The organism is Brevibacterium sediminis (assembly GCF_013623905.1).
GTDB classification, from domain to species: domain Bacteria; phylum Actinomycetota; class Actinomycetes; order Actinomycetales; family Brevibacteriaceae; genus Brevibacterium; species Brevibacterium sediminis.
In genome coordinates this window covers 573,489-688,831 of record NZ_JABKDD010000001.1, presented here as the reverse complement: position 1 = coordinate 688,831, position 115,343 = coordinate 573,489, and the positions used below count along the sequence as shown (strand labels likewise).

At 64.1% G+C, this 115,343-nt stretch carries 106 protein-coding genes, 2 tRNA genes and 1 other RNA gene (2 of these 109 cut by a window edge); 69 read left to right on the top strand and 40 right to left on the bottom strand.

Translation table 11 applies throughout. The annotated features are described in order from the left end of the window. The 3 genes in view from HK108_RS03210 to arc are tightly spaced (at most 45 nt apart) and all read left to right on the top strand, a layout consistent with a single transcriptional unit that may run on beyond the window. Positions 1-810: the 3' portion of a site-2 protease family protein gene (locus HK108_RS03210; protein WP_139467236.1), read on the top strand. It extends 351 nt beyond the left edge of the window; the window shows 810 of its 1,161 coding nt (coding positions 352-1,161); its start codon lies beyond the left edge, outside the window; its stop codon occupies positions 808-810. Between the two features lie 45 nt (positions 811-855). Further along, the gene (locus HK108_RS03205) at positions 856-1,929 is read left to right on the top strand and encodes a tRNA (adenine-N1)-methyltransferase (protein ID WP_139467235.1); all 1,074 of its coding nucleotides are present in this window, start codon (positions 856-858) and stop codon (positions 1,927-1,929) included. Next, positions 1,926-3,578: a proteasome ATPase gene (arc, locus tag HK108_RS03200; RefSeq protein ID WP_139467234.1), complete on the top strand. Its 1,653-nt coding sequence runs from the start codon at positions 1,926-1,928 to the stop codon at positions 3,576-3,578. The genes HK108_RS03205 and arc overlap by 4 nt, the downstream gene beginning before the upstream one ends. A 102-nt stretch (positions 3,579-3,680) precedes the next feature. On the opposite strand, the gene HK108_RS03195 is transcribed toward arc, so the two are convergent. Further along, a complete protein-coding gene (locus tag HK108_RS03195; RefSeq protein WP_139467233.1) occupies positions 3,681-4,085 on the bottom strand; it encodes a DUF3054 domain-containing protein in 405 nt (134 codons plus the stop codon). 32 nt (positions 4,086-4,117) lie between these two features. On the opposite strand from HK108_RS03195, the gene dop reads away from it, so the two are divergent. The 7 genes from dop to HK108_RS03160 all read left to right on the top strand — a co-directional run bounded on the left by dop (position 4,118) and on the right by HK108_RS03160 (position 10,215). Continuing rightward, positions 4,118-5,647, top strand: coding sequence for a depupylase/deamidase Dop (dop, locus tag HK108_RS03190; protein WP_181270502.1), 1,530 nt, complete (start codon positions 4,118-4,120; stop codon positions 5,645-5,647). 11 nt (positions 5,648-5,658) lie between these two features. After that, complete coding sequence (locus tag HK108_RS03185; protein WP_025778371.1) at positions 5,659-5,850, top strand: ubiquitin-like protein Pup; 192 nt, start codon at positions 5,659-5,661, stop codon at positions 5,848-5,850. Between the two features lies 1 nt (position 5,851). Beyond that, a complete protein-coding gene (gene prcB / locus HK108_RS03180) occupies positions 5,852-6,649 on the top strand; it encodes a proteasome subunit beta (RefSeq protein WP_139467231.1) in 798 nt (265 codons plus the stop codon). 34 nt (positions 6,650-6,683) lie between these two features. Further along, complete coding sequence (prcA, locus tag HK108_RS03175; RefSeq protein ID WP_181270501.1) at positions 6,684-7,373, top strand: proteasome subunit alpha; 690 nt, start codon at positions 6,684-6,686, stop codon at positions 7,371-7,373. Continuing rightward, positions 7,374-8,777, top strand: a complete 1,404-nt coding sequence (gene pafA, locus HK108_RS03170) for a Pup--protein ligase (protein ID WP_139467229.1) — start codon at positions 7,374-7,376, stop codon at positions 8,775-8,777. A gap of 64 nt (positions 8,778-8,841) precedes the next feature. Then, positions 8,842-9,798, top strand: coding sequence for an FKBP-type peptidyl-prolyl cis-trans isomerase (locus tag HK108_RS03165; RefSeq protein ID WP_229663925.1), 957 nt, complete (start codon positions 8,842-8,844; stop codon positions 9,796-9,798). 42 nt (positions 9,799-9,840) lie between these two features. Continuing rightward, positions 9,841-10,215 carry an FKBP-type peptidyl-prolyl cis-trans isomerase gene (locus tag HK108_RS03160; RefSeq protein ID WP_025778366.1) on the top strand — a complete coding sequence of 125 codons (375 nt, stop codon included), beginning with the start codon at positions 9,841-9,843 and terminating at the stop codon, positions 10,213-10,215. A gap of 139 nt (positions 10,216-10,354) precedes the next feature. On the opposite strand, the gene HK108_RS03155 is transcribed toward HK108_RS03160, so the two are convergent. Then, positions 10,355-11,488 (bottom strand): DUF3866 family protein, encoded by a 1,134-nt coding sequence (locus HK108_RS03155; protein ID WP_139467228.1) that lies wholly within the window; start codon positions 11,486-11,488, stop codon positions 10,355-10,357. A gap of 40 nt (positions 11,489-11,528) precedes the next feature. On the opposite strand from HK108_RS03155, the gene HK108_RS03150 reads away from it, so the two are divergent. The 5 genes from HK108_RS03150 (at position 11,529) to HK108_RS03130 (ending at position 17,342) form a co-directional block, all read left to right on the top strand. Further along, on the top strand, positions 11,529-12,551 hold the full coding sequence (locus HK108_RS03150) for a helix-turn-helix transcriptional regulator (protein ID WP_229663924.1): 1,023 nt from the start codon (positions 11,529-11,531) through the stop codon (positions 12,549-12,551). Beyond that, a complete protein-coding gene (locus tag HK108_RS19055; RefSeq protein WP_139467227.1) occupies positions 12,535-13,422 on the top strand; it encodes a WYL domain-containing transcriptional regulator in 888 nt (295 codons plus the stop codon). Before HK108_RS03150 ends, HK108_RS19055 begins: the two co-directional genes overlap by 17 nt. An 86-nt stretch (positions 13,423-13,508) precedes the next feature. Further along, positions 13,509-13,790, top strand: coding sequence for a Sec-independent protein translocase subunit TatA (gene tatA / locus HK108_RS03140; RefSeq protein ID WP_139467226.1), 282 nt, complete (start codon positions 13,509-13,511; stop codon positions 13,788-13,790). Next, positions 13,787-14,629 carry a twin-arginine translocase subunit TatC gene (gene tatC / locus HK108_RS03135; protein ID WP_308423766.1) on the top strand — a complete coding sequence of 281 codons (843 nt, stop codon included), beginning with the start codon at positions 13,787-13,789 and terminating at the stop codon, positions 14,627-14,629. Before tatA ends, tatC begins: the two co-directional genes overlap by 4 nt. Then, positions 14,622-17,342: a DEAD/DEAH box helicase gene (locus tag HK108_RS03130; RefSeq protein ID WP_139467225.1), complete on the top strand. Its 2,721-nt coding sequence runs from the start codon at positions 14,622-14,624 to the stop codon at positions 17,340-17,342. The genes tatC and HK108_RS03130 overlap by 8 nt, the downstream gene beginning before the upstream one ends. 54 nt (positions 17,343-17,396) lie before the next feature. Here the strand turns inward: HK108_RS03130 and secA2 are convergent, their stop codons facing one another. Together secA2 and HK108_RS03120 are read right to left on the bottom strand one after the other, a co-directional pair. Next, positions 17,397-19,658 (bottom strand): accessory Sec system translocase SecA2, encoded by a 2,262-nt coding sequence (gene secA2 / locus HK108_RS03125; protein WP_181270500.1) that lies wholly within the window; start codon positions 19,656-19,658, stop codon positions 17,397-17,399. A gap of 42 nt (positions 19,659-19,700) precedes the next feature. Next, a complete protein-coding gene (locus tag HK108_RS03120; protein ID WP_229663923.1) occupies positions 19,701-21,404 on the bottom strand; it encodes a 5'-3' exonuclease H3TH domain-containing protein in 1,704 nt (567 codons plus the stop codon). 76 nt (positions 21,405-21,480) lie between these two features. On the opposite strand from HK108_RS03120, the gene HK108_RS03115 reads away from it, so the two are divergent. Continuing rightward, complete coding sequence (locus HK108_RS03115; RefSeq protein ID WP_181270642.1) at positions 21,481-22,407, top strand: amidohydrolase family protein; 927 nt, start codon at positions 21,481-21,483, stop codon at positions 22,405-22,407. 277 nt (positions 22,408-22,684) lie between these two features. Further along, positions 22,685-23,443, top strand: a complete 759-nt coding sequence (locus HK108_RS03110) for a polyprenol monophosphomannose synthase (RefSeq protein ID WP_229663922.1) — start codon at positions 22,685-22,687, stop codon at positions 23,441-23,443. A 127-nt stretch (positions 23,444-23,570) separates the two neighbouring features. On the opposite strand, the gene HK108_RS03105 is transcribed toward HK108_RS03110, so the two are convergent. Together HK108_RS03105 and HK108_RS03100 are read right to left on the bottom strand one after the other, a co-directional pair. Next, positions 23,571-23,912 carry an RNA polymerase-binding protein RbpA gene (locus tag HK108_RS03105; protein ID WP_098731087.1) on the bottom strand — a complete coding sequence of 114 codons (342 nt, stop codon included), beginning with the start codon at positions 23,910-23,912 and terminating at the stop codon, positions 23,571-23,573. A gap of 111 nt (positions 23,913-24,023) precedes the next feature. Next, the gene (locus tag HK108_RS03100) at positions 24,024-24,788 is read right to left on the bottom strand and encodes a glycerophosphodiester phosphodiesterase family protein (protein WP_139467221.1); all 765 of its coding nucleotides are present in this window, start codon (positions 24,786-24,788) and stop codon (positions 24,024-24,026) included. A gap of 56 nt (positions 24,789-24,844) precedes the next feature. Here HK108_RS03100 and HK108_RS03095 point away from each other — a divergent pair, with 56 nt between their 5' ends. Next, on the top strand, positions 24,845-25,168 hold the full coding sequence (locus HK108_RS03095) for a hypothetical protein (RefSeq protein ID WP_181270499.1): 324 nt from the start codon (positions 24,845-24,847) through the stop codon (positions 25,166-25,168). A gap of 261 nt (positions 25,169-25,429) precedes the next feature. Then, complete coding sequence (locus HK108_RS19050) at positions 25,430-26,266, top strand: septal ring lytic transglycosylase RlpA family protein (protein WP_181270498.1); 837 nt, start codon at positions 25,430-25,432, stop codon at positions 26,264-26,266. A gap of 29 nt (positions 26,267-26,295) precedes the next feature. Here HK108_RS19050 and HK108_RS03085 read toward each other — a convergent pair whose 3' ends face one another. Then, on the bottom strand, positions 26,296-27,231 hold the full coding sequence (locus HK108_RS03085) for a helix-turn-helix transcriptional regulator (RefSeq protein WP_181270497.1): 936 nt from the start codon (positions 27,229-27,231) through the stop codon (positions 26,296-26,298). A 63-nt stretch (positions 27,232-27,294) separates the two neighbouring features. Between HK108_RS03085 and HK108_RS03080 the strand changes: the two genes are divergently transcribed. The 9 genes from HK108_RS03080 to HK108_RS03040 all read left to right on the top strand — a co-directional run bounded on the left by HK108_RS03080 (position 27,295) and on the right by HK108_RS03040 (position 36,465). After that, a complete protein-coding gene (locus HK108_RS03080; protein WP_139467219.1) occupies positions 27,295-28,281 on the top strand; it encodes an SDR family oxidoreductase in 987 nt (328 codons plus the stop codon). A gap of 103 nt (positions 28,282-28,384) precedes the next feature. After that, positions 28,385-29,743, top strand: coding sequence for a flavin monoamine oxidase family protein (locus HK108_RS03075; protein WP_181270496.1), 1,359 nt, complete (start codon positions 28,385-28,387; stop codon positions 29,741-29,743). Between the two features lies 1 nt (position 29,744). Beyond that, positions 29,745-31,268: an APC family permease gene (locus HK108_RS03070; RefSeq protein ID WP_181270495.1), complete on the top strand. Its 1,524-nt coding sequence runs from the start codon at positions 29,745-29,747 to the stop codon at positions 31,266-31,268. Then, complete coding sequence (locus tag HK108_RS03065; protein WP_139467216.1) at positions 31,265-31,672, top strand: helix-turn-helix transcriptional regulator; 408 nt, start codon at positions 31,265-31,267, stop codon at positions 31,670-31,672. Before HK108_RS03070 ends, HK108_RS03065 begins: the two co-directional genes overlap by 4 nt. Positions 31,673-31,691: 19 nt before the next feature. Next, positions 31,692-32,102, top strand: coding sequence for a VOC family protein (locus HK108_RS03060; RefSeq protein ID WP_139467215.1), 411 nt, complete (start codon positions 31,692-31,694; stop codon positions 32,100-32,102). A gap of 5 nt (positions 32,103-32,107) precedes the next feature. Further along, positions 32,108-34,480 carry an ATP-binding cassette domain-containing protein gene (locus HK108_RS03055; protein ID WP_229663921.1) on the top strand — a complete coding sequence of 791 codons (2,373 nt, stop codon included), beginning with the start codon at positions 32,108-32,110 and terminating at the stop codon, positions 34,478-34,480. A 170-nt stretch (positions 34,481-34,650) separates the two neighbouring features. Further along, positions 34,651-35,121, top strand: a complete 471-nt coding sequence (locus tag HK108_RS03050; protein ID WP_282433169.1) for a transglycosylase family protein — start codon at positions 34,651-34,653, stop codon at positions 35,119-35,121. 351 nt (positions 35,122-35,472) lie between these two features. Continuing rightward, entirely contained in the window at positions 35,473-35,898 is a 426-nt protein-coding gene (locus HK108_RS03045) for a DUF1801 domain-containing protein (RefSeq protein WP_139467212.1), read from the top strand. Between the two features lie 48 nt (positions 35,899-35,946). Beyond that, positions 35,947-36,465 carry a hotdog fold domain-containing protein gene (locus HK108_RS03040; protein WP_218973596.1) on the top strand — a complete coding sequence of 173 codons (519 nt, stop codon included), beginning with the start codon at positions 35,947-35,949 and terminating at the stop codon, positions 36,463-36,465. A 37-nt stretch (positions 36,466-36,502) separates the two neighbouring features. On the opposite strand, the gene HK108_RS03035 is transcribed toward HK108_RS03040, so the two are convergent. Further along, entirely contained in the window at positions 36,503-37,063 is a 561-nt protein-coding gene (locus tag HK108_RS03035; RefSeq protein WP_139908024.1) for a maleylpyruvate isomerase N-terminal domain-containing protein, read from the bottom strand. 241 nt (positions 37,064-37,304) lie between these two features. Between HK108_RS03035 and HK108_RS03030 the strand changes: the two genes are divergently transcribed. The 5 genes from HK108_RS03030 to HK108_RS03010 all read left to right on the top strand — a co-directional run bounded on the left by HK108_RS03030 (position 37,305) and on the right by HK108_RS03010 (position 42,239). Then, a complete protein-coding gene (locus HK108_RS03030) occupies positions 37,305-38,051 on the top strand; it encodes a DUF5058 family protein (protein ID WP_139467210.1) in 747 nt (248 codons plus the stop codon). Between the two features lie 9 nt (positions 38,052-38,060). After that, entirely contained in the window at positions 38,061-38,798 is a 738-nt protein-coding gene (locus HK108_RS03025; protein WP_139467209.1) for a hypothetical protein, read from the top strand. A 94-nt stretch (positions 38,799-38,892) separates the two neighbouring features. After that, positions 38,893-40,134 (top strand): amidohydrolase, encoded by a 1,242-nt coding sequence (locus HK108_RS03020; protein WP_181270494.1) that lies wholly within the window; start codon positions 38,893-38,895, stop codon positions 40,132-40,134. Beyond that, positions 40,131-41,564: an amidase gene (locus tag HK108_RS03015; protein WP_139467207.1), complete on the top strand. Its 1,434-nt coding sequence runs from the start codon at positions 40,131-40,133 to the stop codon at positions 41,562-41,564. The genes HK108_RS03020 and HK108_RS03015 overlap by 4 nt, the downstream gene beginning before the upstream one ends. A gap of 159 nt (positions 41,565-41,723) precedes the next feature. Continuing rightward, entirely contained in the window at positions 41,724-42,239 is a 516-nt protein-coding gene (locus HK108_RS03010; protein WP_139467206.1) for a ferritin, read from the top strand. Between the two features lie 147 nt (positions 42,240-42,386). On the opposite strand, the gene HK108_RS03005 is transcribed toward HK108_RS03010, so the two are convergent. Then, positions 42,387-43,319 carry an AEC family transporter gene (locus HK108_RS03005; RefSeq protein ID WP_181270493.1) on the bottom strand — a complete coding sequence of 311 codons (933 nt, stop codon included), beginning with the start codon at positions 43,317-43,319 and terminating at the stop codon, positions 42,387-42,389. A gap of 82 nt (positions 43,320-43,401) precedes the next feature. Here HK108_RS03005 and HK108_RS03000 point away from each other — a divergent pair, with 82 nt between their 5' ends. Then, positions 43,402-43,872, top strand: coding sequence for an Hsp20/alpha crystallin family protein (locus HK108_RS03000; RefSeq protein WP_139467204.1), 471 nt, complete (start codon positions 43,402-43,404; stop codon positions 43,870-43,872). A gap of 113 nt (positions 43,873-43,985) precedes the next feature. Here the strand turns inward: HK108_RS03000 and HK108_RS02995 are convergent, their stop codons facing one another. After that, complete coding sequence (locus HK108_RS02995; RefSeq protein WP_172169460.1) at positions 43,986-44,720, bottom strand: class I SAM-dependent methyltransferase; 735 nt, start codon at positions 44,718-44,720, stop codon at positions 43,986-43,988. A 129-nt stretch (positions 44,721-44,849) separates the two neighbouring features. Here HK108_RS02995 and HK108_RS02990 point away from each other — a divergent pair, with 129 nt between their 5' ends. Next, on the top strand, positions 44,850-46,109 hold the full coding sequence (locus HK108_RS02990) for an aspartate aminotransferase type Ic (protein ID WP_139908019.1): 1,260 nt from the start codon (positions 44,850-44,852) through the stop codon (positions 46,107-46,109). 84 nt (positions 46,110-46,193) lie between these two features. On the opposite strand, the gene HK108_RS02985 is transcribed toward HK108_RS02990, so the two are convergent. From HK108_RS02985 to HK108_RS02975, 3 genes are read right to left on the bottom strand one after another with little or no spacing between them, the layout of a single operon-like run. Beyond that, the gene (locus HK108_RS02985) at positions 46,194-47,048 is read right to left on the bottom strand and encodes a 3-hydroxybutyryl-CoA dehydrogenase (protein ID WP_139467201.1); all 855 of its coding nucleotides are present in this window, start codon (positions 47,046-47,048) and stop codon (positions 46,194-46,196) included. A 50-nt stretch (positions 47,049-47,098) separates the two neighbouring features. Then, a complete protein-coding gene (locus tag HK108_RS02980; protein WP_139467200.1) occupies positions 47,099-47,605 on the bottom strand; it encodes a peptide deformylase in 507 nt (168 codons plus the stop codon). After that, positions 47,598-50,999, bottom strand: coding sequence for a pyruvate carboxylase (locus HK108_RS02975; RefSeq protein WP_139467199.1), 3,402 nt, complete (start codon positions 50,997-50,999; stop codon positions 47,598-47,600). Before HK108_RS02975 ends, HK108_RS02980 begins: the two co-directional genes overlap by 8 nt. A 175-nt stretch (positions 51,000-51,174) precedes the next feature. Between HK108_RS02975 and HK108_RS02970 the strand changes: the two genes are divergently transcribed. Then, positions 51,175-52,020 carry a ParA family protein gene (locus HK108_RS02970; RefSeq protein WP_139908018.1) on the top strand — a complete coding sequence of 282 codons (846 nt, stop codon included), beginning with the start codon at positions 51,175-51,177 and terminating at the stop codon, positions 52,018-52,020. 202 nt (positions 52,021-52,222) lie between these two features. On the opposite strand, the gene HK108_RS02965 is transcribed toward HK108_RS02970, so the two are convergent. Beyond that, positions 52,223-52,804: a MerR family transcriptional regulator gene (locus HK108_RS02965; RefSeq protein WP_101544153.1), complete on the bottom strand. Its 582-nt coding sequence runs from the start codon at positions 52,802-52,804 to the stop codon at positions 52,223-52,225. 248 nt (positions 52,805-53,052) lie between these two features. After that, positions 53,053-53,805, bottom strand: a complete 753-nt coding sequence (locus tag HK108_RS02960) for a lysophospholipid acyltransferase family protein (RefSeq protein ID WP_139467197.1) — start codon at positions 53,803-53,805, stop codon at positions 53,053-53,055. 106 nt (positions 53,806-53,911) lie between these two features. On the opposite strand from HK108_RS02960, the gene HK108_RS02955 reads away from it, so the two are divergent. Genes HK108_RS02955 through HK108_RS02945 form a run of 3 tightly spaced genes read left to right on the top strand, consistent with a single transcriptional unit; the run spans position 53,912 to position 56,986 of the window. Then, positions 53,912-54,700, top strand: coding sequence for an alpha/beta hydrolase (locus tag HK108_RS02955; protein WP_172169445.1), 789 nt, complete (start codon positions 53,912-53,914; stop codon positions 54,698-54,700). Between the two features lie 28 nt (positions 54,701-54,728). After that, positions 54,729-55,181, top strand: a complete 453-nt coding sequence (locus tag HK108_RS02950) for a YiaA/YiaB family inner membrane protein (protein ID WP_181270492.1) — start codon at positions 54,729-54,731, stop codon at positions 55,179-55,181. Between the two features lie 47 nt (positions 55,182-55,228). Continuing rightward, positions 55,229-56,986 carry a DEDD exonuclease domain-containing protein gene (locus HK108_RS02945; protein ID WP_181270491.1) on the top strand — a complete coding sequence of 586 codons (1,758 nt, stop codon included), beginning with the start codon at positions 55,229-55,231 and terminating at the stop codon, positions 56,984-56,986. Here the strand turns inward: HK108_RS02945 and trpD are convergent. Then, the gene (gene trpD, locus HK108_RS02940) at positions 56,954-58,075 is read right to left on the bottom strand and encodes an anthranilate phosphoribosyltransferase (RefSeq protein WP_139467193.1); all 1,122 of its coding nucleotides are present in this window, start codon (positions 58,073-58,075) and stop codon (positions 56,954-56,956) included. The genes HK108_RS02945 and trpD overlap by 33 nt on opposite strands. A gap of 179 nt (positions 58,076-58,254) precedes the next feature. Between trpD and ctaE the strand changes: the two genes are divergently transcribed. The 4 genes from ctaE to qcrB are packed head-to-tail and all read left to right on the top strand — an operon-like array spanning position 58,255 to position 62,487. Further along, complete coding sequence (gene ctaE / locus HK108_RS02935) at positions 58,255-58,929, top strand: aa3-type cytochrome oxidase subunit III (protein ID WP_172169436.1); 675 nt, start codon at positions 58,255-58,257, stop codon at positions 58,927-58,929. Positions 58,930-58,986: 57 nt separating this feature from the next. Then, complete coding sequence (gene qcrC, locus HK108_RS02930) at positions 58,987-59,772, top strand: cytochrome bc1 complex diheme cytochrome c subunit (protein WP_139467192.1); 786 nt, start codon at positions 58,987-58,989, stop codon at positions 59,770-59,772. A gap of 49 nt (positions 59,773-59,821) precedes the next feature. Then, the gene (qcrA, locus tag HK108_RS02925) at positions 59,822-60,865 is read left to right on the top strand and encodes a cytochrome bc1 complex Rieske iron-sulfur subunit (protein WP_139467191.1); all 1,044 of its coding nucleotides are present in this window, start codon (positions 59,822-59,824) and stop codon (positions 60,863-60,865) included. Beyond that, a complete protein-coding gene (gene qcrB, locus HK108_RS02920; RefSeq protein ID WP_139467190.1) occupies positions 60,862-62,487 on the top strand; it encodes a cytochrome bc1 complex cytochrome b subunit in 1,626 nt (541 codons plus the stop codon). Before qcrA ends, qcrB begins: the two co-directional genes overlap by 4 nt. A 1,072-nt stretch (positions 62,488-63,559) precedes the next feature. Here the strand turns inward: qcrB and HK108_RS02915 are convergent. The 6 genes from HK108_RS02915 to HK108_RS02890 form a co-directional block, all read right to left on the bottom strand. After that, entirely contained in the window at positions 63,560-63,961 is a 402-nt protein-coding gene (locus HK108_RS02915; RefSeq protein WP_139467189.1) for a cytochrome c oxidase subunit 4, read from the bottom strand. Continuing rightward, positions 63,958-65,655: an aa3-type cytochrome oxidase subunit I gene (ctaD, locus tag HK108_RS02910; protein ID WP_139467188.1), complete on the bottom strand. Its 1,698-nt coding sequence runs from the start codon at positions 65,653-65,655 to the stop codon at positions 63,958-63,960. The genes HK108_RS02915 and ctaD overlap by 4 nt, the downstream gene beginning before the upstream one ends. Further along, the gene (gene ctaC, locus HK108_RS02905; RefSeq protein WP_139467187.1) at positions 65,652-66,524 is read right to left on the bottom strand and encodes an aa3-type cytochrome oxidase subunit II; all 873 of its coding nucleotides are present in this window, start codon (positions 66,522-66,524) and stop codon (positions 65,652-65,654) included. Before ctaC ends, ctaD begins: the two co-directional genes overlap by 4 nt. A 110-nt stretch (positions 66,525-66,634) precedes the next feature. Next, the gene (gene aat, locus HK108_RS02900) at positions 66,635-67,312 is read right to left on the bottom strand and encodes a leucyl/phenylalanyl-tRNA--protein transferase (protein WP_181270490.1); all 678 of its coding nucleotides are present in this window, start codon (positions 67,310-67,312) and stop codon (positions 66,635-66,637) included. A gap of 29 nt (positions 67,313-67,341) precedes the next feature. After that, positions 67,342-67,695, bottom strand: a complete 354-nt coding sequence (locus tag HK108_RS02895; protein ID WP_025778316.1) for a HesB/IscA family protein — start codon at positions 67,693-67,695, stop codon at positions 67,342-67,344. A 79-nt stretch (positions 67,696-67,774) separates the two neighbouring features. Next, a complete protein-coding gene (locus tag HK108_RS02890; RefSeq protein ID WP_181270489.1) occupies positions 67,775-69,151 on the bottom strand; it encodes a dipeptidase in 1,377 nt (458 codons plus the stop codon). Positions 69,152-69,174: 23 nt separating this feature from the next. Here HK108_RS02890 and HK108_RS02885 point away from each other — a divergent pair, with 23 nt between their 5' ends. Continuing rightward, positions 69,175-69,786, top strand: coding sequence for a DUF3043 domain-containing protein (locus tag HK108_RS02885; RefSeq protein ID WP_139467184.1), 612 nt, complete (start codon positions 69,175-69,177; stop codon positions 69,784-69,786). On the opposite strand, the gene HK108_RS02880 is transcribed toward HK108_RS02885, so the two are convergent. Next, complete coding sequence (locus HK108_RS02880; RefSeq protein ID WP_181270488.1) at positions 69,761-70,867, bottom strand: quinone-dependent dihydroorotate dehydrogenase; 1,107 nt, start codon at positions 70,865-70,867, stop codon at positions 69,761-69,763. The two genes, HK108_RS02885 and HK108_RS02880, sit on opposite strands and share 26 nt — an antisense overlap. A gap of 122 nt (positions 70,868-70,989) precedes the next feature. On the opposite strand from HK108_RS02880, the gene HK108_RS02875 reads away from it, so the two are divergent. The 3 genes from HK108_RS02875 (at position 70,990) to sucB (ending at position 75,852) form a co-directional block, all read left to right on the top strand. After that, positions 70,990-72,465 (top strand): leucyl aminopeptidase, encoded by a 1,476-nt coding sequence (locus HK108_RS02875; protein WP_139467182.1) that lies wholly within the window; start codon positions 70,990-70,992, stop codon positions 72,463-72,465. Positions 72,466-72,618: 153 nt separating this feature from the next. After that, a complete protein-coding gene (lpdA, locus tag HK108_RS02870) occupies positions 72,619-74,007 on the top strand; it encodes a dihydrolipoyl dehydrogenase (RefSeq protein WP_139467181.1) in 1,389 nt (462 codons plus the stop codon). A gap of 21 nt (positions 74,008-74,028) precedes the next feature. Further along, complete coding sequence (sucB, locus tag HK108_RS02865) at positions 74,029-75,852, top strand: 2-oxoglutarate dehydrogenase, E2 component, dihydrolipoamide succinyltransferase (protein ID WP_139467180.1); 1,824 nt, start codon at positions 74,029-74,031, stop codon at positions 75,850-75,852. A gap of 62 nt (positions 75,853-75,914) precedes the next feature. Here sucB and HK108_RS02860 read toward each other — a convergent pair whose 3' ends face one another. Further along, a complete protein-coding gene (locus tag HK108_RS02860) occupies positions 75,915-77,330 on the bottom strand; it encodes a hypothetical protein (protein ID WP_139467179.1) in 1,416 nt (471 codons plus the stop codon). Between the two features lie 158 nt (positions 77,331-77,488). On the opposite strand from HK108_RS02860, the gene lipB reads away from it, so the two are divergent. The 3 genes from lipB (at position 77,489) to HK108_RS02845 (ending at position 79,991) form a co-directional block, all read left to right on the top strand. Beyond that, positions 77,489-78,127, top strand: a complete 639-nt coding sequence (gene lipB, locus HK108_RS02855) for a lipoyl(octanoyl) transferase LipB (RefSeq protein ID WP_139467178.1) — start codon at positions 77,489-77,491, stop codon at positions 78,125-78,127. 10 nt (positions 78,128-78,137) lie between these two features. Then, entirely contained in the window at positions 78,138-79,190 is a 1,053-nt protein-coding gene (lipA, locus tag HK108_RS02850) for a lipoyl synthase (protein WP_092013963.1), read from the top strand. Between the two features lie 63 nt (positions 79,191-79,253). Next, positions 79,254-79,991, top strand: a complete 738-nt coding sequence (locus HK108_RS02845; protein WP_139467176.1) for a DUF4191 domain-containing protein — start codon at positions 79,254-79,256, stop codon at positions 79,989-79,991. A 173-nt stretch (positions 79,992-80,164) separates the two neighbouring features. Here HK108_RS02845 and HK108_RS02840 read toward each other — a convergent pair whose 3' ends face one another. Continuing rightward, positions 80,165-80,605, bottom strand: coding sequence for an RDD family protein (locus tag HK108_RS02840; RefSeq protein ID WP_172169418.1), 441 nt, complete (start codon positions 80,603-80,605; stop codon positions 80,165-80,167). A gap of 143 nt (positions 80,606-80,748) precedes the next feature. Between HK108_RS02840 and glnA (HK108_RS02835) the strand changes: the two genes are divergently transcribed. Both glnA (HK108_RS02835) and HK108_RS02830 read left to right on the top strand, forming a co-directional pair. After that, positions 80,749-82,173 carry a type I glutamate--ammonia ligase gene (gene glnA, locus HK108_RS02835; RefSeq protein ID WP_101547431.1) on the top strand — a complete coding sequence of 475 codons (1,425 nt, stop codon included), beginning with the start codon at positions 80,749-80,751 and terminating at the stop codon, positions 82,171-82,173. A gap of 150 nt (positions 82,174-82,323) precedes the next feature. Then, positions 82,324-83,790 carry a mycothione reductase gene (locus HK108_RS02830; RefSeq protein ID WP_181270487.1) on the top strand — a complete coding sequence of 489 codons (1,467 nt, stop codon included), beginning with the start codon at positions 82,324-82,326 and terminating at the stop codon, positions 83,788-83,790. A gap of 78 nt (positions 83,791-83,868) precedes the next feature. On the opposite strand, the gene HK108_RS02825 is transcribed toward HK108_RS02830, so the two are convergent. The 3 genes from HK108_RS02825 to HK108_RS02815 are packed head-to-tail and all read right to left on the bottom strand — an operon-like array spanning position 83,869 to position 88,476. Then, positions 83,869-86,910: a bifunctional [glutamine synthetase] adenylyltransferase/[glutamine synthetase]-adenylyl-L-tyrosine phosphorylase gene (locus tag HK108_RS02825; RefSeq protein WP_181270486.1), complete on the bottom strand. Its 3,042-nt coding sequence runs from the start codon at positions 86,908-86,910 to the stop codon at positions 83,869-83,871. Further along, on the bottom strand, positions 86,910-88,268 hold the full coding sequence (gene glnA, locus HK108_RS02820) for a type I glutamate--ammonia ligase (RefSeq protein WP_062242448.1): 1,359 nt from the start codon (positions 88,266-88,268) through the stop codon (positions 86,910-86,912). Before glnA (HK108_RS02820) ends, HK108_RS02825 begins: the two co-directional genes overlap by 1 nt. A gap of 4 nt (positions 88,269-88,272) precedes the next feature. Further along, positions 88,273-88,476: a hypothetical protein gene (locus HK108_RS02815; protein ID WP_062242447.1), complete on the bottom strand. Its 204-nt coding sequence runs from the start codon at positions 88,474-88,476 to the stop codon at positions 88,273-88,275. Between the two features lie 319 nt (positions 88,477-88,795). Here HK108_RS02815 and ald point away from each other — a divergent pair, with 319 nt between their 5' ends. Next, entirely contained in the window at positions 88,796-89,914 is a 1,119-nt protein-coding gene (gene ald / locus HK108_RS02810) for an alanine dehydrogenase (protein ID WP_181270485.1), read from the top strand. Positions 89,915-89,992: 78 nt separating this feature from the next. On the opposite strand, the gene HK108_RS02805 is transcribed toward ald, so the two are convergent. Next, positions 89,993-90,718 carry a FadR/GntR family transcriptional regulator gene (locus tag HK108_RS02805; protein ID WP_139467171.1) on the bottom strand — a complete coding sequence of 242 codons (726 nt, stop codon included), beginning with the start codon at positions 90,716-90,718 and terminating at the stop codon, positions 89,993-89,995. A 125-nt stretch (positions 90,719-90,843) separates the two neighbouring features. Between HK108_RS02805 and map the strand changes: the two genes are divergently transcribed. Continuing rightward, the gene (map, locus tag HK108_RS02800) at positions 90,844-91,752 is read left to right on the top strand and encodes a type I methionyl aminopeptidase (RefSeq protein ID WP_139908003.1); all 909 of its coding nucleotides are present in this window, start codon (positions 90,844-90,846) and stop codon (positions 91,750-91,752) included. A 1-nt stretch (position 91,753) separates the two neighbouring features. Next, positions 91,754-92,587 carry a polyphosphate--glucose phosphotransferase gene (gene ppgK, locus HK108_RS02795; protein WP_139467169.1) on the top strand — a complete coding sequence of 278 codons (834 nt, stop codon included), beginning with the start codon at positions 91,754-91,756 and terminating at the stop codon, positions 92,585-92,587. A gap of 28 nt (positions 92,588-92,615) precedes the next feature. Here the strand turns inward: ppgK and rnpB are convergent. Next, positions 92,616-92,984, bottom strand: an RNA gene (gene rnpB, locus HK108_RS02790) — RNase P RNA component class A. Between the two features lie 141 nt (positions 92,985-93,125). On the opposite strand from rnpB, the gene HK108_RS02785 reads away from it, so the two are divergent. Next, positions 93,126-93,902 (top strand): YaaA family protein, encoded by a 777-nt coding sequence (locus HK108_RS02785; RefSeq protein ID WP_139467168.1) that lies wholly within the window; start codon positions 93,126-93,128, stop codon positions 93,900-93,902. 57 nt (positions 93,903-93,959) lie between these two features. Here the strand turns inward: HK108_RS02785 and HK108_RS02780 are convergent, their stop codons facing one another. Beyond that, positions 93,960-94,688: a zinc ribbon domain-containing protein gene (locus HK108_RS02780; RefSeq protein WP_181270484.1), complete on the bottom strand. Its 729-nt coding sequence runs from the start codon at positions 94,686-94,688 to the stop codon at positions 93,960-93,962. A 14-nt stretch (positions 94,689-94,702) separates the two neighbouring features. Then, positions 94,703-95,557, bottom strand: coding sequence for a Nif3-like dinuclear metal center hexameric protein (locus HK108_RS02775; protein WP_181270483.1), 855 nt, complete (start codon positions 95,555-95,557; stop codon positions 94,703-94,705). A gap of 128 nt (positions 95,558-95,685) precedes the next feature. Between HK108_RS02775 and HK108_RS02770 the strand changes: the two genes are divergently transcribed. Then, positions 95,686-97,227 (top strand): fatty acyl-CoA synthetase, encoded by a 1,542-nt coding sequence (locus HK108_RS02770; RefSeq protein WP_139467165.1) that lies wholly within the window; start codon positions 95,686-95,688, stop codon positions 97,225-97,227. Between the two features lie 14 nt (positions 97,228-97,241). Here HK108_RS02770 and bioB read toward each other — a convergent pair whose 3' ends face one another. Next, the gene (gene bioB / locus HK108_RS02765) at positions 97,242-98,396 is read right to left on the bottom strand and encodes a biotin synthase BioB (protein WP_139467164.1); all 1,155 of its coding nucleotides are present in this window, start codon (positions 98,394-98,396) and stop codon (positions 97,242-97,244) included. A gap of 260 nt (positions 98,397-98,656) precedes the next feature. On the opposite strand from bioB, the gene HK108_RS02760 reads away from it, so the two are divergent. Next, on the top strand, positions 98,657-100,123 hold the full coding sequence (locus HK108_RS02760; protein ID WP_229663920.1) for a uracil-xanthine permease family protein: 1,467 nt from the start codon (positions 98,657-98,659) through the stop codon (positions 100,121-100,123). A gap of 299 nt (positions 100,124-100,422) precedes the next feature. Here HK108_RS02760 and HK108_RS02755 read toward each other — a convergent pair. Then, positions 100,423-100,499 (bottom strand) — tRNA-Pro (locus HK108_RS02755). Positions 100,500-100,581: 82 nt separating this feature from the next. On the opposite strand from HK108_RS02755, the gene HK108_RS02750 reads away from it, so the two are divergent. The 3 genes from HK108_RS02750 to HK108_RS02740 all read left to right on the top strand — a co-directional run bounded on the left by HK108_RS02750 (position 100,582) and on the right by HK108_RS02740 (position 102,008). After that, positions 100,582-101,067 (top strand): TetR family transcriptional regulator, encoded by a 486-nt coding sequence (locus HK108_RS02750; RefSeq protein WP_139467163.1) that lies wholly within the window; start codon positions 100,582-100,584, stop codon positions 101,065-101,067. 118 nt (positions 101,068-101,185) lie between these two features. Next, a tRNA-Val gene (locus HK108_RS02745) sits at positions 101,186-101,259 on the top strand. A gap of 158 nt (positions 101,260-101,417) precedes the next feature. Continuing rightward, positions 101,418-102,008, top strand: coding sequence for a DUF2249 domain-containing protein (locus HK108_RS02740; protein ID WP_139467162.1), 591 nt, complete (start codon positions 101,418-101,420; stop codon positions 102,006-102,008). 79 nt (positions 102,009-102,087) lie between these two features. Here the strand turns inward: HK108_RS02740 and HK108_RS02735 are convergent, their stop codons facing one another. Both HK108_RS02735 and HK108_RS02730 read right to left on the bottom strand, forming a co-directional pair. Continuing rightward, entirely contained in the window at positions 102,088-102,516 is a 429-nt protein-coding gene (locus HK108_RS02735; protein ID WP_139467160.1) for a DUF1801 domain-containing protein, read from the bottom strand. A 17-nt stretch (positions 102,517-102,533) separates the two neighbouring features. After that, positions 102,534-103,010 (bottom strand): Lrp/AsnC family transcriptional regulator, encoded by a 477-nt coding sequence (locus HK108_RS02730; RefSeq protein WP_101546684.1) that lies wholly within the window; start codon positions 103,008-103,010, stop codon positions 102,534-102,536. A 109-nt stretch (positions 103,011-103,119) separates the two neighbouring features. Between HK108_RS02730 and HK108_RS02725 the strand changes: the two genes are divergently transcribed. Together HK108_RS02725 and HK108_RS02720 are read left to right on the top strand one after the other, a co-directional pair. Further along, entirely contained in the window at positions 103,120-104,301 is a 1,182-nt protein-coding gene (locus HK108_RS02725) for a trans-sulfuration enzyme family protein (protein WP_181270482.1), read from the top strand. Between the two features lie 71 nt (positions 104,302-104,372). Continuing rightward, positions 104,373-105,134: a MerR family transcriptional regulator gene (locus HK108_RS02720; RefSeq protein WP_139467157.1), complete on the top strand. Its 762-nt coding sequence runs from the start codon at positions 104,373-104,375 to the stop codon at positions 105,132-105,134. 26 nt (positions 105,135-105,160) lie between these two features. On the opposite strand, the gene HK108_RS02715 is transcribed toward HK108_RS02720, so the two are convergent. The 3 genes from HK108_RS02715 to HK108_RS02705 all read right to left on the bottom strand — a co-directional run bounded on the left by HK108_RS02715 (position 105,161) and on the right by HK108_RS02705 (position 106,536). Beyond that, a complete protein-coding gene (locus tag HK108_RS02715) occupies positions 105,161-105,565 on the bottom strand; it encodes an HIT family protein (protein WP_139467155.1) in 405 nt (134 codons plus the stop codon). A 63-nt stretch (positions 105,566-105,628) separates the two neighbouring features. Further along, positions 105,629-106,096 (bottom strand): redoxin domain-containing protein, encoded by a 468-nt coding sequence (locus HK108_RS02710; protein WP_139467153.1) that lies wholly within the window; start codon positions 106,094-106,096, stop codon positions 105,629-105,631. Beyond that, a complete protein-coding gene (locus HK108_RS02705) occupies positions 106,093-106,536 on the bottom strand; it encodes a DUF3052 domain-containing protein (protein WP_139467151.1) in 444 nt (147 codons plus the stop codon). The genes HK108_RS02710 and HK108_RS02705 overlap by 4 nt, the downstream gene beginning before the upstream one ends. Positions 106,537-106,829: 293 nt before the next feature. Between HK108_RS02705 and aceE the strand changes: the two genes are divergently transcribed. From aceE to HK108_RS02675, 6 genes are all read left to right on the top strand, one after another. Then, positions 106,830-109,592: a pyruvate dehydrogenase (acetyl-transferring), homodimeric type gene (gene aceE, locus HK108_RS02700; RefSeq protein WP_139467150.1), complete on the top strand. Its 2,763-nt coding sequence runs from the start codon at positions 106,830-106,832 to the stop codon at positions 109,590-109,592. Between the two features lie 126 nt (positions 109,593-109,718). Continuing rightward, positions 109,719-110,939: a PucR family transcriptional regulator gene (locus HK108_RS02695; protein WP_181270481.1), complete on the top strand. Its 1,221-nt coding sequence runs from the start codon at positions 109,719-109,721 to the stop codon at positions 110,937-110,939. A 34-nt stretch (positions 110,940-110,973) separates the two neighbouring features. Then, positions 110,974-111,879 carry an ACP S-malonyltransferase gene (locus HK108_RS02690; RefSeq protein ID WP_139467147.1) on the top strand — a complete coding sequence of 302 codons (906 nt, stop codon included), beginning with the start codon at positions 110,974-110,976 and terminating at the stop codon, positions 111,877-111,879. Positions 111,880-111,897: 18 nt separating this feature from the next. Next, complete coding sequence (locus HK108_RS02685; RefSeq protein WP_139467145.1) at positions 111,898-112,899, top strand: beta-ketoacyl-ACP synthase III; 1,002 nt, start codon at positions 111,898-111,900, stop codon at positions 112,897-112,899. Positions 112,900-113,018: 119 nt separating this feature from the next. Further along, the gene (locus HK108_RS02680; RefSeq protein WP_025776743.1) at positions 113,019-113,270 is read left to right on the top strand and encodes an acyl carrier protein; all 252 of its coding nucleotides are present in this window, start codon (positions 113,019-113,021) and stop codon (positions 113,268-113,270) included. Positions 113,271-113,337: 67 nt separating this feature from the next. Further along, positions 113,338-114,582 carry a beta-ketoacyl-[acyl-carrier-protein] synthase family protein gene (locus HK108_RS02675; protein ID WP_139467143.1) on the top strand — a complete coding sequence of 415 codons (1,245 nt, stop codon included), beginning with the start codon at positions 113,338-113,340 and terminating at the stop codon, positions 114,580-114,582. Positions 114,583-114,857: 275 nt separating this feature from the next. On the opposite strand, the gene HK108_RS02670 is transcribed toward HK108_RS02675, so the two are convergent. Beyond that, positions 114,858-115,343 carry the 3' portion of a DUF3145 domain-containing protein gene (locus tag HK108_RS02670; protein ID WP_039211244.1) on the bottom strand. Its footprint extends 6 nt past the window's final position, so only the last 486 of its 492 coding nucleotides appear in the window; its start codon lies off the right edge, out of view; the stop codon is at positions 114,858-114,860.

Here is a 115,343-nt window from a genome sequence, read left to right as displayed (position 1 = left end):
AGCTTCGTCATCTCCATCGTCGGCCCCATCGTCAACATCGTCCTGGCCCTGCTGGGATGGTGGTGTCTCAGCGCCGCCAGCCCCACCTCGGTGCCGTGGCTGCTGCTCATCGCCGTCACCTTCGCCAACGTCGCCCTCGGTGCGATCAACCTGCTGCCGGGCATTCCGCTCGACGGCGGCTGGGCGCTGCAGGCGATCATGTGGCGCATCACCGGTTCGCAGTTCCTCGGCACGATCGTGGCCAGCTGGGTCGGCCGGATCATCGCCGTCGGCTTCATCGGCTGGTCGGTCATCACCCCGCTGCTCCGCGGTGATCGGCCGGAACCGCTGACCGTGGCCTGGATGTCGCTCATTGCGATCATGCTGTGGTTCTCCGCCGGAGATGCCGCCACCCACGCTAAGCGGGCCCGGAAGATGGAGACCTACGACCTCTCCCAGGTCATCCAGCCCGCGATCGCCGCCACCTGGGATGCCGACCTGGCCGACACCCTCGACTATGCGAACACGCTCGGGAACGCGAAGGAGCGCACCCTCATCGTCGTCCTCGACCAGAAGGGGCTGCCGTACGGTCTCGTCGACCGGCACGCCGCAGCCGGTCGCCTCGCCGAAACCCTCGAAGCGGTTCCCGCCGGCGAGGTCGCCCGCCCTCTGGCCGGGTGGATCGGAGTGCCGAAGGACATCACGGCCCCGCACCTGCTCGAATCGCTCACCCACCGCCCCAAGGCGCAGTTCAGCCTGGTCATGGACGGCAACACCCTGGTCGGAGTCATCGACCTGCAGGAATTCTTCGACGAACTCCTGGCAGCCTGAGCCGGTTGTGTGAGGCAATCCTCACCAGCGTAGAGTGGACTCATCATGACTCAGCCACTGCATTCCCTGCCCCCGCGCGTTCTGAGCCGCGGAGAGAAGGTCCAGCTCACCGACCCCAAGGGGCGGATGCACACCTTCGTGCTCGCCCCGGGTGAGCACTTCCACACGAACAAGGGCCTCATCAGCCACGACGACATCATCGGGCGCACAGAAGGAATCATCGTCGCGAACACCGGGGGAGTCGACTTCCAGGTCTTCCGCCCGCGCTACGAGGACTTCGTGCTCTCCATGCCCCGCGGCGCCGCAGTCGTCTACCCGAAGGATTCGGGACTCATCGTCACCCTCGGCGATATCTTCCCCGGCGCCACCGTCGTCGAAGCCGGCGTCGGATCCGGAGCCCTGTCGATGGCGCTGCTGCGCGCCGTGGGCGCGACGGGATCCGTGCACTCGTTCGAACTGCGTGAGGAATTCGCCACGATCGCGGCCGGAAACATCGCCGACTTCTTCGACGGCGAACCGGACAACTGGTCCGTCACCGTGGGCGACCTCGCCGAAACTCTGCCGCAGACCTTCGGGCCCGGCAGCGTCGACCGCGTCGTCCTCGACATGCTCACCCCCTGGAACACGCTCGAGGCCGTCAGCGAAGCCCTGACACCCGGGGGAATCGTCATCGCGTATGTCGCCACTGTCCCGCAGCTCTCACGCTTCGTCGAAGCCCTGCGCGCTTCCGGCAAGTTCGCCGAACCCGAGTCCATGGAGGCCATGGTCCGCGGCTGGCACGTCGACGGACTCGCCGTCCGGCCCGACCACCGGATGATCGCCCACACCGGGTTCCTCATCATGGCCCGCCGAATGGCCGACGGCATCAGTCCGCTGGAGAAGAAGAAACGCCCCCAGGGAGCCACCGCGGCCGCCGAGGATGTGGCGGCGTGGACGGAGCCCGAAGTCACCGAGGCGGCGATCGGCACCCGCACCGCGCACGGCAAGAAGCTGCGCCGGGTGATGCGAGAGGCCGGCAGACGCCTGCGCACCGAGCCCGAGGACTCCGCAGATGCGCAGCCCACAGATGTCACAGAAAGCCCGACCAGCAACAGCACAGGGCCGAAGGAGGATCGATGACAGAGACCACGACCGAGGTGAAGAAGCTGCGCGAGGACACCGCGTCCCTGCGCCAGCAGCTCTACACAGCGGGCAAACGCAATGAAGCACTGTCGAAGACTCTGCGCACGGCCCGTGATGAGCTGAACCGGATCAAGGAAGAGGCTCGGCGCCTGACCGAGCCGCCGAACAACTGGGGCACGCTCATCGCGCTCGGCGAGAACGCAGTGACGGCCGATGTCATCGTCGGCGGACGACGCATGCGCGTGGCCGTCGCCCCCGAAATCGAACCCGAGACGCTGCGAGCCGGAGCCGATGTGCTCCTGTCCGAAGGCCTCGTCATCATCGGCACCGGCGAGTTCCCACCCGTGGGATCGGTCGTCAACGTCCGTGAGTTCGTCGACTCCCAGCGCATCCTCGTCGGAGCTCCCGGCGATGACGAGCAGGTCTTCACCCTCGCCGCCGGCCTCGTCGACGCAGGACTGCGCGTCGGCGATGCCGTCATCGTCGACACCCGGACCCATTACGCGCTGCAGGTCGTCGAGAAGCCCGAGGTCTCCTCGCTGCTGCTCGAAGAAGTCCCCGACATCACCTACCAGGACATCGGCGGACTGGCCGACCAGATCGAACAGATCAAGGATGCCGTCGAACTGCCCTTCGAACATCCCGAGCTCTACACCGAACACGGACTCAAACCGCCCAAGGGCATCCTGCTCTACGGCCCTCCCGGCTGCGGAAAGACGCTCATCGCAAAGGCCGTGGCGAACTCCCTGGCCGACCGCACCGGAAAGGTCCGCACGAGCAAGACCTACTTCCTCAACATCAAAGGTCCGGAGCTGCTCGACAAGTACGTCGGCGAAACCGAACGTCAGCTGCGCCTGATCTTCGCCCGGGCACGCGAGAAGGCGTCGGCCGGCTTCCCCGTCGTGGTGTTCTTCGACGAGATGGAATCACTGTTCCGCACCCGCGGCACCGGCAAGTCGTCGGACGTGGAGACGACGATCGTGCCGCAGCTGCTCACCGAGATTGACGGAGTCGAACAGCTCGACAACGTCATCGTCATCGGTGCGTCGAACCGCGAAGACCTCATCGACCCCGCGATCCTGCGCCCCGGCCGGCTTGATGTGAAGATCCGCATCGAACGCCCCGACGCCGAAGCGGCCCGAGACATCTTCGAGAAGTACCTCACCGCGGAGCTGCCCCTGCATTCGAGCGTGCTCGCCGGCCACGACACCCCCGCCGAGGCGGTCTCGGCACTCATCGACAGCTGTGTCGAACGGATGTTCGCAGAGACTCCGGAGAACGAATTCGTCGAGGTCAGCTACGCCGACGGGTCGAAGGAAATCCTCCACTTCTCGGCCTTCGCCTCCGGCGCGATGATCCACAACATCGTCGACCGTGCGAAGAAGGCGGCAATCAAATCGCTGCTCGACACCGGCGAGCGCGGCCTGCGCCCCGGCCACTTCGAGGATGCGATCGCCGAAGAGTTCAGCGAACACGAAGACCTGCCGAACACGACGAACCCCGACGAATGGGCACGGATCTCCGGGCGCAAGGGTGAACGGGTCACTCATCTGCGGATGATGCACCTCGACACGACCAGGGGAGCCCCGACAGTGCCGTACGAGACCGACATCGCCGAGGTGCGGCCCAACTCGGACCTCGTCTGAGAAGGGTCCGGTAAGAACGACGAGCCCGCCGCTTCCGTCAGCTGACGGAAGCGGCGGGCTCGTCTCGTTACCGGCCGTGCACAGTGCCGAAGGGGAAGATGCTCAACGGCTGCGCTTGCGGCGGCCCGAACCCCCGGAGACGGCCGTGGCGATGAGACGCCAACCGACCAGAGTGATGAGGTTGAGCGACGTCGCGACGATCATAAAGCTCACCGGCACCGACCCCGGATCGCCGCCGGCTCCGGTGACACCGCGCAGGACGAGTCCGACGAGGACGGTGATAGCCCAGACCCCGGTTCCCGTGGCCAACGGAGCGATCGGCCGATCCCAGACGGCCGTGAGCAGCCAGGCGATGACGAGGGCTGCGACGAACGGCCACGCTGTGGTCATCAGCCCCTGCGGATCGAAATTGTGAGAATGTGTGTAATGACCGACGATCGTGAACAGAACCACGAGGATGAGGTCGACGATCAGTGCGATGGGGAGATGAGATTTCTTCGTTGCCACGTCCCCGAGTCTAGACCTTGGAGGAGAATCAGATGCTCAGAGTCAGGCGCGTCATGGGAGCCGAGACGGAGTTCGGCCTCAGCCAGCCGGGCAATCCGCGAGCGAACCCGATGCGGGACTCGGCGCGTGTCGTCGACGCCTATGCCGGGCCGCGCGGACTGAAGTCGTCCCAGAACTTCTGGGACTTCGCCACCGAGTCTCCATTGGCCGACGCCCGCGGCTTCTTCATGAACATCGCCGACGCCGACTCCTCGCAGCTGACCCATATCCCGCAGGACGACGTCGAAGCCCAGTACCTGGCGAACGTCGTCACGGAGAACGGTGCCCGCTACTACGTCGACCACGCTCATCCCGAGTACTCGTCCCCGGAAGTCCTCACTCCACGCGATATCGTCACCTTCGACCGGGCCGGCGACCTCGTCGCCCTCGAATCGGTGCGGACCCTCGAGAAGAGCGCGGAACCGGTCAATCTGTACAAGAACAACACGGACTCCAAGGGAGCCTCCTACGGCACCCATGAGAATTACCTCGTCGACCGGTCCACGGACTTCGACGACATCGTCGCGGGCCTCGTCCCGTTCTTCGTCACCCGGCAGATCCTGTGCGGATCCGGACGGGTCGGCATCGGTCGCGAAGGCGAGGGCAAGGGCTTCCAGATCTCGTCCCGCGCCGACTTCTTCGAAGCCGAAGTGGGGCTCGAGACCACCCTGCGCCGTCCCATCGTCAACACCCGGGACGAACCACATGCCGATCCCGCGAAATACCGCCGGCTGCACGTGATCATCGGCGACGCCACCCTGGCGGAGCCTGCGACGTTCGTCCGCTTCGGTTCGACCTCCCTCGTCCTCGGACTCATCGAGGCCGGGCTGGCACCGCAGATCGAACTCGCCGATGCCCTGCAGGCACTGTGGGACGTCAGCCACGACCTCGACCTCAGGGCTCCGCTGGCGCTGAGCGACGGTACGACGACAACGGCATTGGAGATTCAAGAAGCCTTCTACTCCGCGTGCCTCGAACACGCCGATGCCGAGGATGCCGAAACTGCCGAGGTGCTCGCCGAATGGCGCCGATTCCTCGATGGGCTCTCGACCGACCCTACGACCCTGGCCGACTCCATCGACTGGGTCGCCAAATGGGTGCTGCTCGAGAGCTACCGTTCTCGTGAGGGAATCGACTGGGACCATCCGAAGCTGGCCCTCATCGACGTCCAGTACCACGATGTGCGCCCGGAGAAGGGACTGTTCCACAAGCTCGAACGAGCCGGCCGCATCCGTCGGATGACCACCGACGCCGAGGTCGAAGCCGCCGTGGTCAACGCACCCGACGGGACCCGCGCGTTCCTGCGCTCCGTGGCGGTCAGCCGCCTCGGCGAGGATCTGGTCGCCGCCAGCTGGGACTCGCTCGTGGTCAACGCGGGAGCCCTCGGTGTGGTGCGTCTGCCCATGCACGAACCGCTCAAAGGCACCCGTGAGCTGCTTGCCGATCGGGTGAAGGGAATCGAAACCGCCGAGGGCCTGCTCAAGGCACTCGGAGTGGATAGACTGAGTTCGAAGAACGACTGAAGGAGTGTGAGATGAGCTCGCAGGAACAGGTCCAGAGAGACAAATCGTCCGGTGGGGGAGACGCCCCCGTCGATCCGCCGGAGGCCGTGCAGGGACAGATCAACACTCAGAACGTCGATTCCATCCTCGACGAGATCGACGGTGTGCTCGAGTCGAACGCGGAGGAGTTCGTCAAGAACTTCGTGCAGAAGGGCGGCCAATGAGATGGCAGGATTCCCTCCTGCATTCTTGAGTTCGACGAGCAATTCGTTCGTCGAACTCGCCCGCTCCTCGGCGCCTGAAGCGCTGCCGCACCCCGGTGTGCGGGATCTGGCCGAACAGTCCCCGGAGGGCACGACGATCATCTGCTTCCGCACCGCCTCGGGCATCCTCATGGCCGGTGACCGGAGAGCGACGATCGGCAACCTCATCGCCTCGCACTCGATGGAGAAGGTCAAAGCCGCCGACGACTACTCCGTCATCGGCATCGCCGGCACCGCCGGGGTCGCACTCGACCTCATCCGGCTCTTCCAACTCGAACTCGAACACTACGAGAAGATCGAAGGCGCCCGTCTCTCGCTCAACGGCAAAGCCAACCGCTTGGCTGCGATGCTGCGCGGAAACCTCGGGCTGGCGATGCAGGGACTCACCGTCGTCCCGCTGTTCGCCGGAGTCGACGTATCCAGACCGCAGGGTCAGATCTTCAGCTTCGACGTCACCGGCGGAAAGTACGAAGAGCACCGATTCCATTCCATCGGCTCCGGTTCCGGTTTCGCCCGCGGGGCGCTGAAGAAGCTGTGGCGGGCCGACCTCGACCACGAGCAGGCGATTGGGGTTGCCGTCGAAGCCCTCTTCGACGCCTCCGACGACGACTCGGCGACGGGCGGACCGGATTTCGTCCGGCAGATCGCCCCGACGATCTTCACCGTCGACCTCGAGAACGGGGTCACCGAGGTCGATTCGGCCTCCGTCTTGGACACCGCCACCGAGGTCGTCGCCCGCCGCACGGCCACCGCCCGGTGATGACTGCGGCACCGTTACCGCGAAAGGACCGTCGATGAGTCAGGCACCGTTCTACGTCTCACCCGAACAGCTGATGAAGGACCGGGCCGACTTCGCCCGCAAGGGCATCGCCCGCGGCCGATCCGTCGTCGTCATGCGCTTCGACACAGGCATCCTGCTGCTGGCGGAGAACCCGTCACCGACGCTGCACAAGATCGCTGAGATCTACGACCGCATCGGCTTCGCCGCCGTCGGCAAGTACAACGAATTCGAGACCCTGCGCCAAGCCGGAGTCCGCTACGCCGACCTGCGCGGATACTCCTACGACCGCACCGACGTCACCGCTCGCGGACTGACGAACGCGTACGCACAGACGCTGGCCGGCGTCTTCACCACCGAGTCGAAGCCGTTCGAGGTCGAACTCGTCGTCGCCGAACTCGGACTCACACCGGAGACCGACCAGCTCTACCGGCTCAGCTACGACGGATCCGTCATCGACGAGACCGAACATGTGGCCATCGGCGGTCAGGCCGATGCGATCACGGCATCCCTGGCCGGGGTGCGCAGCTCACAGATGACTCTGCGCGAAGTATTCAACCACGGTGTGACCGCACTGGGAGCCGCGACCCAGGCGATCCTGGCCACCGACGCACTCGAGGCAGCCGTCCTCGACCGCACGACGACGAAGCAGCGGACCTTCCGCCGCCTCGACGACGCGGCGATGAGCGAACTGCGGGAGGACTGAATGGCACGCATCTACGGGCTCGAAACCGAATACGGACTCGCCCACACCGCCGACCCCGACGGACGTCGCATCGGCCCCGAGGAGATCGCCCGGTATCTCTTCCGTCCTGTCGTCGAATGGGGCCGGTCGTCGAACGTGTTCCTGCCCAACGGGTCGCGCCTCTACCTCGACGTCGGATCCCATCCGGAGTATGCGACCGCCGAATGCGATGATCTCGGGGACCTGCTCTCCCAGGACCGAGCCGGCGAAGGTCTGATGATCGACCTGCTGGACAAGGCCCAAACCGCGCTAGAAGTCGATGGCATCGGCGGACGCGTGCACATGGTCAAGAACAATACGGACGCGGCAGGCAACTCCTACGGGTCCCACGAGAACTTCCTCATCCGCCGTACCCTCGACTTCAACCGGCTGACCACGGTCCTGCTGCCCTTCCTCGTCTCGCGTCAGCTGCTCGTCGGTGCCGGAGCCGTGATCCCGCGCCGTTCGGCCTTCACCCCCGATGAGGAAGCCGACCGCTCGGAGATGATGTTCGGCCTCTCAGCTCGGTCCGACGTCATGTGGGAAGGACTGTCATCGGCGACGACACGGTCGCGTCCGATCATCAACGCCCGCGACGAACCGCACGCCGATGCGGAGAAGTACCGGCGGCTGCACGTCATCGTCGGTGATTCCTCGATGTCGACGGCCACCTCGGCGCTGAAGATCGGATCCGCAGTCCTCATGCTCGACCTCATCGAACAGGGCGCACGGATCCCGGAGAACGGGCTGCGCCACCCGGTGCGCGATATCAGGCTCGTCGCCCGTGATCTCACGGGACGGGTCGTGCTCGAACGCACCGACGGAACCACGACGACTCCGCTGGGACTGCTCGGCGACTACCGGGATCGGGCACAGCGGATCGTGGAGTCCGGGGAGCACAGCCTCGGCGATGATGATCTGGCCCACTACGTCATCGACCTGTGGACGCGGATGCTCACCGCCGTCGAATCGCAGGACTTCTCGACCGTGGACACGGAGATCGACTGGGTGATGAAACGCACCCTCATCGAACGGTCGCTGCAGCGCGGAATCACGGATATCGCCGATCCGCGCATCCACCGACTCGACATCGCCTTCCACGACATCACGCCCGCGACGGGGCTGTTTCCCAAGCTCGAGGCCGCGGGAATGGCGAAGAGTCTCGTCCCCGCCGAGGCAGCCGAACGATCGAAGGACGTACCGCCAGCGAGCACACGGGCGGCGATCCGCGGCGAATTCGTCCGCGCAGCCCATGCGGCCCGTCGCGACTACACCGTCGACTGGGTGCACCTGCGCCTCAACGACGAATCCGGTCGAGCCGTCGCACTCAAGGACCCGTTCGCCACGACTCACCCGCAGGCGGAAACACTCATCGCGGGCCTGTAAGATCGCCCTGTGATTCGGTCGAGCCCCTACCCGGGCGCGGCCTCGGCGTGACGAAAGGAAACCAGTGCGCACCAAAGTGCTCAGCGCCATCGCGGCGGGCCTGTTGCTGCTCTCGGCCTGCGGGCAGGGTGATGAGTCAGAGGACTCGACCACGCCTCCGCCGTCGGTGGCCGCTCAGGACGCGAAGTCGACCAGCCTCGACGACATCACCGTCGACGGCAAGATGGGGAAGAAGCCCAAGGTCAGCTTCGAAGCACCGCTGGTCATGGACAAGACCGAGAAGAAGGTGCTCAAAGAGGGCACCGGCGACAAGGTCGCCGACGGCGAGCAGGTCACGGCACAGATGACGCTGGTCTCCGGGACGACCGGCAAGACCGTCGAATCCAGCTACGATTCGGACTCCGCCGCCGGATTCCCCATGGACAAGTCCCAGATCTCCGAAGACCTCTACAACGCACTCATCGACGTCAAGGTCGGTTCCCGCGTGATGATGTCGCTCAACGGCAGCGCCCAGCAGGGGGAGGCGTCGCAGACGCTCGTCTACGTCATCGACATCGAGGACACGAAGAAGCCGCTGACTCGCGCCGAGGGGAAGAAGGCCGATCAGTCGGACAACCCTGTGACCGTGAAGTGGGGCGACGACGGCGCCCCATCGATCTCGAAGCCGAAGGGCAAGAAGCCGACCGAGCTCGAGTCGTACACGACGATCGAAGGCAAAGGCGACGAGGTCAAGAAGGGCCAGAGCGTCGCCGTGAAGTACTCCGGCTGGCTCTGGGACGACACATCGAAGACCTTCGACTCGAACTGGAAGAAGGACGGACAGCCCTTCGTCGTCGCCCCGGTCGGCGAGGCCCAGGTCATCGACGGCTGGAACGAGGGGCTCGTCGGCAAGAAGGTCGGCGACCAGGTCGTCCTCGTCGTCCCGCCGGACAAGGGGTATGGCAAACAGGGCAGCGAACCGTCCATCCCAGGTGATGCGACCCTGATCTTCGTCGTCGACATCCTCTCGGCCCAGGGCTGAGAACGTCCGATATCTCAACAGAACCGACACCAGGAGGAACACATGAGCAAGCAGAAGCCCGAAGTCGATTTCCCCGGCGGGGACGCCCCGACCGAGCTCATCATCACCGATGATGTGATCGGCACCGGCGCCGAGGCGGGACCCGGCGACACCGTGAGCGTGCACTACGTCGGAGTCGCCCATTCCACGGGCGAGGAATTCGACGCCTCGTACAACCGCGGCACCCCGCTGGAGTTCCGCCTCGGATCCGGAATGGTCATCTCCGGCTGGGACCAGGGCATCCAGGGCATGAAGGTCGGCGGACGCCGCACCCTGCAGATCCCACCGCACCTGGCGTACGGCGATCAGGGCGCAGGCGGAGTCATCCAACCCGGAGAGTCGCTGATCTTCGTCTGCGACCTCGAGAACGTGCGCTGAGACTCAGCCGGATCATCAGCACACGCTGATCCTGACTGAGGCGGCTGTGGCCGGGTTCTTCGGAACCCGGCCACATCTGTCTTCGCCGACGCGGAGGGGGATTCTGAGGAGATCAGGCGCTGACCTGTGTTCGACGCGGTCAGCGGCGCGCGAGCCCGGCGGCGCAGCGTCCAGCGGCGGCCGCTGCGAGGAACGACGCAGCATCGGCGGGCAGCTTCCTGCCCATTGTCGACAGACCCACAGGTGAGGTGCGCAGCGCTTCCCACAGCCCCATCAGATCGATGTCGACGAGATCATGCTTCCGGAGTCGATGCAGCTGCTCGGCCACAGTTTCGGCGACGACACCGGGATCCGGGTCCATCTCGGCTCGTTCCGCCTCGGTGAGGGTGGAGAAATCGGGCACCGGTACGGTCATCCCCGGTCGTGCGATCTCACTCAAGGGCGTCAGCGAATGATGGGAGATACCGAAATGGCGGCCGCGGGCATCGGCGTTCGACATCCGCAGCAGACCGATCGGATGCCCGCCGAGCAGAGCGGCGGCATTGAGGTGCTCTCCGGTGACCAGTCCCGAATAGCCGTACTTCGTGCCGGTGCCCAGGTTCCCTGGCCCCTGAGCGACGATGGTGATATCGGCACCCATCACGTGTTTGGCCGCGAGCAGTCCCGTGTGGATGGTCACCGCTTCGAGATCTCCGCCCCAGGCCTGACCTGTGCTGATCACGCCCTGAAGCCAGCCGGCGTCCTTGAGTCCGGCGACGGCCTGAGAGAACGGGGCCGGCAGAGCCGCACCATCACTGAGCACATAAGCCACCGACAACGACGGGTCGACGGCGCGAATGCCGGCAAGTACCGCGGGCAGAGCCGAATGCAGATCGGCCACGACCACCGGCATGCCACCGAGGCTGTCCGCCTCGGCGAGGGTGGAATGATGCTGCGACTCCTGATCGTCGACGCCGAGGACCATCGTCTGCAACGGCGAATAGCGGTCCTTGACCAGATGACCGGGGCCGTCCGGGGGATCTGCCGGCAGCGCATCGGGTAGGGCGACGATGAGACCGAAGCCACCGGTGCCCAGGCGCTTCGCAAGAGCCGAGACATTGACGATGACGGTGTCCCGGTTCTGCGGTTGCCCGACGGCATCGGTGTAGGCGACCGCTCGGATGGATCTCACATCGGTGCCGGGCACGGCCTCGTCCAGTTCGACCTCGACCTCTGTGTATCCTGGCCGGGTGGAGCGAATCGCTGCGACGATTCCTTTGCGCCAATGAATCATGGTCCCAAGACTATCGCCCGGCTTAGGTTACGGTGGAATCGTGAATACACCCCGCACCAGCAGACAGAGACAGCAGACCGAACGTCTGATGAATCTGCTGATCGCCCTGCGCGCTTCCCGCGGCTGGGTGTCGCGCAAGACGCTGATGAGCGCCATCGACGGCTATTCCGGACTCGACGAGGTCGCCTTCGATCGCAAATTCTCTCGCGACAAAGAGCTGCTGCGGCACATGGGCATCACCATCGCCACCCGGGCCGAACACGATGCCTATGGCGATGCGGGGGAGACGGGGTATCGGATCTCCACCGCCGACTATGCGATGGGCGACGTCGATCTCACCCCCGCCGAGGTGGCTGCCGTGACCGTGGCCGCCGCGTTCTGGGCGGAGACCGAACTCGGGGAGTCCTCGGCTCAGGCGCTGACGAAGCTGCGTGCTCTCGGCATCGACCTCGGCCAGTCCGCCGCCGGACCGGGAAGCGTCGACCCGGGCACCGCCGCGCACCGGCTGGCCAGCGCGAACTTCGCCACGGCCCTTCACCACATCAACGCCCGCGAAGCCGTCGGCTTCCGCTACCACAAACCCGGCCAGAGCGTGAGGAAAGTGCGTCTGGAACCCTATGCGCTGCTCAGCCGCGGTGACCGCGTCTACCTCTTCGGCTTCGATCTCGATCGCGAAGCTCGCCGCACCTTCCGGCTCTCCCGTGTTGAGGGAGGGATCGCGAAGCTCAGCGGCCGTGAACCCGGCGACTATGAGATTCCCGAGGACTTCTCCCCGCAGCTGGCGCTGCAGTCGAGTTCCGAGATGGCCGTCGTCGCCGAGGCGACGCTGCGCATCCGTGCGCACCGGGCCGATCCGCTGCGCCGTCGACAGATCCGCAGCGACGGAGACGACGTGATCATCGGGTATTCCGATGTCGAGGGCCTCGCCGCTGAGATCGTCGGCTTCGGGGACGCCGTCGACGTGGTCGATCCGCCCGACCTCGTGCGTGCCGTCGACCGCCGACGCGAAACGATTCGGGACTCGCTCAACCGCTTGGGAGGCACCAGTGTCCTCAGCGCGTGAACGCCTCACCCGGCTGCTCAGCCTCGTGCCCTACCTCGACGCGCATCCGGGAGCGGACCTCGAAGAGACCGCCGCCTATTTCGGCATCGACTCCGACACCCTCATCGACGATCTGCAGCTGCTCTTCGTCACAGGTCGACCCGGACATATGCCCGATGATCTCATCGACGCCTCCTGGGAAGGCGGGCAGATATTCATCTCCAACGCCGAAGAGGTCTCCGTGCCCGTGCGGCTCAGCGCCGAGGAAGCCGGCGTCCTCGTGCTCGCGCTCGATATGCTCTCTTCCCTGCCCGGACTCGATTCCGAAGCCGTGGCCACAGCAGCATCCAAACTGCGTGTGGCGGCAGGAGAGAACCTGCGCACCGCCGTCGACGTCAGCCCCATCGATGCCGACGAAGAGCTGCTGACCGCACTGCGACAGGCTGTCGAAGAAGGCACGGCGATGAGCATCGACTACTACGTCGGCTCCCGCGACGAACTCACGACCCGGACCATCGCCCCGACCCGGCTCGTACCTGGTGCTGACTGGTACGTCGATGCCTGGTGCTACTCGGCCGGAGCACCCCGCCGCTTCGCCCTGGGGCGCATCCGTTCCTGGGAACCGGCAGCGCATCCGCCGATGTCGGTCAGTGAGTCGACGACGAGCTCTTACGAAGTCACCCTCGGTCTCGGGGCCGCGGGAGCATGGCTGGCAGATGAACTCGACGTGACGAATCGCGAGTACCTCGACGGCGGTGACACGAGCGTACGCATCCGCCTGCTCGTGCATTCGGTGGATTGGCTCAGCCGGTTCCTGCTCTGCCATGCCGATGTCATCACCGAGATCGACGACACCGAAGCCGTTGCGGCCGCCCTGCGCAGGCTCGGCTGAGACGAAGACCGCGCCCGGATGTGGATGAAAGGCTCAGCCGCAGCGCGTAGAATCATCCACAGCATCAACAATCCAAGGAGCTCCCCATGAGACCAAGTTTCGTGCAGATCGCGATCGTGATCCTCATCATCGTGATCATCTTCGGCGCACCCAAACTGCCGCAGCTGGCCCGAAGCCTGGGACAGTCGATGAAGATCTTCAAGTCCGAAGTCAAGGACCTGCGCGACGACGACGAATCCGGCAAGACCACCGAGCCGGGAGCGCTCAACCAGAACTCCTCGACCGATTCCACCACGGCCACCGGTGAAACCACTGGTACCGAGGAGTCGCGGCGAGAGAAGCAGGACCCGCAGTCTCACGAGAAGTGAAAGAGAACAGCCAGCGGAAGCCATCTCGATCACGGAAGAGCAATCCTGAGAAGAAGATGCCCGTCGTCGGGCACCTCGTCGAGTTGCGCAATCGCGTCATCATCTCCGCCATCGCCATCGCTCTGGGCGCGGTGGCAGGCTGGTTCCTCTACGACCCTGTCCTCGACATCCTCCAAGAGCCGATCCGGACGATCCGTGACAACGGCGGACGGATGGCCGAGATCAACTTCGCCGGAGTCGCCTCTCCCTTCGACCTGAAGATCAAACTCTCGTTCTTCATCGGTCTCTTCCTCTCCTGCCCCATCTGGCTCTATGAGGTCTGGGCCTTCATCGTCCCGGGACTGAAGCGCAAGGAGAAGCTGTACTCCCTCGGTTTCCTCGGGGCAGCGATTCCGCTGTTCCTGGCCGGGTCGACCATGGCGTTCTTCGCTCTGCCCAATGCGGTGAAGGCACTGACCTCGTTCACCCCCGAGGGCGGCACGAACATCATCCCGGCACAGGACTATCTGAGCTTCGTGATGATCATCATCGTCGTCTTCGGACTTGCGTTCGTCCTTCCCGTGCTCATGGTGGGACTCAACATGCTCGGAATCCTGTCGGCGGAGAGGATCAAGAAATCGTGGCGCATCATCGTCATGCTCGTCTTCCTGTTCGCCGCGATCGCCACCCCGACTCCGGACGCCATGTCCATGTTCTTCCTCGTCATCCCCATGATGACCTTGTTCTGTCTGGCGTGGGTGATCTGTGTCTTCAATGATCGCCGACGTAAGAAGCGCCTCATCGCGCAGGGCCTGTGGGTCGACGAGGATGAACTGACCGACGAAGAGAAGAATGACTGACCCTACGCCGCTTTCGACCGACGCTTCTGCCGATGAACCGCTGAGCCCCTCGGCCGCCTATGCCGACTTCAAGGAGCGTGCGGAATTCGCCCGCACTCCCTTGGGACAGTTCATGGAGCGCACCGAGTTCGCCCTCGATGACTTCCAGATCGAAGCCTGCAGTCATCTGCAGGACGGCGAGGACGTGCTGGTCACAGCGCCGACCGGTGCCGGCAAGACGCTCATCGCGGAGTTCGCTGTGGAATTGGCCCGCGGCGAGGGCAAACGGGTCTTCTACACGACCCCGATCAAGGCGCTGAGCAATCAGAAGTTCAATGACCTCGCAGAGGTCCACGGGGCGGAGAACGTCGGGCTGCTCACCGGCGACACATCGATCCGCCGCGATGCGCCGATCATCGTGATGACCACCGAAGTGCTGCGCAATATGCTCTACAACGACGTGTCTGGTCTCTCGGACCTCGGCTTCGTCGTCCTCGACGAAGTCCACTACCTCGCCGACCGATTCCGCGGACCGGTGTGGGAAGAGGTCATCATCCACCTGCCGGACCGAGTGCAGATGGTGTCTCTGTCGGCGACGGTGTCGAATGTGGAGGAGTTCGGGGCCTGGCTGCGTGAAGTCCGGGGACCGACGACGATCGTGTCCACGAGCCACCGGCCGGTGCCGCTGGTCAATCACGTCCTGGTCGGCCACCGGATGTACGACCTGTTCACGCACAGCGATTCCGACCGCATCGATCCGGCACTCAACCACGCCACTCGGACACACGGGGGACCGCGGTCGAAGCGCGCACGTGCCACCCGTGCCCGATTCCGCCGTCCCAGCCGCACTCAGGTGGTGGCATCTCTCGCCGAGGCGGCCATGCTCCCGGCGATCATGTTCATCTTCTCCCGCAATGGCTGCGATGAAGCCGTCGAACAGTATCTGAGCACGGGCACCGATCTGAACTCTCGGGAGGAGAAGACGATCGTCAATGCCGCCCTCGAGTCGCTGCGCGACGATCTCGCCGACGAAGACCTCGGCATCCTCGGCTATCACACCTTCCGTGAGGGTCTGCTGCTCGGAGTTGCTGCGCACCATGCGGGGATGATCCCGCAGTTCAAACAGCTCGTCGAGGAGCTGTTCTCGCAGGGAATCATCAAGGTCGTCTTCGCCACGGAGACGCTGGCGCTGGGCATCAACATGCCTGCGCGCACCGTCGTGCTCGAAAAGCTCGTGAAGTTCAACGGCGAAGCACATGTGATGATCACCCCGGGGGAATACACCCAGCTGACCGGACGAGCCGGTCGCCGCGGAATCGACCGCATCGGCCATTCGGTCGTGGTCTGGCACCCGACCATCGAGGTCAGCGAGCTGGCAGCCTTGGCCTCGAACCGTTCCTACGCACTGAATTCGGCGTTCGGGCCGACCTACAACATGACCGCGAATCTGCTGTCGCGAATGAGTTCGGACGAGGCAGCCAAGGTGCTCGAGACCTCCTTCGCCCAGTTCCAGGCCGATAAGGCCGTCGTCGGCCTGGCCCGGAAGGTGCGCAAGAACGAAGCCACGATCGAGGCGTACGAGAAGTCCATGCACTGCGACCTCGGTGACTTCTCCGAATACGCCGGACTGCGCCGGGCGATCTCGGATACGCAGAAGCAGGAGACCCGGACGAAGTCGCGGAACAGGCAGCGCGACATCGTCGAATCCCTCACCGCTCTCAAGATCGGCGATGTCGTGACGATGCCGGCCAAACGGGTCGGCGGACGCGCAGTCATCATCTCTCCGATGAGCAACAAGGACGGTGTCTCACGACTGCCCACCGTCCTCACAGAGCAGGGCAAGGTGTGGCATCTGCGACCCCACGAGGTGACCGAACCCGTCGCCTCTCAAGGGCGCGTCCGAGTACCGAAGAAGTTCAACCACCGGCAGGCAGGCGACCGCAGGCAGCTGCTGTCCATCCTCGAATCCGCCGTTGCCGACGGCAGGGTCGATGCGGAAGCCCATTGGGAATCGACCCGAGAGCATCAGGGGGAGAGCACCACTGTCGCCGAGCTCCAAGCGCAGATGCGGGCACATCCCTGTCACGACTGCCCGGACCGGGAACTCCACGCCCGGTGGGCCAACCGTGCGGACAAACTCATCCGGGAGAACGATTCGCTCATCGCCCGGATCGAAGGCCGCACCACCTCGATCGCTCTGGTGTTCGACCGAGTCCAGGATGTGCTGCGCGGGCTCGGGTTCGATCCCGAGCACTCGACTATGCTGCGTCGGATCTACGGCGAACGGGATCTCCTGGTGGCACTGACGATCCGCGCCGGATTGTGGGACAGACTCAATGAGCCGGAACTTGCGGCCTTCGCATCGATCTTCGTCTTCCAGTCGCGCAGGGACACCCTGACCGCACATCGGGCTCCGAGCCCCGACCTCAAGGCTGTCTGCGACGAATCGGAGACGATCTGGCGTCGGCTCTTCCACCTCGAAGAACAGCATGCTCTGACCACGACTGACGAACCGGACCGTGGGCTGATCAGACCGATGTACCGGTGGACAGAAGGCAGAACCCTGTCGGAATCACTGCGGGGCAGCGATATCGCCGCCGGTGACTTCGTCAGATGGGCCAAGCAGAGCCTCGATCTGCTCGGTCAGGTCGCGGAGGTCATCGACGCGGAGACCGCAGTGCGCGTTCGTCGCACCATCGAAGCCATTCGTCGCGGAGTCGTCGCCGACTCCTGAGCGTCACCGCGTCTGCGCTCTCCGCCGGGGGAGCGCAGACGCATCGTCTTCGTCTCAGCGGCGGACCTTCTTCACGATGTTCTCGATATCGGAGCCGAACGCGTTCTCCGTCGTCAGGTAGGTCCACGTCGACGACGGGCGTTTGAGTCCGTGCGACTCGAGGTCGATTCCCTCATCGGTGATCGTCGCTTCCTCGATCGTCGACTTCGAATCGTCGATGACATCGGACCAGAACGATGAGAAGACCCGAATCGACTCGGTGTTGAACGCCTCGTGCGGCTTCTCCCTGGCGAATGTGCGCAGGTGGATGCCCTCACGCAGATCGTTGAGGAAGGCGAGGTGATCAACCCAACGCGCGTCGAGGTGGAAGAGCATGACCTCTCGCAGCACCGAGTCCAGCAGCTCCTCGGAGTGGTCCTGCGCGATCTCATCGGCACGGTCGCCGAGCTCCTTGCGCAGCTGCTCGACGGGCTCGTCGTCCTTGCGGATCTCGGCTCGGCGCTCAAGGACGAGCTCGCGCTGTTTGGCCATGAGCTCGTTGAAGCGCCAGGTGTCACGATGCAGTGCGGTGTTCTGTCCCTCAGCGATGCGCTGAGCGTGTTCGACGAGGCCGAGCGCGCGCTTGGATTCGATGAGACCCGTCTCATCACCTTCGGAGACGAAGCGTTGGATCTCGGGAACCCTGGTGACCAGTTCGTCTTCGAGGCTGGTGAAGAACACGGACGTGCCGGGATCGCCCTGACGACCCGCGCGACCGCGCAGCTGGTCATCGAGTCGGGACGACGGATAGCGACCGGCACCGATGACGAGGAGGCCCCCGGCGTCAGCGACCTCGTCGTCGGCCAGACGGATGTCCGTTCCGCGTCCGGCCATCTGCGTCGACACCGTCACCGCACCGGGGGCACCGGCTTTCGCGATGATCTCCGCTTCCCGGGAATCGTCCTTGGCGTTGAGGACGGCGACGTCGATTCCGCGTTCGGTCAGCCGTTCGGCCAGCGACTCGCTCTCGGCCACCGAGGAGGTTCCGATGAGAACGGGACGGCTGCGGGCATGATGGTCGGCGACTTCTTCGACGATCGCTCGTTCCTTCGACTCCTGATAGGTGAACAGGCGGTCGGGTTCGTCCACGCGGACCACGGGCAGGTGCGTGTCGATGGGCACGATCTCCAGCCCATAGAATTCGCGCAGATCGTCCCCGACGGCCAGTGCGGTGCCGGTCATTCCGCAGACGGTCTGATATCCGTGGATGAGCTCTTCGACCGTCATCTGATCGAGGATCTCACCGCTGTCGGTGGCGTCGAGGCTCTCCTTGGCTTCGACCGCGGCTTGGAGTCCGTCCGGCCAGCGCTGGAGTTCGGCGACGCGGCCTCGGGACGAGGAGATGAGTTTGATCCGTCCATCCACGACGAGATAGTCGACGTCGCGTTTGACCAGCGCCCTAGCGTGGAGGGCCAGGTTGACGGCGGCGAGAGTCTCGGAGTCCTCTCCGAAGAGTTCGACGTCGAGTTCCTCCTCGACCCGGTCGACTCCGGCGTCGGTGAGTGAGACGGCATGCCTGTCGGCGCTGACCTCATAGTCGGTGTCCGGGCTGAGCTGGGACACGAGCGCTGCGATCGCGGCGTCGGTGTCCTGGACACTCGAAGAACCGGCGAGGACGAGCGGCACACGCGCCTCGTCGATGAGCACGGAGTCGGCCTCATCGACGATGACGACATCGTGTTCGGGAACCCGCTGATCGGCATCCTCGGTGAGGAACCGGTCACGGAGGACATCGAAGCCGACCTCGGTGACCGAGGCGTAGACGACCTCGGAGCGGTAGGCTTCACGGCGTTCGTCGTCGCCCTGCGCGCCGGAGATCGCGGCTGACTTCACTCCGAGGAGGTCGAAGAGGGGCTTCATCCAGTTGCGGTCACGGACGGCCAGGTAGTCGTTGACGCTGACGACGTGCACGCGTCGTCCCTGCAGTGCGTAGCCGGCTGCGGCCAGCGCACCGACGAGGGTCTTGCCCTCACCGGTGGCCATCTGCACGATGCTGCCCTGCAACAGCCCGACGAGTCCGCGAAGCTGTGTGTCATAGGCGCGTTCGTCCAGAACACGCTCACCGGCCTCGCGCGCCAGAGCACAGTAGCGGATGAGCGTCTGCTGATGTGTGCCCGAACCGAAGACCTCGCCGGCGGCTTCCGTGAGCTCGGCATCGCTGAGCTCGGAGAATTCGCGCCCGGCCGCGTCCAGATCGGCGACGGCGCGCTCGAACCAACCTGTCGTCTTCTCCGCATGAGAGCCGGGTCGGTTGAGCAGGCGAGAAAAGAATCCCATTGTCGTCCTTCGTCGTTTGTACGTCGATGTCGAGTCTAGCGTTCAGGACATGGGCCACGAACCGTCGACGACGGCCTCGGCGTTGCCCTTCTTCCGCAGCCAGGCCTGCAGTCCTGCCGCCTGTGAGCGCTTCCAATCGGCCTGTGCGGCCATGATCTCATCGTTGCTCATCGCTGAGATTTCCGTCGACTTTTCGGACAATGCTCGGGAAATGTCCAGAGCGGCCAGAGCGTCGGCGGCAGCATCATGGGCGTCGAGGAGTTCGACGCGGTAGGTCTTCGCCGTCTCGATGAGCGTCCGTTTGCCCTTGCGGTAGGGATCGATGTGCTTGTCGACGACGAAGGTGTCGACGATCGTCGGGATGATCGAGGGAAAATCGATGTCCGGGCGGTGGCGGGCCACCTCGGCGGCCATCACACTGAGGTCGTAGACGACGTTGTGTCCCACGACGACGGCGCCCTCTTCTCTCAGTGCGGCGAATTCTGCGCACAGCTCGCTGATGACCTGAGTGGCGGCCGCTCCGTTGGCCTGAGCGAATTCGGTGGTGATGCCGTGGACCGCCCGCGCCGACTCGGGAATCTCGATCCCCGGATCGGCTAGCCACGTGCGCACCTGATCCGCCGAGTCGACAAAGGCGGCGGTGACGATTCGAGCGGTGGCCGGTTCGACTCCGGTGGTCTCGAGGTCGAAGCCGACGAGCCGCGACTGAGCCCACGAACCGTCGGTCCCGTTCCGTACTGTTGACTCAGCTGACACGGCAGACTTGGATGGCAGGGACGCTGTCGCTGTGCTCCCAGGTGCCGCGGAGTGTGCGGAAGCCGCACCGGCGGTCCCCGACACGGATTCGAGAGCACTGGTGAGATTGTCGACGGAGCGGCGGATGTTCTGCCCCTCGGCCGCAGCTTCGACCCCGGCGCGGTCGAAGCTGTTCGGGACGCGGTCGAGGTCGATGCCGTGCTCGACGTCGGTCAGGCAGCGCATGACCTCCAGAGTCTTGTAGAGACTCTCCTCGACCTCGATGATCGTTGCGGCTCGCTTCGGACTGAGCCCGCCGGTCTTCACCCCGGCCTTGGCGGCCTTGACGATCGATTCGAGGGAGCCGAAGTTCTCCAGCAGCGTCGCGGCGGTCTTCTCCCCGATACCGGGTGCTCCGGGAAGCCCGTCGGACGGATCGCCGCGCAGAGCGGCGAGCTCGCGATAGCGGGCGCCGTCGGGCACTCCGTAGGCGGTCGGAAGGTCGGTCTGTGCCAGGGCTTCCCACTCGCCGCCTTTCCGGGGGCGCAGTACGCTGACTTCGGCGGACGAGTCGAGCAGAGCCAACAGATCGCGGTCGGGGGAGACGATGATCACAGGGGTTTTCGACTGGGCAGCCATCGTGGCGATGACGTCATCGGCTTCGGTCCCGGCCACCTCGGCGATGGGAATCCCCGCGGCTGTGAGGACGCGGTTCATGATCGGCAGCTGCACGGCCAGCTCAGGTGGGATCTCCGTGCCGGCTTCTTCGTCCTTGACGCGTGCCGCCTTGTACTCGGGCATGATCGCGGTGCGGAAGGCCGGACGCCAATCCGCGTCCATCGTCGCGATCACACGATCGGTGTCGAACCGGCGCACCATCTGCGCGACGGTGTCGAGCACCCCTCGAACGGCGTTGACCGGGTGACCGTCGGCATTGACGATCGAATCCGGCACCGAATAGAAGGCGCGGTAGTACAGGGCTGGAGTATCGAGCAGAACCAAGGGCTTCACATCAGGTGACGATACCCGACCCTCCTGACACAGGTGTAGCCGCAACGGCCGACGGTGTAGCCTGTCGGCTGTGACTATGTACTTTGGTGGAGATGTTTACAGCAGTGTCGATCCGTTTGCGACGGCGTTGGGATATGAGGACGGGAAGGTCTCGTTCATCGGTTCCGATGAAGCGGCCAAGGCTCTGGACCCGGAGGCGATCGACCTCGGTGAGGGCTTCCTCACCCCGGGATTCGTCCATGCCGGGCTGATCGTGGACGACTCGGCCCCGTCGGCAGCCGACCTGTACGCACAGGGTTTCACCCATGTGCACGCGATCGGCACCGCCGAGGCGGTCGCCCGGTTCGCCGCCGACACTCCTGAGGCACTGTCGATCGTCGACTACCCGCAGCTGGACTCCGGTTCCGTTGGGTCCCGTCGCGCCTCGATCACCGCCGCTGACCTGCTCGGACTCGAGGAGCTGCCGGCACTGAGCCTCTTCATCCTCGTCGCCTCGGACGCCCAGCTCACCGAGGTGCTCGAGACCCTGCGAGCCGATGCCGCTCATGCCCAACGCCACGGGTACCGTCTGCGCCTGGACTTCTCCGTTCCGGACGATCAGGTTCAAGCCCTCGGCCGCAGCGGAATCGCCATCACCCTCGACCCTGCTCGCCCGCAGCCCTTGGCTCAGCTGCTCGCCGCCGGAGCGCAGGTGTCCTTCAGCCATTCCCAGACCTCTCCCTGGGCAGGAGTGCGGGATGCCGTTGTCGGCGACGGAGGAATCGGCGCTCGTGCGGCCTTCAACGCTGCCACCCGCTTCGCCCACCGCGCGGCCGGTAATCCCGAAGGCGGAGTGCTCGCCCCCGGTGCCGATGCCGATTTCGTGCGCTGGAAGGTCGACCGGCTCGTCGTCCAGGTCGCCGACCCGCGCGTCGCAGCCTGGAGCACCGACCCGCGGTCGGGAACGCCTGGGCTGCCCGAACTGTCTCCCGATGTGGCGCTGCCCACCCGGGTGGAACTCTGATCTGAAACCGATGCTTCGGCCTGTCCAGCCGACACGCCGATGGACTGAAAATTCCGGTTTTTCAACTAAGCCTCTGACCTGCAGTTTCAGCCATCAGCCCAGGTCACAGCGATTTTGCAAAGTCTCCGGCGGCCACTAGATTCGACGTGAACATTCCGCTTGACGTGGGATGGAGTCGGCACTCCCGTCAATAGATAACTCGCTGCTGCGGCAGCGTGGTCCGAAGGCGGGGGTGTCGACTCATTGTCTGGGGCGACTTCCGCGTATCGTGGAGTCCGTGCTTTCCAAGATTCTTGTCGTCATCCCCACTTTCAACGAACGTCTCGCCCTCCCCGTGACATTGGCCGGACTGTTCGAACAGCAGCCCGAAGTCGACGTCCTCATCGTCGACGACGGCTCTCCCGATGGAACCGGCGAGTGGGCCGATGAGCAGGCTGAGAAGGACCCCCGCATCAACGTCCTCCACCGCAGCGAGAAGTCAGGGCTCGGAATGGCCTATATCGCTGGATTCGAATGGGCATTGGAACGCGACTACGAGATCATCTGCGAGTTCGATGCTGACGGTTCTCACCGTTCCCTCGACCTGGGGCAGCTGCTCGACGCCGCGGGAGAAGGACGAGGGGACCTCATCATCGGCTCACGGTGGGTGCCCGGCGGCGAGATCGTCGATTGGCCGAAGTCGAGATACTTCCTCTCCCGCGGCGCGAACGTCTACGTCAACGCTGTCATGGGTCTGGGAGTCAAAGATGCGACCGCCGGTTTCCGCGCGTACAACCGCGCTGTGCTCGAGGCACTCGATCTCTCCGGTGTGCAGTCGCAGGGATACTGCTTCCAGATCGACATGACCTACCGCACCGTCGAAGCCGGCTTCCGCGTCGCCGAGGTGCCCATCGTCTTCGTCGAACGCGAGCTCGGTGAATCGAAGATGAGCGGCTCGATCATCTCCGAGGCGTTCACGAAGGTTGCGAGTTGGGGCCTGACCCGCCGCCGCAGTCAGCTGCGCCGCCTGCTGACCCGTTCCACCCCCACCACCTAAATTCCCCCTCTTACTACCTGACGGCGGCCCAGCAACCTCGCGCGAGGTTGCTGGACCGCCGTCAGGTAGCAATAAGGGGTGCAGGTCGGTTGACCTGCACCCCTTGTGTGCTCTTGTTGTGGTTATATCAGCTCTGGGCCGGAACCTCACCGCGACGGATTGCGAGGCGCTCGTCGAGGAGCACCTGGAGTTCGTCGAAGGATCGGCGTTCCAGGAGCATGTCCCAGTGGGAACGCACATGCTTGACGGGCTCGCCATCGGGTTCGTTGACTCCGACGCGGACGCCGATGCCGTGGATTCCCGAATCCCAGGTTGAGGGGACTTCGGCTTCGATGGAGAACGGCACCTTGAAGCGGGTTCCGTCTTCGCATTCGAATTCGACCATCTGGCGGGGTGCCGGCTCGACGCCCTCCTCGGTTTCGAGGCTGCGCGAGCCCAACTGTGTTCCGCGGAGACTGCGTTCGCTCATATCTAAGACCTTCCGACTCGACTGCACACCTTGGACGCAATGTAACAGTCTACCGTGCTCGGATATTCCTCGCCGACCGGGAGTGATCCATTCCTCGACCGGAATCTCGACTCAGCCGCGTCGGCTGGCCAGCACGTCGAGGCCGAGCTCGACATCATCGGTGACGATCCCGTCGACTCCGAGGTCGAGCAGCGACCGCATCGTCGCCTCGTCGTTGATCGTCCAGACGTGGACGAGCAGACCTGACCGGTGAGCCCGGTCGACGAAGTCGGCAGTCACCACAGGGACCCGTCTGAACGACACCGGAACCTGGAGGGCGTCGGCTCCGGGCGGGAGGGGAGCAACCCCGTGGTCGGGAATTCCCGGCAGTCGGCCGAGGGCGAAGAGGGCGGTCTCCGTCGTCCCCGTCGACGTCCGCACACCGGGCAGAGCTATGCGCAGCCGTCGGAGCGTTGCGGAATCGAAGGAAGCGAGGCGGATGCGGTCGGCGGCATGGAAATTGTGAACGAAGCGGATCATCGGGCCGATGCTGTGGGCGGCTTTGACATCGATGTTCCATCGCACGTCCGGCAGTGCTTCCACCAACGTCTCGAGGCGGGGGAGTCGACCGCCCGCGAGGAGTTCGACTCGGTCGAGCTCGGCTGCCGGCAGTTCCCGAATGGTGTGGTCCAGCCCGGCGATGCGATTGAGGTCGGCATCGTGTGCGGCGAAGAGGATTCCGTCGGCGGAGGCGTGGACGTCGGTCTCCATCCACTCGACTCCGGCCGACGCCGCAGCGGCGAAGGCCTCGAGGGTGTTTTCGCTCATCCCCGGCCAGAGGCCGCCTCGGTGCGCGATGATCTCTGGGTCCGCGATGACCTCCCGCTGGGAATTCATGGTCCAATCCTAACCAGGGTGTTGATTTCGCCGAGGCTGTGTTCAAGGATGGAGCCATGAGCTCACACCGCGAACCCATCGAACCCGACGACGTCATCGACGCGACCGCGAAGACCCCGACCGAACGCGCCCGCCGGGCCGCCGGACGCGCTTACAGCGTTGCGAGCAGCGGTGTGAAGAACGTGCGGGAGGCGGCCTCGACCTCCCGCCTCATCGAAGCCACCGAGAATGGGGTCAACCGTGCACTGGGAAGCGTTTCGCACGCGATCGATGATGCTGTGCGCAGCGGCAAGGTCGAACGCGCCTTCGACCGGGCGCAGGAGACCGTGACGACGGGAGCCGAAGGTGTCCGGAAGCTGGTGACACGCAAGTCCCGCTGACCGGGCAGACTCCACCGGCCTGGATCTGCGCAGCTCGCGCACCGCGTTCGAGAGGCGGCGGTTGACCAACTCTCACCGAAGCACTCAGTGAGCAGACTCTCATCCATGTGGCACACCATTTCGGTGTGCCACATTGCTTTTGTAACAGTTCCTTAACTAGAATCTGTGAAGATAACGATCAGATAACTTGGAGTTTCTCCTCGAGCGCACTGCTGCGAGAGGTCTTCCCATTACATCTCCGAGTTGCCGAGACACTCTCTGATGACGACGAGGAACACCACTGTGGGCAGACACTCAGCACCGAGCACCAAGAAGACCGGGTCGATCTTCTCAGCGCTGACGGCGAAGAAGAAGACCGGACGCCACGCACCGACCGACCGCCTGAACACCGCCGGGGGAGTGCTGGCAGCAGTCCGCACCCGTCCGGTGCTCTCCGCCTTCATCGTGCCGACCGCCGCAACGGCAGCCGTCGTCGCTTCGAGCCTTGCAATGGTGCCCAATGATTCTTCCACGGGCGGCCAGGTCGTGGCCGAAGCGCCGGCCGAAGCCCCCGCCGTCGCCGTCTCCGAACCGACCAAGGCCGCGGATGAATTTCTCGCTAAGGCGAAGAAGCAGGCCAAGGAGAAGCCCGCAGAAGTCACGATCGACACCCATATCGAGACACCGAGCCCCGAGCCGTCGAAGACCGCGGACAAGAAGGATGAGGGCTCGACCGGCGGCGGAGAATCCTCTGGCGACGAGGGTTCGTCCGGAGGGTCCGCGGATGAGAACGACGGACCTTCGAACTCCGGCAAGTCGGCCGGCGAATCCGGCAGCTGCCCCATGTCCTACTACGGCGGCGGTGACGGATTCGACGGGAAACAGACCGCAAACGGCGAGATCTTCGATACGAACAAGCTCACCGCGGCCCATAAGACCCTGCCGTTCGGCTCCAAGGTGAAGATCACGAACAGCGCGAACGGAAAGTCCGTGACGGTGCGGGTCAACGACCGAGGCCCCTACCACGGCAATCGGTGCTTCGACCTGTCCAAAGCCGCCATGGAGGCCGTCGGCGGCGTCGGCGCCGGGCAGATCAACGGCAAGTACGAAGTGCAGTGACCCGGGCGGTGAGCTGCTGACTGCTCACGTCACTCATTGAGCTCCGCCGCGGCCCATGCATGATCGTGCAGGTCGCGGCGGAGCTGTTTTGGCGAGAGGACTTCGACCCCGGGCACGGTGACGAGCTGGCTGACGGCCACCCCGGCGGGTTCCATGGGAAGGTCGATCTCGATAGTGTCGCGATCCGTCCGCCCCGAGTCGATGGCGTCCTCGGTGAGTCGGCCCGGAATCGCGCGCTTAAGGTCGTCGATCTGGGCCACGGGCAGCCGCAGTCTCACGAGTATCCGACGAATCGAAGCATCGAATTCAGCCTGCGCCCCCGTCCAGTAGTCCGCGAGGTCGAAAGAAGGCGGGGGAGTGCAGTCGAGGAATCGCAGCTCGGCCGAGCCGATCCGTGAGACTCGATACGTTCGGGGACTGCCTCCCGGCGGCTGCGCCGCGAGATACCAGCGACCAGCCTTGACGACGAGTCCCAGAGGCAGCAGTGTGCGCGATCGCAGATCGTTCCGTCCGCGATATGTGACCTGCAGTCCCCGCTGAGTGCGCAGTGCGGTGACGATGGTGTCGAGCTGCTCGGGATCCTCCTTGGCCATGAACCAATCCGGCCCGTCGACGAGGATGAGCTGCGAGAATGCCGATGACGATTCGGCGAGGACTTTCGCTCGGGCCGTGGCCAACGCGGACGAGAAGCCGAGATCGGCCGCGGCGGGGGAGCCGATGAGGAGGGAGTCGAGTTCGTCCCGGGTCAGACCCGCCACAGGCGAGACCCAGTCGCCGAGGAGGCTGATCCCGCCGCCGGGCCCCGCCTCGGTGATGACGGGCACGCCCATCCGCGACAGCTCACCGAGGTCACGGTAGATCGTCCGCTCGGTGACCTCGAGACGTTGCGCGAGATCGGATGCCGTGATCGGCCGAGAACGCGCACCGAGGATGACGATCTCCGAAACGAGGCGAGCAGCTTTCATAATTCCGAGAATAATGAAGGACACTGACACGAGATGTCAGTGGAAGCCGATGAGACTGTTCCCATGAATACACCGACACCGGAATCAGCTCACGCCGCCGACCCCGACGACTTCGCTCCGTTGTCCCAACGTGCACTGAGCGGCAAGGTCGCCCTCGTCGCCGGGGCCACCCGAGGAGCCGGCCGCGCCATCGCCCGGGACCTCGCACGCGCCGGCGCCTTCGTCCACTGCACCGGCCGATCGACCCACGAGCGTCCCTCCGACTACGCACGCACAGAGACGATCGAAGGCACCGCCGCCCTCATCACCGACGAAGGCGGCCAGGCCGAAGCCCACGTCTGTGATCACCTCGATCCGGCCCGGATCTCACAGGTGATCGGCCAGATCGAAGCCGACCACGGTCGTCTCGACATCCTCGTCAACGACATCGGGGGAGAAGCCTACGTTGAGTGGGGCACACCGTTCTGGGAGACCGAACTCGATACCGAGATGCGCTTGTTCCGGGCGGGTCTGCTCACTCACCTGCACACCGCACATGCCGCCCTGCCCCTGCTCACAAGGAATCCGGGCGGTCTCCACGTCGAGATCACCGACGGCACCGCAGAGTTCAACGCGGGCCATTACCGGGAGAATATCTTCCTCGACCTCACGAAGACGGCTGTGAGCCGTCTGGCCTTCGGGCTCGGCCACGAACTCGCCAAGGTGGAAGCGACTGCGGTCGCCATCACCCCCGGTTGGCTGCGCTCGGAGATGATGCTCGATCACTTCGGCACCACAGAGGATGACTGGATGCGCGACTCGCTCGACGAAACCCGCACCGAACCGCCACGTGATTTTGCGATCTCCGAGACGCCTCATCTGCTCGGTCGTTCCGTTGTCGCACTGGCCGCCGATCCCGACCGGCACAGCTTCAACTCGACGACGCAGGACACCCACGGATTGGCCCTCCACTACGGATTCAATGACCTCGACGGTTCGCGACCCGATTCGTGGAGCTTCATCACCGCCCTCGAGAACGACCCTGCGGCGGATCCTCGCGAGTTCCGCTGACCGCACGGGCGAGTGCGGATTCCGCACTTGCCGAATCCGTCTTGGCACGGGCCCGGGACCTCGTTAGTCTGAAGCCACCCAATCGCTTCAGGAGGAGTTCGCCGTGTCCGCAGAATCCCGTGACGTCGTCATCATCGGAGCAGGCCCATCGGGCCTGAGCGCCGCCCGTCGGCTGCGGAAGGCCGGACGCAGCGTCATCGTTCTCGAGGCCCGTGACCGCGTGGGCGGCCGCACCTGGACCGAGCACATCGACGGGCAGATGTTCGAACTCGGCGGCCAGTGGATCTCCCCGGACCAGACCGCGCTGCTCGCGCTCGTCGACGAACTCGGCAAAGAGACCTACCCGCGGTACCGTGACGGAGACAGCGTCTACATCGCTCCCGACGGAACTCGCACCGTCTACTCGGGAGAGATGTTCCCGGTGGGGGAGTCGACCCAGTCCGAGATGGAACGTCTCATCGGCATCCTCGACGAACTCGCCGCCAGGATCGGTCCGAATTCACCCTGGGATGCTGAAGACGCTGCCGAACTCGACTCGATCTCCTTCCATCACTGGCTGCGTGAGCAGTCCGCGGACGAACTCGCATGCGAGAACATCGGGCTGTTCGTCGCCGGCGGCATGCTGACCAAGCCCGCCACCACCTTCTCAGCACTCCAAGCCATTCTCATGGCCGCCTCGGCGGGATCGTTCACGAATCTCGTCGACGATCACTTCATCCTCGACCGTCGTGTCGTCGGCGGAATGCAGTCGGTTTCGGTGCAGATGGCCGAGGAACTCGGTGAGGACATCGTCCGTCTGCAGCAGCCGGTCCGTCGGATCGAATGGTCGGAGACCGGCGTCAGCGTTTCCACCGACGAACTGACAGTCAGCGCAGGCCAGGCGATCGTCGCCGTGCCGCCGAACCTCTACTCGCGCATCAGCTATGACCCACCTCTGCCGAGGCTTCAGCAGATCTTCCACCAGCACCAGTCGATGGGGCTCGTCATCAAGGTCCACGCCACCTACGACACCCCGTTCTGGCGCGAAGACGGTCTGTGCGGAACCGGTTTCGGCGCCTCCCGTCTTGTCCAAGAGGTCTACGACAACACGAACCACGGTGAAGAGCAGGGTACTCTCGTCGGCTTCATCTCCGATGTCAACGCCGATGCCATGTGGGCCCTGGACGAAGAGTCCCGCCGGACGAAGATCCTCGAAGCCCTCGCCGAGTTCCTCGGCCCGAAGGCACTCGACCCCCGGGTGTTCTACCTCTCCGACTTCGGCGCGGAGGAATGGACCCGCGGAGCCTATGCGACCAGTTATGACCTTGGGGGTCTGCACCGGTGGGGTCCGTTCCAGAACGACCCGGTCGGGCCCATCCACTTCGCCAGCTCCGATATCGCTGCCGAAGGCTACCAGCACGTCGACGGAGCGGTGCGCATCGGCACCGCCACCGCCGAGAGGATCCTCGGCGAGAAGTCCTGAGATGAGCAGCACACAGCCGTCACCGTCGACGAACACGAGCGGACTGAGCTCGAAGGGACTCTCCGCCGGCAAAATCGGAGCCATCGGGGGAGCCGTCATCGGCATCTCCTGCATCGCTCCGGCCTATACGCTGACCTCGGGACTGGGTCCGACGATCTCCGAGGTCGGGGTGCACACCCCGGCCGTGCTGCTCATCGGCTTCGTGCCGATGCTGCTCGTCGTCTTCGGCTACCGGGAACTGAACACCGCGATGCCGGATTCGGGCACCACGTTCACGTGGGCGACCAGAGCGTTCGGACCCTGGCTGGGCTGGATGGGCGGCTGGGGACTCGTCGCCGCCACCGTCCTTGTGCTGTCCAACCTCGCGGCCGTTGCCGTCGACTTCCTCTTCCTCCTCCTGTCCCAGGTGTTCTCCGATCCGTACATCGCCGAACTCACTCGAGTGTTGTGGATCAACATCCCCGTGACGATCATCCTCACCGCCGCTGCGGCCTGGGTGTCGTATCGGGGAGTCGAAGCCACCGAGAAGCTGCAGGTGTGGCTGGTTGCCTTCCAGGTGCTGGCGCTGGGCTGGTTCGTCGTCGCCGCGATTGTGCAGGCTTCCAATGGCACCTCCTACGATCCGACCCCGGTGTCTCTCGACTGGTTCAATCCGCTGTCTGCTGGCGACTTCTCCACCGTCGCTGCGGCCGTATCGCTGTCGATCTTCCTGTTCTGGGGCTGGGACACGGTGATCACGATGAATGAGGAAGCGAAGGATCCGGAGAAGACTCCGGGTCGCGCGGCGATGCTCACGATCATCGCGATCGTCATCATCTACATCGCCTGTACGATAGCCGTCATCTCCTTCGCAGGGGTCGGCACCGAAGGGCTGGGTGCGGGCAACCCCGATAACCAGGAATCGATCTTTGCCTCACTCGCCGGCCCGGTCATGGGGCCCTTCGCTGTGCTCGTGTCCATTGCGGTGCTCTCATCTTCCCTGTCCTCGCTGCAGGCGACGATGGTCTCGCCCTCGCGGACGATCCTGGCAATGGGCCACTACGGGGCGCTTCCGGAGAAGTACGGTCGGGTCTCTCCCCGCTACAAATCCCCATCGGTCGCCACCGTCACCTCGGCGGGGGCCGCGATCATCTTCTATGTCGTCATGCGCCTGCTCTCGGAGAACGCTCTGTGGGACACGATCACTGCGCTGGGACTCATGGTCTGCTTCTACTACGGCATCACGGGTCTGGCCTGCATCTGGTATTTCCGACGCAGCCTCTTCGCCTCGACCCGCACATTCTTCTACCGGTTCCTGTTCCCGCTCATCGGGGGCGTGACCCTGCTGGTCATCTTCGTCACCACCGCAATCGACTCGCTCGACCCCGACTACGGTTCGGGATCCTCGGTCTTCGGCGTCGGACTCGTCTTCGTCCTCGGCATTGGGGTGCTGGCCCTGGGCGTGGTCATCATGATCATCCAATCCGTCCGCCATCCCGACTTCTTCCGCGGCCGCACCCTGAAGCAGGGAGTCGACGAGGGGTGAACGAACAGCTGGTGGCTCTGCGCCGGGTCCGGGACCGCATCGACCGCGAGTTCGACCAGCCCTTGAGCGTGGAGGCCCTCGCCACAGGCGTGCACATGTCCGCCGGGCACCTCAGCCGCCAGTTCAGAGCGGCTTTCGGCGAGTCGCCGTATTCGTATCTCATGACGCGCAGGATCGAACGGGCCATGGCCCTCATCCGCCGCGGCGATCTCACGATCACCGAGATCTGCTTCACCGTCGGCTTCTCGTCCCTGGGCACCTTCAGCACTCGCTTCAGCGAACTCGTCGGACTCTCACCGACCCGTTACCGCGACGGGGTCGCCGCAGGCGAGCATCGGCTGCCGACGATCGTGGTGAAGAATGCACTGCGACCGGTCAGGAATCGAGAAGTCCCACCGAGCTGAGCAGTCTACGATTGCTGACATGGACATCTCGATCAACGCCAGCTTCCTGCCGCACACCGATGCGGAAGAATCCCTGACCTTCTACCGTGACATCCTCGGCTTCGAGCTGCGCCTCGACGTCGGTGCCGGACGCATGCGCTGGCTGACGGTGGGACCGGTCGGCCAACCCGACACATCGATCGTGCTCACCCCGCCCGTGACCGACCCGACGATCAGCGACACCGAACGGGAGACCATCGAAAGACTCATCGCCAAAGGCAGCTATGCCGCGATCGTGCTCGCGACACCGAACGTCGATGAGGCCTTCGCCGAGGTGGAGGCCAAGGGCGCCGACATCGTGCAGGAGCCGATGGACCAGCCCTATGGTCTGCGAGACTGCGCCCTGCGGGACCCCGCCGGGAACATGATCCGCATCCAGCAGAGAGACTGACACCAGTGCACAGTGCAGACAGCCACGACCTCATCCGAGTCAGCGGAGCCAGGGAGAACAACCTCAAGAACGTCAGCGTCGAGATCCCCAAGCGCCGTCTCACGGTCTTCACCGGCGTGTCCGGCTCCGGAAAGAGCTCACTCGTCTTCCACACCATCGCCGCCGAGTCCCAGCGGATGATCAACGAGACCTACTCCGCCTTCGTCCAAGGCTTCATGCCGGCGATGGCCCGACCCGAGGTCGACGTCCTCGAGGGACTGACGACGGCCATCATCGTCGACCAGGAGCGGATCGGGGCGAACCCGCGCTCCACGGTGGGCACGGTCTCTGACATCAATGCGAAGCTGCGCACCCTCTTCGCGCGTCTGGCAGAACCGAACCTCGGATCGACGAACGCGTATTCCTTCAACGTCGCCACCCTGAGCGGCAAGGGCGCGGTGACCATCGACAAGGGCGAGGGCAAACAGGTCGAACGGAAGGCATTCTCCGTCAACGGCGGCATGTGCCCGCACTGCGAGGGCATGGGCACAGCTACGGACATCTCCATCGCCGAGGTGGTCGATGAGTCGAAATCCCTCAATGACGGGGCCATCACCGTTCCCGGGTACAAACCCGGCGGCTGGTCGGTGCGCATGTTCTCCGAATCCGGGTACTTCGATCCGGACAAACCGGTCGCCGATTTCGATGAGAAGGAGCGGCACTATCTGCTCTATGCCGAAGGCGAGAAGGTCAGGATCAATGGCACCAACATCACCTTCGACGGGCTGATCCCGCGGATCCAACGGTCGTTCCTGTCCAAGGACCGGGACTCGATGCAGAAGCACATCCGCGAATTCGTCGACCGTGCCGTCGTCTTCACCACCTGCCCCGAATGCGCAGGGACACGGCTCAACGGAGCCGCCCGGTCCTCGCTGGTCGCCGGCAAATCGATCGCCGATGTCTGCGCTCTGCAGATCTCGGACATCACGGGTTGGTTGGACCAGATCAAGCCGGGAGCCGCCTCGGCGCTGCTCGATTCCCTGCGTGCGGATGTGCGCGCCTTCAACGACATCGGCCTCGGTTATCTGTCCTTGGACAGATCAGCCGGATCGCTGTCCGGGGGAGAGGCGCAGCGGATCAAACTGGTCCGCCACCTCGGGTCCTCGCTCACGGACGTCACCTACGTCTTCGACGAACCGACGATCGGCCTGCACCCACACGACATCCGATCGATGAACGAACTCCTGCTGGCGCTGCGGGACAAAGGCAACACGGTGCTCGTCGTCGAACACAAACCCGAGACGATCCTCATCGCCGATCACATCGTCGATCTCGGTCCCGGAGCCGGCAGCAACGGGGGAGAGGTCACCTTCACCGGCACCGTCGACGGTCTCCGGGCATCCGATACGCTCACCGGTCGCCACCTCGGATACACGGCGTCGCTCAAGGAAAAGGTGCGGGAGCCGGCGGGAGCTCTCGAGATCCGCGACGCCGGGTCGCACAATCTGCGAGATGTCGATGTCGACGTGCCCCTCGGCGTGCTCACCGTCGTCACCGGCGTCGCAGGGTCAGGTAAGAGCAGCCTCATCGAGGGATCCCTGCGTGGACGTGATGGGGTCGTGATGATCGATCAGGCGCCGATCAAGGGATCCCGGCGCAGCAACCCAGCCACGTATACAGGGATGCTCGAGCCCATTCGGAAGGCATTCGCGAAGGCCAATGGGGTCAAGCCCGCTCTCTTCAGCGCGAACTCCGAAGGTGCCTGTCCCGTCTGCAACGGGGCCGGAATCATCTATTCGGATATGGCGCTCATGGGCGGCGTGTCCGCACCCTGTGACGAGTGCGAGGGCAAAGGTTTCCAAGCCGAGGTGCTCGAGTTCGCCTTGGGCGGACTGAATATCCGTGAGGTCCTCGACCTGCCCGTTGACGCGGCGATCGAGCATTTCGGTGCGGGGGAGTCGCGTATCCCTGTGGTCGTGAAGATTCTGAAGATCCTCGCCGAGGTGGGACTCGGCTATGTCAGCCTCGGTCAGCCGCTGACGACTCTGTCCGGGGGAGAGCGGCAGAGATTGAAGTTGGCGGTCCATCTGTCGGCGAAGGCCGCTGATGCCGCGCAGGTGATCATCCTCGACGAACCGACGACCGGTCTGCACTTGGCCGATGTCGAGAATCTGCTCCAGCTCCTCGACGGGCTCGTCGATTCGGGGCGGACCGTCATCGTCATCGAACACCATCAGGCCTTGATGGCTCACGCCGATCACATCATCGACCTGGGGCCCGGCGCCGGACATGACGGAGGGTCGATCGTCTTCGAAGGCAGCCCGACTGAGCTGGTCGCAGGGGCGAAGGCGAACGGATCGCTGACCGCGGAGCATCTGGCACAGTACGTGAATTCCTGACCGGGGGAGCCGCTGCTCTTCAGGCCTCACTCAGGTTCCGCGGAGGCGATTCGGATGCTGAATTCACGGTCTCGGGTTCAAATGCGGCAGTTGATTCGTTACGGTGTATAACGGCTCGGTAACGACCGGGTTACAGAACCGAAATGCAGTCGTACTTTGGAGAAGACACAGTGAACCTCTACAGCACAAGCCTCCGCAAGGTCGCCCTGCTCGTCGGCGCCGGCGCTGTCGCAGCCGCCGGGCTGACCGGAATGAGCGCAGGGCAGCCGGCCCAGGCATCTGAGAAGGGCGTCTGGGACAAGGTCGCCGAATGCGAATCCGGCGGAGACTGGCACATCAACACCGGCAACGGATACTACGGCGGACTGCAGTTCTCCAAGCAGACCTGGAACGGCTTCGGCGGTTCGGGCACTGCGGATGAGCACAGCAAGAAGGAACAGATCCGGATTGCTCAGAAGGTCCTCAAGGAGCAGGGGCCGGGCGCATGGCCGACCTGCGGTGAGAAAGCCGGACTGACGAAGTCCAATGGCGCTGCCGACGACGGAGGCGGCAAGAAGGACGATGGCGGCAAGAAGGACGACGGTGGCTCTGACGACAGCGGCAAGGTCGGCCTCGGCGGCAACGTCACCGTCGGCAGCTGAGACCACACGATGATCTGACGATCAACGATCTCCAGGCATGAACTCGTACGCAGCGATCGTGATCATGGAATGGCCGTGAGTGACCCATGCGTCGCTCACGGCCATTTCTGTCGGTGAGGGTCGTCGCTGCGCATTGTGCTTTCGTGTCGGGAGCGTCATTCGTGAGTTTCGAAGCTCCTCTCCGTCTTCGGATAGAACGCCGATAATATACATTATGTTAAGTAAAGATTGAGAGCCGAGCCGCTTCCCCGTGGTTTCGCCTATAGAGTTGATGCTGACGATCGATGGCCGCAGATGTGTTCTGCAATCTGATGGTCCAGGTCTTCTGCTGAGTTCTGACTGGGAGGCGAAATGGCGACGAAGCAACCAGCAATGCGACCGACAGGCGAACCCGTCGATGACGTGCTCGACCGTGCAGGCGGTCCCAGGCGCGCCGAGGCTGATCGCCTGCGCGAGATCCTCACAGAGATCTCCGGCGAAGAGCCCGTTGTCTGGGCCTCACGCATCATCGGATTCGGCGAGGTCGAGTATCGCTACGAATCAGGACATGGCGGCACGATGCCGGTTCTCGCGTACTCCCCTGCCTCGCGTCAGCATACGATCTATCTCACGAGCGACTATGAGGACCGTTGGCCCGACCTTGCCTCCAGGCTCGGCAAGTACCGCAGCGGCACGTCGTGCCTGTATCTCACGCGCTTGAATGATGCCGACGAATCGGTGCTGCGTGAACTCCTCAAGCGCACTCGTGACCACACGCTCGCCGAATGGTCCGACTGATAGCATGTGTACTGAACAGTAACTCAGATCACAGTGAAGGGCGCCTCCATGACCGCAGACACCACAGCCGTGCAGACCGCCGAATCTGCACCCACCTTCAAGCTCTGGAAGAAGATGCAGGAGATGCCTCTGGGCGGCCTCGTCGGTTCATGGCTGTTCTCTCAGGGCATCTGCTTCAAGGCACCCTATTTCCGTACTGTGCGCCCACAGATCAAAGAGCTGCGACCCGGGCTGTGCCGCGTCACTGCGCCCAACCGCCGTGGAATGCACAACCATATCGGCACCTATCACGCAATCGCGTCGTGCAATATGGCCGAAGTCGCCGCCGGTGTCATGACGGAAGCGACCGTGCCGCCCACTCACCGCTGGATCCCAGCGGGAATGACCGTGGAATACAACGCCAAGGCCAGCAAAGGGGCGGTCATGGCAGTCACCCGGCTTGAAGAGATCCCCGAATTCGGCGACGAGAAGTTCGACCTGATCGTCCCTGTGGATGTCCTCGACGCGAATGGCATCGCCTTCGTCACCGCACGCATCACCATGTACATCTCACCGAAGAAGCGCTGAAGCACCGCGGATCCACCAGGTCACCGCCTGGAACCCTTTACCGGCCCGACAGCAGCAACACGCGCTGAGCGTGCGTGACTCCCCCGCCGATCGGGCGTGGCGGCCTGTACCCGCCCTCAGGCCCTAAGTCGATGATGAGATCGCCGAGCTCGGTTGAGATGAACTCGGCAAGGCTCTCATCGATCGGCCAGTCATGTCCGGTGCCGCGTGAGAGATCAGCGGCATGGAGTGCGAGCTCGAGAATGCGCATCTGCACCAGCTGCGCTCCCGGGATGCTGCCGATCCGGTGAGCGACGGGCGCGTGGAGGTCGCATTCGTACACCAGCGCCCTGAACGACCTCTCGTGAGTCCAGAAGGAATCGAGCATGTCCTCTCCGAGGTGATCGGCTCCCCTGGTGGCTTCGACTTCCTCCGTGCTCGCCTGCTGCAGCAGCTTCGTGTAGCGGACTCCCCCGCCGATCAGGTGATTGATGAGCTCCGCATTCGACCATTCCGCCGCCCCGCTCGTCCGGTTCAGATCGGAGGTGCGGACTCGACGGAGGGCTGTGACCCAACATGCTTCTGCCTGATCGAGCTGAGTGGTCGTGACTTCATCCATGCCCTCAGCCTAAGTCCGGATGCCTGGGACCGTACCGACGATCTCGGGTGGTGTCGTTCCGCAAGGCGGGAAGGGCATCAGAAATCGCTCCGCTGAATCTCGAGTGTTGAGAACTTCTGGTCAAACCATGGTCCTGACCGTTCGGTCAGTATAAGTTGTTCCTGCGCGCTGCGTGATGGTATACCAATGTGGATCGCCGTCCTGCGCCCCTGCAACTCGACAATGAAGTGAGGAGCTGACCATGACCGTGGCCAGCGGTTCGGCCGACTACATCGGCCTCGCAAACGCACCGATTCTCTGGATACTCGCGATGGCGGTGATGGGTGTCGTCGTCGTTCAATCGCTCATCTACATGACCGCGGTGAAGAAGAACGCCGAGTCCGCGGGTATGAGCCAACAGGAAGTCCGTTCGGCCTTCCGCGCCGGCGGTGTCGCCGCCATCGGGCCATCGCTGTCGGTGGTCCTCGTCGCCATCGCTCTGCTGCCTCTGTTCGGCACTCCCCCGGTCATCGTCCGCGTCGGACTCATCGGGTCCGCCGCCACCGAGGTCGCATCTGCGTCCCTGGCGGCAGGCACCATGGGTGCCAACCTCGGTGATGAGACCTTCACTCGCGGCGTGTTTATCGTCGCCCTCATGGCGATGAGCCTCTCGGGCGCCGGCTGGATGATCTCCACCCTCATCCTCACCCCGATCTTCAAACGCAGCTCTCACAAGCTCGAGAAGGTCAATCCCGCACTCATGTCGATCATCCCGGGTGCGGCACTGCTCGCGGCCTTCGCGGCGCTGACCTTCCGTGAGCTGCCGAAGTCACCGACCCATGTCATCGCCGTCATCGTCTCGGCAGTGGTGATGAGCATCTGCCTGCTGCTCGCCAAGACGCTCAAACAGAACTGGCTGAAGGAATGGGGATTGGGAATCTCCCTGCTCATCGGCCTCGTCGCCGCCTACTTCGCCCACTATGCCGGTCTCGGCATGCCCGAAGCCTGAGGAGAGACCATGTCATCGATCATCACATCACCCTCGCACGCGGCATTCGAGCGCACCACCAGCCGGTGGGGCTCGATCACGCTGTTCATCGGATTCCTCATCGCCACCTCGGTGCCGTTCTATCTTCTGTTCGTCGCCGACGCGAACATCGATCTCGGAGAGATCCTCAAGGGATTCCTCGCCGTGTTCGCCGTCTACGGAGTCTTCTACATCGTCGAACCTCTCACCTATTTCCCGATCCTCGGACCCGCCGGGATGTACCAGGCCTTCATGATCGGCAACGTCGCGAACAAGCTGCTGCCCTCGGCGATCGTCGCCCAGGACACGATCGGGGCGAAGCCCGGCACCCGCAAGGGAGAATACGCGGCGACGATGGCCATCTGCGGAGCCGCGATCATCCACGTCGCCTCGATGGTCATCTTCGTCGGCATCCTCGGCACCTGGCTCGTCTCCCTCATTCCCGAGCCGGTGACCCTCGTCGCGAAGCTCTACATCCTCCCGGCGATCCTCGGCGGTGTCACCGTCCAGCTCATCGCTTCTCTCAAGCAGCTGAAATCGACGCTCATCGCCCTCGGCATGGCGGCGCTGGTCATCCTCGTCCTCGTCAGACTGGTTCCCGTGCTCGCGCCCGGCGACGTCGCCATCGTCGTGTTCCTGACCATCCTCATCACATGGTTCACCCGCAACAAGGCGGTCACGGACAAAAGACCCGACAGCGACGGCACCGACACCGTCGGCATCAACTGAGGGCTGACAACGTTCGGTGCTCGTCTGCCGAGACCGACCCCCGCATCCGACAATTCCTGCCAAGATGGCACCAGACCTCTGCTGAAAGGACATCATGTCACTCAACTCCGCCCTCCGCGCGTCGATCAGTGCCGATCTTGACCAGACGATCGCCGACTACAAGCACTTCCACCGCACTCCCGAGCTGTCCATGCAGGAGACGAACACCGCCGCGGAGATCGCCTCCCGGCTCCAGGCCCTCGGACTGAAGACACACACCTTCGGCAGAACCGGAGTCGTCGCCGTGATCGAGAACGGCGACGGCCCGGTCATCGGCTACCGTGCCGACATCGACGGACTGCCGATCAGCGAGGACACCGGACTCGACTATGCCTCCACGGCGGACGGCACTCTTCCCGACGGCGAGACGACGAAGGTCATGCACGGCTGCGGCCACGACACTCACATCACAGTCGGCCTCTACCTCGCCAAGCACCTCGTCGCACACAGGGACCTGTGGTCGGGAACAGTCGTCATGCTCTTCCAGCCCGGTGAGGAAACCGGCCAAGGTGCGCGCGCCATGCTCGATGACGGGCTCTGGGATGAGATCGTGCGCCCCGAGGTCATCTTCGGTCAGCACGTGTGGCCCGGTGCCGCCGGTCACCTCTACGTCAGCAGCGGCACCGCCATGGCGATGTCCGACTGCCTGCGCGTGACCGTCAAGGGCAAGCAGGCACACGGATCCCAGCCGGAGAACGCGATCGACCCGATCGTCCTCGGCGCCTATATGATCACCCGCCTTCAGTCGGTCGTGTCACGCGAGATCTCCGGCCGCGACATGTCGGTCGTCACCGTCGGCACCTTCCACGGCGGACTCAAAGAGAACATCATCCCCGACTCCGCCGAATTCAAACTCAATATCCGCACCTTCACCGAGGAGGTCCGCGCGGTCGTCCTCGACCGGGTCCGCCGCATCATCGAAGCCGAGGCTCTTGCCTCCGGAGCTCCGGAACCCGAGATCGAAGAGATGTATCGGTTCCCGCGGTGCTACAACGACCCCGAGGAGACCGAGTCGTTCCTCACCCATGTCGGAGCCGAACTCGGCACCGAACAGGTCCACCTGTCCGAGCCCGCCACCGGCAGCGAGGATGTCGGAGCGTTCGGCGATGACATCGGCGTCCCATACGTGTACTGGTTCTTCGGCGGCTACTCCCCCGAGAAGTTCGCCGATGGTCAGACCCCGCCCGGGAATCACTCTCCGTTCTTCGCTCCCGACGATGTCGAGACCACTCTCGAGACGGGCATCAGAGCCGCGTTGTCCGCGGTGCTGAGCAAGGTCGGAAAGGACCGCGCATGAGCGAGGAGGTGCTGTGGTGGTCGACCCGTGAGCTGGCCGGCCGAATCGCCGCCAAAGAAGTCTCTGCTCGGGAGGCTCTGCAGGCCCATCTCGACCGCATCGATGAGGTCAACCCTGCTCTCAACGCCGTCGTCACACGAGACGACGAAGCTGCCTTCGCTCAAGCTGATGCCGCAGACGCAGCAACCGCCCGCGGTGAGAGCTTCGGTGCCCTGCACGGAGTGCCGATGACGCATAAGGACACCCACGACACGGCAGGTATGCGCACGACCTGGGGTTCACCGCTCATGGCCGATCGCGTGCCCGAAGCGGATGCGCTCATCATCGCCCGGCTCAAAGCCGCCGGCGTCACGACGACAGGCAAGACGAACGTGCCCGAGTTCGCCGCCGGCTCCCACACCTACAATGAGGTGTTCGGCACAACCGTGAACCCCTACGACCGGACGAAATCGGCATCGGGATCCTCCGGCGGTGTGGGGGCGGTGCTCGCGGCCGGGATCCAGGCGTCAGGCGACGGATCAGATATGGGCGGATCACTGCGGTCGCCCGCATCGTTCAACAACGTCGTCGGTCTGCGACCGAGCAACGGCCGTATCCCCCACGTTCGACCGGGCAACCCCTTCGCGTGGCTGTCCCAGAGCGGATTCATGGCACGCACGGTCTCCGACGTGGCGCTGCTCATGTCGGTGGCTTCGGGGCCACATCCTTCGGCGCCGGAATCGATCCTGGAATCGGGCAGTGTCTTCGACCTCCCGGAGTTCGCACTCGACGCCGACCGCTCCCCCGACCTCGCCGGACTGCGGGTCGGCTTCAACCCCGACCTGGACGGACTGCTTCCGGTCGAATCCGAGGTGCAGGAGATCGTCGCTTCCGCCGCGCCGGTGTTCGGCAGCCTCGGCGCGCATGTGGACGAAGAGATCCCGGATCTCACGGACGCCGACGAGGTATTCAACGTCCGCCGCGCCCTCGACTTCGTGGGCTCCTGGGGCGGTCTGTATGAGGCGCACCCGGACAGAATCAAGGAATCGGTCCGGTGGAACATCCGCATGGGCCTCGACCTCACCGGTGCCGAGGTGGCTTCGGCCGAATCAGCACGCACCCGCCTGCACGCGGAAGTCGACAGCTATTTCGCCGGCCATGACGTCCTCGTGCTCACCACGTGCCAGGTCCTGCCGTTCGATGCGGACATCGAGTATCCCAGGCAGATCAACGGGGTACAGCTGGAGAACTATCTCGATTGGATGCGGGCACTGTGCCTCATCTCGGCGACGGGCTGCCCAGCCATCTCGGTACCCGCCGGCTTCTCGGCTTCCGGCCTGCCGGTGGGTGTCCAGATCGTGGCGAAGCCGGGGGCGGACGTCGAGCTGCTGCGAGTCGCTCATGCCTTCGAATCCGCCACTGGACATCACCTCAGACGGCCGGACCTCTGATCGGCATTCTGCGCAGGACGCGGCGTCGGTCGAGGCAGGTATGGCATACCTGGGCAGAGTTTGCCGAGCCTTTCCACACTGGAACGGTTCTAGAAAAGGTGTCAGGATATTCTCTAAGCAGGCGGAACGGATCCGCCTCGAACCGCAAAGGAGTAAAAGATGCACCTGAGCCCCGCTATGCAGAAGGTCCTCAACGAGCAGGTCACCCTCGAACTCGAAGCCTCGTTGGTCTACCTCCAGCTCTCCATCCAGCTCGATGATCTCGATCTTCCCGGAATGACGCGCTGGATGCGCGCCCAGTCCGAAGAAGAGCAGGTTCACGCCGCCAAGTTCACCCAGCACTGCCTCGACCGCGGATTCGCCCCTCAGATCGGCGACATCGCCGCTCCGAAGGTCTCCGGTTCGCAGCCGATCGACTTCTTCAAGGCTGCACTGGCCCATGAGGAGAAGGTCTCGGAGTCCATCCGCAACATCTACCGCACCGCTCAGGACGAGGCCGACCTCGACGTCCTGCCGCTGCTCCACTGGTTCATCGACGAGCAGGTCGAGGAGGAGTCGAGCATCTCCGAGATCATCGGTCGCCTTGAGCGCGTCGGCAACGACGGTGCCGGCGTCCTGCGCATCGATTCCGAACTCGGCTCACGCCACCCTGATATCACCGCCGACAGCGAGTGAGAACTGCATGACCGCTCCGGCTCAGCGCTCCGAGCGAGCTCTATGAGTCGAGTGTGAACTCGAATCGAGTACTCAAGCGGCCGATCCCAGCACGGGATCGGCCGCTGACGTATGCAGGACCGAGGTTGCGGGGAGACCGGTCCGTCCTCAGCCGAGGACCGACTTGCCGATGAGCAGCACGACCGGCAGGGACACGAGCATGACGACGGTCTGACCGGCGATGAGTGCAGCCATGAGCTTCGCATCTCCCCCGAGCTGCCGGGCCATGACATAGCCCGAACTCGCCGTGGCGATCGACTGGAAGAGCAGCCCGACCAGCGCCGACACCGTCGGGACTGCCAAGAGAGACAGTGCGACGAGGGACAGCCCCGGCAGCACGATCAGCTTGACGATCGTTGAGACGATGATCGCCCGGGCATGGGCACGCATCGAGAACACCTGCAGACCGGCACCGACGCAGAGGAGCCCGATGGGCAGCGAGGCGGCCGCCAAGGGTTCGAGGACCGTGGCCGCCACGTCCGGCAGACCCAGACCGCTGACATTGGCCGCGGCTCCCGCGACGCAGCCGAGCACGAGAGGATTCGTCACGATCGCCTTGAACAGCGCGAGCAGCGAGCTCGGTCCGGTGCGCAGGAACTCGAAGCCGAGGCTCGAGATGACATTCACCGTGGGGACGAGGATCGCCGCGATGATCGCGGCCACGGCGCTGCCTTCGGAACCGAACAGGCTGCCCGCCAACGACAGGCCGATATAAGTGTTGAAGCGGATCCCGCCTTGGAGCACGGAGGTGAAGGCCGGAAGATCGCGGGCGATGACCCGGCGGGCGAGGACGATGCCCAGGGACACGATCACGGTGGGGATGACGAGAGCCGCTGCCAAGCGCGCGAGCGGGACATGGGCCACATCTACCTCGGCGACGGAGGTGAAGAGGAGCACCGGAAGGAGACAGTAGTACGCGAGCTTCTCCGTGCCCGACCAGAATTCCGGACTCCGAAATCCCGGCAGTCTCTTCAGCACGAGACCGAACGCGATGAGCGCCGTGACGGGAAGAAGGGCGAGGAGTATGGGAACCAGGCTCACAGACTGAGAATTTCATGAGTTTGGAATCATTTCAAAGTTGAGTGTGTTTGACTCAATGTAGGACCCGAACGAAAGGAAGCACATGGCTACACGTTTCGACCCCATCCGTGACCTCGACCGATTCTTCTCCGAGGTGACCCGCACTCCGAACGCCACCACCTTGCCGATGGACCTCTACCGCGACGGCGAAGTCTTCATCGCGCGCATCGATATGCCCGGAGTCGATCCGAGCAGCATCGATGTCGACGTCGAAGACCGCACGCTCACGGTTCGCGCTCGCCGCGAGTCCGAGGTCGCCGACAAGGACGTGAAGTGGCTGACCCGAGAACGCACCAACGGCACCTATGCCCGCCAGCTCACGCTCGGCAACCGGGTGGCGCTGGATCGTATCCGCGCCGACTACAGCGACGGTGTCCTCACGCTGACGATCCCCGTCGCCGAGGAGGCCCGCCCCCGGAAGATCTCCGTCTCCCATGCAGCCGGACAGACCTCCCCCGAGGTGGTTGAATCGTCTTCGTCCGACGAGCCCCGCTCCCCCGGCCTCGACAGCTGACACCGGCGCCGGATTCCGACGGAATCACGGTGGCCGAGGTTCGGACGCCGAGGCGTTCCCCGGTTGCCAACAGCGGGCCGCACCCTCATCGGGTGCGGCCCGCTTCGTGCGTTTCAGGCCCGTTCGAGGAGATACGCCAGGCACATATACGGCAGATCCACTGTGCCGGACACAGGATGCTCGACACTGAAGTACTCGCGCAGGTTCGCTTCGACTCGGGCTCGTGTCCTCTCGTTCGAGCGCAGCCAATACGACCGTGTGCGAGCGAGGTCGACGATTCCGTCGACGGCGAGCTCCGTGGTGAATTCGACGAGCCTGTGGTCGGTGAGAGCCAGACCGTTGCCGGGCTGAGGTCGGTACTGCGGTCGATAGACGTCGCCCGCGTGCATGATCCGGCTCAGGCGCAGCACCCAGTCGACGCGGACATCGAGTTGGTTGATGAGGATGAGCAGCCGGCCTCCCGGGCGAAGGATGCGCGCCACTTCGGCGGCTGCTTGCGCTTCGTCGAACCAATGCCAGGCCTGCGCGACAGTGACGAGGTCGAGGCTCTCTGCTTTCAGGCCGGTGTCCTCAGCGGTGCCGATCTTCGTGGGGGCAGGATTGCGTTCGAGTGCGGCTGTGTCGGGATCGACGGCGATGAGATCAGCACCGTGTGCGAGCAGCCGGCGGCTGAGGATTCCTGTTCCCGCACCGAGGTCGCATACGCGCAGACCGGACCATTGCGGCTCCCAACCGGTCAGCGCGAGGTCGAGGGCGGAGTCGGGATATCCGGGCCGCACCTCGTCATAGACTCCGGCCTGGGTGCCGAAACTGCGTCCGTGGGCGGCCTGCGCACGTGGTCGCACCATCTGAGTCTGCCTTTCATCGAATTGCCTGCGGTCGTCCGGGTCACCGCTGCAGACCACTCTAGCGCCGTCGACATTCGCCGAGTCGATAGGATGGAGTCAACGGCCCGTTCCCAGCCCTAAGGAGCCAGCATGTCCGCACCGTCCGACCTCTCGTCCAAACTGGACGAAGCCTCCGCCGCATACGAGGAATTCGCCTCGCGCGGTCTCGCGCTCGATATCACACGGGGCAAGCCGGCCCCGGAGCAGCTCGACCTCGCTGCCGATCTGCTCACTGCGGTCAGCGGCGACGACTTCCGCACTCCCGGTGGTGTCGATACCCGCAACTACGGCGGACTCGACGGACTCATCGAACTGCGGGAGATCTTCGCTCCGCTGCTCAAGGTTCCGGCCGATCAGCTGCTGGCCGGCGGCAATGCCTCGCTGACTTTCATGACCCAGGCGCTGACCTTCGCCCTCATGCACGGCACGGCCGTCGATGATCGCCCGTGGGGGCAGGGTCCGCATAAGCTGCTGTGTCCCGTGCCCGGTTACGACCGCCATTTCACCCTGGCCGAATCCCTCGGGTTCGAGCTGTTGACCATCCCGATGGATGACGAGGGCCCGATCATCTCCGAGGCGCAGCGTCTGGCCGAAGATCCGGCGGTCAAGGGCATGTGGCTGGTGCCGATGTATTCCAACCCGACCGGAATCACGGTCACCGAAGCGCGGGCACGGGAGCTGGCTGCCATGCCGACGGCGGCGCCCGACTTCACTCTGCTGTGGGACAACGCCTACGGGGTGCACCATCTGCGAGAGGACCATCCGGACAATCTCGACATCCTCTCCCTCTGCGCAGAGGCGGGTCATCCCGAACGCGCATGGGTCTTCGCCTCGACGTCGAAGATCACTCATGCCGGGGCCGGTGTGTCGTTCTTCGCCGGAGGCCCGGCCACGGTCGATTGGATGCGAGCGAACCTCGGGAAGGTCGCGATCGGCCCTGACAAGATCAACCAGCTGCGCCATGTCCGGTTCTTCTCCGACCCGGCCGGGGTCGAAGCACATATGCGCAAGCATGCCGAGATCGTCGCACCGAAGTTCGACGCGGTGCTCAAGGCGCTCGAGGACGGACTCGGAGCGGAAGAGCTGGCGCAGTGGACCTCCCCGGACGGCGGGTACTTCATCACTCTGACGACGATGGAGGGCATCGCCGATCGCGTCGTCAAACTCGCAGGGGAAGCCGGAGTGAAGCTGACTCCTGCCGGTGCCACACACCCGTACGGTCTCGACCCTGACAACAACATCATCCGCATCGCGCCGACGATGCCGACCCTCGATGAGGTCGAACTCGCCGCTCAGGGTCTCGTGGCGTGTGTGCGCCTGGCCAGCTATGAGAAGCTGCTCGCCGGCTGACACCCGAACGCTGCCTGCAGACAAAGACAGGTCCGCCCCGAACCGAAGGGTTCGGGGCGGACCTGTCTGTACCGGAGCGTCGGATCAGTATTCGTAGAATCCGCGTCCGGACTTCACACCGAGCAGGCCGGCATCGACCATGCGCGACAGCAGGATCGGAGGCTTGTTCGCCGGGTCACCGGTCTCCTCATACATGCTCTCTGCTGCATAGAGACAGGTGTCGAGACCGACGAGGTCGGCCAGCTTGATCGGTCCCATCGGATGGGCGCAGCCGCCGACCATTCCCGCGTCGATGTCCTCCTTCGTCGCGTGTCCGGCCTCGAGCATCCGGACCGCACTGAGCAGGTACGGGATGAGCAGGGCGTTGACGATGAAACCGGGGCGGTCATCGGCCTGGATCGGATTCTTCCCGAGCACATCGGCGACGAAGGACGTCACGGTGCTGCGGACATCCTCGGTGGTGAGCACCGAGGACACGATCTCGACGAGCGGCTGGACCGGTGCGGGGTTGAAGAAATGCACACCCAGCACGCGTTCGGGGCGCGAGGTCGCCTGCGCGAATCGGATGATCGGCATCGACGAGGTGTTCGAGGCCAGGATCGCTTCCGGGTCGGTGACGACCTGGTCGAGCTCGGCGAAGATCGACTTCTTGATGTCCTCGTTCTCACTGGCCGCCTCGATGACGAGCTGACGATCGGCGAGATCGCTGATATCGGTGGTGAACCGCAGTCGGCCGAGCGCCTCGTCACGGGCAGCGGCATCGAGTTTGCCCTTGTCCACTGCGCGAGCCAGGGACTTCTCGATGCGGGCACGACCGGCGGCCGAGGCCTCCTCGTTGATCTCGCGGACGATGACGTCGAGACCGGACTTTGCCAGCACCTCGGCGATTCCGGCTCCCATGAGTCCGCTGCCGATGACGGCGGTGCGCTGGATGCTCATAAACTTCTCCTTCTTGGTCTATATGGTCGGTCGGGTGCGAATGACTCGGCTCAGGGCATTCGGGCGAGGAACCAACCGGCCGAGCGGATGGCTTTCATGGCCTCCCGCCGGCGTTCCCCGGGCAGAGTCTGGATGTAGACCTGCCCGTCGAGGTGCCCCACCTCGTGTTGGAGCATCTGGGCGAAGACTTCCGTGCCTTCGATCTCGATCGGCTGATTCTTCGCATCCACCCCGCGTACCCGAGCGAATTCGTAGCGTGGGGTGGGGAAGAACAGCCCGGGAACGGAGAGGCAGCCTTCTTCGATATCTCGCAGCTGCCCGCCGAGCTCGACGATCTCCGGGTTGATGACATATCCCGTGCGACCGTCGAGGTCGTAGCCGAAGGCTCGCAGTCCGACCCCGATCTGCGGAGCGGCGACGGCCGCACGGCCCTCGGGCCGTGCGGTGTCGACGAGGTCGGCTGCCAGAGCTTCGACGTGATCATCGAAGACCATCACCGGTTCGCACTTGCTGCGGAGCACGGGGTCTCCCCACAGTCGGATCTCACGTTCAGGCATCGATCACCACGACGAGGTCTCCGCCTTCGAGCTGCTGGACATCGGCGATGGCCACACGGGAGACGGTTCCGGCCGTCTGCGTGGTGATCGTCGCTTCCATCTTCATCGCCTCGATGGTGGCCACGGTGTCGCCGACGGAGACCTTGTCGCCCTCGTGGACCTGCATGGTCACAACACCGGCGAACGGGCTGCCGACGTGTCCGCTGTTATTCGGATCGGCCTTCTCCGCAGTCTTGACTTCGCTTTCGACGGACCGGTCACGCACCTGCAGCGGACGCAGCTGCCCGTTGAGGGTGAACATGACCGAACGCATCCCGCGCTCGTCAGTGCCGCCGATGGCCTGGACGCCGATGAGCAGGTTCTTGCCCTTCGCCAGCTCGACGGCATGCTCTTCCCCACTGGTGAGGCCGTAGAGGTACTCGGAGGTCTCTACGACGGAGAGGTCGCCGTAGTTCGAGCGCATCGACTGGAATTCCTTCGTCGGCCCGGGGAACAGCAGCTCGTTGAGCTTGTCCTTCCGGTCCCGGCCCGGCGTCTGCAGTGCTTCGGCATCCGCCGGTTCGAGATGCTCGGTGAGCGGCTTGGCGGAACGGCCGGCGAGGGCCTTCGTGCGGAACGGCTCGGGCCATCCGCCCGGAGGGTCACCGAGGTCACCGTTGAGGAAGCCGATCACCGAATCGGGAATGTCGAACTTGTCGGGGTTCTCGGCGAACTCCTCCGGCGCAACTCCGGCGCCGACGAGATGGAGCGCCAGATCGCCGACGACCTTCGAGGACGGGGTGACCTTGACGAGGTGGCCGAGAATCGAATCGGCGGCCGCATACATGTGCTCGATGTCCTCGAACCGCTCCCCCAGGCCCAGTGCGACGGCCTGCTGGCGCAGGTTCGACAGCTGTCCGCCGGGGATCTCGTGACGGTAGACGCGGCCGGTCGGTCCGGCGAGCCCGGACTCGAAGGGTGCGTAGAGTTTGCGCACCGATTCCCAGTAGGGTTCGAGGTCGCTGACGGCGTCGAGGCTGATGCCGGTGTCGCGCTCGGTGTTCTCGAATGCGGCGACGAGCGCGGAGAGACTCGGCTGGCTGGTGGTTCCGGCCATGGCCGCCGAGGCGGCATCGACGGCATCGGCACCGGCGGCGGCAGCTGCATAGAGGGTGGCCAGCTGTCCGCCCGCGGTGTCGTGGGTGTGGACGTGGACGGGCAGGTCGAAGTTCTCCCGCAGAGCAGTCACGAGCTTGACCGTGGCGGCAGGGCGCAGCAGGCCGGCCATGTCCTTGATGGCGAGCACATGAGCTCCGGCGCCAACGATCTGTTCGGCCAAGCGCAGGTAGTAGTCGAGCGTGTAGAGCTCTTCCTTCGGATCGAGGATGTCCGAGGTGTAGCACAGGGCCACCTCGGCCAGTGCCGTGTTCGTTCCGCGCACGGCCTCGATCGCCGGACGCATCTGCTCGACGTCGTTGAGAGCGTCGAAGATGCGGAAGATGTCGATGCCCGTGCGGGCCGCCTCATCGACGAATGCGTCGGTAACCTCGGTCGGGTACGGGGTGTAGCCGACGGTGTTGCGTCCGCGCAGAAGCATCTGCAGGTTGATGTTGGGCACCGCGGTGCGCAGGGCTTCGAGACGTTCCCATGGATCCTCGCCGAGGAAGCGCAGCGCCACATCATAGGTCGCACCGCCCCAGGCCTCGATGCTCAGCAGCTCGGGTGTCATCCGGGAGACGTGCCCGGCCACGGCCAGCAGGTCTCGTGTGCGCACACGGGTGGCCAGCAGGGACTGGTGGGCGTCGCGGAATGTCGTATCCGTGACGGCCAGGGAGCTCTGCTCACGCAGGGCGCGGGCGAAGCCCTCCGGTCCGAGCTCGGCGAGACGGTCGCGGCTGCCCGCAGCGGGTGCTGCGGAGAGGTCGATGCTCGGGAGCTTGTCGCCCGGACGGATGCGCAGGCCCGGTTCGCCGTGGGGGCGGTTGACCGTGACATCGGCGAGGTAGTCGAGCAGCTTCGAGCCGCGGTCGGCGCTCACTCGAGCGTCGAAGAGCTGCGGGCGTTCTTCGATGAAGGACGTGGACAAGTCTCCGGCGACGAATGCGGGATCATCGAGGACGGCCTGCAGGAAGCCGATGTTCGACGATACGCCGCGGATGCGGAACTCAGCCAGGGCGCGTTTGGCACGGCCGACGGCCTGAGCGAAGTCGCGGCCGCGGCACGAGAGCTTCACGAGCATCGAGTCGAAGTGGGGGCTGACGGCAGCACCGGCGTGGACGGTTCCGCCGTCGAGGCGCACACCTGCACCACCGGCAGAGCGGTAGGCGGTGATCGTGCCGGTGTCGGGGCGGAACGAGTTCGCGGGATCCTCGGTGGTGATGCGGCACTGGAGTGCGGCGCCCTTGATCCGCATCTCGTCCTGGCGCAGGCCGATCTCTTCGAGGGTGGCCCCGGCGGCGATGCGCATCTGCGAGGCCACGATGTCGACGTCGGTGATCTCTTCAGTCACTGTGTGTTCGACCTGGACACGCGGGTTCATTTCGATGAACACGTGCTTGCCGGCGCGCGGCCCGTCGGTTTCGAGGAGGAATTCCACGGTGCCGGCGTTCTGGTAGCCCAGCGCCTTTGCGAACTTCAGGGCATCTGCGTGCAGGGCGGCCGCGATCTCGGGATCGAGGTTCGGGGCCGGAGCGATCTCCACGACCTTCTGGTGGCGGCGCTGCACGGAGCAGTCGCGTTCGAAGAGGTGGATGGCGTTCGAGTCGTTGTCGGCCAGCACCTGGACTTCGATGTGACGGGGGCGCTGCACCGCCTGCTCGATGAAGACCGTGGGATCGCCGAAGGCGCCTTCGGCTTCGCGCATCGCGGCCTTGAGAGCGTCTTCGAGGTCGGAGGCCTGAGCCACGCGACGCATTCCGCGACCACCGCCGCCGGCGACGGCCTTGACGAAGAGGGGGTATTCCATCGATTCGGCATCGGCGAGCAGCTGCGCGATATCGGCCGACGGACGTGTCGAGTCGAGGACGGGGATGCCCGCATTGCGTGCTGCCGCCAGCGCCTGGACCTTGTTTCCTGCCAGTTCGAGCACATCGGCCTTGGGGCCGATGAAAGTGATGCCCGCTTCGGCACAGGCTCGTGCCAGATCGGGGTTCTCAGAGAGGAAGCCGTATCCGGGGTAGATGGCGTCGGCGCCGCTCTCCTTCGCCACCCGCAGCATCTCTTCGACGCTGAGGTAGGCGCGGACGGGATGACCCTCCTCACCGATCATGTAGGCTTCGTCGGCCTTCATGCGATGTTCGGAGTTGCGGTCCTCATACGGGAAGACTGCGACGGTGGAGGCTCCGAGCTCATAGGCGGCACGGAACGCACGAACGGCGATCTCTCCGCGGTTGGCCACGAGGACTTTAGAGAACATAGGTGTCTCTCACTTCTGTATCGGCCGCACTGGGCGACTGGTCGACAAGCTGTCGGGAACATACTCTACAAGTGACCTGGAACACCTCTGCGCCCGGGGGTCGACTTTGGACTGAGACGTGAGTCTCGGCGTGGTCGGCACGGCTCGGCAGCCGCCGATACGTTAACGTAGGAGGGTGCTTGTCCTAAGTATCAGCAGCCTCAAAGGCGGAGTCGGTAAGACATCCGTGACGCTCGGTCTGGCCTCGGCGGCCTACAACAGGGGGATTCCCACCCTGGTCGTCGACATGGACCCGCAGGCGGACTCGTCGACCGGCCTCGATGTGCCGACCTCGACGCGTGTCGACATCGCCGATGTGCTCGCTGCTCCGAAGTCCCAGAAGATCCTGTCCGAGGCGATCATCCCCTCCGGGTGGGTCGGTGACAGGCTCGGCCACCTCGATGTGATCTCAGGATCTCCGCGTGCCGCGGAATTCGATCGGCCTTCGCTGTCCGAGCGCTATCTGCGCCGGCTGGAAGATGCCCTGACTCGCATCGCGAAAGGCTACCGACTCGTCCTCATCGACTGTCCGCCCAGCCTCAACGGTCTCACCCGTACGGCGTGGACAGCGAGCAACCGAGTCGCGGTCGTCACCGAGCCCAGCCTGTTCTCTGTTGCGGCTGCCGACCGTGCCCTGCGGGCGACGGACGAGCTGCGGCAGCGTGGTGCCTCCGATCTGCAGCCACTCGGCCTGGTCGTCAATCGGGTACGTGCCGGTTCGACCGAACATGACTATCGCATCCAGGAGATGCGTGAGATGTTCGGTCCTCTCGTCCTCAATCCGCCCTTGGCCGAACGGGCCGTCATGCAGCAGGCTCAGGGATCGGCGCGTCCGATCCACTCCTGGCCGGGCAAACCCGCCGAAGAAGTCGCCGGCTCGTTCGACGCTCTTCTCGAACGAGCACTGCGCTCGGAGAACATCCGCGGACGACGCGGTGCCGCCCCGGCGAAGAACGGCGCTCAGCAGCCCGAGCAGAAGTGAACGACTAGCTGCCCCCGCTCCCCCACCAACACGTCGACTGCCGTCGCGAACTCAGGTTCGCGACGGCAGTTCTCTGTTCCCGGGCGCCTCGGACACATTCGAGGCGCCCGGCGCCTCACCTTTCCGTTCCATACGACGACCGAGGCGGTCCGCTCGAACTGAGCGGACCGCCTCGGTGGTGGTGTGAGTACTCTGTCGGCTGTCAGCCGGACTTGCGTGCGCGACGGGCGGCGAGCTCATCCATGGCTTCGAGGGCCGCGTCGTCTTCTGGGACTCGTTCGCTCGGGAACTCGGACAGCGAACCTTCGACTTCGTTCCAGACGCGGCCGACGGCGATGCCGAAGACGCCCTGCCCTCCCTGGAGGAGGTCGACGACCTCATCAGGTGAGGTGCATTCGAAGACGCTGGCGCCATCGGACATGAGGGTGATCTGTGAGAGATCGTCGACGCCGCGGGAACGCAGGTGCTCAACCGCGGTGCGGATCGACTGCAGTCCGACGCCGGTGTCGAGAAGTCGCTTGACGATCTTGAGGACGAGGATGTCCCGGAAGCTGTAGAGCCGCTGGCTGCCGGATCCGGTCGCATTGCGGATCGACGGGGTCACCAGATCGGTGCGCGCCCAGTAATCGAGGCGACGGTAGCTGATGCCGACGACCTTGCAGACGGTGGGACCGCGGTAGCCGGCCTCTTCATCGAGTACGGGCAGATCATCATCGAACAGCAGCCCTTGGGCTGCTGACGGCATCGGCGTCATGTCGACGCTTTCATGACTTGAGCGGTTCACACCGACTCCTCCTTAAAGTCCCTGGGGGAAGCGAAGGTCGCTTGGAAGGACCGAGAACATAGTCATTCTAGCTCTCTTCCCAGCGAACCTACAGTGGGATTCAACAACTCCAAGTTATTCTGCCGTCCCCGCCAGGACAAACATCTCGAGGTAACAATTTCCGCGTGTCGCCGTTACCGCAGTATTCGAACATGTCACATGGATGTCATTCAGGCGACCCGGAGCGGAAGGAGCCGGGGCCGAAGGGCCTAGTTCGACGGGCTTTCGCCGTCTGATTTCGATTCATCCCGGTTCGGAGGATCCGTCTTCTTCGGCTTGGCGCTCGTCAGCAGCTTGGTTTTGACCGTCGACGCATAGCTGTCAACGTATTCCTGTCCGGACAGGCGCATGATCTCGTACATGATCTCGTCGGTGACCGACCGCAGCATGAAACGGTCGACAGGAAGACCCGAATACTTCGAGAAGTCCATCGGTGCGCCGAAGACGACTCCGACACGCCGGAGCTTGGGAACGAGGCGACCGGCAGGCTGCAGCTTGTCCGTGCCGATGATCGCCACTGGAACCACAGGCGCGCCGGACTCGAGGACGAGACGCGCAATGCCAGTGCGTCCGCGATAGAGCTTCCCGTCGGGCGAGCGAGTGCCTTCGGGATAGATGCCCAGCGAGTTTCCCTCACGGAGAACCTTCAGACCCGATTCGAGCGACGCCTGAGATCCCGATCCGCCGCCGCGGTCCATGGGCAGCTGATTGTTGAGCTTGAAGAACCACCGTGTCACCGCACCCTTGATTCCGCGACCGGTGAAGTAGTCCTTCTTCGCCAGATAGACGACGGGACGCGGAGCGAGCAGCGGAACGAAGATCGAGTCCATGAAGTGGTTGTGATTTCCTGCGATGATCGCCGGGCCCTCGGACGGCAGATTGTCCAGGCCCCGTACCCACGGACGGAAGAGGATCCGCAGGATGGGTCCGGCGAGGACTCGCTTGAGAAACCAGTAGAACACGCGCACCCTTCCGACTACGACTCTTTGTCGTCCTCGGCAATCATATATCGACACGAACGGTGAACAGCGAAGTCCGTCTCGGACTCATCCGTGCCATGCTGGGAGCATGGAGATCGATTTCACACTCGGAGCGGACCCGACGGCCGCCTATCGCAGCCTCGACAACGGTTCAGCCTCCGCGGTTCTCTTCCTGCACGGACTCACCGGTTCGCCCGTCTCCTGGGTCCCGATCGCCCGCGCGATCGCAGCGGAGGGCGTCGACGTCAGCGTCCCCCAGCTGCCCGGACACGGCACCTCATGGCAGGACATGGACTCCACTGGATGGTCCGACTGGCTCGGCGAGGCGCGCACCGAGCTGGGTCGGCTGCAGGCCGACCACGAGCGTGTCGTCGTCGCCGGCCTGTCGATGGGTGGAGCCCTTGCACTCGCCCTGGCGGCGGCAGAGGGTGCGCCCGACGAGATCGTCGTGGTCAATCCTGCCCTCTACATCGACTCTCCCTTCGCTCCCCTGCTGCCAGTGCTCAGGCACGTCGTGCGCACGATTCCGTCGATCGGCGGCGACATCGCCCACCCGGACCGCGACGAGTACGCCTACGAACGGACGCCGGTGGCTCCCCTGGCCACGTTCCATCGTGCGCTGCGAACCCTGCGCGACGATCTGTGGAAAGTCACCCGCCCCGTCACTGCCATGGTCTCCGGTGAGGACAACGTCGTGAGTCCGCGGACGCTGCGTGCGCTGCGATCGAACCTTCCGCACCCGCCGAGGATCGTCGCCCTGCGCCGATCTCGCCATGTGGCGACCCTCGACTTCGACGCGAACACCATCGCAGAGGCGGTCCTGCAGGCGGTCTCCACCGAAACGACCGTGCCACGGCAGTCCGAGACCGGGGAATAGCTGGGGCCACGGAATTGCTGAGTCAGGTATGAACGACGACGGCACCGCTTCGACTCCCGACGACGAGGGCCGGGAGGACTGGCGAGGGGAGGTTCCCGATCCGGAGCGGATCGGGCACGACCGATCGCGCATCAGTGACGAGGAATGGGACGACCTCGTCCGGCGGATCGCCGAACCCTCGGCGACGACGGGTGATATGCCCGCCGAGGATGTTCGCGACGCCCTCGAGGACACCGAGCATTGGGAGCGCGAACCGGCGGAGCCGATCGGGTGGCGCACCGCTTCGCCCACTCTCGTGCTGTCCTGGGCCGCGGCTCTCGGCGCGGTCGTGCTGCTGCTCATCGGCGTGATCTTCTTCCGACCGCTGCCCGGGTGGTACCTGCTCATCGGCCTGGCCGTCGGCATCGGCGGCGCGGTCGGTCTGTTCTTCCACCTGCCGAGCCATCGTTCCGCCGACGACGGCGACGGATCCTCGGTGTGAGCGATGCTGGCCGCTTCGTGTCAGCGACACCTGAGAGACTGGACATCATGACCGTCCCGTTCGACCGCGCGCCCAGCGCACTGCACAACACTCAGCTGTCATTCGACAGCCTCGGAACTCCCCTGTCCGACGTCACCTTCGTCATCGTCGACCTCGAAACGACGGGCACCCGAGCCGGGCAATCGGAGATCACCGAAATCGGCGCGGTCAAGACTCTCGGCGGCGAGGTCATCGGCGAGTTCCAGACCCTGGTCAAACCGGAACACTCCGTGATCAGCCCATTCGTCGCCCGGCTCACCGGCATCACTCATGCGATGGTCGATGACGCACCTCCGATCAGCTCGGTTCTGCCGAGCTTCCTGGAATTCTCCGTCGGTGCGGTGCTGGTCGCACACAATGCGCCCTTCGACATCGGATTCCTCCGCTCGGCCTGCGAACGTCTCGACTACCATTGGCCGGCGCCCACAGTCCTCGATACCGTCACGCTGGCCCGACGCGTCGTCGGCCGCGACGAAGTGCGCAACCACAAACTCTCGACGCTCGCCGCTCATTTCGGCACCCAGGTCGAGCCCGATCACCGTGCGCTCTCCGATGCGCGAGCGACCGGCGAGCTCCTCCACCATCTGTTCGAACGCTTCGGAGGCTACGGAGTGACGACGCTGGAGGAGCTGTCGACCGTCAGGCAGTCAGGGTGGGCGAAGCGTCAGGCCAAATCCCACCTGGCCAAGGGCGTTCCCGCGGAGCCCGGCGTCTACATGTTCCTCGACGGCACTCGCCGTGTGCTCTACATCGGCAAGTCCGGAAATATGGCCAGGCGAGTGCGCGGGTACTTCAACGCCTCGGAGAACCGTGGCCGCATGGCCGAGATGATCACTGCGGCACAAGAGGTCAGCTGCCTGCCCTGCGCCCATGCGCTGGAAGCCGAAGTCCGCGAGATCCGCCTCATCGGAGAGTTGGCGCCGCCTTACAACCGACGGTCGAAGAACCCGGAACGCAATTCCTGGATCGTCCTCAGCGATGAGCTCTTCCCCCGACTGTCGGTGGTCCGGGCGAACTCGGCTCTCGAACGCTCCCCCGCTCCACCGCTGGGACCGTTCCGTTCACGGAAGTCGGCACAGGCCGTCAAGGAACTCCTCGACACCCTCTACCCCGTCAAGAGGTGCACGGCAGCGATCACGCAGCGCAGCCTCGGCGAACATCGTCCCTGTGTGAGTGCACAGGTCGGTCAATGCGGCGGTCCCTGCGCTGGGATCACCGATGTCGATGACTACCAGAGCTCGATCCGCGAGCTCTTCGCTCTGCTCGATGGGGACCTGTCCTCACTGCAGCGCTTGGCCGCTGAACGCATGCAGCGACTGTCAGGAGAGGCCCGATTCGAAACGGCCGCCGAGGTCCGTGACTCAATGCGCTCGGCAGTGTCCATCGCGGCGCGAGCCGAACAGGTCACGGCATTACGGAGAGTTCCCGAACTGATTGCGGCGGCCCCCGGTTTCGACTCCGGCTGGGACCTGGCGATCATCCGCCACGGGAAACTCGCCGGCGCCGGCCATGTGTCGACCAGGCAAGCCATGGGAGATTCTCTGTCGGCCCTGAGTTCGACGGCCGAATGGGTCCCTGCCCCCGGAGCGCTGCCGCAGGAGACCGACTCGCTCCCGGAGGAGTCGCGTCTGCTGGCCGGCTGGCTGGAGACCGCCGAGCTCGTCTCTGTGACGCACGCAGGCGATCATGGCTGGTCGCTGCCCCGTCAGGGAGCGACCAGCCATGTACAGAGCTCAGGAGCGGTTCGACTCAGCGACTCTGTGTGAGACGTCGATGAGCTGTTGGAGCTTGTCCGCGCCGCCCCCGTTGTCGATCGTCGCCACCGCAGTTTCGAGTTTGAGGGCCAAGCGCTCCGTGAAGGTGCCCACAGCCGACTCGTCGGCGGCGACGAGCGCCGCTGCGGCGTTGATGGCCACGATGTCGCGCACGGCCGATCGTTCACCGTCGAGGACCGCGCGCGTGATGGCCGCGTTCTCATTCGGGCCGCCGCCGCGCAGATCGTCCTTCGTCGCCCGCTCGATGCCGAGGTCGAGGGCGTCGAACGTCGTGTGTTCGATCTCGCCGTGACGGACTTCCCACACATCGTTGACGTCGGTGTTGCTCAGCTCGTCGAGACCGTCGCGTGACCGGAAGACCACGGCCTGGTGCCCGCGTTTGGCCAGCGTGCCGACGACGAGCGGGGCCATCTGGGCATCGGCGACGCCGATGGCCGTATGCCTGGCTCGAGCCGGGTTCGTCAGGGGGCCGAGGATGTTGAACGCGGTGGGAACGTTGATCTGGCGCCGCACTGCAGAGACGAACTGCATCGACGGATGGAACACGTTGGCGAAGCAGAAGGCCAGTCCGACCTCTTGGGCGATCTGACCGGTCTGTTCGGGTGTGATGTCGAACCGCACGCCGAGGGCTTCGAGCACATCGGCCGATCCCGACGCCGAGGATGTCGCGCGGTTTCCGTGCTTGACGACCCGCTGTCCGGTGGCGGAGATGATCATGGCCGCGGTCGAGGAGATGTTCGCCGTCTTCGCGCGGTCGCCTCCGGTGCCGACGATGTCGACGGAATCTTCCAGTCCTGGCAGGGGAACGGCATGATCCATCATGGCCGCCACGAGGCCGGCGATCTCCTCGACCGTCTCGCCCTTCGTATGGTGTGCGGCGAGAAATGCGGCCATTGTCACATCCGGAGTCTTGCCCGACATGATCTGATCCATCGCCCAAGCCGCCTGGTCTCCATCGAGGTCCTGCTGGTGCATGAGAGCCATGAGCAAGTCGGGCCAGTTCTCAGCGGCCGCCGGAACCGTGGTGCGGGCCCCGGAAGCCTGAGCTGCCGGGGTGGTCTTGGGCGTCGAATCGGTCATCCGTCTGAACTCTCACTAGGGGCTGCCGCCGCCCCGAAGCTCAGGGCGGACCTTACCTGCGGCATACTATCGCGACTTCGACACGCGGGCGGAAGCGGCATCCGAAACGAGATTTCGGCACCAGATCGCGGTTTTTGCTACGTCGTGTAGAAATTTCTTTCTCGAAACCTGGGTAAAAGATGAAAACTCACCCCGAGACGGGTAATAATGGGGTTGTGTCAACTGCCACTGCATCTCAAACAGCGCCAGCACATCCGGTTGTCAATCGTCCGAATGTGACCACGGTGGGCTTCATCGTGTTCCTCGCGAGCGACCTGATGTTCTTTGCCGCGCTCTTCGCCATGTACTTCACCGTCCGGTCCGTTGTTCCGGAGCTGTGGGAGGCGAGGACCCAGATCCTCGACATCCCCTACGCTCTCGGCAACACGTTGATCCTGGTGTCGTCTTCGTTCACCTGCCAGATCGGTGTGTTCGCTGCCGAGCGGTTCCGTCCCCGGCGGACCGGGTCGCTGTTCAACATCGCCAAATGGGGAATGGTCGAGTGGTTCTACCTCACCTTCGCCTTGGGCGCGATCTTCGTCTCCGGTCAGGTCATGGAGTACGCGACCCTCGTCAGCGAGGGCATCTCGATCAGCTCCGACGGCTACGGTTCCGTCTTCTACCTGACCACGGGCTTCCACGGCATTCACGTGACCATCGGACTCATCTGCTTCCTGCTCGTCATCGGACGCGCCTACGGAGCGAAGAAGTTCGGTCACCATGAAGCCACATTCGCAATCTGCGTGTCCTACTACTGGCACTTCGTCGATGTCGTCTGGATCGGTCTGTTCGGCGTCATCTACCTGCTCCAGTAGCCGGCCCGAGATGCTCGGCCCCCAGGACTCACAACACTTCAAGCAAAGGACGATCAAGTGAAGCTTCTAGCAGATCGCCGCAGACATCCCATGGCGCTGGTCGCGCTTCTTCTCGTGGGACTGCTGCTGACCGGCGGAGCCTATGCACTCTTCACGCAGACTTCGAGCGCCAAGGCGGACACAGCCAGCGCCTCTGATATCGAAGAAGGCAAGAAACTCTTCGCGGCAAACTGTGCCACCTGTCACGGCATGAACGCCGAAGGTTCGAAGGCCGGTCCCGGCCTCATCGGCGTCGGCGCCGCTGCAGTGGACTTCCAGGTCGGCACCGGACGCATGCCGCTGCAGGCCAACGGCCCGCAGGCTCGCGTCAAGGAACCGCAGTTCGACGAAGAGCAGACCGCTCAGCTCGCTGCCTACGTCGCTTCGCTCGGCCCCGGGCCGGCAGTTCCCGAAGACGAGTACCTCGATGCTTCGAAGGGTGATCCCGCTGCCGGCGGCGGTCTGTTCCGCACCAACTGCGCCATGTGCCACAACGTGGTCGGCTCCGGTGGTGCGCTGACCCGCGGCAAGTACGCACCGAACCTGTCCGAAGTCTCCGAGAAGCACCTCTACGAAGCGATGCAGACCGGCCCCCAGAACATGCCGATCTTCAACGACGCGAACCTGACTCCCGAAGACAAGCGCGATGTCATCGCCTACGTCAAGGAAGTCTCGGACAACCCCTCCCCCGGCGGCTTCAAGCTCGGTTCGCTGGGCCCAGTGGCAGAGGGCCTGTTCATCTGGTTCTTCGGACTTGCTGCCGTCATCGGTCTGACAGTGTGGCTGTCATCCAGGGCCAAGTGAGTCTGACAGTGTCGTTCACCATCAATTACGAGAATAGACGGGGAATTCAATGACCTCGAAAGAGCACTCCGGCGGCGGCAGCCAGCTCGAGGAGTTGAACGGGTTCACGAACCCAGGTCTGCCCGAGCACAAACCGCGCCTGGCCGACTCGGACCCACGCGCCGAGAAGGTCGCCGAACGACAGGTAGCCGCCTGGTTCATCCTCTCGATGATCGGAACCATCTGGTTCATCGTGGCGTACTTCCTGTTCACCCCGGGCGAATCGATGCAGAGCATCCGCCTTCACAACATGTTCGTCGGCCTCGGTGCCGCTGTCGCGATGTTCTCCATCGGCTTCGGTGCAGTGCTCTGGGCCAAGAACCTCATGAGCGATCACGAGGGCATCGACGAACGCCATGACATCGGCGGCAGCGAAGAGGATCAGGCGATTGCGCTCGAGATCCTCCACCAGGCCAAGGAAGAGTCGGGCATCGCCCGTCGTCCTCTGCTGCGCAATACGCTCATCGCCGCTCTGGCGATCGCCCCGCTGCCGGCAGTTCTCGTCTTCCGCGACCTCGGTCCGCTGCCGGGCGACAAGATGTTCAACACGCTCTGGCAGAAGGGCACTCGCCTCATCCGCGACGTCGGCGGAATCCCCTCGGTGGATTCCGAACGTCCGATCAAGGCCGACGAAGTCACCATCGGCTCGGCCTACCATGTCCTGCCTTCGGGCATCGGCGACGAGGAGGCCAGCGAGCACCCGCTGAACGAGAAGGCCAAGGCGGCCGTGCTTCTCATGCGCATCGATCCCAAGGAACTCAAAGAGGATCCGGATCGCAAGGACTGGTCGCACGACGGAATCGTCGCCTACTCGAAGATCTGCACCCACGTCGGCTGCCCCGTCGCACTGTACGAGCACCAGACACACCACCTGCTGTGCCCCTGCCACCAGTCGACCTTCGACGTGACGGAACACTGCAAGGTCATCTTCGGCCCGGCCAAACGACCGCTTCCTCAGCTACCCATCACCGTGGACAGCGAAGGCTACCTGGTTGCCCAGTCGGACTTCCCTGAGCCTGTCGGACCTACGTTCTGGGAGATCAACCACCCATGAGTACTACACAGCCAACCACCACCATCGGGAAGGCGGCGAACTTCGCCGAAACCCGCGTCGGGGCATCTGTCCTCGTGCGCGAGTTCGGTCGCAAGATCTTCCCCTCCCACTGGTCGTTCATGCTCGGCGAGGTTGCTCTCTACAGCTTCATCATCGTCGTTCTGTCCGGAACGTTCCTCACGTTCTTCTTCCAGCCGGCCATGGGCGAACTGCACTACGACGGACCCTGGCTGCCGCTGCGCGGCGTCGAGATCTCCGAAGCCTATGATTCGACACTCGCGATCTCCCTGGAGATCCGCGGCGGTCTGTTCATCCGACAGATGCACCACTGGGGCGCGCTGCTCTTCGTCGCCGCATTGAGCGTCCACATGCTCCGCGTGTTCTTCACCGGTGCCTTCCGCCGTCCGCGTGAGCTCAACTGGGTCGTCGGTGTTCTGCTCGTCATCATGGGCATGGCGGCCGGCTTCACCGGCTACTCGCTCCCCGATGATCTGCTCTCGGGCAACGGACTGCGAATCATCGACGGCATCCTGAAGTCGCTGCCGCTCGTCGGAACCTATATCTCGTTCTTCCTCTTCGGTGGAGAGTTCCCGGGCATCGACATCGTGGCCCGCCTCTACACCCTGCACATCATGATCGTGCCGGCTCTGCTCATCGCACTCATCGGCATCCACCTCATGTTCGTCGTCGTGCACAAGCACACCCAGTACCCTGGTGCCGGAAACACCGAGAAGAACGTCGTCGGAGAACCTGTTCTGCCGACCTTCGCAGCCAAGGGCGGAGGATTCTTCTTCCTCATCTTCGGTCTGCTCTCGCTCATCTCGGCGCTGTTCACGATCAACCCGATCTGGAACTACGGTCCGTATGACCCCTCCCCGGTCTCGGCCGGTACCCAGCCTGACTGGTACATCGGTTGGGCCGATGGGTTCCTCCGCATCGTCCCGGGCTGGTTCGAGTTCTACATCTTCGGATGGCCGATCTCGTTCAACATCAACAGCGCCGTGATCGTCATGGGCGGCGTGTTCGCTGTCATGTTCATCTACCCGTTCTTCGAGGCGTGGCTGCAGAAGGACCATCGTGAGCACCACATCCTCGATCGTCCGCGCAACAACCCGACTCGTACCGCCATCGGCGTTGCAGGAATCATCTTCTACTGCAACATGTGGGCGGCTGCATCGGGTGACATCATCGCAGTGTTCTTCCAGATGTCGCTCAACGACATGATCTACATCTTCCGATTCCTGTTCTTCTTCGGACCGATCATCGGTTACATCATCACCAAGCGCATGTGCCTCGCGCTTCAGCGCAAGGACCGTGAAATCGCTCTGCACGGACGGGAGACGGCCCATATCATCCGTCTGCCCCACGGTGAGTTCCTCGAACGTCACGAGGCTCTTCCCCCGCACAAGCTGTGGAAGATCACCGCGTTCGAGTCGCCGGCCTACGTACCGGCCGAGCCGAATGCCGAGGGCAAGATCACGGGGATGGAGAAGCTGCGTGCACGTCTGTCTCGCTTCTTCTTCGAAGATCGTGTGGCCCCGGTGACGAAGCAGGAGCTCGAAGCTTCGCACCACGACCATGACGCTGTCGAGGGTTCGAACAACAAGGAACTCGGACACTGACAGGTCCGACACACCTGATACGAGGGGCTCAGCAGTTCAACTGCTGAGCCCCTCGCTCCATTCACAGAAGAGGCGGTCACTCGTCACTCTCCGTCGCGTACTCCGTTCTCCGCCTCCTGATGTGGATATCTGCACCTGACCCTGTCGGTCTCAGCAACTGCTGGCCAGGGGCAGTACCACCTGGATTGAGCCGCTTCCGCCTCGATCGGAATAGTCCCGTGTCGGTCCGATCTGGTTCTCCGCGAATCGGAACACCCGCCGTAGGCTATGAGAGCCACGTCCTGCGTCTCAAAATGCTCTGGCCGAGCACGAGTTCGTCTGAGACTGCCGACGGGCCGCTGACGGGCCTGCAGCAAGCTTCTGAACGTACTGCTCCGTTCGCCTCGGGGAGGCCCGAGCACGAAGACGGGCGTTCGTTCAGCGGTGCCCAGACGTGGAATCTGCCTCTCCCCTGGCCCGTTGCCTGGCGCCTCATAGCTGCTCTCAAAGTCTCGACTGCCGATCGAGGCTCATCGGCCCCGAGATTGGCAGAAAGAGAATGAGCCGAACGATACAGTGACACACTGCCGCATCTTGGCCAGCGAAAGAGTGTCACCAGGGCTCTCTTCAGCCTCCAGTCGCCTCCGGCTGCGTCTGCGTCCGCCCTAGTGGACGCTCGCCGCGATCCGTGGTGGACCCGATGTCGATCTTGGCGATTGCGTCGGCACAACGCCTCCTTCATCGCGGTGTGCTCTGTCGAATTGGTACTGAATGTTCTCAAATGCTCACCGAACAAAGTGATGAGTTCAGAACAGCCTGGACCAAACCGCAGTCCGCCTTTAGCTCCGGAAGAGCAGTCCGCCGCTTGCTCCGACTGCGAACGGCAGAAGTGCGACCCTGCGGGTGTACGTATGGGCCGCAGGGGACCACGCAAGCGTCCATCAGCCACTCCGGCGCCGACAAGGGACCGGAGGACGTGCCCACGATGATTTCTGTCCACCTGTGTCGGGTTTGTCCGCTGCCGGTGAATAGCACTGTGGCCCGGACTCGACTTGAGTCCGGGCCACAGTGGCTGGGCGATCAGATCACTGAATCAGTGGGCGAAATCGCCGCGATCGTGTTCGTAGGTGAGACCGACCAGAGCAACGATGCCGAGCACGACACCGAACGGGAAGATCCACCAACCCATGGCGATTCCGTAGAATGCGACGGCGGCGGCTCCCGCGCTAACGATCGGCCACCAGCTCCACGGGCTGAACATACCGTAGTCGGCATCGGCGTCGGAGATCTCGGCGTCGTCGTTGTCCTGAGGCTGACGACCGACGCGTCGATCCGTCAGCCAGAGGTAGACGCCGATCATCAGGGCCATCAGTCCGACGAGGAGCAACGCCGGGAATCCGACGAGCTCGGTGAAGTCGGTGAAGAAGCCGTAGAAGATCCCGACTGCGATGAAGAACAGGCCGCAGAGGTTGAAGACGTAGATCGATGACTTCATTTGGCGTTGTCTCCTGTGAGCTGGGGTTCTGCCTGACCGTGACCGCTGTATTCAAGCAGCTCGGGGTGGTTGAGGTCGAAGGCAGGACGTTCGGAGCGGATCCGCGGCAGCGAGGTGAAGTTGTGACGCGGGGGCGGGCAGGAGGTAGCCCATTCGAGCGATCCTCCGTAGCCCCATGGGTCATCGACCGTCACCTTGGGTGCATTGCGGTGGGTGATCCACACGTTCCAGAAGAACGGAACCATGGACAGACCCAGCAGCAGCGAACCGACCGTCGACACCTGGTTCATCCAGGTGAAACCGTCCTGCGGCAGGTAGTCGGCGTAACGACGCGGCATTCCGTCGACACCCAGCCAGTGCTGGACGAGGAAGGTTCCGTGGAAGCCGATGAACAGCATCCAGAAGTGGATGTGTCCGAGCTTTTCGTTGAGCATCTTGCCCGTCCACTTCGGCCACCAGAAGTAGAATCCGGCGAACATCGCGAACACGACGGTGCCGAAGACGACGTAGTGGAAGTGCGCCACGACGAAGTAGGTGTCGGACACATGCTGGTCGAGGGCCGGGCTGGCCAGGATGACTCCGGTCAGACCGCCGAAGAGGAACGTTGCGAGGAAGCCGATCGACCACACGATGGGAGTCTCGAATGTGATCGAGCCTCTCCACATCGTGCCGATCCAGTTGAAGAACTTGACACCTGTCGGAATCGCGATGAGCATCGTCATGAAGGCGAAGAACGGCAGTGCCACGACGCCCGTGACGTACATGTGGTGGGCCCACACGGTCACCGACAGCGCAGCGATGGCAACTGTCGCGAAGACGAGTTCCTTGTAGCCGAAGACCGGCTTGCGGCTGAACACCGGGAAGATCTCTGTGACGATGCCGAAGAACGGCAGCGCAATGACATAGACCTCCGGATGGCCGAAGAACCAGAACAGGTGCTGCCAGAGTATCGGTCCGCCGTTGCCCGGGCTGAACACATGGGAACCGAGGACGCGGTCGGAACCGAGCACCAGCAGCGCAGCAGCCAGAGGCTGGAAGGCCATGAGCACGAGGATGCCGGTGACCAGGACGTTCCAGGTGAAGATCGGCATGCGGAACATGGTCATGCCCGGGGCGCGCATGGTGATCACAGTCGTGATGAAGTTGACGGAGCCGAGGATGGTTCCGAAGCCCTGCAGGGCGAGTCCGAGGACCCACAAGTTACCACCGGCGCCCGGTGTGAACGTCGTATTGCTCAATGGCGCGTAGGCGGTCCAGCCGAAGGATGCCGCACCCTGAGGGGTGAGGAATCCGGAGATGGCCACAAGGCTGCCGAAGAGGTACATCCAGAAGGCGAAGGCATTCAGCCGCGGGAACGCCACGTCCGGAGCGCCGATCTGCAACGGCATGATGACGTTGGCGAAGCCGGCGAACAGCGGGGTGGCGAACATCAGCAGCATCAATGTGCCGTGCATGGTGAACAGCTGGTTGTACTGTTCCTTGGTCTCAACGATCTGCATTCCGGGCTCGAAGAGCTCGAGGCGGATGATGAGCGCCATCACACCGCCGACGCAGAAGAAGAAGAACGAGCCGATGAGGTACATGTACCCGATCGTCTTATGGTCCGTCGACGTGATCCAGTCGACGATGATCTTGCCCTTGCTCCGTGGAACTACCGGAGCATCAAGAGCCGCCTGATCCATCGTGGCGGTCATTTCTCAGCACCTTCTTTCGGGTACCAGTTGCGATCGTACTCCGGTCCCAGCTGGCCTGTGTTGCCCTGATCGGCAAGCGACTGCGTGTACTCCTGGAATTCTTCCTTCGACACGACCTTGACGTTGAAAAGCATCTCCGAGTGGTACTCACCGCAAAGCTCGGCACACTTGCCGACATACTCGCCTTCCTTCTCGGCACGCAGATGCAGGCTCTGATCGTGGCCGGGGATCATATCGCGCTTCTCGAGGAAGGCGGGGACCCAGAAGGAGTGGAGGACGTCGCGGGAGTGCAGGCGGATCTCCAGGTCGGTGTCGACGGGGAGGTAGAGGACGGGAGCGGTCTTCTCGGGGGCTTCGGTGCCGTCGAGGGCAACCTGAGTGCCGGCGTAGTAGACGTCTTCGGTCTCATAGTTGAAGTCCCAGGCCCACTGCTTGGCAGCGACCTCGATGACCTGCTCGCCAGGGGTGGAGTCATCCGTCGTCTTCTCCATGACCTGGACGTTCTGGAAGAAGAAGCCGAGGACGAGGACGACCGGAGTCACCGTGAAGAGGATTTCGATCGGCATGCTGTAGCGCATCTGCACCGGCAGTCCGCGATCGTTCTTGCGGCGGCGGTAGGCGACCATGGCCCACAGGATGAGTCCCCAGACGATGAGGCCCACGATGAGAAGGGCGATCCAGCCGCCGTTCCACAGCGCTGTATAGGCATCAGTGTGGTTCGTCGCGCCTTGCGATTCGACGGGAAAAAATCCTGTGGCGATCTGCTCTTTAGTGCAACCCGATAGCAACGCCGGTATCAACACGGCGCTCAGAATGCCGAGCCGCTTCGCCCAGGACCGCTGCGGTCCTGACTGATTCGGAGAATCCACGTGCAGCCTTTCACAACGTTCTGCGTCTCCAGGTCAGGCCGAGAGACGTGTACTTACTCTGTCACTCATAAGACTACCGCTACACGCGGTAGAAATTCACCTGCAGATGTTCATTTGTTGAGAATATGCTGACAGACACTGCCCCTGAGCGCGGAATCTAGGTGCGCGGAGTACTCCAGGCCGCTGATCTCCGACACGCCGAGGGTGGCGAGGTGTGATGTCTGCCACTGGGTGTCGATGAGCCAATTCCCCGGTCCCGTATCCGCATCCGCCGAGGTGGACCGGGTTTCTCCGCTGACGACGTCGGTTCCGTCGAAGAGTCCGACGAGGTGGGCCAGCGCGGCCTTCGAGGCGTCGCGCTGAGTGTGGAACATCGATTCGCCGGCGAAGAACGAACCGATGGCGACTCCGTAGAGACCGCCGACAAGCTCATCGCCGTTCCAGACCTCGACCGAATGCGCCCACCCGTCGTCGTGGAGGCCCTGGTAGAGCTCGATCATGTCCTCGGTGATCCAGCTGCCCGTCCGCCGCGGGTCGGCACATGCCCGGATGACGTGCATGAAGGCGCGGTTGGTGGTGAAGGTGAAGTGCTTCATCGATTTGCGCAGGCTCTTCGTCACACGCAGGTCACCGGGAAACAGAACTCCACGTCGTCGTGGAGCCCACCATCCCATCCGACCGGTGCCCCCGTGGCCGACTCCCATCGGGAAGAGTCCGGCCCGATACGACAAAAGGACCTGGGGCTGCGTTGCCGTGTACGACACGGCACGCAGATCCTCCAGGTCCATGAGAAGCGCTCCTCCTCAGCCGAGGCTGATCAGTGGAACGAGTCTCCGCAGGCGCAGGATCCCCCGGCGTTGGGGTTGTCGATGGTGAAGCCCTGCTTCTCGATGGTGTCGGAGAAGTCGATGGTCGAACCGCTGAGGTAGGGAACGCTCATCCGGTCGACGATGACCTCGACGCCGTCGAAGTCGCGGACCGCGTCTCCGTCAAGGAAGCGCTCATCGAAATAGAGCTGATAGATCAGTCCGGAACATCCGCCGGGCTGGACAGCCACGCGCAGGCGCAGGTCGTCACGACCTTCCTGTTCCAGCAGGCTGCGGACCTTGTCGGCAGCGGTCGACGACAGCTCCACCTCGTGGGTGGCTTCTGCTTTTTCGGTCACAGTCATGGTTACTCCTTTTCGCGTTCCTGTCCCCAGGCTACACCGGTGACAACGTCGGTGCCCGGCAAGCTATTCCCCATTCGTGTCATCCGTGGTCGCCGAGGCGCTGCAGCAGCAGGGCTTCGGCGACGATCGCGGCTTTGAAATCGGGCAGGTAGAGCGATTCGTTGGCGCTGTGGGCCCTCGCGTCGGGATCTTCGACGCCCGTGACGAGGATCGATGCGCGGGGGAACACATCGAGCAGATCGGCGATGAAGGGGATCGATCCGCCGATGCCCATCGTCACCGATTCGGTGCCCCAAGCGTCGGTGAGCGCCTGGCGGGCGGTCCGGACCACAGGGTCGTTCTCATCGGCCTGCCAGGGGCTTCCGCCCTCGGTCTCCCCGATGCTCAACTGCGCACCGAAGGGCAGATGCGCGCGCAGATGCTCCTCGACGGCCCGGACCGCCGAGGCGGGGGTGTCCCCGGGCGCGAGTCGGATCGAGAGCTTGGCCTTTAGGGAGGACTGCAAGGTATTCGAGGAGACCGCCACATCGGGAATGTCGAGACCGATGACGGTGATCGACGGCTGTGTCCACAGACGGGAGGCCAAGGTGCCTGCGCCGATGAGCTCGGTTTCCGCGAGCACCCCGGAGTCTGTTCGCAGCGTCGCCTCGTCGAAGTCGATGGAGGTCTCTGTGCTCGAGTGCAGGCCGGCGACAGCGACGGAGCCGTTGTCGTCATGGAGGGTTGCCAGCAGCTTCGTCATCGCGAGCATCGCATCCGGTGCCACTCCCCCGTACATTCCCGAATGCACGGCGTGGTCGAGGGTGGAGACCTCGAATTCGACGGCGCACATTCCGCGCAGGCTCGTCGTCAGGGCCGGAGTCCCCGCTGCCCAGTTGCCCGAATCGGCGACGACGATGACATCTGCGCGCAGGCGGTCCCGGTAGGTCTCGAGGAAATTGCGGAAGCTCGGGCTGCCGGCTTCTTCCTCACCTTCGAAGAAGAGCGTCACACCGACACCGAGGCGGTCGGCCAGCAGCCGCAGAGCCGTGAGGTGGACCATGATCCCGGCCTTGTCGTCGGCGGCTCCACGGCCGAAGAGGCGGTCGCCCTTCCGGGTGGCGACGAAGGGTTCGGTGTCCCAATCCTCGGCGCGGCCGGGCGGCTGCACATCGTGATGGGCGTAGAGGAGGACGGTCGGGGCGCCCTCCGGCGCCGGCACGGAGGCGACGACGACCGGGTATCCGTCGGCGCCGTCCGACTGCTTCGCGGTGAGGATCTCCGTCTCGAGGCCGAGCTGACGCGCCAAGCCCGCGACAGCCTCGGCGCTGGCCGTGACATTCGCGGCGTCGAAGCTCGGCCAGGCGACGGAGGGGATGGCGACGAGATCCGTGAGATTGCCGAGAACCTCGTCGAAGATGGTGTCCAGTTCGGCATGCAATTGTGCACTGTCAAGTGCTGAAGTCGATTCGCTCATTCTCCAAAGGTAGTATTCATCTCGTGTTCGGAAACAAAAAATCTCGCGCCGAGGACGAAACCTCCGCCTCTCAGCCAGTCCATGACGACCTCTCCGCAGAAGCCGACGCCCGTCGCGAAGCGGAGGCGAAGAAGGGACGGCCCACGCCCAAGCGCAGCCAACAGGAGTCCGCGCGCCGTCAGCCCTTGGTGAACAAGGATCGCAAAGTCGCGAACAGACAAGCCAAGGAGCACCAGCGGCAGGAGCGCGACCGCGCACGCATCGGCATGATGAACGGCGAGGAGAAATACCTCACCCGCCGTGACAAGGGCCCGCAGCGCCGGTACATCCGCGACTACATCGATGCCCGCTTCTCGATCGGCGAGATCTTCATACCAGCCGCGATCCTCATCCTCGTCATCGCGTTCACGCAGCCGGTGCAGATCCAGCAGTACTTCACCTACGCCGTCTGGGGTCTCATCGCACTGATCGTCCTCGACGGGTTCGTGCTCAACTACATCCTCAAGAACCGGCTGCGCAACAAGTTCGGCGAGGTCGAACGGGGCATCACCTTCTACGCAGTCATGCGCAGCATCCAGCTGCGTCCGCTGCGCATGCCCAAGCCTCAGGTCAAGCGCCGCCAGTACCCCGAGTGAGCAGCCGGCTCGACTCGAGGCCGCGTGCGATGCGGCCGGGGAAGAACGGACCGGAGTAGATCATCTCCGAATAGAACTGAACCAGATCGGCGCCCGCGGCCACTCGAGCCCGGGCGTCTTTCGCATCCGCGACGCCGCCGACGGAGATGACGGTGAGCTCGTCGCCCACGTGCCTCTTGACCAGACGCAGCACCTCGAGAGAGCGTTCGGCCACGGGGCGTCCGGAGATGCCGCCTGCCTGACCTTCGGCGAACTCCGCCTCGGCGCCGGTCAGCACACCGCGATCGATCGTCGTGTTCGTCGTGATGAGTCCGTCGACGCCGGTGCGCAGAGCGAGGTCGCAGATCTCGGCCACATCCTCGTCGGCGAGATCCGGGGCGATCTTGACCAGCAGGGGCACATGACCCAGCGTCGACCGCGGGCGCTCGACCACCTCGGCGGCGGTGTCGCGGACGGCGGTGATGATCGGCTCCAGGCTGCCCACGGACTGCAGATCGCGCAGACCGGGAGTGTTCGGTGAGCTGACATTGATGACGAGGTAGTCGGCCAAGGGAGCCAGCGCACGGGTCGAGGCGGCATAGTCGGCCACCGCGTCGGCCGCCTCGACGACCTTCGTCTTGCCGATGTTGATGCCCACGATTGGACGCAGGCGCTGCGGGAGGGATTCGATCTTCCTCCGTTCGGCGGCGATGTGGAACGATGCCTGCCGGGCTCCGTCGTTGTTGAACCCCATCCGATTGAGCAGGGCGAGATTCTTCCGCAGACGGAACAGCCGCGGACGATCATTGCCCGGCTGCGCATGGGCGGTGATCGTGCCGACCTCGATATGTCCGAAGCCCAATGACGACAGAGCACGGACCCCCACGCCGTTCTTGTCGAACCCCGCGGCCAGGCCCACTCGGTTGGGGAAGGGCAGACCCATCACCTGAGCGGGCCGGACGGTGTCGCGGGCACAAACGACGCGGAGCAGGCGACCGAGCAGAGGAATGGAGTCAAGAAGGCGCAGCGCGGAGAACGAGAGGTGATGGGCCCGTTCGGCGTCCATGGGAACGAAGAGGAGTCTGAAGATCAATGAGTACACGCACCTAAGAATATGTCAGAGTCCCTCATCGCTTCAGCAGGCGCTCGACTCACTGCTTCAGCAAGTCGGCGTGTTTGGCATTAGGATCGAAGCAACGTTCAAAGACGACTGAAAGGGAACTCATGGCTGGTGCATCCACCCTCAGCAGCTACTCCACGACCTCACCGGTGAAGGCCACCGCCTCCGTTCTGGTGCTGGCGGCAGCCGACTCGACGGTCCTCGGACTCGAAGGGGCGAAGGCGGCGAAGACCGCCCTCGACGAAGCCGCTCGCGCCATCGGGTTCAGCGGAAAGGCCGGATCCACCGCTCGTGTTCCCGCTCCGAAGGGTGTCGCCGCCGACTCCGTCCTGCTCGTGGGGCTCGGGGACTGCGATCCCGATGACTCCGATGTCGCCGCAGCTGCTGAAACGCTGCGTCGCGGCGCGGGAGCGGCGCTGCGTGCACTCGACGGTGTCGAGTCGATCGCACTGGCCCTGCCCGCCGCCACTCCGACAGAGGTCGAAGCGATCACGGTGGGCGCGGGACTCGGAACCTACCGTTTCCTCGACTACCGCAGCGAAGGCGGGACTCCGGGCGAGATCACCATCATCGGCCCCAAGGGCAAGACCTTCGCCGCAGCCCATGACGCCGGCGCAGTGATCGCGGCCGCGACGAACAGAGCTCGCGATCTCGTCAACACTCCCCCACTGGATCTCTACCCGGAGTCCTACGCGGAGATCGTCAAGGACCAGGCCAAGGACCGCAAGCTCAAGGTCACAGTGCTCGGCGAGAAGGAGCTCAAGGCCGGAGGCTACGGCGGAATCATCGGCGTCGGCCAGGGTTCGACTCGTGGACCCCGCCTCGTCAAGGTCGAATACGCACCTCGCGGCGCCAAGCGCCATCTCAGCTTCGTCGGCAAGGGAATCACCTTCGACTCCGGCGGCATCTCACTCAAGCCGGCGAAGAGCATGGAGGACATGAAGTCCGATATGGCCGGTTCCGCGGCCGTCGTTCAGGCGCTCTTCGGCATCGCCGACCTCAAGCTCCCGGTGCGTGTCACTGCGTGGCTGCCGATGGCGGAGAACATGCCCGGGTCTTCGGCACAGCGCCCCAGCGACGTGCTGAAGATGCGCAGCGGCAAGACCGTCGAGGTCACGAACACCGATGCCGAGGGTCGCCTCGTCCTCGCGGATGCGCTCACCGATGCGGGGGCTGAGAACCCGGATCTGCTCATCGATGTGGCCACACTCACCGGTGCTCAGATCGTCGCCCTCGGCGAACGCACCTCCGGTGTCATGGGTTCCGAGGCCGCACGGGCAGAGGTCATCGCCTCGGCTTCCGTAGCCGGTGAGCAGATGTGGGCGATGCCGATCCCCGAGGAGATGCTCTCCGGGTTCGACTCCACCGCCGCCGATCTCACGAACTCAGGACCGCGCCCCGGCGGCATGCTCGCCGCTGCGGCGTTCCTGCGTGAATTCGTCGGAGAGGATGCGAACTGGGCGCATATCGACATCGCCGGACCGAGCTTCAACGGTTCAGCACCCTTCGGCTACACGCCGAAGGCCGCGACTGGAGCCGCGGTGCGCACCCTCATCGAAATCGCGAAGGCGAAGGCCTGAGCCCGGTGGTTCTACACGCTGTCGAGGTGAACGTGATGATGCCCACCTGTGTCCAATCAGACAGCGTTTTTCTTCGCCCCGCGCAAGAAAAGTGGAAAGATAAGACTGAAAGCTGCGTACTGCAGGCTTATTCACAGCTACGAGGAGAAATCCGTGAGTGACGAATTGACCTACGACCTTGTCGTTCTGGGTGGCGGAACCGGTGGCTATGCCGCTGCTCTGCGAGCCGCAGAGCTCGACATGAAGGTCGCTTTGATCGAACGCGACAAGGTGGGAGGCACCTGCCTGCACCGTGGCTGCGTGCCGACGAAGGCTCTTCTGCACGCCGCAGAAGTCGCCGACACCGCCAAGAACTCTGAGACCTTCGGCATCGAAGCCGAGTTCAAGGGGATCGACATCGCCAAGGTGCTCGAGTACAAGGACGGGGTCATCACCCGCAACTACAAGGGTCTGCAGGGTCTGGTCAAGGCTCGCGGAATCGACACCTACTTCGGCACCGGCAAGCTCGTCGGCAAAGACACTGTCGAGGTCACCGGCGAAGACGGCAACCACACCGTCAAGGGCACGAACGTTCTGCTCTCGACCGGTTCGACATCGAAGACCATCGGTCTCGAGGTCACCGACCGCGTGATCACGAGCACCGAGGCTCTCCAGCTCGACAAGGTCCCGAGCTCGGCCATCGTGCTCGGCGGCGGCGTCATCGGCGTCGAGTTCGCCAGCGTTTGGAACTCCTTCGGAGCTGACGTCACGATCGTCGAGGGCCTCAAGCACCTCGTTGCCAACGAGGACGAGACCATCTCGAAGAACCTCGAGCGCGCCTTCAAGAAGCGCAAGATCAAGTTCAAGCTCGGCGTCATGTTCAAGGGCGTCGAAGAGACTGCCGACGGGGTCAAGGTCACTCTCGAAGACGGTTCGACGCTCGAGGCGGAGTACCTCCTCGTCGCCGTCGGCCGCGGCCCAGTCACCGAGGGCTTCGGCTTCGAAGAGCAGGGTATCCCGATGGATCGCGGGTTCGTCCTCGCCAATGAACGTCTCCACACCGGCGTCGGCAACATCTACGCCTGCGGCGATATCGTCCCCGGACTCCAACTGGCCCATCGCGCCTTCGGCCAGGGCATCTTCATCGCGGAGGAGATCGCCGGCCTCAACCCGGCACCGGTCGTCGAATCGGGCATCCCGCGCGTGACGTACTGCGAACCGGAGATCTTCTCCGTCGGACTGTCCTCCGCTCAGGCGGAAGAGAAGTACGGAGCGGACCAGGTCGAATCGCTCGAGTACAACCTCGGCGGCAACGGCAAGTCCGTGATCCTGGGCACCACAGGCCTGATCAAGGTCATCCGCGAGAAGGACGGTCCGGTCGTGGGCGTGCACGGAATCGGTGCTCGCCTGTCCGAGCAGGCCGGTGAAGCGCAGCTCATCGTCAATTGGGAAGCATTCCCCGAGGAAGTCGCGCAGCTCATCCACGCGCACCCCACGCAGAACGAAGCACTCGGCGAGGCGCACTTGGCCCTGGCCGGCAAACCCCTGCACTTCCACTCATAAGATCCGAGGAGACGAATACTCATGTCGAATTCCGTTCAGATGCCGGCTCTCGGAGAGTCGGTCACCGAGGGCACTGTCACTCGCTGGCTCAAGGAAGTGGGCGAAGAAGTCGAGGTAGACGAGCCGTTGCTCGAGGTGTCGACCGACAAGGTCGACACTGAGATCCCGAGCCCCTACGCAGGCACCCTCGAGAAGATCCTGGCCGAAGAAGATGACGTGGTCGAGGTCGGCGGCGACCTCGCCTACATCGGCGACGGCAGCGGCGCTTCAACCCACGACGAGGAACCTGCGGAGGAACCCGCCGAGGAGCCTGCAGAGGCCCCGGCTGAAGAAGCACCCGCCGAAGAAGCACCGGCGGCCGAAGAGGCCCCGGCCGAGGATCCGAAACCTGCCGCTTCGGATTCAGGATCCTCCGAAGGCACCGAGATCACAATGCCCGCGCTCGGCGAATCCGTCACCGAGGGCACCGTGACCCGCTGGCTCAAGGAAGTCGGTGAAGAGGTCGAGGTCGACGAACCGCTCCTCGAGGTCTCCACCGACAAGGTCGACACCGAGGTCCCCTCCCCCGTTGCCGGAGTCGTTCAGGCTCACTTGGCGGAAGAGGACGATACCGTCGAGGTCGGCGCGCCTCTGGCTCGCATCGGTTCCGGTGCCCCGGCCGAATCCGCACCGGCTGAGGATGCGCCCAAGGAAGAGGCCCCCGCCGAGGAAGCTCCGGAGCAGGAAGCCCCCGCCGAAGAGGCTCCGAAACAGGAAGCCCCCAAGGAGGAGGCAGCGAAGCAGGAATCGGCTCCCAAGCCGGCCGCGACCGCATCCGCACAGTCCGCCTCGGCCGCTCAGGCCGAAGAGCCGGTGGAAGCAGCTGCACAGGCACCTGCCGCCGCCGACACCGTCGGTGAGAACGCTGCCTACGTCACTCCCCTCGTGCGCCGTCTGGCCCGCGAGAAGGGTGTCGACCTCTCGCAGGTCTCCGGCACCGGAGTGGGCGGTCGCATCCGCAAGCAGGATGTCGAATCGGCCGCGAAGAACGGCCCTGCTGCCGCTCCCGCGGCACAGTCCGGCGCATCGGCCGGAGCTCCGAAGGCTCCGTTCAAGGTCGAGATCCCCGAGGAGGCTGCGAAGCTGCGCGGCACCACGGAGAAGGCTTCGCGTATCCGCCAGACCATCGCCAAGCGCATGAGCGAGTCACTCGATGTCTCCGCTCAGCTCACGCAGGTCATCGAAGTGGATATGTCTCGCGTCGTCAAGCTGCGCAAGGCCAATAAGGAGGCATTCCAGGCCAAGCACGGTTCGAAGCTGACCTACCTGCCGTTCTTCGCCAAGGCCATCGTCGAAGCGCTTCAGGTGCACCCGAAGGTCAACGCTCAGTACGATCTCGAGTCGCAGCAGATCACCTACTTCGATCACGAGCACCTGGCCGTTGCGGTCGATACCCCGCGCGGACTGCTCGTGCCCGTGATCAAGGATGCCGGTGACCTCAGCGTCGCAGGTCTGTCGAAGGCCATCGACGATGTCGCCGACCGGACCCGCAACAACAAGATCATGCCGGACGAGCTTTCGGGTGGAACCTTCACGGTGACCAACATCGGTTCCGTCGGGGCACTGTTCGACACGCCGATCATCAACCAGCCGCAGATGGGCATCATCGGCACGGGCGCGATCGTCCGCCGTCCCATCGCCGTGAAGACGGCCGACGGCGATGAGGCGATCGCCATCCGCGACATGGTGTACCTGCCGTTGACCTACAACCACCAGCTGGTCGACGGTGCGGATGCAGGACGATTCCTGCAGACCATCAAGGCACGTCTGGAAGAAGGCAACTTCGAGGCCGATCTCGACCTCTGAGCCTGACTCTCCGACACACCTGATCGAGGGGCCGACCATTCGTGGTCGGCCCCTCGGGCCATTCACCGCGTCGTCGCCTCCCGGACCTCCGCTACGAGCCATGTACCCTCGACTCTGTGCAGTTCGAACTCGACGGTCTGCTCGGCGAACTCCACCAGGGCGGCCCCGGTGCCTCCGCTCGACCGCATAAGCGCCGAGGCGACCACCCGGTCATCGTCGGCGGCGACGATCTCCACGTCCTCGACATCGATCGAATAGTCGGAGTCGGCATACGCCGAGGGATCGATGAGCTCATCGGCTGCTGCGGCAGCCGAGTCGGGCACCGTCAGTGCCTTCAGAGCCGCCTCGTCGCCATTGCTGAGAGCTGCTGCGCGTGACTCGCACAGTTCCTCGAGGACGGCGGACACGTCGTCTGCGCTCGGCGTCGACGTCGCTTCGGGCGGCCGGGTCGCCCCCTCGGCGGACGGCGCCTCTTCTCCGCTCACGGCCGCGGTGGACGACCATGAGGACCAGACGACGACTCCGCCCAGAACCGTCAGGCACACGGCGAGGCCGATGAGCAGGGTGCCGTGACCGAACACACGATGCAGGTCCACCGCCCGCAGGCGGGTCCACAGGGAGCCCACGGAGCCCAGCAGCGGTACCATCCACTCCTTTCGGCCGCCTGCGCGTCGGCGATCACGTCTCGAGCGTCGCGAGCTCTTCGCCTCGGCGCGCAGCGGAGTCACTCCGCCTCCGCGCAGAGGCGGGGCCGGTGCGCTGTGCGTCGAACCGCTGTCCTCCTCGGATCGCCGGTGCGGTCTGAGTCCGGTTGCCACGCGCAGACGAGCCGTGAGGGCCGATTCCGGCGACGTTCCGCTCTCGGCAGGCACCATTGGAAGCGCAGCGGGACGGTCGAGTGTACGAAGGGAATCCGCCGCCTCGGCGAGGGCGGTGCCCAACCCGATTTCGGACGCCGCATCGTCCAGGAGGCCTGCGACGAGCGACCGCAGAGCCGACGATGACTCGGACAGAGCGAGGTCGACGGGAAGCAGCACCTCGGCCCACGGCCGCCCGTGGACGGCGTGATAGATCATCTCTCCCACGGCGCGGCGCGGTGTCGTCGCAATGGGCGCCGAGACTCCGGGAATGAGGACCGGTCGACCGTGGGCGTCGAGGGAGAACGCGGACAGAGTGAGCCGATCCTCTGGTCGCGTGCACGTCGTGAGCTCCTCGATGATGCCCAGGAACAGGGTGCACAGCTCGGCCTCGGTCAGTCCCTGATAGGTGCGGATCACGTCGAGGACGAGACCACCGGGCGAAGCGGGGACGATGAGAAGGGAACGGGCGCCGGTCGGAAGAGCCACCTCGGTGAGGGCGAGAACACGGGGGTCGTCGGCATCGAAATCATTGTGCACGACGCCCCATGCACTGCGACCGTCGGAATCGACGACGCGATGGATATCATCCGCGATCGTTGCTTGGAACTCCCATGTCATGGTTCGTCATCTCCGTTGATGATGATCAGTCGCATTTAGTGTTGTTTAATGATGCTCGCCGATGTCGTTATGTGTCAAGGGCCACAGCCTCGGTGGAGGTCGCCAGATGTGATTGGAAACAAATTGAACACTGGGGTCAAGAGTCATAGTGTGGAGCCATGCCCCTGGCCACAGAAACGCTCGGGTTCGCCCCTGTCCTCTCGGACTATCGGCAGACTTGGGAATTGCAGAAGAGATACCACGACGAAGTGCTCGCCGGCGACCGTCGATCGACGATCCTGCTCCTCGAGCATTCCCCGGTCTATACGGCCGGCAAGCGCACCGAGGACTTCGAACGACCGACTGACGGCACAGATGTCATCGACGTCGACCGCGGCGGGAAGATCACCTGGCACGGTCCCGGACAGCTGGTCGCCTACTGCATCTACAAGCTCAACGACCCCAAAGAGGTCCGACTCTTCGTGTCCCAACTCGAGGACGCGATGATCCGACTGCTCTCCGAATACGAGATCGAGGCGACCACGATCGAGGGCCGGGCCGGTGTCTGGCTGCGCGGCGACGAACTCCGTCGCGACCGCAAGATCGGTGCCATCGGCATCCGCATCCACGAAGGCGTGACGATGCACGGCCTGGCCCTGAACTGCAGCAACGACCTCGGCGCCTATGAGTCCATCATCCCGTGTGGGATCACAGACGCCGACACCACGTCCATCAGTGCTGAGCTCGGTCGGACCGTCACTCCCGAAGATGTGGCGCAGCGACTCGACGAAATCCTGCACGAGACCATCACCGCTTAGGAGAACTCAGATGACGATCGCACCAGAGGGCCGCCGCATGCTCCGCGTCGAAGCCCGCAACTCCGAGACTCCCATCGAGGACAAGCCGGCCTGGATCAAAGCGAAGGCCCATATCGGCCCCGAATACACCGCACTGAAGTCGCTCGTGCGCAAGCAGGAGCTGCACACGGTCTGCGAAGAGGCAGGCTGCCCGAACATCTTCGAATGCTGGGAAGATCGCGAAGCGACCTTCCTCATCGGCGGCGAACAGTGCACCCGGCGCTGTGACTTCTGCCAGATCGACACCGGCCGACCGGCTGAATTCGACGCTGACGAACCTCGCCGCGTGGCCGCCTCGGTGGCGGAGATGGGTCTGCGCTACTCGACGATCACCGGTGTGGCACGAGACGACCTCGAAGACGGCGGCGCCTGGCTCTATGCAGAGACCGTGCGCCAGATCCACGACCTCTCGTATGTCGACGGACGCGGCACCGGCGTGGAGCTGCTCATCCCCGATTTCAATGCCAAGCCGGATCAGCTCGCCGAGGTGTTCTCCTCCCGACCTGAAGTGCTCGCGCACAATGTTGAAACGGTTCCGCGCATCTTCAAGCGCATCCGTCCCGCATTCCGCTACGAACGATCGCTGTCGGTGATCACTCAGGCCCGCGAGGCCGGCCTGGTCACGAAATCGAACCTCATCCTCGGGATGGGTGAGACGAACGACGAGATCATCTCCGCACTGCAGGACCTCCACGATGCCGGCTGCGACCTCATCACCATCACGCAGTACCTGCGTCCCTCTCCTCGGCACCATCCCGTCACCCGGTGGGTCAAGCCCGCCGACTTCGTGATGCTGCGTGACGCTGCAGAGGAGATCGGCTTCCTCGGTGTCATGTCGGGTCCGCTCGTGCGTTCGTCGTACCGTGCCGGACGCCTGTGGGCCACCGCCATGCGCCGCCGCGGAGAGGAGATCCCCTCGCATCTGGCGCACCTGGACAAGCACACCCCCGCCAAGCAGGAGGCGCAGGCCGTTGTGGATACCTTCGGCCCCGGCGAAGAGGTAGACTTGACTGCTGAGCAATGAGCGTCGGCCTCCCCCTGATTACCGGAGGCGACGCCGCAACGCCCCTCAAGAGCAAGTGAGAGAATGAGCGAAGAACCGCGTAAGGGACTCTTCCGGCGCAAGCCAAAGGATCCGAACAAGAAGCCCGGCCGACTGGCGCAGATGCGTCAGGTCTACGAGCTGTCCGCTAAACACAACAAAGCGACTCCGTGGCTGCTGGCTGCGGCGATCCTCGGATGCACGCTCATCGGTCTGCTGATCGGTCTGCTCATCGGCGGCACCACCGCGATCTTCACGACGATCCTCGGCTTCATGGTCGGTCTGCTGTTGGGCATGTTCATGCTCGGCCGCTTCGCCGAGACCGCCGCTTTCGCTCAGATGGACGGACAGCCCGGAGCCTTCGGCGCTGTTCTCAACACGGCCCGCCGCGGATACCTGATGGATGAGAAGCCCATCGCCGTCGATCCGAAGAGCCGCGACCTCGTGTTCCGATCGACCGGTCGCGCCGGCGTCGTGCTGCTGAGCGAAGGTCCGAAGGGACGCAGCGCGAAGCTGCTGGCCAAGGAGAAGAAGCGCCACGAGCGCATCCTCCCCAATGTTCCGGTCCACACCTTCCAGGGTGGCAAGGAAGAGGGCCAGCTCGCGATGAAGCAGGTCGTCCCGGCCGTGCAGAAGCTGCCGCGCAAGCTCAACCGCGCCGAGGTCCTGGCCGTGCGCAATCGTCTGGCTGCTCTCGGGACGCAGGGCACGCGCCCGCCGATCCCGAAGGGCATCGACCCGAACAAGGCCCGCCCGAACCACAAGGCGATGCGCGGACGCTGACCCGCGTCCCCTCCGCCGAAACCCCTCGGCCGAGGCGAAAGAAAGCGGCGCCGACTCAACGAGAGTCGGCGCCGCTTCCCATTCCCCGTGTATTCCCCTCCAATTGCTACCTGACGGCGGCCCAGCAACCTCGCGCGAGGTTGCTGGGCCGCCGTCAGGTAGCAATTGGGAGGTCAGCGGCGGAGGATGACGGTTCCTGCCGCAAGGTCGTGGACTCCGCGGTTGTCGCGGTTGAAGATGAGCGCCGGAATGACGAGCACGACGAGAACGGCGCGGATGAGCGACTTGATCAGTCCCGGCACGTGGCCGTCGAGGCGCCGGACTTCGATGCCAAAGAGACGATGGCCAACCGAATACCCGAGAGTTCCCACGAGCACGAAATTCTCGAGGGCGAAGAACGCGGGCGCGAGGATCGGATTCGCCGGATCGATGAGATTGGCGATCGCCAGACACATCAGCCAGTCGACGAGCAGGGCGAGGATTCGCTTCCACGCCGGGGCCAGAGAATGCGAGCCGTTGACAGGCAGACCCAGCCGCTTTCCGGGCCAGTCGTCTTCTTCCCTGTCGAACCGGGGTCCTTCGAGCCAGGAACCAAGGTCGTCACGATTGATCACTCCCCCAGCCTACGAAATCCGGCCTGAGTGGATCCTCAGGAAACATGCCCGAAACATGGTCGACATCACCACTTCATTCTTCGGCGACTAAGATTGACCGTGGTCAGGACAAACGGCCACCGTACACGAACTAGGAGACCTAAGTGTTCTCGTCTGCTGAAGAACTCGTCAACTACATATCGGACAATGACGTCAAATTCGTCGATGTCCGGTTCTGCGACCTGCCCGGTGTGGTCCAGCACTTCAATCTCCCCGCCGCCTCATACGGCACCGAGGAGATCACCGAAGGTCTGCTCTTCGACGGGTCCTCCATCACAGGCTTCCAGGGCATCCACGAATCCGATATGAAACTGCTGGCCGATGTCACCTCCGCGTACATCGACCCCTTCCGTGAGGCCAAGACGCTGGTCGTCACGCACTCGATCGTCGATCCGTTCACCGATGAGCCCTACTCCCGCGATCCCCGGCAGGTCGCGGCCAAGGCCGAGGCCTACCTCGAATCCACTGGGATCGCCGACACTGTCTTCTTCGGCGCCGAGGCCGAGTTCTACCTCTTCGACTCCATCCGCTACGAGAACACTCCCGGCGGCAGCTTCTACAAGATCGGCTCACAGGAAGCTGCGTGGAACACCGGCTCTGATGAGGTCGGCGGAAACCAGGGCTACAAGACCCCGTTCAAGGGCGGCTACTTCCCGGTCTCGCCGCAGGATCAGTACGCAGATGTCCGCGACAAGATGTCGCTGACGCTCGAGGAGATCGGCTTCGAGATGGAGCGGGCGCACCATGAGGTCGGCACCGCCGGTCAGCAGGAGATCAACTACAAGTTCAAGACGCTCCAGCACGCAGGCGATCAGCTGCTCGACTTCAAGTACGTGATCAAGAACACCGCTTTCGAGCTCGGCAAGTCCGCGACCTTCATGCCCAAGCCGCTCTTCGACGACAACGGCTCCGGCATGCACTGCCACCAGTCGCTGTGGAAGAACGGCGAGCCGCTGTTCTACGACGAGAACGGCTACGGCGGGCTCTCCGACCTGGCTCGCTGGTACATCGGCGGACTCATCGAGCACGCCGGCGCGGTGCTGGCGTTCACGAACCCGACTATCAACTCCTACCGCCGCCTGGTGCCCGGCTATGAGGCTCCGGTCAATCTCGTCTACTCCGCGCGCAACCGTTCTGCCGCGATCCGCATTCCGGTGACCGGATCCTCGCCGAAGGCCAAACGGCTCGAGTTCCGCGTTCCGGACCCCTCGTCGAACCCCTACCTCGCCTTCTCGGCCCAGCTCATGGCCGGGCTCGACGGTATCCGCAACCGCATCGAACCGCCGGAGCCCATCGACAAGGACCTCTACGAGCTCCCGCCCGAGGAGGCCAAGGACATCAAGCTCGTCCCCGGCACCCTCGACGAGGCGCTCAACGAGCTCGAGAAGGACCACGACTTCCTCACCGCCGGCGATGTGTTCACTCCCGACCTCATCGAGACGTGGATCCGCATCAAGCGTGAGAACGAACTCGATGTTGCTCGTCTGCGTCCGACACCGACCGAGTTCGAGCTCTACTACGCACTCTGACCTCGGTCGGCGGTCGATTCCAGGTGAACTGAGATCCCGCCGCCGGGTGGAATAGAGTGAGGGCGTCACGGGTTATCACCCGTGGCGCCCTTTCGGCTCTGCGGCCGTCGACGCGGCCGGTCGGATCACGCACCATCGGAGGGATGGACTTTGACGCATTATGACCTGCTGCTCATCGGCACCGGATCGGGAAACATGTTCCTCGACAAGCGGTTCGCCGGACTGAAGACCGCCATCGCCGAGGAATGGCACTTCGGCGGTACCTGCCTCAACGTCGGGTGCATCCCGACGAAGATGTTCGTCTACCCCGCCACCCTCGCCGAGCAGGCCGCCCAAGCCGATCGATACAACCTCACCTCGACCCACCCGAAAGTGGATTGGGCCGGACTCCAGGACCGCATCTTCTCCCGCATCGACGCGATCGAATCCGGAGGACGCGAGTACCGCAGCAGCGACCGCCAGCCCAATATCACCGTTGTCGCTGAACATGTTCACTTCACCGGGCAGAAGACCGTGCGCACCGCCTCCGGTGAGGAGATCACCGCCGAACGCATCGTCATCGCCGCCGGCGCCCACCCGATCATCCCCGACATCGCCGGGCTCGACTCAGCCCGCATCGACACCGATGACTATCCGGTGTTCACATCGAACACGGTGATGCGCCGCGCCGCACAGCCGAAGCGACTGGTCATCATCGGCTCCGGGATCATCGCCATGGAATTCGCCCACGTCTTCGCCGCCCTCGGCACCGAGGTGACCGTCCTCGCCCGCGGCCCCCGCCTCCTGGGCAATATCGACGAGGAGGCCGCCGACGAGTTCACTCGCATCTTCGACTCCTCCCACACCGTCCTCCACGGTGCTCAGTCCAAGCAGATCGACATCGCCGACGGTGAAGTCACATTGACCCTCGAACCCAGCGGCCGCCTCGCCGAGGCGGACCTGCCGGAGACGATCACCGCCGACGGATTGCTCGTGGCCACGGGAAGGGTTCCCAACACCGCCGAGCTCGACGTCGAGGCCGCCGGTTTCGACATCACCGACGGCAACCGCCTGTCCGTGGACGAGCACCAAAGAGTCCTCTCGGGCGGTCAGCCCGTTCCCGGAGTATTCGCTCTCGGAGACATCTCCTCACCCCACCAGCTCAAACACGTCGCCAACCACGAAGCGAAGATCGTCGGCCGCAATCTGGCCGCAGACGTTGCCGCAGGGTTGCCCGGCAGTGCTCGGGGGAACGACCTCGCCGCAGTCAATCACCATGCCGTTCCCGGTGCCGTCTTCTCCTCCCCACAGGTCGCCTATGTGGGCATGACCGAAGCAGAGGCCATTGATGCCGGACACGACGTCACGATCAAGGTGCAGAAGTTCTCCGATGTCGCCTACGGTTGGGCGATGGCCGATGATCCGGGAATCGTGAAGATCATCGCCGATCGCAGCACCAGGCGCATCCTCGGCGCTCATATCGTCGGTCACGAAGCCTCGATGCTCATTCAACCGCTCATCCAGGCCATGGCCTTCGGCCAGAAAGCCGACGAGGTGGCAACCGGCCAGTACTGGATCCACCCCGCCCTGCCCGAGGTGGTCGAAAACGCCCTGCTCGGACTCGAATTCGACGACTGAGCACATCAACTGTCAGCTGATTCGGCCGATGACCGGGAGCGGCAGATCGCACGTAGGCGGACTGCCGCACCTGGAGAATCAGAAGTCGTAGAAGCGGTGTTCCATCACTGAACGTGCGTGCCTGGTGGTGCGCAGATAGTCGTCTTCGAGGTCATGGCCCGCCCCAGCCGGATAACCGAGCAGGCGGGCTGTGGCCTCGAGCTCGGTATGATCGGCCGGCAGCGACTCGGCGGTGCGCCCACGGAAGAGCATCACGGCCGAACGCACATCAGTGGCCAGCTGCCAGGCAGCGGCCAGCTGTTCGGCATCCTCGGTCGGCAGCAGACCCCCGTCAGCGGCCACGTCGAGGGCCGTCAGCGTCGAGGTCGTGCGCAGCCCTTCCACCTGATGCCCGTGCTGGAGCTGCAGTAGCTGAACGGTCCATTCGACATCGGAGAGGCTGCCCCGGCCGAGCTTGAGATGTCGGCGCTTATCGGCATTGCGCGGCAGTCGCTCGTCTTCCATCCGCGCCTTGAGAGTGCGCACCTGCGTCAGTGCCTTCTGCGGCATCTCCGAGGGATAGCGCAGCGGATCGATAAGCGCCAGGTAGTCGGCGATGAGGCCGTCATCGCCTGCCACCGGCCTGGCCCGCAGCAGCGCCTGCGCCTCCCATGGTTGGGACCACTTTGCGTAATAGGCCTGGTAAGACGAGAAGCTGCGCACCAAGGGGCCATTCTTGCCCTCCGGACGCAGATCAGCATCGAGATCGACCCCTTGAGCGCCTTCGCTGGCCTTGAGGCGAGTCGACAGCTGGAGGGCCACCTTCGTCACGTGCTTGCTCAGTCTTCCGCGCGCCTCGGCGTCGAGGTCGTCTGACATGGGACGGTAGACGAACATCGCATCGGCGTCCGAGAAGTAGCCGATCTCCCGTCCGCCCCACCGGCCCATGGCGATGATTGCGAATTCGTAGTCCGGGGTCTCGGGCCCGTCGAGGTCTGCTCGCACCGCCTGCAGGGCACCTCTGACCGCCAGGTCCATGAGGTCGGAGAGATCACCGGGTATGGCGACTCGGTCCCCGACCCCGAGGACGTCGCGCAACGCGATCCGCAGAAGTTCACGGCTGTAGGTCTCACGGATCGGAGTCACCGCCTCGGCGCCATGGCGCTTGAGCAGTCCATCGACCTCAGCATTGAGAATCTCCAAGTCACGGGCCTCGAGGTTCTCGTGGCGGTCCAACCAGGCGACAGCGGCGGGCTGGCGCAGCAGAAGTTCCGTCGCATATCCGGACAGGGAGAGCACTTCGGCCACAGATTTGGCCGCCAGACCGGAGTCGCGGAGCATCTTGAGGAACCAGCCGGAGGAGGACAGCGATTCGCTCAGCCGGCGGAAGGCCAGCAGTGCTCGGTCGGGCTCGACTCCATCGGAGAACCAATCGAGCAGGGCCGGAAGCACCTGCTTGATGACCATGGCAGTGCGTGACATCCCAGTCGTCAGCGCCTTGATATGGCCCAAAGCTCCTTGTGGGTCCACGTATCCGAACGCCTGAAGACGGTCGGCGGCAGCCTGCAGGCTCGACCCGCGCTTCTGTGCATCGACGACGGCGCCGTGGACGCCGACAGCCGCCTCGAGGATGGGCCGATAGAAGATCTGTTCGTGGAGGCGGGTGACTTGTTTGGCATAGTCGCGGCGGGCCTCTTCGAGGCGATCCCCGGTCCGAGATCCGGACCGGAAGACGGAACGGGCCAACGACCGAAGTTTGGCTTCATCATCGGGGATGAGCGCATTGCGCATCATCCTCGGGATCTGCACTCGGTGTTCGACGACACGCATGAACCGGTATGCAGTGGAGAAGACGGAGGCGTCCTGCTGCCCGATATAGCCATGTTCTCCGAGTTCACCGAGGGCGACGAGCGTATTCGGGGTGCGGATGTCCTCATCATTGCGTCCATGGACGAGCTGGAGCATCTGTGCGGAGAACTCGACATCACGCAAACCGCCGCGACCCAGTTTGATCTGACGCGGGGCTTCGACCGCCGGGATGAGGTCGACGACGCGCCGACGCATCGCACGGATCCCGTCGATGAAGCCGGGACGGCTGGCCGCCTGCCAGACCAAGGGCAGGAGCGACTGGGAGAACGCCTCCCCCACTGCGACATCGCCGGCAACCGGTCGGGCCTTGAGGAGGGCCTGGAATTCCCAGTTCTCCGCGATATCGGCGTAATAGTGCTCGAACTCCGAGAGCGTACGCACGAGCGCACCGGCTTTGCCTTCGGGGCGCAGCGCCGTATCGACTTCCCACAGTGCAGGCTCACCACCGGCATCGGAGAGGATGCCGCGCATGCGTTGGGCGAGGTCGGTGGCCAGGCTCCTGGCCCCTTCGGTCTCGGCGGAATCGAGAACGAAGACGACATCGACATCGGAGACGTAGTTGAGTTCTCGTGCTCCGGTCTTACCCAAGGCGATGACCGCCAGACGGATGTCGGCCGCCTCGTCGAGTTCGGCTCGTGCGATGGCCAGCGCCGCGTCGAGGGCAGCGGCGGCCAGGTCGGAGAGGACTGCCATGACATGGTCGACGATTTCGTCAGGAGACTCCGCCGACAGATCATCGGCGACGAGGCGAAGCACCGCATCCCGGTAGTTCCTTCGCAGCGCCTTGACCCCGTCATCTCCGGTCACAGTCGCGCGCGGAGCCGGGTCCTCGGGGTCCGCACCGAGGACCGTGAGCATCTCTGCTCGCAGGGATACCGCCGAGGCGGCAGGCGTGGAGATCAGCAGGAACGGGTCGGGAACGAGCAGCAGCGGCAGGGAGTCGGGATGCCGGACCAGATGGTCGACCATCGCCTCCGAGGTGCCGACGACCGCGAGGAGCCGGGCCAGGAGGGGGCGGTTGAGTTCGTCCTCGGCCAGTTCGCTCTTCGATCCGGTCCGCACTCCGTCCAGCAGGGCCGCGGAACCCTCCCCTGCGGCCTCGATCACGCGCAGCAGACCCAGCGCCGCTCCATGCGGATCCGGGGTTGCCATGAGGAGATCAACGAACCGCGAATCAGTGGCCAGAGGGACGCCGAGGAGCTCATCGAGCTCATGGAGGAACCGAGAGGTGGCCTCCGGGACGCTGGTCGTGCGTGAGGTGATAGCGGCCATCACATCGAGGTGAAGTGCTTCGCGAGCTCATATGGAGTCACCTGCGCGCGGTAATCGGTCCATTCCTGCCGTTTGTTGCGCAGAAAGAAGTCGAACACCTCTTCGCCCAGGGTCTCGGCGACGAGATCCGATCCCTCCATCAGCTCCAGGGCATGTGACAGACTGCGCGGCAGCGCTTCGATCCCCATCGCCCGACGTTCGGTGGAAGAGAGCAGCCAGACGTTGTCCTCGGCCTCTTCGGGCAGTTCGTAGCCCTCTTCGATCCCTTTGAGTCCCGCTGCGAGCATAAGCGCATACGACAGGTACGGGTTGGCCGAGGAGTCCAGAGCACGGTACTCGACGCGGGCGGATGAGGACTTTCCGGAGTTGTACTGCGGGACCCGCACGAGAGCAGAACGGTTGCGGTGGCCCCAGGAGATGTACGACGGAGCTTCATGGCCGGTCCAGAGGCGTTTATAGGAGTTCACGTGCTGGTTGGTCACTGCCGAGATCTCGGCGGCGTGGGTGAGCAGTCCGGCGATGAACTGTCGGCCGGTCTTCGACAGCTGATATTCGGCCCCCGGTTCGAAGAAGGCATTGTTCTCGCCCTCGAACAGGGAGACGTGCGTGTGCATCCCATTGCCTGGGTGATCGGCCATCGGCTTGGGCATGAACGAAGCGTAGACGCCTTGGGAGATCGCGACCTCTTTGATGACCGACCGGAACGTCATGACGTTGTCGGCCATGGTCAGCGCGTCGGCGTAGCGCAAGTCGATCTCGTTCTGACCGGGCCCGGCCTCATGATGGGAGAACTCCACGGACAGCCCCATCGCCTCGAGCATGGTGACAGCTTCGCGCCGGAAATCATTGGCCGTTCCCCCGTTGACATGGTCGAAGTAGCCGGCTGTGTCGACGGGCATCGGGGCTGTGCCGTCGCTGATCCCGGAGACAGGATCGAGGTTGTCGGTCTTGAAGAGGTAGAACTCGATCTCAGGATGCACATAGAAGGTGAAGCCGCGTTCGGCGGCTTTGGCCAGAGTGCGTTTGAGGACGTTGCGCGGATCGGCCGGCGCCGGCTCTCCCCCGGGCACGTGGATATCGCAGAACATCCTCCCGGTGGGCTCGGTCTCCCCGCGCCAGGGCAGCAGAGAGAACGTCGAGGGGTCGGGCTTGAGCACCATATCGGCCTCGAACACGCGGGACAGTCCTTCGACTGCCGAGCCGTCGAATCCGATGCCTTCGGAGAAGGCGCCTTCGAGTTCGGCGGGGACGATGGCCACGGACTTCAGCTGCCCCAGGACATCAGTGAACCAGAGTCGGATGAATCGCACTTCACGATCCTCGACGGTCCTGAGAACGAATTCCTCCTGACGCGACATCTATTCAGCCGTTCCACTTCTCGTCGTCTTCGTCCCACTGCTGATTGCGTTCACGTGCCTTCTCCAGGGCGGCGCGGGCGACTTCCTCGGTCTCGTAGGGCCCCATGCGATGGGTCCAGTCGCTGACCAGGCCCTTTTCCACGGTGTTCGTCTCGAGGTTGAAGTAGTACTTCGAGTTCGGGTCGTCGATATCTTCGTAGAGTCCCATGGCGAGCCTTCTCTCCTCTGCGGGGTTCTGCATTGACGCTTTCAGCTTACCGTTTCAAGTCGCCAACTGACGGCATGTGTCGCTTAGGCGTTGGAAGCGCCCTATCTGCATCTTTGGTGCAGTCTGGACCCGACTGGAATCATGTTTTCCGCGTTATCTGGCACCCAGACGCACTGATTTCGCATCATTGGTGACGAAAACAGATTTAAAGGTTTGCTCTCCAAACCTTCTAAGGAATAGAGTTGACACCATCGACGACCGACGGAGAAGTCGGTCGCCTCCGCCCCTGCGGCACACGATCAGGAGAGAAGGACACACCATGCGCATTTCAGTGCCCACCGAGGTCAAGAACAATGAGTTCCGAGTCGCCATCACCGCTGCCGGCGTCCATGAACTCGTCGCCCACGGCCATGAGGTCACCGTGCAGGCAGGAGCCGGCGAGGGCTCCTTCATCGCCGATGCCGAATACGAGGCTGCCGGAGCGAAGATCGCCGCCGACGCCGCCACAACATGGGCAGCCGGCGACCTCGTGCTCAAGGTCAAGGAGCCGATCGCCCAGGAGTACGGCTTCCTGCGCAAGGATCTCGTCCTGTTCACCTACCTCCACCTCGCCGCGGATGAGGCGCTCACCACTGCTCTCATGGAGGCCGGCACCACCGCCATCGCCTATGAGACCGTCCAGCCCGACGGCGGCGGACTTCCGCTGCTCGCTCCGATGAGCGAGATCGCCGGACGCCTGTCGACTCAGGTCGGCGCTCACAGCCTGCTCAAGGCCAACGGCGGCCGCGGGATCCTGCTGTCCGGAGTCCCTGGTGTCGAGCGCGCGAATGTCGTCGTCATCGGTGCCGGTGTGGCCGGGACGAATGCCGCCCGGATGGCTCTGGGCCTCGGAGCGACCGTCGAGGTCATCGACATCAACATTCCGCGTCTGCGGCAGATCGATGAGACCTTCGCCGGTGCCATCGGCACGAAAGTGTCGAACAAGTACGAGATCACGAAGTCTCTGGCCACAGCCGACCTCGTCATCGGTTCGGTGCTCATCCCGGGCAAGAAGGCGCCGAAGCTCGTCACCGACGAGATGGTCGCTGGGATGAAGCCGGGATCGGTGCTCGTCGATATCGCCATCGACCAGGGCGGCTGCTTCGAGAATTCTCGTCCGACGACTCACGACGATCCGACGTTCAACGTCCATAACTCGGTCTACTACTGCGTGGCGAACATGCCGGGTGCGGTGCCGAACACAGCCACTGCGGCGCTGACGAATGCGACTCTGCCCTTTGCTGTGAAGATCGCCGACCAGGGGTGGCACAAGGCACTGTCGAACGATTCTGCGCTGGCCCGTGGTCTCAACATCCACAATGGGCACGTCACGAACGACAACGTCGCAGAGGCATTCGGCTTCGAAGCAGTCTCCGTGGCCCACGCCCTAGCCAACTGAAGAACCCCTATTACTACCTGACGGCGGCCCAGCAACCTCGCGCGAGGTTGCTGGGCCGCCGTCAGGTAGTAATAGGGGTTAGGGGCGGGGGACGATGGTCGTGTACCTGAAGTGCTCCTCGCAGAGTCTTCCCGCAGCTTCTGCGTCTCCGGCAGCGATCGCCTCGACGATCGCGGCGTGGTCGTCCACGGCGTGATCGAAGAGCTCGGCCGAGAACGGGTCGTGACGGAAACCGGCGTTGATCTTCGTATCGAGGTCGATGGCCATGCGCACGAGTTCCGGGTTGTGACCGGCACGGGCGATGGCGAAGTGGAACTGCGCGTCCGCGGTGCGCGCGGCGGCCGCTTCGGCGCGTTGGGAATAGACTTCGGCCAGTTCCCGGAGCTCGCTCAGCTCGTCCTCGGTACGTCGCAGGGCCGCGGTCGCCGCCAGCGAATTCTGGAAGACGGCGCGGGCGTCAAGCAGGTTCCGCCTCTCGGCATGGAACTCGTCGATTCTACCGGCCATGGGAGCCAGCGCCTCGGGGCGGGCGGTCTTGACGAACGTCCCTCCCCCGCGGCCGCGGCGGCGTTCGACGACCCCGAGACGCTCTAAGCGCAGCAGGGCTGCGCGCACGCTCGAGCGGGACACCTGCAGATCTGCGGCCAACGTCCGTTCGCCCGGCAGCAGGGTGCCTTCCGGCAGCGCTCCGACGGCGATTCCGGAGAGGATGTGGTCGGCGATCTGCTGCGGCGCGCTCGTCAGGCTCACCACTTCGCCCAGTCCAGCGAACTCGTGGCCCGCCGATGTCGTGTCGTCGCTCAATCTGCCTCCCGCTTCCTTGGCACGGCTGCTTCCGATTCTAGACTCCACAGGTCCCGCACCGCGGCATCGACAGGCGACCGGGCAGCGGGACAAAGCCGCGTTTCCAGCATAGGATCGACACCATCATGACTGTTCACACTCGCCTGCTCACGCCCGGCACCATTTCGCCCGAACGCGGTGTGCCGAAGGACATCCCCCGCCCGGAGTACGTCGGTCGCGCCGACGCCGATGAAGGCCGGGGAAACAATTTCTACAGCCCCGAAGAAGTCGAGGTGGTGCGGGCGGCCGGTCGGATCGCGGCCAATGCCCTGGCCGCCGTCGGCGAGATGATCGTCCCCGGCATCACCACCGATGACATCGACAGGGTGGCGCACGAGTTCATGTGCGATCACGGAGCGTACCCGTCGACGTTGGGCTATCGGGGCTTCCCGAAATCCGTGTGCACCTCCGTCAACGAGGTGATCTGCCACGGCATCCCCGATTCGACCGTCATCGAGGACGGCGACATCGTCAATGTCGACATCACCGCCTACTACCAGGGCATGCACGGAGACACGAACTACACATTCACCGCCGGAGACGTCGATGAGGAGTCCCGTCTCCTCATCGAACGCACCTATGAGTCGATGATGCGTGGGATCAAAGCGGTCAAACCGGGACGTCAGATCAACGTCGTCGGACGGGTGATCGAGAAGTACGCGAAGCGCTTCGACTACGGAGTCGTGCGCGACTACAGCGGGCACGGAGTCGGCCGCGAATTCCATTCCGGGCTCATCATCCCGCACTATGACGCGGCTCCCGCCCATGCGGAGACGATGGAACCGGGAATGATCTTCACGATCGAGCCGATGCTCAACCTCGGCACGATCGACTGGGACGTCTGGGACGATTCCTGGACCGTGGTGACGAAGGACCGCAAGCGCTCCGCTCAGTTCGAGCACACACTAGTGGTGACCGAGTCCGGTGCCGATATCCTGACTCTGCCCGATGCCGACACCGCGATTGCCGCCGGACCCGCACACGAGGAGAGCTGATATGAGCGCGGAGACCTCCCCACGCTTTGCGATCGGCATCGACATCGGCGGCACCGGGATCAAAGCGGCACTCGTCGACACGGTGACGGGCAAGCTGCCGTTCAAGCGGCTGCGCGAGCTCACACCGAAGCCGAGCACCCCGGTTGCCGTGGCTGCGACGATTGCCACGCTGTTGGATGCACTGAGCGAACATGCCGTCGAACTCGAACTCGTCGCCGACCGTGCCGCGATCGACTCCCTGCCTGTCGGCTGCGGATTCCCCGGCGTGATCCGCGAAGGACTCGTCGAGTACACGGCGAACCTCGACCAGAGTTGGATCGGTTCGCCCATCTCCGACATCATCGGCGAGAGCACGGGCCGCACCGTGTACTTCCTCAACGATGCCGATGCCGCCGGACTGGCCGAGATGACCTTCGGTGCCGGGCGCAAACACCGGAAGAAGACGGTGCTGCTGACGACGCTGGGCACGGGAATCGGAACCGCCCTGTTCACTCACGGCCGGATGGTTCCCTACACAGAACTCGGCCATATCGAGATGAACGGCGCCGATGCCGAGACGCAGGCCGCGGAATCGGTCAGGACCCGGCTGGGACTGACCTATCCGGAGTGGGCGGCTCGGCTGCAACAGTATTATTCGCAGATCGAACTGCTGGTCGCTCCGGATGTCATCATCGTCGGCGGCGGAGTCTCGAAGTCCCATGACCAGTTCCTGCCGCTCATCGAGACGCGGGCGAAACTCAAGCCGGCGAAGCTGTACAACAACGCCGGAATCGTGGGAGCAGCGATGATCGCGGTCAACGGCGGTAAGGCGAAGGTGCGTCGCAGTCCGTCCTGAAAGACGCGCCGCAGCTGAGGATGTGGGAGAGGACAGGCCACCGATAAGCCGGGTTCTGTCGACGAGTCGGTTGCCCTTCTCGCCTGACGGTCATCTATCTGGGACCGATGTTGCCACCGGCCTCAAGCAATCCACCCGACGACTCGGCGAGCAGCCTCGAACGTCGTCTGTCTGATCTTGCTCCGGATGGGGTTTACCCAGCAGCGACGGTCACCCGCCGCCCTGGTGGTCTCTTACACCACCGTTTCACCCTTACCCAGTCGGAACTGGGCGGTCTGCTTTCTGTTGCACTGGCCCGCGGGTCGCCCCGGGTGGGTGTTACCCACCATCCCTGCTCTGTGGAGCCCGGACGTTCCTCAGCCCTCGTGAAGAGAGCCGCGACCGTCTGGTGACCTGTCCTCAAGCAACCCAGTGTAGTCGCTCAGCAATGCCCCCACGCACACAGCACCCGCACGCGGCGGAGACCGGACATCGAACGTGATCAACCTCATCCGCACCCGGTCCCAGCCGCGTCACTGCGTGATCATACGATGGGGTGGTGAAGATCCTGCTGCCGCCCTCCGAGGGCAAGACTCCGTCGCCGACCGGTCCCACGCTCGATCTCGACGGTCTCTCGGCTCCGGAACTCACCACCAAGCGCAAGCGTGTGCTCGCTGCGTTGAAGAAGGTCTCAAAGCGTCGAGATGCCCTCGAGAAGCTCGGCGTCGGCGCGTCACTCTCAGCGGACGTCGAACGGAACACCGTCCTCGATGAGATCCCCTGTGCCCCCGCGCTGCTCACCTATTCCGGTGTGCTCTATGAGGCGATGGGCGCCAGTGAGCTGGTGGCGCAGTCGACCGATGACGAGAAGCTGCGGGACCGTCTCCACGACGTCCACGTATTCTCCGCCCTGTTCGGCCGGGTGCACGGACTCGACGATATCCCCGCTTACCGACTGGCGATGAAGACCGATCTGGGGACCCTGGGAAAGCTGACATCCTATTGGAAGCCGGTTCTGGCGAAGTCCTGCTCCCTCGACCCCGCCGAGGTGGCCCTCGACTGCCGCTCGAGCGATTACCGGTCCGTATGGCCGGGTCCCACCGATCAGGTCGTCACCATGGGTGCCGTGTCCGTCAGCGGCGGGAAACGTCGCGTCGTCTCCCACTGGGCGAAGTTCTACCGAGGTGAGTTCGCCGGTCGGCTGCTGTCCGATGAGCGGGCCCTGCCGGAGACCGCTGAAGACCTTGTGTCTCGGGCGGAGGAGCTGTATGAGGTCGAGTTCACAGGCTCGACGAACTCGAAGCCGGCCAACCTCATGATCGTCCTCCGCGACTGAGACGCGCCTCAACAACGACCCTGTCGACCAAGGTCGACGAGATCAGTCGAGGCAGGATCAGCTGCGACGCAGCAGCACCGCCTCGCATTCTTCGCATTCATAGGTTTCGTTGACATCGGCGCCGAGCATTCCGTGCCAGACTGCTCCGCCGATCTCCTGTCCGCACGCCTGACAGTTCGGTCCGTTGAGCAGGGCGGCCCCGGGACCGCCCTGGCGGACATTGGCATCGAATGTCGTGAGCAGCTGCTCCGGCAGCTCGCTCCTCGCGCCCGACGCCGCGGACTCGTTCTCGGCGATGAGCTCCCGCAGTTCGGCCTTCCTGTCCTTCACCGCGGTCTGCACCTCTTTACCGGAGGCCGTGACCTCGGCGATTCGGTCATCGACTGCCGCGAGTTCGTCTTCAGCGGCTTCGAGCTTCTCCATCTCCTCCAGCTGCGATTCTTCGAGTTCGGCGACCCGAGCTTCGTGACCGGCGATCTCCTCTTGCAGATTCACCATGTCTCTGCTGGTCAGACCGGTTCCGTCGTTGAGCTCGGCGGTCTTCTTCTCGATCTTCGATCGCTGTGCTTCGATGAGTCCGGTGGCTTCGGTGATGGCGTCCTGATGGCCGTCGACGACAGCGGCGGCCTCGGTACGCTTCTCTCCGGACTCCTTGTGGCGGGAGATGAGCTCCTGCAGCTCCTCTGCCCTCTTCGGGTTGTCATGCTCGAACTGCAGGGCGCGCCCGTGGGCGATGAGTTCGATGAGGGTCTGCAGCGCGGTTCTCTGGCTGTCGGTGATGAGCATCGTCGGTCTCCTTGTCAGTACCGTTCGACCCAGGGGTCGGTGTTGACTGCCGAATGCTGCAGCGAGACAGTGAACCCGCGCCGCGCGAATTCGGTCTCGAGAGCCTCGGCCGCCGCACTCAGCCAGACTGTCTCGGACGCCCAGTGGGAGACGTCGATGAGCGAGAGTCCGCTCTCTCGACGATTCGCCGCATCAAGCGCCTCGGTGGCCGGGTGATGGCGGAGGTCAGCCGTCACGTAGACGTCGGCGCCGCTGGCCCTGACCTCGTCGAACAGCGAGTCGCCGGCGCCGCCGCAGACCGCGACACGGGTCGCTGTCGCAGCGGGGTCGCCGGCGATGCGCACACCGGTCGTGGTGCGCGGCAGCTGCGCAGCCAGTCGCCTGGCAAGGTCCCGGACCGGTGTGGGCCGGTCGAGGTCGCCGACGCGGCCGATTCCGGTCGGCAGCGAGCCGCGTCCCGAATCATCAGCCTCGTCATGGGGGGACAGTGGCTGCGCGCCCTCGATGCCCAGGAGTGAGATGAGCACATCGGAGACTCCGCCGCGGGCCGAATCAGCGTTCGTATGCGCATTGAACAGCGCAATATCGTTGCTGATGAGAGTGTGGACGGCTCCGCCCTTCAAAGTTGCGGCATTCACCGACTTCACGGGTTTGAGCATGAGCGGATGATGGTTGAACACCAGGTCTGCGCCGAGAACGACGGCCTCGGCGATCACGGTGTCCATCGGATCGAGAGCCAAGAGGATCGACTGGACCTCGGCGTCGGGGTCGCCGACGGCCAGGCCCACGGAGTCCCAGGACTCGGCCAAGGCCGGTGGCCACAGTGAGTCGAACACCTCTGCGCAGTCACTCACCTTCGGATGTCTCATGCCCCCACACTATTACATCCGAACCGGGGCACATCGTCGGCACCGTGGGATCGAAGACCAGCCGGCCGATGAAGCAGAGATGGGCGGACGATTTTCAGAGAGAGTGATGTGGCTCATATATTTGGGTCATGACATCTACACGCATCTCCTCCGAATCACCCGTGATCAGAAACTCGTCCACGGTCTCGGATCTCATCCGCCGCAGCGCCGGCCGATTCCCCACCGACACGGCCCTCGAATTCGGGGACCGAACCTGGACCTATGCAGAACTTGACTCTGCCGTGACCGCGGTGGCCCGCGAACTCGTCCGTCTCGGTGTGACGAAAGGCGACCGTGTCGCCGCCTATGGGAAGAACTCCGACCTCTTCGTCCTCCTCTATCTCGGCTGCGCACGTGCCGGATTCATCCACGTGCCGGTCAACTATCAGCTGAAGAACGACGAACTCGACTACATCCTCAGCAACTCCGGTGCCGAGATCGTCTTCTCCGACTCCGACCTCATGTCCGCAGTCGCCTCAACCCCGACCGGAGCCGAGGCGCAGGTGATCGACTTCGCCGATCTCGTTCCGGTCGCCACCGCGGAGGAGATCGCCCCAGCCGTCAGCACAGAGTTCTCCGTCGACGACACGGACGTGGCTCAGCTGCTCTACACCTCCGGCACCACCTCGGCGCCGAAAGGTGCGGTGATGACCCATCGCGCCCTTCTGCACGAGTACCTGTCGTCCCTCATGTCCCTCGACTTCGCTGCGACAGATCGCGCCGTCCACGCCCTGCCGCTCTATCACTCAGCGCAGATGCACGTCTTCCTGCTGCCGCTTCTGTCGATCGGCGCGCACAACATCATCGTCCCCGCTCCCGTGCCCGAGCAGCTGCTCGGCATCTTCGAGGAACGGAAGATCAATTCGTTCTTCGCCGCCCCCACCGTCTGGGTGGCGCTGGCCAACAGCCCTGACCTCGAAACCCGCAACCTCGACAGCCTCCACAAGGCCTACTACGGTGCTTCGATCATGCCCGGACCGATCCTCGAGCGCCTGCGCCAGCGGCTTCCGCAGCTGGGCTTCTACAACTGCTTCGGCCAGTCGGAGCTCGGCCCGTTGTGCACTGTGCTGCGTCCCGAGGAGCACGACGATCACCCCGGTTCGGCGGGTCGCCCGGTGATGTTCGTCGAGACCCGCGTCGTCAACGCCGGCGGTGACGACGTCGGCCCCGGCGAGGAGGGCGAGATCCTCTACCGGTCGCCGCAGCTGTGCGAAGGCTACTGGAACCGGCCGGAGGCCACCGCCGAGGCGTTCGACAACGGCTGGTTCCATTCCGGGGACCTGGTCAAGGTCGACGAGGAGGGTTTCGTCGAGGTCGTCGACCGGGTCAAGGACGTCATCAACACGGGTGGCGTGCTGGTCGCCAGCCGCCAGGTCGAGGATGCCGTCTTCGAGCTGCCGCAGGTCGCCGAGGTGGCTGTGGTCGGGATCGCCGATGAGAAGTGGATCGAGGCGGTGGCCGCCTTCGTCGTCCTCAAGGACGGCCAGCCGCCGTTGTCGGCCGACGATGTCATCGGTCACGTCAAGTCCCGTTTGGCCGGATTCAAGGTGCCCAAGCGGGTGGAGTTCGTTGCCGAACTGCCGAAGAACTCGGCCGGGAAGATCCTCAAGCGGAGCCTGCGCCAAGCCTGAGGGCTTGCGGCCGCTCAGGCGTTGGCGACTTCAGCGGTGCCTGCACCGCGCCTGCGGATGACGGGATCGGTGTGGGTGGCCGCCTCGGCGGTGGTCTTCGAATCGGAACAGCAGCCGGCTTCCGCACCGCAGCACCCAACGGATTCTTCCGTCCGGGCCTCCTCGTCCTCCTGGCCGAGGATAGTGAATCCGTTGTCTCGGATCATGGCGAGGTCGTCGGCTGCGGCTTGGCCCTCGGCGGTGAGGTAGTCGCCGAGGAAGATCGAGTTGGCCAGCTGCAGCGCCATTGGCTGGAGGGATTTGAGGTGAATCTCGCGACCGCCGGCCAGCCGGATCTCCCGGTCGGGGCAGACGAAGCGGGCTGTCGCGACGATCTTCATGCACTGCATGGGTGTGAGGTTCCACTGTCCTTCGAGCGGTGTTCCGTCGAACGGGACGAGGAAGTTGATCGGGATCGACTCGGAGCCGAGGGCCTTGAGCGCGAACAGCGCTTCGACGATCTGTTCGTCGCTTTCGCCGAGCCCGACGATGAGGCCGCTGCAGGGTGAGAGTCCCGCCGCTTTGGCGTGTTCGACGGTATTCGTCCGGTCCTCGTAGGTGTGGGTCTTGACGATATTGTCGTGGAAGGATTCCGCGGTGTTGATGTTGTGGTTGTAGGCATCGGCGCCGGCTTCCTTGAGCGCCTCGGCCTGACCTTCCTTGAGGATGCCCAGACACGCACACACCTCGACTTCGGGATTCTCGTCTTTGAGGCGTTCGACGATCTCACCGACGCGGCCCACGTCGCGACGGCTCGGCCCACGACCGCTGGCGACGAGGCAGACGCGGGACGCCCCTCCGCCGATGCCCATGCTCGCCTGTTCCATGGCCTCGTCAGTGCTCAGCCACGAGTATTTGAGGATCTCGGCCTTCGACCCCAGTGACTGTGAGCAGTAGGTGCAGCTTTCCGGGCACATTCCCGATTTGAGGTTGACGAGATAGTTCAGCTTGATCGTCATGCCGAAGTGCTCTCGGCGGAGTCGCGATCCGGCATGGACGAGACCGAACAGCTCCTCATCCGGCGTAGCCAGGAGCGTGAGCGCGTCGGCTTCGGTGGCCGCTCCCCCGTTGAGGATGGACTCGGCGAGTTGGCCGGGGTTCACGTTCTGGTCAGGGTTCACAGTCGTCATCGATTGGTCCTTTGTCTCCGTGCGATTGAACAAGGTCAGAATCGGTCGAGTTCAGATCTCCTGAACACCGTTCAATAGGCTATCAGAATGCTGACCCCGCCTTCCGGAGCAGGGTCCTCAGACACACCGGCCATACCGCTTCGTCAGCCGTCGAGTCGGCGTGCCGGTGAGCTGGAGCATAGAATTCTTTCGCCGGCCCGGAGCACTGCCCGACCGCCGGCCAACGACCCAGTACAGGGAAGAACGGAACGAGGAACACAATGGCGGAGTCGGCACCCACGGACACCCACAAAGGAACAGGCAATCGCCGCGGCTGGCGTCTGCACGGAAACGGGCGGACGATCGCTCCCGGTGAGAGGGTTCTGCCGGAAGAGCGTCTGAGCTGGCCGCGGACCATCAGCATCGGCGCACAGCACGTCGTGGCGATGTTCGGCGCGACGTTCCTCGTGCCCCTTCTCACCGGGTTCCCACCGTCGACGACGCTGTTCTTCACCGCCATCGGCACGTTGCTGTTCCTGCTCATCACGAAGGGGATGATGCCCTCCTACCTCGGTTCGTCGTTCGGGCTGCTCGCCCCGATCGGGGCGGTCACGGGGTTCTCGGCCACGGCCGGAGAGGACCTCGAACCTCATGCCATGGCTTTGGCTCAAGGTGGAATCATCTCGGTGGGAGTCACCTTGGCGCTCGTCGGGCTCGTGGTCCATTTCGTCGGCGTCCGATGGATCGAAGTGACCATGCCCCCAGTGGTGACCGGGGCCATCGTGGCCCTCATCGGCCTCAACCTGGCCCCGGCCGCCTGGGATTGGGTCAAGGCCGCTCCCCTGACCGCCGTGATCACGATCGTCGCGATCCTGCTGACCACGGTGCTCTTCCGCGGGATGCTCGGCCGACTCTCGATCCTCATCGGCGTCCTGGTCGGCTATGGTGCGGCATGGCTGCAGGGTGAGCTCGACTTCTCCACCGTCTCGAAAGCCGACTGGGTGGGACTGCCCGCGTTCCATGCACCGGCGTTCGATCTCGGCTACCTCGGCCTGTTCCTGCCCGTCGTCCTCGTCCTCATCGCCGAGAACATCGGCCATGTGAAATCGGTCGCCGCAATGACCGGCCGCGACCTCGATCACCTGACGGGCCGGACGCTCTTCGCCGACGGGTTCTCCACCATCCTCGCCGGATCCGGCGGCGGTTCCGGAACGACGACCTATGCCGAGAACATCGGCGTCATGGCAGCCACGCGCATCTTCTCCACTGCCGCCTACCTGTGCGCGGCGGTCATCGCCCTCGTCCTCAGCATGCTGCCGAAGTTCGGCGAGATCATCGCGACGATCCCTCCCGGAGTCCTCGGCGGAGCGGCGACCGTGCTCTACGGAATGATCGGCATGCTCGGCGTGCGCATCTGGGTGGAGAACAAGGTCGACTTCTCCAACCCGATCAATCTCAACACTGCCGCGGTCTCGCTCATCGTCGCCATCGCGAACTTCACCTGGACCCCGGGCGGACTGCAGTTCGAAGGCATCGCCCTGGGCACCGCCTCGGCGATCATCATCTATCAGGCGATGAAGGCCATCGCCCGGTGGCGGGGCACCGACTCTGACCTCGTGACAGAGAACTTCGCCGAGGCGGCCCACCGAACCGATGCGCCGCAGGCTCCACGACGGGGCCGGGCGACCCACCCGTTCGCTTCCGACGCGACGGACGGCTCCTCCCAAGAGCCGGGCTCACCCGTCTGAGCACGAGTTGAGGCGATGGGGCGCACTGCTGTTTCGAGCAGTGCGCCCCATCGCCTTTGTGCATTTAGCATCGAGTTCTGGACCAGTCATCGGGGTCAAACTCGATCATCTGGTCAGAACTCGATTGGTCCTGCGCCACGGCGAGAACGCACCGCACCACTTTCGGTGCGGCCGTGCGCTGCTTCTCGTTCTAGGCGTCTGCTCGCGTCTTGATGGTTTGGACGCAGAGTGGTCTCGCAACGGTCCGGGAATGCAGAAGTGCCGCAGTCTCGCCTGAGCGATGCTGCGGCACTTTCCCTTGGTCGGGATAGCGGGATTCGAACCCACGACCTCCTCGTCCCGAACGAGGCGCGCTACCAAGCTGCGCTATATCCCGTGACCAGGAACTACTATAGCGAGGGGAACGCGATCTGAAAAATCGGGAAGGACCTCTGCTCGAGAATGAAAGGTATGTCTCATTGGCACTGACAGCCGAAAGCATCACCACCACTGCATTGAGCATTCTTTCGCAGTACGGTCTGGGCGATCTGTCCATGCGCCGGCTCGCCCGCGAACTCGACGTTCAGCCGTCTGCACTGTACTGGCACGTCAAGGACAAGCAGTCACTGCTCATTCTCATCTCACGTTCACTCAAAGCCGAAGTCGATGCCCTCTGTCCCGCCACTGCCGACCCGCTCGCCGCGGCGATGTCTCTGCGCGAGGTGCTGCTGAAATACCGTGATGGAGCAGAGATCGTGCTGCTGGGGTATTCGATCGCTCCGACAGACGTTGCGCCTCGGGCCCTGAGTGCTGATCGCCTGGGCGCCGAACTCTCGCACGGAATCCTCACCCTCACACTCGGTGCCGTGGCCGTTGAGCAGAATCGCAGGATCTTCGACGTCGACACCGCAGAGGCAGCTGAGAATTTCGCCGCCAATGCGGCACGCCTGCTCCGATCCTCCTGATGGCAGTCCGGACCGACGCACTGAGCGGTCCCGCGACCGCCTGCGTTCCCGTTTCGCCGGTCCCCATCGGATGTGGCATACTGATCAAGCGCTGTCGGAGACATCGACGACGCAGGTGGGGCCTATAGCTCAGTTGGCTAGAGCATCTCGTTTACACCGAGAGGGTCGGGGGTTCGAGTCCCTCTGGGCCCACCGTCAAGGCATCCCGTATCACGGGGTGCCTTTTCCGTTCTCCTGTAGGACCGACCCGAGCGGTCTTTGCCCGGCGCCGCTGGCCGGCCCAGGCCGGCAGTCATCACTCCGGTGATAGTTTCGAGGAGGAACTATCGAAGCGATTGAGAGGGGCAGCCGTGGCAGACGAACCCGTCATCGACGTCCGGACCTTACCGAAGTCGGAACGGCATCCGCTCGTCATCAGAGCGTATGAAGATCTTGACGTCGGCTCCAGCCTGATCCTCATCAATGACCACTCGCCTGAAGGGCTGCGCGTCGAAATGGACCGCGAGTTCGCCGAGGCGGTCGGGTGGGAGCCGCTGGAGAGCACGCAGGACGGGGTTCGGGTGCGCATCATCCGTCGTGCCGCCACCCCTGTACCCCGCGTCGTTCTCGATGTTGCCGAGCTGACCGCGACCGTCGAGGATTCCGGGTCCGTCTGGCAGCTGCCGACGCACCACCGTGACCTCGATGCGAATGTCATCGCGCTCGCCCCCGGCGGCGAGATCCGCGAACACACCGGCCCATCTCTCGACGTGCTCATCCACGTCCTCGCCGGTGCCGGCACCCTTGAGACCGCAACCGGAACGATCGAACTGTCCCCCGGTCAGATCGTGTGGCTGCCCCGCCGCTCCCGCCGGCGATTCCTAGCCGACGCCGAGGCGGGACTGCAGTACTTCTCAGTCCATCAGCGCAAATCGGGGCTGAGCATCACGGCTCGCAGATGAACACCGCGACGTTCTCGGCCACCGAGGTCATTCTGCGATCTCTCGGACAGGACCTGTCATCGACCGTCAGCGTGTGCAATCAGCTGCCCGGCTCGGGATCGTCGGGACGGGCAGCGGCGATCGCGATGAGTCGGCGCAGCACCGCCTCGTCGATGTTCTCCAGACGGCGCACATAGACGCACCCGGCCCCCTCGGTGTACTTTCCGAGCTGCGGGAGCAGCCTCGCTCCTTCGGGAAGGTCCTTGAGTCCGTACAGAGAGAGCTGGCTCCTGCGCGGGGAGAATCCCGTGGCCGGCCACTCACCGTGGTTGCGCGGGTTCACGGGCGACCGATAGTGGTACCGGCCGTAGCCGACGATCGAGGGTCCCCACATCACGGGTTCCTCACCGGTGACGTCTCGGAAGATCGCGTCAAGAGCGATTCCATCCTCGCGACGCTTCTCGGGAGTCACCGAATCGAGGTAAGCGGCGACATCGGCATCGGTCGGCTGGGTCTTGTTCTCTGCCATGAAGCCAGTATGGCAGTTCAGGCCTCCGAAGGGATCCAGGCAGAACCGTCTTCGACCCGATAGATGAGGTTCGTGCGCGTATGTGCGACAGCGGGATATCGGGTGAGGTAGTCGAGGACGAAGGACTGTACCGCAGCGGTGTCAGTGGCGACGATATGCAGCAGGTAGTCATCGGCTCCGGCCATGTGGTACATCCGCACCACCCCAGGGAACTTCGGCGCAGCCGCCGTGAACGCGTCGATCTCGGCCCGATCGTGTTTGGCCAGCCGAATCGATACGAGAGCCTGCAGACCGACCCCGAGCGCAGTCGGATCGACGTCGATATGGAAGCCGCGGATGACGCCGAGCGACTTCAGTCTCTTGAGACGCAGGGAGACCGTCGATTCGGAGATCCCGACGGCCGCAGCCAAGACCGCACCCGAGGCCCGGGCATCGGCGTTGAGCTCCTGCAGAAGGCGAAGATCGGTGTCATCGAGTGAGACGTTCTGCGACATGAGTCACAGTCTCCCATATCTGATCGCAGACTATCCCGGAAACGGCCGAATACTTGGAGGAGATTGCACGTTCATTGCACAGACTGGGAGAAGTGTATTGAATGCGCTTATGACTTCTATGCACCCTGAGACCCGTATGGTTCACGGCGGAATGGACGGTCTCGCGGCCGCAGGCGTCCATGTCCCCGCCATCGACCTCTCCACCACCAACCCGGTCAACGACGTCCGCACGGGAGGAGATTCCTATGAGAGCCTCGCCAGCGGACATCCTCTGAAGGAAGGGGACTCCCCCGTCTACCAACGTCTGTGGCAGCCCGGTGTGGCGCGATTCGAATCCGCGCTCGCCGAATTGGAGAACGCCGAATCTGCCGTCGCCTTCGCCACGGGAATGGCTGCCATGACCGCCGCGCTGCTGGCCGCAGTCGAGGCCGGGACGCCCCATATCGTCGCCGTCCGTCCCCTCTACGGCGGCAGTGACCACCTGCTCGAGTCAGGTCTTCTCGGCGCGTCGGTCACCTGGGCGGAGGAGGACCAGATCGCCGAGGCGATTCGCGAGGACACCGGGCTCGTCATCGTCGAGACACCGGCGAACCCCAGCCTCGACCTCGTCGACATCGGCTCGGTCGTCGCCGCAGCGGGAGTTGTGCCGGTGCTGGTCGACAACACCTTCTGCACCCCCGTGCTCCAACGGCCGATCGATCACGGGGCCGCCCTCGTCCTCCACAGCGCCACGAAATACCTCGGCGGTCACGGCGACGCGATGGGCGGAATCATCGCGACGAACACCGAATGGACCATGCGCCTGCGCCGGGTCCGCGCCATCACAGGGGCCCTCCTGCACCCGATGGGCGCCTATCTCCTCCATCGCGGGCTGCGGACGCTGGCCGTGCGGATGCGCGCAGCTCAGGACACCGCAGGTGAGCTCGCTCGTCGTCTCCAGACACGCCCCGAGGTCGCCCGGGTCCACTATCCCGGTCTCGCCGGGTCCGATCCGCGAGGTTTGGTCGGTTCGCAGATGCGCGGCGGAGGGGCGATGATCGCCATCGAACTCGCCGGTGGATTCGAAGCGGCCCGCACCTTCGTCGAACACTGCGACCTCATCGTGCACGCGGTCTCGCTCGGCGACGCCGATACCCTCGTCCAGCATCCGGCCTCACTCACACACCGGCCCGTAGCCGCGACGGCGAAGCCCGGCGACGGCCTCGTCCGCCTGTCGGTCGGGCTCGAACATGTCGACGACCTTGCACGCGACCTATTCACGGCGCTGGACGCGATTCGCGAAGCGGCCTGACACCGTCCACTCGTCGAAGGTCTCAAACGGCTCTTGACCTTGACGCCGCGTCAACTTCTAAGCTGTCAGGCATGGACTGGTCCATTCAGGAAATCGCACGGCTGACGGGAACGACGAGCCGAACCCTGCGTCATTATGACGCCATCGGTCTGCTGCCGCCGACCTCCATCGCCGCCAACGGCTATCGCTGCTACGACGAAGCAGCCCTGGTGCGCCTCCAGCGCATCCTGCTGCTCAAGGAGCTGGGACTGCCATTGACGACGATATCGGAGGTACTCGATCGGAGAGACGATCCGGTCGAGGCGCTGTCGCAGCATCTGGTCTCACTCGGACGCGAGAGAGACCGGCTCGACCGACAGCTCACCGCCGTCACCGTCACCATCACACGACTGAAAGCAGGTGAGCCGCTCATGGCTGAAGAGATGTTCGATGGTTTCGACCATCGCGAGTACGAAGAGGAAGTGACCAGGCGCTGGGGAGCCGACGCCTACCGACGAGGAGACGAATGGTGGTCCAGCCAGTCGCCTGAGGAGAAGAAGGAGTGGAAAGCCCTCGTTTCCGCTCTCTCCGCGGACTGGATCGCCGCCGCCGAGGCGGGGGCGCGTCCCGAATCGGACCGCTGCCAGGACCTCGCCCGACGTCATATCGAATGGCTGCGAGCAGTTCCGGGCACGCCCGCAGATGATCCCGACGGAGACCTCGGAGGATACGTGCGCGGTCTCGGGCAGATGTATGTCGACGACCCGCGATTCGGCGCGAACTACGGCGGAACCGCGGGAGCCGAGCTCGTCAGAGACTCACTCGACCACTACCTCGAGGTCAAAGGCCTCTGAGTCGATCTGAGCCGAGCAGCATCGGATCAGGACAGTGCGGAGAGCGCCTGCCGAATCTTCTCGGCGGGCGCCTCCAGCTGCTCCGGTGTCTGCATCGGAGCACGGTCGGAGATGTCGAAGTCATCCATGGAGTTCGTCGGCAGGACGTGGATGTGCAGGTGGGGCACTTCGTAGCCGACGATGAGGAGGCCGATCCGCTCGCAGTCGAAGGCCGCCTTCTGGGCTTCTCCGATCCTCTTCGCCACTGCGGTGAGGTGGGCGAGAAGCTCTGCGTCGGCGTCGATCCAGTGAGAGATCTCGTCGCGCGGGACGACCATCACATGGCCCTCGGTCATCGGAGCGACATCGAGGAATGCGACGCACTTGTCATCCTGATGGACGAAGGTGCCGGGGATCTCTCCGTTGATGATCTTCGTGAACAGCGTGGCCATGATGGGTCCTCCTCAATAGGCGCCGAAGGTGCCGTCGATCGGTTCTTCGGCGAGGCTCGATTCTCAGAGGCTGGAAAGCGCCGCGGCGAAATCCTCGGAGAAGTCCCGAGTCTCGGTGCGGGCGACATGCCTGCCACTCACGATCGTACCCGCAGGTGAGATGACGAAGACTCCTCGTTCGGCGACACCGTGGACCTCGTCGAAGACGCCGAACGCGCGAGCCGCCTCACCGTGGGGCCAGAAGTCCGATGCGAGAGTGACGTCGACCCTCGTCTGCCGTGCCCACGCCGCCAAGGTGTACTTGGAGTCGGTTGAGACGACCGCGACGTCGACGGCATGAGAGCCCTTTCGCATCCGTTCCTGCCACTGTTCGAGAGCGGCGAGTTCGTCTCCGCAGATCGGAGAGAAGGCGAACGGAACGAATGCGAGCACACGAGCGGTAAGTGGGGCCGCCTCGGTGAGGGTGATGACCGATCCGAGGTGATCGGGAAGGGTGAGATCCGGGGCCCGATCACCGGGCCGCAGGATCATGAATAGTTCTTCTTGCCCACGAGCCGGAATCCGGCCCAATCGTCGGCGGCGCTGACCGTGGAGGTCACGTGCATTCCGGCGGTGGGAGCCGCTTCGGAGATGTCGGCGGGGCTGATGTGTCCCGGACGGTTCGCCTTCGGGCTGAGCAGCCAGACGACTCCGCCCTCCTTCAGTGTGGTCTGGGCGTCGACGAGACCGTCGACGAGGTCGTCGTCGTCCGACCGCCACCACATGAGGATCACGTCGTAGACGTCATCCTCTTCGCCATCGGCGATCTTGTCTCCGATGATGTTCTCGATCGCCTCGCAGAGTGCCTGATCGACGTCGTCGTCATAGCCGACCTCTTGCACATAGTCGCCCTTTTTCAAGCCGAGGTTGTGTCCCAGCTCGTTTGCGAGGGTCGAAGTGGAGGATGTCCTTTCAGAAGCGGAGTTGCTCATGCCTGTATTCTTCCGCCAACAGTGGCCAAGGTGCAAATATCGGCGCGCCCGCGCGCGGCAAGCGCACTCAAACGGCACTCAATCAGCACACCGGACTGTGAGCCTGTCAGCACAGTGCGCAGATGCGTCAGAGAGATCACAACTTCGCGGGAGCGCGAAGTTCGGCTGGGAGTACTAGGCTGACAGGTAGATCGGGTGGCCTCTGGGCTCAGACAACCTGCGGAGCACACACCATCCGATGGTCATGATCTCTACACCAAAGAAGATCGTGGAGCTGAAGAGAGGACCACATCGTGGACAATCGGAATCAGGGCGGGCCCATCCTCAACGGGCTGCCCAGCCAGGTGCCCGACATCGACCCGGAGGAGACCGCTGAATGGCTGGCCTCCCTCGATGGCCTCATCGACGAGGGCGGTCGGACTCGAGCACGCTATGTCATGCTGCGCATGCTCGAGCGCTCTCGCCAGAAGCAGATCGGCGTGCCCAGCCTCACTGCCACCGACTACGTCAACACCATCGGTCCGGAGAACGAACCCTGGTTCCCCGGAGATGAAGAGGTCGAACGCCGCTACCGTCGCTGGAACCGCTGGAATGCCGCCATGCTCGTCCACCGGGCACAGCGTCCCGGCGTCGAGGTCGGCGGGCACATCTCCACCTACGCCTCCTCGGCGACCCTCTACGAGGTCGGTCTCAACCACTTCTTCCGCGGCAAGGACCATCCAGGCGGCGGCGACCATATCTTCTATCAGGGCCACGCCTCCCCCGGCATGTATGCGCGCGCCTACCTCGAGGGCCGGATGAGCGCAGAACAGCTCGACGGCTTCCGTCAGCAGCAGTCGCACTTCATCGACGGCAAGCCGCAGGGACTGCCGTCCTACCCCCACCCGCACCAGCTGCCCGACTTCTGGGAGCATCCGACGGTGTCGATGGGTCTGGGACCGATGAATGCGATCGCGCAGGCACAGTTCGACAAATACCTGCACAATCGTGGGATCAAGGACACCTCACAGCAGCAGACCTGGGCTTTCCTCGGTGACGGCGAGCTCGACGAGCCGGAGAGCCGCGGCATGCTCCACGTCGCTGCCTTCGAAGAGCTCGACAACCTCAACTTCGTCATCAACTGCAACCTGCAGCGTCTCGATGGGCCCGTCCGCGGCAACGGCAAGATCATGCAGGAACTCGAGTCGTACTTCCGCGGTGCCGGCTGGAACGTCATCAAGGTCGTCTGGGGACGCGAATGGGACGCGCTGCTGGCCAAGGACCGCGACGGCGCGCTCGTCAACCTCATGAATGCCACCCCCGACGGCGATTACCAGACCTACAAGGGTGAGTCCGGCGGCTTCGTGCGCGACAACTTCTTCGGCCGCGACCCGCGGACGAAGGCAATGGTCGAGGACTACAGCGACGAGCAGATCTGGAACCTCAAGCGCGGCGGGCATGACTACCGAAAGGTCTTCGCCGCCTACAAGGCCGCGATGGAGCACACCGGACAGCCCACCGTCATCCTCGTCAAGACGGTCAAGGGCTACTCGCTCGGACCGCACTTCGAGGCCCGCAACGCCACGCACCAGATGAAGAAGCTCACGGTCGACGATCTCAAGCTCGCCCGCGATCACTTCCAGATCCCGATCTCGGACAAGGAACTCGAAGACAACCCGAAGCTGCCTCCGTACTACCACCCGGGTGTCGACGCACCCGAGATCAAGTACATGCAGGAGCGCCGCGCGGAGCTCGGCGGCTACTCCCCCGAGCGTCGATCGACCCATGTCGATCTCAAGATGCCCTCGGACAAGGCCTACCAGGCCGGTCGTCGTGGATCAGGCAAACAGGAGATCGCCACCACGATGGGCTTCGTACGCGTGCTCAAGGATCTCATGCGGGAGAAGGAGTTCGGCCACCGGATCGTGCCGATCATCCCCGATGAGGCTCGCACCTTCGGCATGGACTCGTTCTTCCCGACGGCGAAGATCTACAATCCGCACGGACAGAACTACATCTCCGTCGACCGCGACCTGTTCCTCGCCTACAAGGAGGCCACGGACGGTCAGCTGCTCCACGTCGGCATCAACGAGGCCGGGGCGACCGCGGCACTGACCGCGGTCGGCACCTCGTATGCCACCCACGGTGAGCCGATGATCCCGTTCTACATCTTCTACTCGATGTTCGGCTTCCAACGCACCGGTGACTTCTTCTGGGCCGCCGGTGACCAGATGGCTCGCGGCTTCGTCCTCGGCGCCACCGCGGGACGCACCACTCTGGTGGCCGAGGGCCTCCAGCACGGCGACGGACATTCGCACGTGCTGGCGTCGACCTATCCGTCCGTGGTCTCGTACGACCCGGCCTACAGCTATGAGATCGCGCATATCGTCAAGGACGGCATCCACCGGATGTACGATCCCGCCGATGAGCGAGATCCTGACGTGCTCTACTACATCACCATGTACAACGAGCCGATGGTCCAGCCGCCCGAACCGGAGGATCTCGACGTCGAAGGCGTGCTCAAGGGTCTTTACCTCCTGAAGAAGGGACCCGACAACGGCGGACCGAAGGTTCAGCTGATGGCCTCCGGCGTCGGTGTGCCGTGGGTGCTCGAGGCTCAGGAGCTGCTTGACCAGGACTGGGGCGTCTCGGCTGATGTGTGGTCGGTGACGTCGTGGACCGAGCTGCGCCGTGACGGACTCGACGCCGAGAACGAGCGTCTGAAGAACCCCGAATCCGAACCGCGGACTCCGTATGTCACCGAGAAGATGGCCGAGACCGAGGGCCCGGTCATCGCGACCTCGGATTATATGCGCGCAGTGCCGGATCAGATCCGCCAGTACGTGCCCAGCCACTTCACCTCGCTGGGGACCGACGGATACGGAATCTCGGACACCCGTCCTGCCGCACGTCGCTATTACCTCGTCGATGGTCCTTCCGTGGTCACGCAGGCACTCATCTCGCTGGCCGATACCGGGAAGATCTCGATCGACAAGGCCGCCGAGGCGGCTGAGAAGTACCAGCTCAACGATGTCCGTGCCGGCAACTCGGGTTCCACCGAGGGGGCAGGCGCCTGATCTCGCCCGCACACTGACAGCGAATATGGCCGGAGTCTCCAAGACTCCGGCCATATTTGTCACCTTTTTCGACTCTTTGTATGTCGCTGACAACCGGATTGTTCTCATTCATCTAAACTCGTGCTCATGATGTCTGATGCCGAGACCCTGCGCCGTCGTGCCGAAACCGCCCGCAGACTGCGTGCCGGAGTCGGCGTCCTGTCATCGGTGACTCTGCAGCGGCTGGAGGCTCAGCTGCCCTGGTACCGCTCGATGTCGTCGTCCGATCGCTCTTGGGTGGGGCTGCTCGCCCAATCGGGCATCTCCTCGTTCGTCGATTGGTACCGCAAGCCCGATACGAATCTGCGTGTGGTCTCCGACATCTTCAAGACTGCGCCACGCGACCTCATCCGGGCCATCAGCCTGCAGCAGACCCTGCAGCTGCTCAAGATCGTCGTCGAAGTCGTCGAGGAACGCGTTCCGGACATCGCTCGCCCCGTCGAGCAGCCGGCGCTCCGCGAAGCGGTGCTCATCTACTCCCGGGAGATCGCGTTCGCCGCGGCCGATGTCTACGCCCGGGCCGCAGAAGCCCGAGGCAGCTGGGACGCACGACTCGAGGCGATGGTCGTCGACGCCCTCGTCCGCGGAGACTCCGTCGACGAACTCGCCAGCCGCACCGCTGCCTTCGGCTGGCAGTCAGAAGGTCCCGTGTGCGTCATCGTCGGCCGCGCACCGCAGCGCTCGGCGAAGAAGGGATTGGACGGCATCCGCCGCAAGGCCAGTCGCTGGGCCGATGATGCTCTTGTGGGCATCCACGACAACCGTCTGCTCATCGTCCTCGGCGGGGTGACGGAACTCGACGATGCCGTCGAGGACCTCTCGGACTGCTTCGGGCCCTCCGAAGTCATCGTCGGACCGGCAGTGCCGGGACTTGCCGAAGCGGCCACCTCGGCGAAGGCGGCGATCCGCGCACTCAAGGCGGCGACCGCCCGCCCCGGTTCCCCGCGCCCGGTCAAAGCCGATGATCTTCTGCCCGAACGCGCCCTGTCCGGGGACCGGATCGCCTTGACCGAACTCATCGAACGCTATTACGAACCGTTGACCTCGGGAACGGGTCAGCTGCTGAAGACCGTGAGCGCCTATGTCGAATTCGGGTCCTCGCTCGAAGCCACGGCCAAGGCATTGTCCGTGCACCCGAATACCGTGCGCTACCGACTGCGGAAGATCACCGACGCCATCGGGCTCGATCCGACGACTTCGCGTGATGCCTTCGTCATCCACATCGCCTTGGTGTATGGGCGACTGTCCGAGGACGGCGTATTGTCGAACAACGACAAATCTCGCCGAGATCGGTCCAGTGTCCATTAGATTGATCAACGGAACCCAACGAAAAGAGAACTGAGTGCTTGCAATCACCTGTCCGGGCCAGGGAGCCCAGAAGACCGGTTTCCTGAGTTCGTTCCTCGAACTCGACACCTTCTCGGCACAGATCGACGAACTCTCGACCGCATCGGGAATCGATCTGCGTCTGCACGGAACCGAATCCGATGACGAGACGATCAAGGACACCGCGGTGGCACAGCCTCTGCTCGTCGCCTCCGCCGTCGCCTGCGCCGCTGAGCTCGGCGTCAGCCCTGCCGTCGTCGCCGGCCACTCCGTGGGAGAGATCGCAGCCGCACAGATCGCAGGCATCTTCACCCCGGCGGACGCCATGGCCTTCGTCAAGGTCCGTGCCGATGGAATGGCGGCCGCTGCCGCCGTCACCCCGACCGGCATGTCCGCCGTGGTCGGCGGCCAGCCCGAGGACGTTCTCGCCGCGATCGAGGCCGCCGGGGCCAGCCCCGCCAACGTCAACGGCGGAGGCCAGACCGTGGCTGCCGGCTCTCTCGAGGCGCTCGAGACCCTGGCCGAGAACCCGCCGGAACGTGCTCGGGTCATCCCGCTGGCAGTGGCCGGCGCCTTCCACACCGAGTTCATGGCTCCCGCCACCGCTGATCTCGATGCCGCCGCCTCGGCGATGGAGGTCTCCGATCCCTCCGTGTCGATCCTCAGCAACTCCGACGGCACTGCGGTCGAAGCCGGCCGAGAGTATGTCGACCGTCTGGTCAAGCAGGTCACGAACCCGGTGCGCTGGGATCTGTGCCAGGAGGCGCTGCTGAACTCCGGTGTGACCGGAATGATCGAACTCGTCCCCGGTGGCACGCTGACCGGAATCGCTCGCCGCGCCATGAAGGGCGTGGAGACATTCGCCATCAAATCGGCCGCCGACCTCGACGGCGCGCGTGAGTTCGCGGCAGCCCACGCCTGAGAATCGAAAGAAGACGCCATGCCTACACTCAAGACTGCCGAACTCGGCACTTTCTCCCGCATTGCCGGAATCGGTGCCTACCGTGCGGAGAACCTCGTCACCAATGACGATATCGCCGGACCCATCAACTCCTCCGACGAATGGATCCGGCAGCGCACGGGCATCGTCACCCGCCGTCGTGCCAGCAAGGACGTCGGCGTCCTCGACATGTCCGAGGAAGCCGCGCTCGAGGCGATCGCCTCGGCGGGGCTGAAGCCGGAGGACGTCGGCGGCATCATCATCTCGACCGTCACGTTCGAGTACTTCACACCCTCAGCGGCTGCGGCTCTGACCGCACGACTGGGGACCGGGCCGATTCCGGCTTGGGACATCAGCGCGGCGTGTGCCGGCTACTGCTACGGTATCTCGCAGGCCGATGCACTGGTGCGTGCAGGCACGCTCGACAATGTCCTCGTCATCGGAGCCGAGAAGCTCTCCGAGGTCATCGACCCCGAGGACCGTTCGATCTCGTTCATCCTCGGTGATGGCGCCGGCGCGGTCGTCGTGTCCTCCTCCGACGAACCCGGCATCTCGAAGACGGTGTGGGGCTCGAAGGGCGAGAACTGGTCGACCATCCGGATGACGGATTCCCTCTACGACATCCGTGACGACCGGGAACTGCCCTTCCCGACCCTGCGTCAGGACGGGCCGACCGTCTTCCGCTGGGCCGTGTGGGACGGCGCCGAGGTGGCAAAGGAGGCTCTCGCTGCTTCCGGCATCGAGGCCGAGGACCTCGCTGCATTCATCCCACACCAGGCGAACATGCGCATCATCGACGAGCTCGCCAAGCAGCTGAAGCTCCCCGAGTCCGTTGTCATCGCACGTGACATCGCCGACAACGGGAACACCTCGGCGGCGTCGATCCCACTGGCCACCGAACGTCTCCTGCGTGAACAGCCCGAACTCAGCGGCGGTCTCGCCCTGCAGATGGGCTTCGGTGCGGGCCTCGTCTACGGTGCTCAGGTCGTGCGCCTGCCCTGAGACACACCCATTCACGGAAAACTCTCCGTGAATGTCCTAAGATATTCGGCGGGACACTCGTCGAAAAGTTCCTCAAACGGTCGAAAAACCCTCGACCGAAATCAGAAAGTAGGAAAGAAATGGCATTCACCGAAGCTGAAGTCCTCGCTGGGCTGGCAGAGATCGTCAACGAAGAGACCGGCCTGGCTGTCGAAGCAGTCGAAGCCGACAAGTCGTTCACCGATGACCTCGACATCGACTCCATCTCGATGATGACCATCGTCGTCAACGCTGAGAAGAAGTTCGGCGTGAAGATCCCCGATGACGACGTCAAGGACCTCGTCACCGTTCAGGACGCTGTCGACTACATCAACAAGGCTCAGGAAGCCTGACACACAGCAGCCGAACACGGCCCGTCCACAGACGGGCCGTGTCCACACTATCGACGAGGTTTGTACCATGACATCTAAAGTTGTCGTCACCGGAATCGGTGCGGTAACCCCCTTGGGCGCGACTGTCGATGCCACTTGGGAAGCCATTCTGGCCGGTCAGTCCGGCGTCCACACGATGGACAACGATTGGTCAGAGAAGTACGGCCTCGCCGTGGACTTCGCAGCGCAGGTCGACCCACAGGTCGTGCCCGACAATCTCAAACGGGTCCAGGCCAAACGCCTCGATCCTTCGAGCCAGTTCGCTCTCATCTCTGCTCGTGAAGCCATGGCCGATGCCGGTCTCGAGGAGACCGATCCGGAACGCACCGCCGTCTCCTGGGCCACCGGGATCGGCGGAGTCTGGACTCTGCTCGACGCCTGGGACACCCTGCAGGAGGAAGGCCCGCGCCGGGTCATGCCCCTGACAGTTCCCATGCTCATGCCCAATGGACCTGCGGCCGCTATCGGCATGGAATTCAAGGCACGTGCCGGTGTGCAGACCCTGGTCTCCGCCTGCGCCTCATCGACCGAGAGCCTCGGCCACGCCTATGACGTTCTCGCTTCGGGCAAGGCCGACATCATCATCGCCGGCGGTTCGGAAGCAGCGATCCACCCGATCACTCTTGCCGCGTTCAATTCGATGCAGGCGCTGTCACGTCGCACCGATTCACCCGAGACCGCTTCGCGTCCCTATGACGTCGACCGCGACGGCTTCGTCATGGGGGAAGGTGCGGGCACGCTCATCCTCGAGACCGAGGAGCATGCGAAGGCTCGTGGAGCGAAGATCTACGCCGAGGTGGCCAGCTGGGGCATCTCGAACGACGCCTACCACATCACCGGTGGAGAGCCGGAGGGCAAGCACGCGCTGGCCGCCATGCAGCAGGCACTCGACGCCGGAGGTCTGACCGCCGGCGAAATCAAGCACGTCAACGCGCATGCCACGTCGACTCCGGTCGGAGACATCCCGGAATCGCTGGCCATCAGCGAACTCCTTGGTGACAACGTCTCCGATGCACTGGTCTCGGCCACGAAGTCGATGACCGGACACCTCCTCGGAGGTACGGGTGCCGTGGAGGCGATCCTCACGGTCAAGGCGCTGCAGACTCGCACCGCTCCCCCGACCATCAACATCGACGAAGTCGACCCGAAGGTCAAGGGGATCAACATCGTCCGTGACACTCCTGCTGATCTGCCTGCCGGCGATATCGCAGCGATCACGAACTCGTTCGGCTTCGGCGGTCACAACGCCGTCGTCGCGTTCCGCTCAGTCTGAGGTTCTGAGCGAACTCAGACAGCTCTACGGCCCACTCTGAGTCGGAAAGCACGGTTTTGAAACTGTGCTTTCCGACTCAGAGTGGGCCGTTTCCATGAGGGCGCAGGACGCGGTGCGTGCTTGGGAAGGTAATTTGTGCAGCGCGTCGTGCACGGGGCGTTCAGGCACGAAAGCATGCGAAATGGACACACCCGAGGTAGGAAGGTGTGCCCATCGGCATTTGTGAACGCCCGTACTCTCGCACCTGAGTGCAGTTCGGCGGTGAAGGGAGCGGCTCAGCCGACCTTCGTCAGCCAGCGCACCGGTGCGCCTTCACCTGCGTGGCGGAACGCGTCGAGCTCCTCGTCCCAGGCTTCGCCGAGGGCGATCGCCATCTCCGAGGAGAACTTCGCCGGGTCCCCGGCAGCGCGTTCCATCACGGAGCGGATGCGGTCTTCAGGGACGAGGATGTTGCCGGCTGTGTCGGTGACAGCGTGGTAGATGCCCAGATCGGGTGTGTGGCTCCATCGACCGCCGTCGACTCCGGCCGAGGGCTCCTCGGTGACTTCGTAGCGGAGTGAGTCCCAGCCGCGCAGGGCGGATGCGATGCGAGCTCCGGAGCCTGCGGGCGCGCGCCAGCAGACTTCTGCGCGCACGAGACCTGGTGCTGCCGGCTGGGGTGTCCAGTCGAAGCGTGCCTGTGCGCCGATGGCCCCGCCCGCTGCCCACTCGATGTGAGGGCACAGCGCACGAGGTGCTGAGTGGACGAAGAGTACGCCCTG

Bases quoted from the DNA above. Each gene is read 5' to 3' on its own strand.
- HK108_RS03205 (WP_139467235.1), top strand. From the start codon at position 856: ATGACTCAGCCACTGCATTCCCTGCCCCCGCGCGTTCTGAGCCGCGGA.
- arc (WP_139467234.1), top strand. From the start codon at position 1,926: ATGACAGAGACCACGACCGAGGTGAAGAAGCTGCGCGAGGACACCGCG.
- dop (WP_181270502.1), top strand. From the start codon at position 4,118: ATGCTCAGAGTCAGGCGCGTCATGGGAGCCGAGACGGAGTTCGGCCTC.
- HK108_RS03185 (WP_025778371.1), top strand. From the start codon at position 5,659: ATGAGCTCGCAGGAACAGGTCCAGAGAGACAAATCGTCCGGTGGGGGA.
- prcB (WP_139467231.1), top strand. From the start codon at position 5,852: ATGGCAGGATTCCCTCCTGCATTCTTGAGTTCGACGAGCAATTCGTTC.
- prcA (WP_181270501.1), top strand. From the start codon at position 6,684: ATGAGTCAGGCACCGTTCTACGTCTCACCCGAACAGCTGATGAAGGAC.
- pafA (WP_139467229.1), top strand. From the start codon at position 7,374: ATGGCACGCATCTACGGGCTCGAAACCGAATACGGACTCGCCCACACC.
- HK108_RS03160 (WP_025778366.1), top strand. From the start codon at position 9,841: ATGAGCAAGCAGAAGCCCGAAGTCGATTTCCCCGGCGGGGACGCCCCG.
- HK108_RS03155 (WP_139467228.1), bottom strand. From the start codon at position 11,488: ATGATTCATTGGCGCAAAGGAATCGTCGCAGCGATTCGCTCCACCCGG.
- tatA (WP_139467226.1), top strand. From the start codon at position 13,509: ATGAGACCAAGTTTCGTGCAGATCGCGATCGTGATCCTCATCATCGTG.
- HK108_RS03130 (WP_139467225.1), top strand. From the start codon at position 14,622: ATGACTGACCCTACGCCGCTTTCGACCGACGCTTCTGCCGATGAACCG.
- secA2 (WP_181270500.1), bottom strand. From the start codon at position 19,658: ATGGGATTCTTTTCTCGCCTGCTCAACCGACCCGGCTCTCATGCGGAG.
- HK108_RS03115 (WP_181270642.1), top strand. From the start codon at position 21,481: ATGTACTTTGGTGGAGATGTTTACAGCAGTGTCGATCCGTTTGCGACG.
- HK108_RS03105 (WP_098731087.1), bottom strand. From the start codon at position 23,912: ATGAGCGAACGCAGTCTCCGCGGAACACAGTTGGGCTCGCGCAGCCTC.
- HK108_RS03100 (WP_139467221.1), bottom strand. From the start codon at position 24,788: ATGAATTCCCAGCGGGAGGTCATCGCGGACCCAGAGATCATCGCGCAC.
- HK108_RS03095 (WP_181270499.1), top strand. From the start codon at position 24,845: ATGAGCTCACACCGCGAACCCATCGAACCCGACGACGTCATCGACGCG.
- HK108_RS19050 (WP_181270498.1), top strand. From the start codon at position 25,430: ATGACGACGAGGAACACCACTGTGGGCAGACACTCAGCACCGAGCACC.
- HK108_RS03085 (WP_181270497.1), bottom strand. From the start codon at position 27,231: ATGAAAGCTGCTCGCCTCGTTTCGGAGATCGTCATCCTCGGTGCGCGT.
- HK108_RS03080 (WP_139467219.1), top strand. From the start codon at position 27,295: ATGAATACACCGACACCGGAATCAGCTCACGCCGCCGACCCCGACGAC.
- HK108_RS03070 (WP_181270495.1), top strand. From the start codon at position 29,745: ATGAGCAGCACACAGCCGTCACCGTCGACGAACACGAGCGGACTGAGC.
- HK108_RS03060 (WP_139467215.1), top strand. From the start codon at position 31,692: ATGGACATCTCGATCAACGCCAGCTTCCTGCCGCACACCGATGCGGAA.
- HK108_RS03045 (WP_139467212.1), top strand. From the start codon at position 35,473: ATGGCGACGAAGCAACCAGCAATGCGACCGACAGGCGAACCCGTCGAT.
- HK108_RS03040 (WP_218973596.1), top strand. From the start codon at position 35,947: ATGACCGCAGACACCACAGCCGTGCAGACCGCCGAATCTGCACCCACC.
- HK108_RS03035 (WP_139908024.1), bottom strand. From the start codon at position 37,063: ATGGATGAAGTCACGACCACTCAGCTCGATCAGGCAGAAGCATGTTGG.
- HK108_RS03030 (WP_139467210.1), top strand. From the start codon at position 37,305: ATGACCGTGGCCAGCGGTTCGGCCGACTACATCGGCCTCGCAAACGCA.
- HK108_RS03025 (WP_139467209.1), top strand. From the start codon at position 38,061: ATGTCATCGATCATCACATCACCCTCGCACGCGGCATTCGAGCGCACC.
- HK108_RS03020 (WP_181270494.1), top strand. From the start codon at position 38,893: ATGTCACTCAACTCCGCCCTCCGCGCGTCGATCAGTGCCGATCTTGAC.
- HK108_RS03015 (WP_139467207.1), top strand. From the start codon at position 40,131: ATGAGCGAGGAGGTGCTGTGGTGGTCGACCCGTGAGCTGGCCGGCCGA.
- HK108_RS03010 (WP_139467206.1), top strand. From the start codon at position 41,724: ATGCACCTGAGCCCCGCTATGCAGAAGGTCCTCAACGAGCAGGTCACC.
- HK108_RS03000 (WP_139467204.1), top strand. From the start codon at position 43,402: ATGGCTACACGTTTCGACCCCATCCGTGACCTCGACCGATTCTTCTCC.
- HK108_RS02995 (WP_172169460.1), bottom strand. From the start codon at position 44,720: ATGGTGCGACCACGTGCGCAGGCCGCCCACGGACGCAGTTTCGGCACC.
- HK108_RS02990 (WP_139908019.1), top strand. From the start codon at position 44,850: ATGTCCGCACCGTCCGACCTCTCGTCCAAACTGGACGAAGCCTCCGCC.
- HK108_RS02985 (WP_139467201.1), bottom strand. From the start codon at position 47,048: ATGAGCATCCAGCGCACCGCCGTCATCGGCAGCGGACTCATGGGAGCC.
- HK108_RS02980 (WP_139467200.1), bottom strand. From the start codon at position 47,605: ATGCCTGAACGTGAGATCCGACTGTGGGGAGACCCCGTGCTCCGCAGC.
- HK108_RS02975 (WP_139467199.1), bottom strand. From the start codon at position 50,999: ATGTTCTCTAAAGTCCTCGTGGCCAACCGCGGAGAGATCGCCGTTCGT.
- HK108_RS02955 (WP_172169445.1), top strand. From the start codon at position 53,912: ATGGAGATCGATTTCACACTCGGAGCGGACCCGACGGCCGCCTATCGC.
- HK108_RS02950 (WP_181270492.1), top strand. From the start codon at position 54,729: ATGAACGACGACGGCACCGCTTCGACTCCCGACGACGAGGGCCGGGAG.
- HK108_RS02945 (WP_181270491.1), top strand. From the start codon at position 55,229: ATGACCGTCCCGTTCGACCGCGCGCCCAGCGCACTGCACAACACTCAG.
- trpD (WP_139467193.1), bottom strand. From the start codon at position 58,075: ATGACCGATTCGACGCCCAAGACCACCCCGGCAGCTCAGGCTTCCGGG.
- ctaE (WP_172169436.1), top strand. From the start codon at position 58,255: ATGAAAACTCACCCCGAGACGGGTAATAATGGGGTTGTGTCAACTGCC.
- qcrA (WP_139467191.1), top strand. From the start codon at position 59,822: ATGACCTCGAAAGAGCACTCCGGCGGCGGCAGCCAGCTCGAGGAGTTG.
- qcrB (WP_139467190.1), top strand. From the start codon at position 60,862: ATGAGTACTACACAGCCAACCACCACCATCGGGAAGGCGGCGAACTTC.
- HK108_RS02915 (WP_139467189.1), bottom strand. From the start codon at position 63,961: ATGAAGTCATCGATCTACGTCTTCAACCTCTGCGGCCTGTTCTTCATC.
- ctaD (WP_139467188.1), bottom strand. From the start codon at position 65,655: ATGACCGCCACGATGGATCAGGCGGCTCTTGATGCTCCGGTAGTTCCA.
- aat (WP_181270490.1), bottom strand. From the start codon at position 67,312: ATGGACCTGGAGGATCTGCGTGCCGTGTCGTACACGGCAACGCAGCCC.
- HK108_RS02895 (WP_025778316.1), bottom strand. From the start codon at position 67,695: ATGACTGTGACCGAAAAAGCAGAAGCCACCCACGAGGTGGAGCTGTCG.
- HK108_RS02890 (WP_181270489.1), bottom strand. From the start codon at position 69,151: ATGAGCGAATCGACTTCAGCACTTGACAGTGCACAATTGCATGCCGAA.
- HK108_RS02875 (WP_139467182.1), top strand. From the start codon at position 70,990: ATGGCTGGTGCATCCACCCTCAGCAGCTACTCCACGACCTCACCGGTG.
- sucB (WP_139467180.1), top strand. From the start codon at position 74,029: ATGTCGAATTCCGTTCAGATGCCGGCTCTCGGAGAGTCGGTCACCGAG.
- HK108_RS02860 (WP_139467179.1), bottom strand. From the start codon at position 77,330: ATGACATGGGAGTTCCAAGCAACGATCGCGGATGATATCCATCGCGTC.
- lipB (WP_139467178.1), top strand. From the start codon at position 77,489: ATGCCCCTGGCCACAGAAACGCTCGGGTTCGCCCCTGTCCTCTCGGAC.
- lipA (WP_092013963.1), top strand. From the start codon at position 78,138: ATGACGATCGCACCAGAGGGCCGCCGCATGCTCCGCGTCGAAGCCCGC.
- HK108_RS02845 (WP_139467176.1), top strand. From the start codon at position 79,254: ATGAGCGAAGAACCGCGTAAGGGACTCTTCCGGCGCAAGCCAAAGGAT.
- HK108_RS02825 (WP_181270486.1), bottom strand. From the start codon at position 86,910: ATGGCCGCTATCACCTCACGCACGACCAGCGTCCCGGAGGCCACCTCT.
- glnA (WP_062242448.1), bottom strand. From the start codon at position 88,268: ATGTCGCGTCAGGAGGAATTCGTTCTCAGGACCGTCGAGGATCGTGAA.
- HK108_RS02815 (WP_062242447.1), bottom strand. From the start codon at position 88,476: ATGGGACTCTACGAAGATATCGACGACCCGAACTCGAAGTACTACTTC.
- ald (WP_181270485.1), top strand. From the start codon at position 88,796: ATGCGCATTTCAGTGCCCACCGAGGTCAAGAACAATGAGTTCCGAGTC.
- map (WP_139908003.1), top strand. From the start codon at position 90,844: ATGACTGTTCACACTCGCCTGCTCACGCCCGGCACCATTTCGCCCGAA.
- ppgK (WP_139467169.1), top strand. From the start codon at position 91,754: ATGAGCGCGGAGACCTCCCCACGCTTTGCGATCGGCATCGACATCGGC.
- HK108_RS02780 (WP_181270484.1), bottom strand. From the start codon at position 94,688: ATGCTCATCACCGACAGCCAGAGAACCGCGCTGCAGACCCTCATCGAA.
- HK108_RS02775 (WP_181270483.1), bottom strand. From the start codon at position 95,557: ATGAGACATCCGAAGGTGAGTGACTGCGCAGAGGTGTTCGACTCACTG.
- HK108_RS02770 (WP_139467165.1), top strand. From the start codon at position 95,686: ATGACATCTACACGCATCTCCTCCGAATCACCCGTGATCAGAAACTCG.
- bioB (WP_139467164.1), bottom strand. From the start codon at position 98,396: ATGACGACTGTGAACCCTGACCAGAACGTGAACCCCGGCCAACTCGCC.
- HK108_RS02760 (WP_229663920.1), top strand. From the start codon at position 98,657: ATGGCGGAGTCGGCACCCACGGACACCCACAAAGGAACAGGCAATCGC.
- HK108_RS02735 (WP_139467160.1), bottom strand. From the start codon at position 102,516: ATGGCAGAGAACAAGACCCAGCCGACCGATGCCGATGTCGCCGCTTAC.
- HK108_RS02730 (WP_101546684.1), bottom strand. From the start codon at position 103,010: ATGTCGCAGAACGTCTCACTCGATGACACCGATCTTCGCCTTCTGCAG.
- HK108_RS02725 (WP_181270482.1), top strand. From the start codon at position 103,120: ATGACTTCTATGCACCCTGAGACCCGTATGGTTCACGGCGGAATGGAC.
- HK108_RS02720 (WP_139467157.1), top strand. From the start codon at position 104,373: ATGGACTGGTCCATTCAGGAAATCGCACGGCTGACGGGAACGACGAGC.
- HK108_RS02715 (WP_139467155.1), bottom strand. From the start codon at position 105,565: ATGGCCACGCTGTTCACGAAGATCATCAACGGAGAGATCCCCGGCACC.
- HK108_RS02710 (WP_139467153.1), bottom strand. From the start codon at position 106,096: ATGATCCTGCGGCCCGGTGATCGGGCCCCGGATCTCACCCTTCCCGAT.
- HK108_RS02705 (WP_139467151.1), bottom strand. From the start codon at position 106,536: ATGAGCAACTCCGCTTCTGAAAGGACATCCTCCACTTCGACCCTCGCA.
- HK108_RS02695 (WP_181270481.1), top strand. From the start codon at position 109,719: ATGATGTCTGATGCCGAGACCCTGCGCCGTCGTGCCGAAACCGCCCGC.
- HK108_RS02685 (WP_139467145.1), top strand. From the start codon at position 111,898: ATGCCTACACTCAAGACTGCCGAACTCGGCACTTTCTCCCGCATTGCC.
- HK108_RS02680 (WP_025776743.1), top strand. From the start codon at position 113,019: ATGGCATTCACCGAAGCTGAAGTCCTCGCTGGGCTGGCAGAGATCGTC.
- HK108_RS02675 (WP_139467143.1), top strand. From the start codon at position 113,338: ATGACATCTAAAGTTGTCGTCACCGGAATCGGTGCGGTAACCCCCTTG.